This is a genomic window from Streptomyces sp. NPDC033216, assembly GCF_055577115.1.
The window spans coordinates 367061-481842 of the sequence record NZ_JBVIQK010000005.1; the positions used below are offsets into that span (position 1 = coordinate 367061).

The window sequence follows — 114782 nt, forward strand, 5'->3', positions numbered from 1 at the left end:
AGTACTTCCAGCGGCTCCACGTCGAGGTCCGGGCGCTCCCGGCGCCACGCTGCGACCAGCCGATCGACCTCGTCCTCCATGACGATCAGTGTAGTGGTTGTGTCGATGTGAAGTCTCTTGATGTGAAGTCTCTTGACGTCAAGGTAAATCGGCTGGGACGGTGGACCCGCCGAGCGCGAACACGCACGACGAAGACATCACCACGAGCAGGACATCACCCCGAGCAGGACATCAGGACATCACCACGAGGAGGCCGCCCCATGCCCGCCCCCACCTGGGACCCCGCCCAGTACCTGCGTCACGCCGGCCACCGCGCCCGCCCGTTCGCCGACCTCCTCGCCCGCATCCCCGACCTGCCCCGCGACCCGCCCCGCATCGCCGACCTCGGCTGCGGCCCCGGCAACGCCACCACCGTCCTCACCGACCGCTGGCCCACCGCCCACGTCACCGGCTACGACAACTCCGCGCACATGCTCGCCGAGGCCCAGGCGTACGCCGGCCCGCACCTCGACTTCGCCCACGCCGACCTCACGACCTGGGCCCCCACCGAGACGTACGACCTGATCGTCTCCAACGCCGCCCTGCACTGGGTCCCCGGCCACCTCGACGCCTTCCCCACCTGGCTGGCCGGGATCGCGCCGGGCGGCACCCTCGCCTTCCAGGTCCCCCACAACATCGACGCGCCCCTGCACGCCCTCATGCGCCGACTCGGCGACACGCCCCGCTGGAGGAGCCGCCTCGCCGGGGTCCTCCGCCCCGAGGACTCCGTCCACGCCCCCGGCGTCTACCTCGACCACCTCGCCCGCCTCGGCTGCGGGACCGACGTCTGGACGACGACGTACCACCACGTCCTCACCGGCGAGGACCCCGTCCTGGACTGGGTCAGGGGCACCGGCCTGCGTCCGGTCCTCACCGCACTCGCCGACGACCCCGAGGCCCGCGACACCTTCGTCACCGAGTACCGCGACCTGCTCCGTGAGGCCTACCCGCCCCACGCCTACGGCACGGTCCTGCCGTTCCGCCGCCTGTTCACGGTGGCCAGGAAGCCGGCCTGACCCACGGCTTCCGGCCGAGGAGGGTGACCAGGACGCGGATCACTTCGGCACCGATGCGGTGGGCGAGGCGGTGACGGCCGACGCGGAAGCGCCGACCCGTCGCCCCCGGAACGTCACTGTCCGTGCACGTGGTTTGGGTCGGCCGAAGCGGGTCACCCGATACAGCAGGAACGAGGCAACCTGACTGGGAGTGAGACACCGTGGCAGGCGAGCAGAAGTCCAAGGCGAAGACGGAACAGGTCAAGGGCAAGGTCAAGGAAGCGGCCGGGCGGGCCGTGGGCAACGAGCGGCTCGAGGCCGAGGGACGTGCCGAGCAGGCCAAGGGTGACGCCCGCCAGTCGAAGGAGAAGGCGAAGGACGTCTTCAAGCACTGACCCCGACACACCACAGGAGGGCCCCCGCCCGGCGCACCGGAGCGGGGGCCCTCCCGCGTGCACGACGTCAGCTCTTGCGGCGGCCTATGAGATGCGGCTTGGCCTCCAGACCGTCCAGGCCGTGCCACGCCAGGTTCACCAGATGCGCCGCCACCTCCGCCTTCTTCGGCCGCCGCACGTCCAGCCACCACTGGCCGGTCAGCGCGACCATCCCCACCAGCGCCTGCGCGTACAGCGGCGCCAGCTTCGGGTCGAAGCCGCGGCTCTTGAACTCACGGCCCAGGATGTCCTCCACCTGGGTGGCGATGTCCGAGATGAGAGACGCGAAGGAACCCGTCGACTGCGGGATCGGCGAGTCCCGCACCAGGATGCGGAAACCGTCCGTGTACTCCTCGATGTAGTCCAGGAGGGCGAACGCCGCCTGCTCGCACAGCTCGCGGGGATGACCCGCCGTGAGCGAGCTGGTCACCATGTCCAGCAGGCGCCGCATCTCACGGTCCACCACCACCGCGTACAGCCCCTCCTTGCCACCGAAGTGCTCGTACACCATCGGCTTGGACACCCCGGCCTTCGCCGCGATCTCCTCCACCGACGTGCCCTCGAACCCCTTCGCCGCGAAAAGGGTGCGACCGATCTCCAGCAGCTGCTGGCGACGCTCCGCACCGGTCATCCGGGTGCGACGCACTCGCCGCGGCTTCTCATTGCTCGGGGTACTGCTGGAGTCGGTCGCCACGCCGTCCATCATGCCGCGTCGGCGGCCACCTTCCGCCGCCGGGAGCCGTCCCCGTCGGTGTTCCGGCGCGAATCGATACGCGAGCGTGACGGCCAGCGCACGTCGTACGCCCAGCCCAGCATCTCGAACCAGCGGATGAACCGCGCCGAGGAGTCCAGCTGGCCGCGCATCACACCGTGCCGCGCCGAAGTCGGGTCGGCGTGGTGGAGGTTGTGCCACGACTCCCCACAGGACAGGACCGCCAGCCACCACACGTTGCCGGAACGGTCACGCGACTTGAACGGCCGCTTGCCCACCGCGTGACAGATCGAGTTGATCGACCACGTGACGTGGTGCAGCAGCGCCACCCGCACCAGCGAACCCCAGAAGAACCCGGTGAACGCCCCCCACCAGGACATCGTCACCAGTCCGCCGATCACCGCCGGCAGCGCGAGCGAGAGCACGGTCCACAGCACGAACTGGCGCGAGATCGCCCGGAGCGCCGGGTCCTTGATCAGATCCGGCGCGTACTTGTCCTGCGGCGTCTGCTCCTCATCGAACATCCAGGCGATGTGCGCCCACCACAGGCCCTTCACCAGCGCCGGCAGCGTCTCCCCGAAACGCCACGGCGAATGCGGGTCGCCCTCCGCGTCCGAGAACTTGTGGTGCCTGCGGTGGTCCGCCACCCAGCGGACCAGCGGCCCCTCCACCGCCATCGACCCCATGATCGCCAGCGCGATCCGCAGAGGACGCTTCGCCTTGAAGGAACCATGCGTGAAGTACCGGTGGAAACCGATGGTGATGCCGTGGCACCCGAGGTAGTAGAAGAAGACCAGCAGACCGAGGTCCAGCCAGCTCACCCCCCAGCCCCAGGCCAGCGGCACCGCCGCCAGCAGGGCCAGGAACGGCACCACGATGAAGACGAGCAGCGCGATCTGCTCGATCGAGCGCTTCTGCTCACCGCCCAGAGTGGCGGAGGTCGTGGAGGAGTCGTCGGGCGCCGGTGAGGGGTCTTCGATCACGTCGGAGCTTGAGGTCATACGCGTCCCCTGTGGGGTGGTCGTGGGCTGGGAGAGTGCCGGGCCCGGGAGACCGCACCACACTCCCTACGGTCCCGTAACCTACGGCATCGTAAGTATGGCAGTGCGGCACCCGGCAGCAAGAGCCCGCGAGTCTGCGCGTCCGCACGGACACCTATCCTTGGAACGGTCGGACAGCGCGGTCCGTTCTGTTTTCTTCCCGGACGTCAGGCCCGCAAGCGGCCCCACCGCGGGGCCTGACGCCCGAGTTCCCTCCCGGACGAGCTTCAACACTGCAAGGAGCCGCATCTGTGAGCAGTGCCGACGACCAGACGACAACCAGCCCCGAGCTGCGCGCCGACATCCGCCGACTGGGTGACCTCCTCGGTGAGACCCTCGTCCGGCAGGAGGGCCCCGAACTACTCGACCTGGTCGAGAAGGTCCGCCGCCTCACCCGCGAGGACGGCGAGGCAGCCGCCGACCTGCTGCGTGGCACCGAACTGGAGACCGCGGCCAAGCTGGTCCGCGCCTTCTCCACCTACTTCCACCTCGCGAACGTCACCGAGCAGGTCCACCGCGGCCGCGAACTGCGCGCCCGACGCGCCGCCGAGGGCGGCCTCCTCGCCCGCACCGCGGACCGCCTCAAGGACGCAGACCCCGAACACATCCGCGAGACGGTCCGCAACCTGAACGTCCGCCCCGTGTTCACGGCGCACCCCACCGAAGCCGCACGCCGGTCCGTCCTCAACAAGCTCCGGCGCATCGCCGCGCTCCTGGAGACCCCCGTCATCGAGGCCGACCGCCGCCGCCACGACACCCGGCTGGCCGAGAACATCGACCTCGTCTGGCAGACCGACGAACTGCGCGTCGTCCGCCCCGAGCCCGCCGACGAGGCCCGCAACGCCATCTACTACCTCGACGAACTCCACGCCGGGGCCGTCGGCGACGTCCTCGAGGACCTCACCGCCGAACTCGAACGCGTCGGCGTCACCGTCCCCGCCGAGACCCGCCCGCTCACCTTCGGCACCTGGATCGGCGGCGACCGCGACGGCAACCCCAACGTCACCCCCCAGGTCACCTGGGACGTCCTCATCCTCCAGCACGAACACGGCATCAACGACGCCCTGGAGACGATCGACGAACTCCGCGGCTTCCTCTCCAACTCCATCCGCTACACCGGAGCCACCGAAGAACTGCTGGAGTCCCTCCGGACCGACCTCGAACGCCTCCCCGAGATCAGCCCCCGCTACAAGCGCCTCAACGCCGAGGAGCCCTACCGGCTCAAGGCCACCTGCATCCGGCAGAAGCTGGAGAACACCAAGCAGCGCCTCGCCAAGGGCACCCCGCACCAGCCCGGCCGCGACTACCTCGGCACCAGCGAACTCCTCGCCGACCTCACCCTCATCCAGACCTCCCTGCGCGAGCACCGCGGCGCCCTCTTCGCCGACGGCCGCATGAACCGCACCATCCGCACCCTGGCCGCCTTCGGCCTCCAGCTCGCCACCATGGACGTCCGCGAACACGCCGACGCCCACCACCACGCCCTCGGCCAGCTGTTCGACCGCCTCGGCGAGGAGTCCTGGCGCTACTCCGACATGCCCCGCGAGTACCGCACCAAGCTCCTCGCCAAGGAACTCCGCTCCAGAAGGCCCCTCGCGCCCACCCCCGCACCCGTCGACGCCGCCGGCGAGAAGACCCTCGGCGTCTTCCTCACCGTCAAGCGCGCCCTGGAGGTCTTCGGACCCGAGGTCATCGAGTCCTACATCATCTCCATGTGCCAGGGCGCCGACGACGTCTTCGCCGCCGCCGTCCTCGCCCGCGAGGCCGGCCTCGTCGACCTGCACGCCGGCTGGGCCAAGATCGGCATCGTGCCCCTCCTGGAGACCACCGACGAGCTCAAGGCCGCCGACACCATCCTGGAGGACATGCTCTCCGACCCGTCGTACCGCCGTCTGGTGGCACTGCGCGGAGACGTCCAGGAGGTCATGCTCGGCTACTCCGACTCCTCCAAGTTCGGCGGCATCACCACCAGCCAGTGGGAGATCCACCGCGCCCAGCGCCGCCTGCGCGACGTCGCCCACCGCTACGGCGTCCGCCTGCGCCTCTTCCACGGCCGCGGCGGCACCGTCGGCCGCGGCGGCGGCCCCTCCCAGGACGCGATCCTCGCCCAGCCCTGGGGCACCCTCGAAGGCGAGATCAAGGTCACCGAACAGGGCGAGGTCATCTCCGACAAGTACCTCATCCCGTCGCTGGCCCGCGAGAACCTGGAACTGACGGTCGCCGCCACCCTCCAGGCCTCCGCCCTGCACACCTCACCCCGCCAGTCCGACGAGGCCCTCGCCCGCTGGGACGCCGCCATGGACGTCGTCAGCGACGCCGCCCACGCCGCCTACCGCAGGCTCGTCGAGGACCCCGACCTCCCGTCGTACTTCTTCGCCTCCACCCCCGTCGACCAGCTCGCCGACCTCCACCTCGGCTCGCGGCCCTCCCGCCGCCCCGACTCCGGCGCCGGCCTCGACGGACTCCGCGCCATCCCGTGGGTCTTCGGCTGGACCCAGTCCCGCCAGATCGTCCCCGGCTGGTACGGCGTCGGCTCCGGCCTCAAGGCCCTGCGCGAAGCCGGCCTCGACACCGTCCTCGACGAGATGCACGGCCAATGGCACTTCTTCCGCAACTTCATCTCCAACGTCGAGATGACCCTCGCCAAGACCGACCTGCGGATCGCCCAGCACTACGTCGACACCCTCGTCCCCGACGACCTGCGCCACGTCTTCGACACCATCAAGACCGAACACGCCCTCACCGTCGCCGAAGTCCTCAAGATCACCGGCGAACGGGAACTACTCGACGCCACCCCCGTCCTCAAGCAGACCTTCGCCATCCGCGACGCCTACCTGGACCCCATCTCCTACCTCCAGGTCACCCTGCTCAAGCGCCAGCGTGACGCCGCGGCCGCAGGCCAGGAACCCGACCCCCTGCTCGCCCGCGCCCTTCTGCTCACCGTCAACGGCGTCGCCGCCGGCCTGCGCAACACCGGCTGACCCACACCCGCACGAAGGGCGCCCCCGAGATCCGGGGGCGCCCTTCGCACGTCACACGTCCCGCTACACCGCCAGGAACGCCGCCGACAGCAACGCCACCCCCGACCCCGCCAGCACCCACCCCAGCCGCGCCCGCCCCAGGCCACCCGCGACCACCACCGACGCCAACAGCAGCGCACCGCCCATCGGCACCCACGCGTACAACACCCCGGCACCACCGGACCGTACGACCTCGTCACCACCCGGCTTGATCACCACGGTGTACGTCCGCCCCTCGCGCACCGCCACCGACCGTTCGATCACCACCCGCGCCCGCGCCCGCGACCCCGACGACACCGGCGCGTACGGCCCCCAACAACGGTCCGCACCACAGCGCGCCACCTCGATCGTGCCCTGCTCCCGGCCCTTCGTCAGCATCACGTGCTGCGCCGTCCCCCAGGAACCCCACACCCCCGCCACCAGGATCAGCGACGCCACCGTCCACACCGCCACCCACCGGCCGAACCGCAACGCGGCGACCGAGGCCCGACGGGCGGAACCCCGGCGCGCGGGACGCCGGTGGGACGAGGCGGCGGTGGCAGGCATGGCCGGGATCATTGGCCATACCTGAACGGGCCGTCAACCTCGACGGGTGACAAGTCGCGAGTTGTCCCTACCTTTCCGCGACCCGCACCCCTGGCTCACGAGTTGTACGTCCCCTGCGCCCGCTCCAGCCCATCGATCACCAGACACTCCACCGCGTCCGCAGCCCGGTCCACGAAGTAGTCCAGCTCCTTGCGCTCCGCACCCGAGAAGTCCTTCAGCACGAAGTCCGCCACCTGCATCCGCCCCGGCGGCCGGCCGATCCCGAACCGCACCCGGTGATACTCCGCCCCGAACGCCTTCGTCATCGACTTCAGACCGTTGTGCCCGTTGTCCCCGCCGCCCAGCTTCAGCCGCAGCACCCCGTAATCGATGTCCAGCTCGTCATGGACGGCCACCACGTTCGCCACCGGCACCTTGTAGAAGTCCCGCAGCGCGTTCACCGGCCCACCCGACAGATTCATGTACGACATCGGCTTCGCCAGCACCACCCGGCGGTTCCCCGGCCCCGGCGGACCGATCCGCCCCTCCACGACCTGCGCCTGCGCCCGCCCCGCCCGCTTGAACCTCCCCCCGATCCGCTCGGCCAGCAGATCGGCCACCATGAACCCCACGTTGTGCCGGTTCATCGCGTACTCCGGACCCGGATTGCCCAGCCCCACGATCAACCAGGGGGCATTGGCGTCGGTCGTCACGTCCATGTCTCCTCGATACGCGCCAGCCGCTGCCCCCGAAGGGAACAGCGGCTGACGAACAAACGACGACGGTGAGGATCAGGCCTCCGCGGAAGCCTCCTCGCCCTCACCCTCGGCGACCTCCTCGGCCTGCGCGGCCAGCACCTGAAGCACGACGGTGTCGCCGTCGACGCCCAGCTTGGTGCCCGACGGCAGCGGGATGTCCTTGGCCAGCACCGAGTCACCGGCGGTCAGGCCCTCGACGGACACCGTCACGGACTCCGGGATGTGCGTGGCCTCGGCCTCGACCGGCAGCGCGTTCAGGACGTGCTCCAGCAGGTTGCCACCGGGAGCCAGCTCACCCTCGGTGTGCACGAAGATCTCGACGTTGACCTTCTCGCCACGCTGGACCAGCTGAAGGTCGACGTGCTCCAGGAAACCCTTGATCGGGTCACGCTGCACGGACTTCGGGATGGCCAGCTCGTTCGACTTGCCGTCGATGTCCAGGGCGATCAGGACGTTCGGCGTACGCAGCGCGAGCAGCAGCTCGTGACCCGGCAGCGTCAGGTGGATCGGGTCCGAACCGTGGCCGTACAGAACGCCCGGAACCTTGCTGGCACGACGGATGCGGCGGGCCGCACCCTTGCCGAACTCGGTACGGGACTCAGCGGCGATCTTTACCTCGGACATGGAAATCACTCCTCGTAGAAACAGCGACGGAAACAGTCACCCGGCCAACGAACGGCCTGCTACGAAGAGCGCGTCGATAACGGACCGCCGTACACACGTCCACACGTGTACGGCCTCCCTCGCCGAGCAACCTGAGCAGTCTACTCGGCGCGGGAGGCCGGAGAAAAATCGACCTCGAGCACTCCGCTGGCACGGGCGATCGATGCACGGGCGATTGCTGTGAGAAGCAGACCCGGGGGGCCTACTGCTCGTCGAACAGGCTCGTCACCGAACCGTCCTCGAACACCTCACGCACCGCGTTCGCGATCGTCGGCGCGATCGACAGCACCGTGATCTTGTCCACCTCCAGCTCACCCGGAGTCGGCAGCGTGTTCGTGAAGACGAACTCACTCACCTTCGAGTTCTTCAGCCGGTCCGCGGCCGGACCCGACAGCACACCGTGCGTCGCCGTCACGATGACGTCCTCCGCACCGTGCGCGAACAGCGCGTCCGCCGCGGCACAGATCGTGCCACCCGTGTCGATCATGTCGTCGACCAGCACGCACACCCGGCCCTTGACCTCGCCCACCACCTCGTGGACCGTCACCTGGTTCGCCACGTCCTTGTCACGCCGCTTGTGCACGATCGCCAGCGGCGCACCCAGACGGTCGCACCAACGGTCCGCGACCCGGACCCGGCCCGCGTCCGGCGACACGACGGTCAGCTTCGCGCGGTCCACCTTGCTGCCCACGTAGTCCGCCAACAGCGGCAACGCGAACAGATGATCCACCGGACCGTCGAAGAAGCCCTGGATCTGATCCGTGTGCAGATCGACGGTCAGGATCCGGTGCGCACCCGCCGTCTTCATCAGGTCCGCGATCAGCCGCGCCGAGATCGGCTCACGACCACGGTGCTTCTTGTCCTGCCGCGCATAACCGTAGAACGGCACGATCACCGTGATCGAACGCGCCGACGCACGCTTCAGCGCGTCGATCATGATCAACTGCTCCATGATCCACTTGTTGATCGGAGCCGTGTGGCTCTGGATCAGGAAGCAGTCCGCACCACGCGCCGACTCCTCGTAACGCACGTAGATCTCACCATTGGCGAAGTCGAAGGCCTTCGTCGGGACGACCCCGACACCCAGCTGGTGGGCGACCTCCTCGGCAAGCTCGGGGTGGGCGCGGCCGGAGAAGAACATCATCTTCTTCTCGCCGGTCGTCTTGATCCCGGTCACAGCACTGTCTCCTCAGAGGTGTCTCAGCCGACTGTCCAAGGACCTCGCCGCTGGGCGCGACGGGGCCGTCTCAGCTGGTGGGGGTGCGGGTATGCACCTCTCACGGTACGCCGTGTACAGCGCACCCGTCTCCGGTCAGCCTTCGCCGTCGCCCTCACGGGAAGCCGCCTCGGCAGCCTTCGCCGCCGCGCTCCCCGGACGCTTACGAGCCACCCAACCCTCGATATTCCGCTGCTGACCACGGGCCACGGCCAGCGAACCGGGCGGCACATCCTTCGTGATCACGGACCCGGCAGCGGTGTACGCGCCGTCCCCGACCGTGACAGGAGCCACAAACATGTTGTCCGAACCCGTCTTGCAGTGCGAGCCGACCGTCGTGTGGTGCTTGTGCTCTCCGTCATAGTTCACGAAGACGCTCGCCGCACCGATATTGGTGTGATCACCGATCGTCGCGTCACCGACGTACGACAGGTGCGGCACCTTCGTACCCTCACCGATGACGGCGTTCTTCGTCTCCACGTACGTACCGACCTTCGACTTCGACCCGAGCCGCGTACCGGGCCGCAGATAGGCGTACGGCCCCACGGTCGCCAGCGGACCCACCTCGGCCCCGTCGGCCACCGTGTTGTCCACCCGGGCCCCCGCGCCGACCCTCGTGTCCTTCAGCCGGCTGTTCGGACCCACCACGGCACCCTCGCCCAGATGCGTCACCCCGAGCAGCTGCGTCCCCGGCAGCACCACCGCGTCCTGCTCGAACGTCACCGCGACATCGACCCACGTCGTACCGGGGTCCACGACGGTCACACCCGCGAGCATCGCGGCAGTGAGCAGCCGGTCGTTGAGAATCCGACGAGCCTCCGCCAACTGCACCCGGTTGTTGATCCCCGCGATCTCCCGGTGATCACCGGCGACGGACGCACCCACCCGGTGGCCGGCCTCACGCAGAATGCCGAGAACGTCGGTCAGATACTCCTCACCCTGACTGTTGTCCGTTCGGACCTGCTTCAGCGCGTCGGCGAGCAACTGCCCGTCGAACGCGAACACCCCCGAGTTGATCTCCCGGATCGCCCGCTGGGCGTCCGTCGCGTCCTTGTGCTCCACGATCCCCGTGACCGCACCCGACACCTCGTCCCGCACGATCCGCCCGTACCCGGTGGCGTCCGGCACCTCCGCCGTCAGCACCGTGACGGCGTTCCCGTCGGCGTGATGAGTCGTGGCGAGCTGCGCGAGCGTCGCACCCGTCAGCAGGGGGGTGTCACCGCACACGACCACCACGGTCCCGTCCACGGCCCCACCGAGCTGCTCAAGCCCCATCCGCACGGCGTGCCCGGTGCCGTTCTGCTCCTCCTGCACCGCCGTGCGTACGGCGGGGTCGACCTCGGCGAGATGCGCGGTGACCTTCTCCCGCGCGTGCCCGACGACGACGACCAGGTTCTCGGGGTCCAACTCGCGAGACGCGGCCAGCACATGGCCCACGAGACTGCGGCCGCAGATGTCGTGCAGGACCTTCGGTGTGGCCGACTTCATACGGGTGCCCTCACCCGCTGCGAGAACGACGACGGCTGCCGGGCGAATGGCGCTCACGGAGTTGCCCTTCGGCTGTGGAGAGGTGGGACATCCGAAGGATACCGGGGCGTTTCCTGGCGGACATGTGAGTGGGCCCTGACGTTGCTGTCAGGGCCCACTTCAGCAGCTCCGCCGGCTGGATTCGAACCAGCGTCTCAAGGCTCCAAAGGCCTGCGGGATGCCGCTACCCCACGGCGGATTGCTGCCTCAAACCTTACCGGAGTAGGGAGGGGCATGATCCCGCCCTACGGAGTCCACCATGCCCGACCACCAGCCTTCGATGCGTCGGTACAGCTCGGCACCTTGCAACACGCTGATCACGAAACAACCTCGGTAGTCGTCGCCCACGTTCTTGCGAACAGTTTTGGGGTTGTGCTTCTTGATAGTCGTGCGCTGAAGCCGGGATGGGTCGACATCCGCCAGGTCCGCCCAGTAGCGCTCGGCGCCGATGACATCGGCAGTCATATGGATCATGACCCGGTAGCGCAGGCGCTCGGGCTCCACCCCGAGCAAGTTCAGCCAGGCCAGGAAGATTCGAATGACTCCGGGGTCGCTGTTGACGAACTGCACGTTCTCGCGTCTGGCATACGGCTTGTCCTTAGCGCCCTCGGCCCAGTAGAGCGCGACGCCGGTCATGAACAGGTCGCGTGGGCTCATCGAGCCTATTTCACTCGCGGCGGCTGTCTTGGTCCGCTGTCGTCGCTCGTCCCGCACAGCCAGCTCGTGCTCCCACCTCTTCCGCCCTGCCAGCCGAGCCTGCTCCGCGGGATCCCGCCGCTCCGGCTTCGGCAGATCCCGCACCCAGAGGGAGATCGAACTCTTCGAACAGCCCAGCTCGACCTCGATCTGGTCGTAGGTCCAGCCCTGGAGACGTAGTTCCCGGGCCTTGGCCCTCAGATCGTCCTTGGCCCTCGGCCGCTTCGTCCACTCCGGCGGGGGTTCCCCCTTCACGAGCTGGTTGAGGATGTCGTTGTTGTAGATCTTCAGCTCGTCCCTGATCTGCCGAAGGCTGAGCCCCGCCCGTCGTAGCCCGACCGCCTGCTTCCCCAGGGCCTCCAGGTCGGCGTACTTGCCGGAGGAAATTGCCATAGCCATACCGTCCTGCCGGAATGTGCTATTCCGGGGGCGAACGGGTCCTGTTCAGCAGTTCGAGGGATACCGGCGCGTTTCGAGGATGTTCGGTTGTGGCGTGTGGTGGGGAGCAGTCGGCGAAACTCGCCGGAAAATGCGGGGCGGGCGACCGTAGGGTGGAGGTATGACCACGACGGGGGAAGAGCACGCCTCGGCTCGGGGAGGGCCTTGGTGGTGGAGCAGGCGCCGCAGTGCGGTGTTCGACGGGAGTCTCGCGGTGCTGTCCGCCGCGGAGTGCGCGGTGGAGGGGTATCCGTTCGCGCGGGACGCGGGCGTGCCGGTGGCGGTGGGGGTCGTCTTCGGGTTGCTCGCCGGGTCGGTGCTGCTGGTGCGGCGACGGTGGCCGATCGCGGTGGTGCTGGTGTCGATCGCCATCACGCCGGCGCAGATGGGCTTCCTGATGGGGATCGTGGGGCTGTACACGCTGGCGGCGTCGGAGCTGCCCCGTCGGATCACCGCGTCGCTGGCGGGGATGCAGTTGGTGGGGACGTTGATCGTGACGTTCGTGCGGGTGCGGCAGGACATGGTGCGGGGGGATCTGGATCTGGGGGACTGGTTCATTCCGTTCGCCGCGATCACGACCTCGCTGGGGTTGACGGCTCCGCCGGTGCTGCTCGGGCTGTACGTGGGGGCGCGGCGGCGGCTGATGGAGAGTCTGCGGGAGCGTGCGGACAGTCTTGAGCGGGAGTTGCAGCTGCTGGCGGAGCGGGCCGAGGAGCGGGCGGAGTGGGCGCGCGGTGAGGAGCGGACGCGGATCGCGCGGGAGATGCATGACGTGGTCGCGCATCGGGTGAGCCTGATGGTGGTGCATGCGGCGGCGTTGCAGGCGGTCGCGCGCAAGGATCCGGAGAAGGCGGTGCGCAATGCCGTGCTGGTGGGGGACATGGGGCGGCAGGCGTTGACCGAGTTGCGGGAGATGCTCGGGGTGTTGCGCAGTGGTGACGGTGTGGGGGAGCGGCGTTCGTCGGTGCCGTTGGCGGCGGTGGAGATGGCCGCGGCGGCTGCCGCTTCGCGGGTGGTGGAGGAGGGGGAGGGGCCGTGTCTGTCGGAGTTGGACGAGTTGATCGGGCAGTCGGCGGCCGCGGGGATGGTGGTGGATCTGTTGGTGGAGGGTGAGGTGCGGGGGTACGCGCCGGAGGTCGAGCAGACGGCGTTTCGGGTGGTGCAGGAGGCGTTGACGAACGTGCACAAGCATGCGGCGGGTGCGAAGACGCATGTGAGGTTGGCGCATCGGGCGGCGGAGATCGCGATGCAGGTGGAGAACGAGCCGCCGCCGGAGGTGGGGTCGGCGTCGTCGGCGCGGTTGCCGTCGGGGGGCAATGGGCTGGTGGGGATGCGGGAGCGGGTGGTGGCTCTGGGCGGGGTGTTCGTGTCGGGGCCGACGGAGGCGGGGGGTTTCCGGGTGTCTGCGGTGATTCCGTCGGTGTAGTGGGGTTGCGGGGTTTTCTGGGGGGTGGGCCCGCCGGGGTGGCCTGGTCCGGGTCGGCGCGGCCGGGGGTGGGCCCGGTGGGGGTCAGCCGGCGGTGAGGCGGACGGGTTCGATGCCGGAGACGAGGGCGCCGAGGGCCTGGTCGATGTCGGGGCCGAGGTACCAGTCGCCGGTGTGGTCGAGGGCGTAGACGCGGCCTTCGGCGTCGATGGCGAGGAGGGAGTGGCTGTCGGTCTCGGCGCCGAGGGGGCTGACGTCGGTGTCGAGGGCGCGGCCGAGGTCGGCGAGGGTGCGGGCGAGGTGGAGGCCGTGGAGGGGGTCGAGGTGGACGGTGGCGGGGGCGATCTGCCGGCCGGGTCCGGTGGGGGTGATGTGCAGGCCGCCGAATTCGGCCCAGGCCTCCACGGCGGCGGGGAAGACGGCGTGGCGGTGGCCGGCGGGGGAGGTGTGTTCGCGTAGGGCGTCGGCCCAGATCTCGGCTTGTTTGATGTCCCAGCGTCCGGGTTGCCAGCCGGCGGCGCGCAGGGCGGCGTCGACGGGTACGGGGAAGCGCGTGGTGGTGCGGTCGGGGTGCATCTGCCCTTCGTTCGTCGGGGTCATGGGTCGGCTGGGGCCGTCGTGCGTGTGTGGGGCGCTGTGTGTGGGGGTGGGGTCAGTGGTCGTCGGTGGTGGGGTCGACGATGCGGACTCCGAAGTGGGCGCTGAGGGCGGTGCAGGCGCGGCAGGGGGCGGCGAAGCTGCCGTGGAGGGGGTCGCCGTCCTCGCGGATGCGCCGGGCGGTGAGTTTGGCGTGTTTGAGGGCTTTGCGGGCTTCGCCGTTGGTCATGGGTCTGCGGGCGGCGCGTTTGCTGCGGGTGGCGTCCGCGGCGGCGATGTGGCGGGAGAGGAGGAGTGCCTCGGCGCAGCGGCCGGTGTAGCGGTCGCGTCGGTCGCTGGGGAGGGTGTCGAGGAAGTCCTGGACGAGGGGGTGCAGTGTGGGGGGCTGGTCGCCGCGGGCGGCGGTGCCGGTGAGGGTGGCGCCGCGGACGGAGAGGGCGGCGGCGATGGTGGGGAGTATGCCGTCGCGGCGGTGGCGGAGAGCGGGTGTGTGGGGGGTTTCGTCGCTGCTCCAGCCGATGCGGGGGTCGCCGGAGCGGCTGGTGTGCGGTCCCGTTTGTGTGGCGTTCATGATCGTCTTTCCCCTCCCGTGCATCCCCCCGGAGAACTCAGAGTGCCAAATGGCGTGCCGTGTGTGGAAGCTGGGGCGGTGCGACACGCCCGGGTTTGGGCCGACTGTCACGGCGGGGTGACGGCTGGTCACGGAAGTGGAGGGCCGGTGACCGGTGTCGTCGTACCGCATAGGCTGTCGGCACCGCCTGGCGCGCGGTTGACGCGCGTGGGAGACCGTTGGAGAGAGTCGGATACGGAGCGTGGTGGTCGGGTCCGGAGGGATTCGGTCGCCGGGGTCCGTCCAGAGTGCCGCAGGGGGCAACCGCCATGACGACAGGTCGGCTCGGGCTGGGGGCACCTCCCGGCCGCCAGGCTGGGGGACAGGCCGCGCCACCGAACGCGGCGTACGCCGGGCAGGTCGTGCATTTCCCGGATCCGGTCCGGGCCGCACGTCACCCGAGAGGGGTACGGGTGGACGAGCGTGGCTACCCGGATTTCTCGGCCTACGCGCGGGCGGCCGCGGAGATCGCGGAGCCGCCGGAGGGTTTCGGCGTCGATGAACTGCGGTTGACGGACTACGTGTCGGCGAACGCGGCGTTGTCGGCGTCGGGGCATGAGCTGTGGGACACGGTGGACAGCGTGGCGACGCCGCATGGCTGGACGTGGCATCACGTGGTGGGTTCGCGGCGGCTGGAGTTGGTTCCGGTCGAGGTGAAGGCGTTGCTGCGGCATCACGGTGGGATCGCGACGGCGGTGGTGGATCAGGCGAAGCGGGGGACGCGGCCGTTGCAGGAGACGCGGCCGGCGCATTTCGGGCTGCCGAAGTCGGGTGTGGCGGTGTCGGAGCAGCAGGTGCAGGGGGTCGAGGAGGACCTCGGGTACCGGTTGCCCGGTGCGTACCGGACGTTTTTGAAGGCCGCGGGTGGTTGTGCTCCGGTGGGGGCGGCGCTGGACGCGGAGTTGGGGCTGCTGGTGGACCAGCCGTTCTTCACGGTGCGGGACGAGGCGGCGGTCAATGATCTGGTGTACGTGAACAAGTGCCTGCGTGACCATCTGACCAAGGACTATCTGGGGGTGGGGTTCGTGCAGGGTGGTCTGCTGGCCGTGAAGGTGAAGGGCGACCGGGTCGGTTCGGTGTGGTTCTGCGCGTACGACGATGCGCGGGACGTGGATCCGGCGTGGTCGCCGGCGGAGCGGGTGGAGCGGTTGTTGCTGCCGTGCGGTGAGGATTTCGATGTGTTCCTGTCGCGGTTGGCGGGGCGGCCGCCGGAGTTGGAGACGGTGGCGAATCTGATGGTGGACGGTGGTTTCGCGCGGGTTGTTCCCGCGGCTGCCGGTTCGTCTGCTTCGTCCGTCGGTGTGGGGGAGTGATCCGGCGATGGTGACGTTCGCGCAGGCGCAGGAGCGCGGTGAAGAGTGGATCAACGGGGACGTTCCGGCGTACCAGCACCGTGAGGTGCGGGTGCGGGAGTTCGGGCTCGGGTTCGTCGTGTGGGCCGAGGACCGCGCGGAGGGGCCGCGTTCGGACGGGGGCGGGCAGCGGTTGGTGCTGGCCCGGGACAGCGGCGAGGTCACGTTGTGGCCGGCGCTGCCGGTGGGCGAGGTGGTCCGCCGGTACGAGGAGGAGTACGGCCGTCCGGAGGGTGAGGCGGAGCCGGCTCCGGCGCCGGCGGCGGCGCGGGTGGATCTGAACCAGACGTCGTTCCTGCTGTCGCCGCCGGAGTGGTTGCAGGAGGCGGCGGACCGGTTGGGGATCGGGGAGGCGGCCGGTTCTTCGTCCACCTCTTCGTCCTCTCCCTCTCCTTCTTCCTCGTCTTCGGGTGCTTCGGCTTCGGGTGTTTCGGTTTCCTCGGCCTCGTCTTCTCCGGCCTCCGTCTCTTCGGTGGGTGCGGCCGGGGAGCCGGGGGCGGGGGCGGCCGGGGAGCCGGGTGATCCGTCGCTGCCTCGGACGCAGGCGGGGGTGCCGATGCCCGCTGCCACGCCTGCCGGGGCCACGCCCTGGACGGGTACGGACACCAATGCCGATGCCGGTGACGACCGTTCCGTGCCGTTGCCGGCGACCGTGTTCGCGCCGCCGCTGAGCGGCGCGGACGACGACGCGCCGCCGCCGCCCTCGTCCGTGTCGGACGCCAAGACGGCGCTGATGTCGGCCGGCAGTCAGCTTCCGGCCACGACGGTCGCGCCGGCTCTCCGGGACCCGAACGGGCAGGATGCGCCGCACGGTGCTGCCACGCCGCCGCCCGCGCCCCCGTCCGCCCCCACGCCGCCTCCGGGGCCGGTTCCGGGGAGGCCGGGGACTCCGCCGCCACCGCCGCCGGCCGGGCCTCAGGGGACGCCTCCGCCGGGTGCGTCGTCCTACGACGGTCCGCAGGGGCCCGGTGCTCCGCAGCCGCCGGCCGGTCCGGGGGTTCCGGGCGCGTCGGGTACTTCGGCTCGGCCGCTCGCGCCGAACGCCGGGGACATCGCCGATGCCGCGACCAGCAAGGCGGCTCCGCCTCCGCGCCGACGTGTCGGTGGGGCGCCGCCGCCTCCGCCGGGTGCGCCGGGCGCGCCGGGTGCGACGCCCCCGCCGCCCTCGGGTCCGGGCGCGTCGGCGGGCGGTTACGTGCCTACGCAGCTGGTGTCGGCGCTGGATCCTGAGGGGCCGGCGGGACAAGGTGTTCCGGGGGCTGGGGCTCCTGGGACCGCCGGGGGTCCTGGTGGTCCGAATCCGCCGAACCCGCCCGCACCGCCGAACTCGCCGGGCGGTACGCCTCCGGGCGGGGTGCACCACGCGGCGACGATGCTCGCCGACCCGAGCCAGATGGGTCCGGGTGTGCCGCAGCCTCCGGGTGCTCCTCGGCCTCCGGGGGCGCCGGGGGTACCCCCGGCCCAGGCCGCGCACGGGTCCGCCGGTGGGGCTCAGGGTGCCGCGCACCGGGCCGCCACGATGCTGTCCGGGCCGGGCGGTCCCGGCGCGCCTCGGCCGCCGCACGCACCCGGCGCTCCCGGTGTGCCGGGCGCCCCCGGGATGGCTCCGGGTGCTCCGGGTATGGCTCCGGGCGCTCCGCGGCCGCCGATGCCGCCGGGTGCGATGCCTCCCCCCGGTGGGATGCCGCCGGGTGCGATGCCGCCGCCGGGTATGCCCGTGCCGGGGCAGCCTCAGGCCTACGGGTATCCCCAGCAGGGGCAGCCGACCGTCGGGCCGGGTTACCAGGCCGTGCTGCGCTACCGGGCGCACGACGGGTCGGAGCAGCAGCTGATCCGGCGTTCGGCGCCGGGCACCCCGCACCCGGAGTGGCAGATCTTCCACGAGCTGCGGGCGCTGAACGTGCCGCCGGACCAGGTCCTGGAGCTGCACACGGAGCTGGAGTCGTGCGAGCTGCCGGGGGCGTACTGTGCGCGGATGATCCGCGAGCAGTGGCCGCAGGCGCGGATCACGAGCATCGCGCCGTACGGCACGGACCACGCGAGCAGGCAGCAGGGGATGCGGCAACTGCTGGCGCATCAGGGTGAGTTGCATCAGGTCGCCGACGGTCCCGCGCGTCCCGCCCCGGTGCGGGCGCCGTTGCCTCCGGTGCAGCCGGTGCCCCCCGTCCCGCCGGAGGCCGTCGCGCAGGAGATGGGCGCGGCGTTCGGGCCGGGGGTGTTCCGGTTCGAGCAGGCCGCCGTGTCCCGGCAGGGTGTGCCGCCGGTCGTGGCGCACACGTTGGTGGTGGCGGGTCTGCCGATGGACCTGGGGCCGTTCTTCTGGGCGCAGGCCCAGCCGGGACGGCCGGTGCCGACGCTGGCGGAGCTGGCGGCGGAGCGGGGCGTGCGGCCGGCGGCGGACGCGGGCTCGTACCTCGTGATGGGCAGCGACTTCGGCAAGGCGATCTGTGTGCAGTACGGGACGGCGAACATCGTCGCCGTGCCTGTGGAGGCGGGGCCGGGCGGGGCGCCCGTACCGCCGCAGTTCGTGAACAGCGGGCTGCCGGAGTTCGCGCGCTGTCTCGCTCTGCTGGGGCGGATGTGGCGGCTGCGTTTCGGTCTCAACCAGGAGCAGGCGGGCCGCTGGACCGTGGACTTCCAGGCGCAGTTGGCGGCGCTGGACCCGGCGGCGCTCGGCTCCCCGGAGAGCTGGTGGTCGGTGCTGCTGGAGGAGATGTGGGACGGGCTGCTGTGAGGCGTACGTCTGGCTGACCCGCGTGCGGGTGAGGGCCGGGCCCGGTCGTGCGACCGGGTCCGGCCCTCTTCGTATTCGTGGTCGGCCGTGGCCCGCGCGCGGAGTGTCGCTTGAGGACACGTAAGCCTGATACATCAGGATATGCGGGAAATCATCTGTTCCGCGTCCGTCTGGTGGAAAGGGGTTCCAGGTGATCAGCGCTTCGATGGCACCACCCGGGTTCACGACCGTTCGCGGGCGCGGTTACCGGCCCGAACAGGTCGACGCGTACACGGCCGCGCTCTCGGCCGACCGGGATGCCGCCTGGGAGCGGGCCGCCCGGCTGACCGTGCTCGCCAAGGACATGGAGGCCGAGGCCGTACGGTTGCGGGAGGCCGTCAGCCGGCTGGCGCCGCAGACGTACGACGCCCTCGGGGAGCGTGCCCGGCGCATCTTCGAGCTGGGGCAGGAGGAGGCGGCGGCCGTGCGGGAAAGTGCCCGGCGCGCGGCGCGGGAGCACGTCGCGCAGGCCGAGGCGTACGCCCAGGGCGTGTGCGTGGCGGCACGGGAGTGGGCCGACGAGCTGCGCGCGGAGGCCGAGGAACGCGCCCGGCGGAAGTTGCTCGCGGCGCGTGCGGAGGCCGACGGGATCCGCGTCGGGGCCCGGCGGGAGGTGAAGGAGAACCGGGGCGAGGCCCTCGCCGCCCTGCGGGAGATGCGCCGGCGCACCGCCGCGCTGCTCGCCGACCGGGAGAAGGACCAGGCCGAGCGGTGGGCCGCCGCCGAGCGAGAGGAGGCCGCCCGGGCCGCCGCGCTCGACGCGCACCACGCGCGGCTGGTGGCGGGCGCCGAGGAGGCCTTGTCCGAGGCGAAGCAGGCCTTCGCCGACGCCGAGGAATCCGCCCTCCGGTGCCAGGAGGAGGCACGCGCGCGTGCCGCCGACATCCTCGCCGAGGCACGCGCGCGTGCGGAACGCCTCGCCCGTGAGACGGAACGGGTGCTGCGCGAGCACGGCGAGCGGTGGGACGACGTACAGGCGCACATCGACTGCGTACGCAGCAGCCTGAGCGCACTCACGGGGCGCGCGGTGCCCTAGGCGCAGCCATCGCCCCCTGCGCGCGCTTCCGAGTCCTTTCGAGCCCTTCCGCCTCGGGTCACCGCTGCGGACCGCGTCCGCCAGGTCCACCCCGCCGTGGCCTCGTACCGGTGCCGCTGTTCCTCCGCCTCACGGCGGCCCGAGGCGAGGGGGCCGAGTCGGCTGAGGGCGAAGCCGAGATGCGCTGGGGCGGCGTCGGGTCGGTCGTGCGCTGTTCGGGGGCGGGCGACCGGAGCCGGCGCGGGGTCAGTCGCCCGGCTCGCCGCGCACGGGGAAACGGCGAGGGGCCACGCACAGCAGCACCAGGAAGGCGAGTGCGGCGGCGCCCGCCGCGCCCAGGTACACGGCGTGCACGGCCTCCGCGACGGCGTGCCGGGTCGCCTCGGCGGCGGCGTCGCCCGCGTCCAGGTCGCGGGCGACGGAGTCGAGGTCACCGGCGCCGCCCAGCCGGGCGGCCAGCACCCCGTTGGCGACCGCCCCGAAGACGGCCGCGCCGATGGTCTGCCCGCTCTGGCGGCAGAAGAGGACGGACGCGGTGGTGGTCCCGCGCTCCGACCAGCCGACCGTCGACTGCACGCCGACGATCAGCGGCAGCTGGAACAGGCCCAGGGCCGCGCCGAGCAGCAGCATCAGGAGCGCCGGCTGCCAGGCGGCGCCCGGATACGGCAGGAAGGGGAACGCGAGCAGTGTCAGCGTCGCCGCGCCGATGCCGAAGAGGGCCGTGTCGCGGAAGCCGATGCGCCGGTACACGTGCTGGCTCAGAGCGGCCGACAGCGGCCAGCTCAGCGTCCACACCGACAGGACGAAGCCGGCGGTCACGGGGTCCAGGTCCAGCACCGCCTGGGCGTACGTCGGCAGGAACACCGTGGGGGCGACCATCAGCAGGCCCAGCGCGCCCAGCGCGAGGTTGACCGCGGCGATCGTACGACGGCGCCACACCCAGCCGGGGATGATCGGCTCGGCGACCCGGCGCTCGATGACCACGACGAGGCCGGCCAGGGCGAGGCCGGCGGCGAACAGGGCGAGCGACGGCGCCGACAGCCACGGCCAGGCCACCCCGCCCTGCACCAGCGCGGTCAGCAGCACCCCGCCGGTAGCGAACACCGCCAGCGCGCCGGCCCAGTCGACCCGCGCGCGTGCCCTCGACGCACCTCGCGGCTCGTGCAGATGACGCACGATCAGCCACAACGCCACCGCCCCGATGGGCAGGTTCACGAGGAAGATCCACCGCCACTCCGCGTACGCCGCCAGCAGCCCGCCCAGCCCCGGTCCCGCGACCGCGGACACCGCCCACACCGTGGACAGCCTGGACTGGATCTTCGGGCGCTCCTTCAGCGGGTAGAGGTCGGCGGCGAGGGTCTGCACCGTGCCCTGCAACGCGCCGCCGCCCAGACCCTGCACGACGCGGAACGCGATCAGCGCGCCCATGTTCCAGGCGAGCGCGCACAGCAGCGAGCCGAGCAGGAAGAGGACCGCTCCGGTCACCAGCACGGGTTTGCGGCCGAAGGTGTCGGAGAGCTTGCCGTAGACGGGCAGGGTGACCGTGACGGCGAGCAGATAGCCGGAGAACAGCCAGGAGAAGACGGAGAACCCGCCGAGGTCGCCGACGATCTGCGGCACGGCGGTGGAGACGATGGTGGCGTCGAGCGCGGCCAGCGCCATGGAGAGCATCAGCGCGGCGACGACCGCTCCCCGCTTCCCGGTGGCCGTGCCCTGCCCCGCGGCGTCCCGTGTCGCGGGTCTGGTGTCGCCCATCCGATGCCCCTCCCCTGTCTGTCCCGTGCCCCTTGCACCTATTCGCCGCGGACAGCTTCCCACTTGGTCCCGCCGCCCGACCCCCTCCCCTCGACGACGCCCCGCGCGCGGCACCTGCCGACCGCGACGGGTGGGTGGAGACCGGGCCCGACCGGGCCGGGGCGGACGCGACCCCGAGGAGCACTCCACCCGCCGGCGGACAGCCCCTAGGGGTACCTCCGTACTCCGGCTCGGGGAGGGTTCGTACCGCCGGAGGACGAGATGGCCCGGGGCGGCTCCTTAACCTGGCTTATGCCGCTGGGACGGGCGATCCCACCGGCAGGAGGTGGGGTTAACCCCCCTCGAAGACGGGCCCGAGCACCAGCGCGCCGCACCCGTCACGCCGACAGACTCTTCGACGTGGCACCCAAGACGTAGCACCCAGGACGTGGCACCGCAGACGTGGCACCGAAGACGTGACACCGCACACCGCGCACTGACGCACCACCCCGCCACCCATCACGCACCGACGCGGCACCACTCGCGCGTCCATCGACTTCCGACATAGGAGAACTACCGTGACTTCGGCTGTGACCATTCCCAGGCACGGGGGCACTGGAGGGCGTACGGCCGTTGCCGCTCGGGCGCGGCAGGTCGTCAAGGCGTACGGGTCGGGAGAGACCCGCGTCGTCGCCCTCGACCACGTCGACGTGGACATCGCCCGTGGCCGCTTCACCGCGATCATGGGCCCCTCGGGGTCCGGCAAGTCCACCCTGATGCACTGCCTCGCCGGCCTGGACACCGTCACGTCCGGGCAGATCCACCTGGACGAGACCGAGATCACCGGCCTCAAGGACAAGAAGCTGACGCAACTGCGCCGGGACCGGATCGGGTTCATCTTCCAGGCGTTCAACCTGCTGCCGACGCTCAACGCGATCGAGAACATCACGCTGCCCATGGACATCGCCGGCCGCAAGCCCGACAAGGCGTGGCTGCACCAGGTCGTCGAGACGGTCGGGCTGTCCGACCGGCTCAAGCACCGGCCCACCCAGCTCTCCGGCGGACAGCAGCAGCGTGTCGCCGTGGCTCGCGCCCTGGCCGCCCGACCCGAGATCATCTTCGGGGACGAGCCGACCGGAAACCTCGACTCGCGGGCCGGCGCCGAGGTCCTGGGCTTCCTGCGCCGCTCGGTGGACGAACTCGGCCAGACCATCGTCATGGTCACCCACGACCCGGTCGCCGCGTCCTACGCCGACCGCGTCCTGTACCTCGCGGACGGCCGCATCGTCGACGAGATGCACCAGCCGACCGCCGAGCAGGTCCTGGACCGCATGAAGGACTTCGACGCCCGGGGGCGTACGTCATGACCGTGATGAAGACCTCGATGCGCAACTTCTTCGCGCACAAGGGACGCATGGCCCTGTCGGCCGTGGCCGTCCTGCTGTCGGTGGCCTTCGTCTGCGGGACGCTGGTGTTCACCGACACCATGAACACCACCTTCGACAAGCTGTTCCAGGCCACGGCCTCGGACGTGACGGTCAGTGCCGGAGGCGCCTCCGACACCGGGGAGACCACCTCCCGCACCGGCAAGCCGCCGGTCATGCCGGCCTCCGTGCTCGACACGGTGCGCGAGGCCGAGGGCGTCCTGAAGGCGGAGGGGACGGTGTTCTCCACGTCGGCGACCGTGGTGGACCACGACCTGGACAAGCTCTCGCCCACCAGCGGCGCGCCGACCATCGTCGGCAGTTGGAACAGCAACGAGGCCCGCACCATGGAGATCACCTCCGGTGCGGCGCCCAGGGGGCCCGACCAGATCATGGTCGACGCGGACACCGCCGACAAGCATCACCTCCGCCTCGGTGACCGGATCGGGGTGATCACGGTCGTCGGCACGCATCACGCGCGCGTGTCCGGCATCGCCACCTTCACCGTCACCAACCCCGGCGCGGCGATCTTCTACCTGGACACCAGGACCGCGCAGCAGATCCTGGTCGGCCGGACCGGGGTCTACACCAACGTCAACGTCACGGCCGCCCAGGGTGTCACCGACGCCCGGCTGAAGGAGGCCGTGACGGCCGAACTCGGCGGCGGCTACAAGGTGCAGACCGCCAAGGAGGTCGCCGACGCCAACCAGAAGAGCGTCAACGGCTTCCTGAACGTGATGAAGTACGCGCTGCTCGGGTTCGCCGGGATCGCCTTCCTCGTCGGCATCTTCCTGATCGTCAACACCTTCTCGATGCTGGTCGCCCAGCGCACCCGCGAGATCGGCCTGATGCGCGCCCTCGGCTACTCGCGCAAGCAGATCAACCGGTCGGTCCTCGTCGAGGCCCTGCTGCTCGGCGGGGTGGGCTCCGTCCTGGGTGTCGGCGCGGGGGTCGGCGTGGCGGTCGGCCTGATGAAACTCATGGGCCTCATGGGCATGCACCTGTCCAGCAGCGACCTGACCGTCGTCTGGACGACTCCGGCGCTCGGCCTGCTCCTCGGCGTGGTCGTCACCGTAATGGCGGCCTACCTGCCCGCACGGCGGGCCGGCCGGATCTCCCCGATGGCCGCGCTGCGCGAGGCGGGCGCCCCGACCGACGTCAAGGCGGGTGTGGTCCGTGCGGTGTCCGGCCTGGTCCTGACGGCAGCCGGCGGCGGGAGCCTGTACGTGGCCGCCACGGCGGACACGGCCAAGGCCGGCTCGGCCTGGCTCGGCCTGGGCGTGGTGCTGACCCTCATCGGCCTCGTCGTCGTCGTTCCGCTGATCGCCGGCGCTCTGGTCCGCGTCCTCGGCGCGATCATGCTGCGGATGTTCGGCCCGGTCGGCCGGATGGCCGAGCGCAACGCGCTGCGCAACCCGCGCCGCACCGGGGCCACCGGCGCCGCGCTGATGATCGGTCTGGCCCTGGTGGCCTGCCTGTCCGTGGTCGGCTCCTCGATGGTGGCATCCGCCACCGACCAGCTGGACAAGTCCGTCGGCACGGACTTCATCATCCAGGGCGACAACGAGAGTGTGCTCGTCACCCCCCAGGCACTGAAGGCCGTGAAGGACACGCCCGGCCTGGCGCGCGTCACCGAGTACAAGCTGCTGGACGCCTCCCTGACCACCCCGGACGGCCAGGTCACCAAGGACGAGACGATCAACGCCGCCGACGCGACGTACGCCCAGGACCTGCGGACCGAAACCGTCGCAGGCAACCTCGTCGACGCCTACCAGGCCGACTCGATGTCCGTCGACGAGAGCTTCGCCGAGGCGCACGGGATCAAGCTCGGCTCCACGGTCGCCGTCGACTTCGAGGACGGTGCGACGGCCAGGCTGACGGTCCGTGCCATCACCAGCGACGACGTCGTCATCGACAAGGGGGCCATGTACACGTCCATCGCCACGGTGGCCAGGTACGTGCCCGCCGACAGGATGCCGCTCGACCTGATGCTCTTCGCCACCGCCGAGGAAGGGCAGCAGGAAGCCGCCTACGCGGCGCTGAAGTCCGCCCTGCACGGCCTGCCGGAGTACACCGTGCGCGACCAGACCGACTACAAGCAGGCGCTGAAGGACCAGATCGGCCAGCTGCTCAACATGATCTACGGCCTGCTCGCACTCGCGATCATCGTCGCCGTCCTCGGTGTCGTGAACACCCTCGCCCTCTCGGTGGTCGAGCGGACGCGGGAGATCGGCCTGATGCGGGCCATCGGCCTCTCCCGCCGCCAGTTGCGCCGCATGATCCGCCTGGAATCCGTGGTCATCGCGGTCTTCGGCGCACTGCTGGGCCTCGGCCTGGGCATGGGCTGGGGTGCGACCGCCCAGAAGCTGCTCGCGCTGGAAGGGCTGACCACCCTGGAGATCCCCTGGCCGACGATCGCCGGCGTCTTCATCGGCTCGGCCTTCGTGGGACTGTTCGCGGCCCTGGTTCCGGCCTTCAGGGCGGCGCGGATGAACGTGCTGAACGCCATCGCGACGGACTGACGTACAGGACGAGCCGTACCGGACCGAACGGCCGGCGGGGCACGGAGTTCTTCTCCGTGCCCCGCCGGCCGTTCGTGCCGTTCCGCGCCGGTCAGCCGGCGGCGCGCACCGCTTGGTAGTACTTCTTCGCGGTCTTGAGGCAGGCCTCCTTCAGCTTCTTGCGCTGAGCGGGCGTGTACGGGTCGGCCCAGGGGCGGTAGCCGCAGGCGGTGTTCAGGTCCCTGAGGAGGGCCTTGTCGATGCGCAGCTTGTGATCCCGCTTGAACTTGGAGTTGCCCACGAGAGTCTTGTAGTTGCGGTAACCGAAGTCGTGGCGGTAGCAGCCCCATCGGAAGTCGTAGCCACCGGGCAGCCTGTCCGGCGAGGAGTTGCAGTAGTTGGTGCTCCAGTTGAACCGGTATTTCTCGATCGCCTGCTTGTGGCCGCGGTGCTGGGAGAGCGCCGTGCTCCACCTCAGCGACGAGGCGTTCGAGTCCCCGGTGAGGGACTTCATCTTGGAGAGTTTCTGCGCCTTGGTGACGGCGGCGGTCGCCGTCGGGGAAGAATTCCCCACGGGTGCTGAATCGGCCATGGCGGGCGTGGCCGCGGTGGCGAGGAGGATGCCGGAAATGGCGATTCCGGGGAGCGTGGTGCGCAACTTGGACAAGGTTGATTTCCTTTCCGGAGGGGTTGGCGGCAACCATGGCATGCCCGTGCAACGGGATCAATTGCCTTCTTGTCGAGCGGCGTACCGGGAAAATCGGAATATGCTGTTCCGTGCGCTCTGACCTCGTCTTATGTGTGAGTCGACGGGGCGTATACCAGTCTCGCTATATGTCACGGAGGAGATGTCTCGGCCGTCCGCCGACGCGGATGAGGGCGAAGCTCAGATGTTGCTCAAGTGGGCGTTCGCGGAGGGCGCCTGGGCTAGTGTCCGGAGGGATGTCCGTTCCGAGGTTCGTCGGTGTCGAGCGATCCGGGAGTGAAGGTGCAGCGTCATCAACGGGGGATGGCCTGGGCGCATGCCGAGTGCAGAGGAATTCATGATGAAAGGCTGGAGGAAACCCTGGGTCGAGCCGTGCGGGAAGGACGGGGGAAAGCCGGGATGACTCAGGCACGGCTCGCGGAACTCTCCGGCCTGACCCAGGCGGCGATTTCCCGGCTGGAACACGGAAAATGCATGCCGACGTTACCTTTACTGGAACGGATCGCCCGGGCCTTCGGTTCGTCCCTGGTCGTGTCGGTGGAACCCGGGCGTGGTGTGACCGTCACGTTCGCCGGCAGCGGCGACGCCGCCTGAGGGCTGCCGTCCGCGCCGGACCCGAGGACACCTGGCCGCTCGGATCCGAGGACACCCCCGCCGGGGCCGGCGGGGGACACGCCCCTGCAAGCGGCTGCCGTCCGCGCCGGACCCGAGGACACCTGGCCGCTCGGATCCGACGAGAGCGGGCCGCTCGTGTCCGAGGACACCCCCGCCGGGGCCGGCGGCCGTGACGCCACCCGAGGGCGGCTGCCGTCCGCGCCCGCGGCGGTCCGCGCGCCGCCACCGCCGCCGACGTCGTAGGCTGGCATCCCCGGCCCGTGAGACGTGTCGGGCTGTTTGCGTTGCCCCCTCCAGGGATGGAAGAAGCCCTCATGAGCCTGCACGGTCTGCTCGACGCCGTAGTCAAGGACCCCGCCCTCGCGGAAGCGATCCCCGCGGCCGCCGAAGGCAACCGCATGCACATCGACCTGGTCGGCCCCCCGGCGGCCCGCCCCTTCGCGATCGCCGCCCTCGCCGCCAAGACCTCCCGTACGGTCCTCGCGGTCACGGCGACCGGCCGGGAGGCGGAGGACCTCGCCGCCGCCCTGCGCTCGCTGCTGCCCCCGGACGGCGTCGTGGAGTACCCCTCCTGGGAGACCCTCCCGCACGAGCGCCTCAGCCCCCGCAGCGACACCGTCGGCCGCCGCCTCGCCGTCCTGCGACGCCTGGCCCACCCCCGCCCCGACGACCCCGAGACCGGCCCGGTCTCCGTCGTCGTGGCGCCCGTGCGCTCGGTGCTCCAGCCACAGGTCAAGGGCCTCGGAGAGCTGGAGCCGGTGGCCCTGAGGGGCGGCCAGACGGCCGACCTGAACGAGGTCGTGGAAGCCCTCGCCGCCGCCGCGTACGCGCGCGTGGAGCTGGTCGAGAAGCGGGGCGAGTTCGCCGTGCGCGGCGGCATCCTGGACGTGTTCCCGCCCACCGAGGAACACCCCCTGCGCGTCGAGTTCTGGGGCGACGACGTCGAGGAGATCCGCTACTTCAAGGTCGCCGACCAGCGCTCCCTCGAAGTCGCCGAACACGGCCTGTGGGCGCCCCCCTGCCGTGAGCTGCTGCTCACCGACGACGTCCGGGCACGCGCGCGTGCCCTCGCCGAACAGCACCCCGAGCTGGGCGAGCTGCTCGGCAGGATCGCCGAGGGCATCGCCGTCGAGGGCATGGAGTCCCTCGCGCCGGTCCTCGTCGACGACATGGAGCTGCTGCTCGACGTGCTGCCGAAGGGTTCGATGGCCGTGGTCTGCGACCCGGAGCGGGTGCGCACGCGTGCGGCGGACCTGGTGGCGACGAGCCAGGAGTTCCTCCAGGCGTCCTGGGCCGCCACCGCGGGCGGGGGTGAGGCCCCCATCGACGTCGGCGCGGCCTCCCTGTGGTCCATCGCCGACGTGCGGGACCGCGCGCGCGAGCTGGACATGATGTGGTGGTCAGTGTCGCCCTTCGCCGCCGACCTGGAACTGGAGGCGGACACCCTCAAGCTCGGCATGCAGGCCCCCGAGGCCTACCGCGGCGACACCGCGAAGGCCCTCGCCGACACCAAGGGCTGGCTGGCCGAGGGTCGGCACGTGGTCTTCGTCACCGAGGGCCACGGCACGGCCGCCCGCACGGTCGAGGTGCTCGGCAACGAGGGCGTCGCGGCCCGCCTGGACACCGACCTGACCGAGCTGACCCGCTCGCTGGTGCACGTCTCCTGCGGCTCGATCGACCACGGCTTCATCGACCCGGCGCTCGGTCTCGCCGTACTCACCGAGACCGACCTGACCGGCCAGAAGGCCGCCGGCAAGGACGGCGCCCGGATGCCCGCGCGTCGCCGCAAGACCATCGACCCGCTCACCCTGGAGGCGGGCGACTACATCGTCCACGAGCAGCACGGCGTGGGCCGCTACATCGAGATGGTGCAGCGCACGGTCCAGGGCGCCACGCGCGAGTACCTGGTCGTGGAGTACGCCCCCGCCAAGCGCGGCCAGCCCGGCGACCGCCTCTACATCCCCACCGACCAGCTCGAGCAGATCACCAAGTACGTCGGCGGCGAGGCGCCCACCCTGCACCGGCTGGGCGGCGCCGACTGGACGAAGACGAAGGCGCGCGCGAAGAAGGCCGTCAAGGAGATCGCCGCCGACCTGATCAAGCTGTACAGCGCCCGCATGGCCGCCCCCGGACACGCCTTCGGCGCGGACACCCCCTGGCAGCGGGAGCTGGAGGACGCCTTCCCGTACGCGGAGACGCCCGACCAGCTCACCACCATCGCCGAGGTCAAGGACGACATGGAGAAGTCGGTCCCCATGGACCGCCTGATCTGCGGCGACGTGGGTTACGGCAAGACGGAGATCGCCGTCCGCGCCGCCTTCAAGGCCGTCCAGGACGGCAAGCAGGTCGCCGTCCTCGTCCCCACCACCCTGCTGGTGCAGCAGCACTTCGGAACCTTCAGCGAGCGGTACGCGCAGTTCCCGGTGAAGGTGAAGGCGCTGTCCCGCTTCCAGTCCGACACGGAGGCCAAGGCGGTCCTGGAGGGTCTGCGCGAGGGCTCGGTGGACGTCGTCATCGGCACCCACCGCCTGTTCTCCTCGGAGACCAAGTTCAAGGACCTGGGCCTGGTCATCGTCGACGAGGAGCAGCGCTTCGGCGTCGAGCACAAGGAGCAGCTGAAGAAGCTGCGGGCCAACGTCGACGTCCTGACGATGTCGGCCACGCCCATCCCGCGCACCCTGGAGATGGCGGTGACGGGCATCCGCGAGATGTCGACGATCACCACGCCCCCGGAGGAGCGCCACCCGGTGCTCACCTTCGTCGGTCCGTACGAGGAGAGGCAGATCGGCGCCGCCGTCCGCCGTGAACTGCTGCGCGAGGGCCAGGTCTTCTACATCCACAACCGGGTCGAGTCGATCGACCGGGCGGCGGCGCGGCTGCGCGAGATCGTGCCCGAGGCACGGATCGCCACCGCCCACGGCCAGATGTCGGAGGCAGCGCTGGAGCAGGTCGTCGTCGACTTCTGGGAGAAGCGGTTCGACGTGCTGGTGTCGACGACGATCGTCGAGTCCGGCATCGACATCTCCAACGCCAACACCCTGATCGTCGAACGCGGCGACAACTTCGGCCTGTCCCAGCTCCACCAGCTGCGCGGCCGGGTGGGCCGTGGCCGTGAACGCGGCTACGCCTACTTCCTGTACCCGCCGGAGAAACCGCTCACGGAGACGGCCCACGAGCGTCTGGCGACCATCGCCCAGCACACGGAGATGGGCGCGGGCATGTACGTGGCGATGAAGGACCTGGAGATCCGCGGCGCGGGCAACCTCCTCGGCGGCGAACAGTCGGGGCACATCGCGGGCGTCGGCTTCGATCTGTACGTCCGCATGGTCGGCGAGGCCGTCGCGGACTACCGGCGCCAGCTGGAGACGGGCGAGATCGAGGAGGAGGCACCCCTCGAGGTCAAGATCGAGCTGCCCGTCGACGCGCACGTCCCGCACGACTACGCCCCCGGCGAGCGCTTGCGCCTCCAGGCCTACCGGGCCATCGCCTCGGCCGACTCCGAGGAGGACGTCAAGGCCGTGCGCGAGGAACTGGTCGACCGTTACGGCAAGTTGCCCGAGCCGGTGGAGAACCTGCTGCTGGTGGCCGGCCTGCGGATGCTCGCGCGCTCGTGCGGCGTCGGGGAGATCGTGCTCCAGGGCGCCAACATCCGGTTCGCGCCCGTGGAGTTGCGCGAGTCGCAGGAGCTGCGGCTCAAGCGGGTCTATCCGGGGTCCGTCATCAAGCCGACCGCGCACCAGCTCCTCGTGCCCCGCCCGAAGACCGCGAAGGTCGGCGGCAAGCCATTGGTCGGCCGCGAACTGCTGGGCTGGGTGGGTGAGTTCCTGGTGACGGTGCTGGGGTAGCGACGGAGGCCGGAGACGGCAGGCCGCAGGCCGTCACGAGGCCGTCCGCGGGGCTCGGCTCCGCGGACGGCCGGATGGCGCCAACGCTGCTCCTACGGCTGCTCGGGCGGCCGTTCCTCGTCCATGCCCGTCCGCCGCTGCGGCTGCTGCTGCTGCCCGGAGTCGACCTGCGACCCGTACGTGTCGCCCGTCCGCTCGTCGACCTTCTTCTCGGCGGCGTCGGACATGTCCTTGGACTTGTCCCGCCCCTGGTGCTTGAACCTGTCGAAGATGCCCATGCGCAGCTCCCTCCGGGGTGACTACCTCCAACGGTATGCCCGGCTTGCGCCCTATGCCCACCTGGGCATCGCGGAGGTCCGCACCTTCCGGACCGCCGCCCCCGCCCCTCGCCTACGGTGTACGCGAGTCAGGCCGGGGAAAACGCCCCTGTGCGGGGTGGCACCGGTCGAGCAGGGGGAGGGGCGCGTGAGGCGTCTGAGGGGCGGGGCGGCGACCGCCGCCGTACTGGTGTGCGCCATGGCCGGCTGCACCGACCAGGTCACCGGCACCGGCTCCGCCGGACCCGGACACACCGGGAGCGGGGGAGCCGCCCTGGCGGCCGCGGAGTCGCTCACGGTGAAGGGGCGCGCTCCGCGCACCGGTTACGACCGGGACAGGTTCGGCAGCGCGTGGGCCGACACCGACTCCAACGACTGCGGGACCCGCGACGACATCCTCAGACGGGATCTGGACGACGTGCGGTTCACCTCCGGCACCTGCAAGGTGTCCTACGGCGTGCTGGAATCGGACCCGTACTCCGGCAAGGACGTGACGTACCGGCGCGGCAGCAGTCAGGTCGACATCGACCATGTCGTCGCCCTGTCCGACGCCTGGCAGAAGGGCGCCAAGTACTGGGACGCGAGCAAGCGCATCGCCCTGGCCAACGATCCCCTCAACCTGCTGGCCGTGGACGCGAGCACCAACCGGTCCAAGGGCGACGGCGACACGGCCACCTGGCTGCCGCCGAACAAGGCCTACCGGTGCCCGTACGTGGCGGCGCAGGTCGCGGTGAAGAAGAAGTACGAGCTGTGGGTCACCGCCGCCGAGAAGGCCGCCATGGAGAAGGTCCTCTCCGGCTGCCCCGGCCAGAAACTCCCCGCGGGCGGCACCCCGACAAAGGCGCCGGAACGTTTCCACGCGAACTGAGCGCGGCGCCCCCCGCTCGGCCCCCCGCTCGGCCCCCCGCTCAGCAGGCGCCGGAACCCTCCCACCCGAAGGGAGCGCGCCGCCTCCCCGCGCGGCGCCCGGGTCACGGCCACGAAAACCGGTACCCGCACCGCCCTCCCGCGGCCTACCGTCCCCCCCATGGAACCGAAGATCTTCTCCCTCGCCGAGCGGCCCGAGATGCTGGGACCGGTGGTCGGCATGCCCGACACCTGGCCGCATTTCGCCACCCAGGACCCGGTCGGCAACGCGCACTACGGGCGGATCCCCACCGAACTGCCGGAGTACGTGCTGTTCGCGGAGGACGAGCGGGGTGAGGTCCTCGCGCACGCCTACAGCGTGCCGTTCGCCCTGCGTGTCGACGGGCGCGGTGAGCTGCCCGCACGTGGCTGGGACCAGGTGCTGGTGTGGGCCTTCTCCGACCTGCGCGACGGGGTACGGCCGGACACGGTCAGCGCGATCTCGATCGTGGTCGCCCCGCACGCGCAGGGCCTGGGCCTGTCCGGGCGCATGCTCGCCGCGATGCGGGACAACGCCCGCGCACACGGTTTCACCGAGGTCGTCGCCCCGGTCCGCCCGAACGCCAAACACCTCGAACCGCGCACCCCCATCGAGGAGTACGCGCACCGGGTGCGGGACGACGGACTGCCCTACGACCCGTGGCTGCGGGTGCACGTCCGGGCCGGGGCGAGCATCGAGCGGGTCGCGCCGGCGTCGATGACGGTGGCCGCCTCGCTCGCGGAGTGGCGCCGCTGGACGGGACTGTCCTTCGACACCCGGGGCGACGTCGAGGTGCCCGGCGCGCTGGTGCCGGTGCACTGCGATCCGGAGCGCGACCACGCGGTGTACGTCGAGCCCAACGTCTGGATGCGGCACCCGCTCTGACCGCCGCGGCCGGGCCCGGCACCGGGACTCACCGGCCGTACGGGTACCCCTGATGGTAGGAGTGCGCCTGCGGCCCCGGCGTGCCGTACGCCATGGCCGGCCCGGTGGGGCGCGGCTTGTCGAACATGGCGAACAGCAGCATGCAGGCCGCCGTCGCCAGCGTCACCATGATGGCGAGGCCCATGAACCCGTCCCCCTCGGAGCTGTCGTCCGTCGCCATCCACGGCACGGTCACGCACTCGTACAGCAGGTAGGCACCGAAGGCGACCCAGTCCGAGGAACGCCCGCGGCGGATCGCCACGTACAGGAACGGCACCCACGCCAGCAGGCCGAACGAGAGCCACGCCAGCGCCACCCAGGCGATCCGCTGGAGCCAGCCCGCCTCGAGCCGCTTGTCCGCACCTGTCATCACGGTCGTCATGTCGCCCCCCTGGTAGCCAGGGAGCAAGATTAGGCCACGTCCGGGCCCGCTCGGACCTCCCTGTCTTTACTGTGACATGAGCGAATCCTGTCGCCCTGAGGGGCGGGTGTTTGCCTCTCGCGGAGGGCCGCGGGGTACGGTGCGTTCGATCCGGGGGGCTTCACACGCACGCCGCACGCCGGGACCGGGCCGTGCGCGCGCAGACGAACGATGGGGTGGGGATGGCCGAGCACCGGCAGTCCAGAAAGCGCAGATACATCACCTGGGGAGTGGCCGGCGCAGCCGTCCTCGCCGGGGCCGGGATCGCCGCGCAGAACTCGATGGCGGCCACCACCTGGCCCGCCCAGAAGACCTACACGGGCCGTGCCTTCGACACCTGCACCGCGCCCTCGCTGTCCGCGATGAAGGCCTGGAGGAGCGACGGCTTCTACGGCGCCGCCGCCGTCTACATCGGCGGCAGGAACCGCGGCTGTGCCCAGCCCAACCTCACCGCGTCCTGGGTGAAGTCGGTCAACGCGGTCGGCTGGAAGCTCATCCCGCTCTACGTCGGAGCCCAGCCGCCCTGCCAGACCAGCAACAACCCGGAGAAGTTCACCGCCGCCACCGCCGCCTCCCTCGGCGCGAGCAACGCCGATGACGCGGTCGCCAAGGCCGCCGCGCTCGGCATGAAGGCCGGCAGCCCGGTCTACCTCGACATGGAGCCGTACGACATCACGAACAAGGCGTGCAACGACGCCGTGCTCACGTACGTGCGCTCCTTCACCAAGACCCTGCGCGCCAAGACCTACCGGGCCGGCTACTACGGCTTCAGCAGCTCCAGCGCCAAGGCGGTCGCCACCGCCACGAACAGGACGGACCTGCCGGGCAACCTCTGGTACGCGCTGTGGGACAAGCAGAACACCACCACCGCGGACTGGCCCTGGGACCCCAAGCTGTACACCGACCACAGCCGCGGCCACCAGTACATGGTCAACAGCAAGGAGACCCGCGGCGGTCACACCATCACCGTGGACCGCAACGCCTGGGACGCCCCGGTCGCCCTCGTGGGCTGACCCCCGTACGGGTGCGGGCGCGGCGGTGCCCGAAGTCCTGGTGAATCGTTGGTCCAATGGGTTGGCCCCAGCCACCCCACTGCCTACCATCGATCATCGCAAGACCTTGTGCACCGCCGCACAATCTCCTCGGGAGGCTTCCTTGCACCGCCGTCGTCGCACCGCGCTCCTGCTGTCCGCCGCGATCGTCGCGGCGGGCCCCCTCCTCACGGCCTGCGGCAACGAGGCCCATCCCGGAGCGGCGGCCGTCGTCGGCGGCCAGCGGATCACCGTGTCGCAACTGGAGAACCGGGTGAACGAGGTGCGCGAGGCACAGCGCGCCGCCGTCCCCGACGACACCCAGTACGCCCAGGCCATCGCCCGTACCGGCACCCTCACCCGTGACACGCTGCACGGCATGGTCCTCGACCGGGTGCTGCACCGCGCCGCCGCGGACGCGGGCATCACCGTCAGCCGCAAGGAGGTCCAGGAGATGCGGGCCGGCCTGGAACGGCAGGCGGGCGGCGCGAAAGGCCTGGAGACCACATGGCTCCAGCAGTACGGCATTCCGCCGCAGCGCCTCGACGAGAACCTCCGCCTCCAGCTGGAGGCCCAGAAACTCGCCGACCGGCTCGGCACCGACACCAGCCGGCCCGAGTTCTGGAACGCCCTGTCGAAGGCGTCCGGGGAACTCGACGTCGACCTGAACCCGCGGTACGGCCACTGGGACGTACAGAAGGTCAGCCGCGTCGACGCCAGGACGCCGTGGGTCCGCGACGTGACGACGCGGTCCCAGGCCCCGCAGACCGCCTGACGGTACGCCGGTCCCCCGCCGCCCTGTGGACGACTCCGGGGGGTGTCGGAGGGGTGGGTTACGTTCGGAGAGTGAACGCAACGAGTCCCGAAGGCGCCCCCACCCCCGGCCGTGTCGTCCTGCTCACCACCAGCCACCGGGTCGCCCCCGGCCTGCTGTCCTGGCCCGCCTGGCAGGCCCTGCGCGAAGCCGACCGCGTGCTGTGCGCGGACGGCGCCCATCCCCAGCTGCCGTACCTGCGCGAGGCCGGCATAGAGGTGGCGGAGACCTCTCCCACCGCCGAGGAGCTGCTCTCCGCCTGCGCCGGCGGCCGCACGGTCGTGGTGGTGGCGACCGGCGAGGGCGAACCCGCCCTGACGGACGGCCTGGCCCGCCTGGCCGGCTCCGGCCGCGTGACCATGCCCGACCTGGAGCTGCTCCCCGCCTCCTACGACCTTCCCGGCGCCCGCCTCCTCGACCTCGTCCAGGTCATGGACCGCATCCGCGCCGAGTGCCCGTGGTCCTCCCGGCAGACCCACCGAGGCCTCGCGAAGTACGCCATCGAGGAGGCGTACGAACTGGTCGAGGCCATCGAGGACGGCGACCGCGACGAGCTGCGCGAGGAACTGGGCGACGTCCTCCTCCAGGTCCTCTTCCACTCCCGCATCGCCGAGGAGGACGAGGAGGCCCCGTTCTCCGTCGACGACGTGGCGGGCACGATCGTCACCAAGCTCATCCACCGCCACCCGCACGTCTTCGGCGACGCCACCGCGACCACCCCCGAGGAGGTCAAGGAGCACTGGCTGCGCACGAAGGCGGTCGAGAAGCACCGCGAGTCGGTCACCGAGGGCGTCCCCCTCCACCAGCCCGCCCTGGCCCTCGCCGCGAAACTCGCGTCGAGAGTCCGCTCGGCACACCTGGACGTACCGCTCCCGGCGGCGGAGGGCGTCGGCTACGCCCTGCTGGCCCTGGCGGCCCGAGCGGAGTCGCAGGGCGTGGACCCGGAGGCGGCCCTGCGGGCAGCGGCCCGCGCCTACCGGGACGCGATCCGGGCCGCCGAGGGGGTCGGGTAGCGGGCGGGGAGTCGCCGGCTACCCGACACCCGCCGGTCGGAGCCCCGACGCGGCCCGTGCGTCCCGCCGGGGCGGGACGGCCGCGACCGGGGCGTGGGCGGGCGTCGTGGGGCCGCCGACCCCGGCCCGTCGTCGCAGGCACCCGCGAGGACCGCGACCGGCTCGCCGCATCCCGCGTCGAGGCCGACCGAGGACCGCGACCGGCTCGCCGGATCCTGGGTCGAGACACCCGCGAACGGGGTCCGGTGCCGCGCCGCCCCGTCGTGGACGCCCGCGTCGTCGCGGTGACCCGGGCGCGGTGCCGGCCGACAACCGCGCGTATCGAGGCGCCCTCGGGACGGCCGGTCCTGCGGGCGGGTGCGAGAGGCGGGAGCGTGCGGGGCTCCGCCCTGATCCCGCGAGCCAGGGTGGGGAGGGCCTGGACAAGGGGAGAGTCTGGACGAGGGGAGAGCCTGGACACGGGGAGAACCTGGGTAAGGGGAGAGTCCGGGTGCGCAGGGTCGCCCCGCGGCTTCCGTCGCCAGGCCGGGCGCGGCCTCCGCCCCGATCCCGGCTACCGTCGAGGCGTGACCCACCAGCCCGCACCCGAGCCGTCCCCGCCAGCCCTGTTCACCTGGGAGTTCGCCACCGACCCCTACCCCGCCTACGCCTGGCTCCGCGAGCACGCGCCCGTGCACCGCACCCGGCTGCCCAGCGGTGTGGAGGCCTGGCTGGTCACCCGGTACGCCGATGCCAAGCAGGCCCTCGCCGACCAGCGGCTCAGCAAGAACCCGGCGCATCACGACGAGCCGGCGCACGCCAAGGGCAAGACCGGGATCCCCGGTGAGCGCAAGGCCGAGCTGATGACGCATCTGCTCAACATCGATCCGCCGGACCACACCCGGCTGCGCCGGCTCGTCAGCAAGGCGTTCACGCCCCGCCGGGTCGCCGAGTTCGCGCCCCGCGTCCAGGAGTTGACGGACGAACTCATCGACCGGTTCGCGGAGCGGGGCTCCGCCGACCTCATCCACGACTTCGCCTTCCCGCTGCCCATCCACGCCATCTGCGACCTGCTCGGCGTCCCCCGCGAGGACCAGGACGACTTCCGTGACTGGGCGGGCATGATGATCCGGCACGGCGGTGGCCCCCGCGGCGGCGTCGCACGGTCGGTGAAGAAGATGCGCGGCTATCTCCTGGACCTCATCCACCGCAAGCGCGCGGAGCTGCCCGCCGAACCGGCCCCCGGCGAGGACCTCATCTCCGGTCTGATCCGCGCCTCCGACCACGGCGAGCACCTCACCGAGAACGAGGCCGCCGCCATGGCCTTCATCCTTCTCTTCGCGGGTTTCGAGACGACCGTGAACCTGATCGGCAACGGCACCTACGCCCTCCTCACCCACCCCGACCAGCGTGCCCGCCTCCAGGACTCCCTGTTCGCGGGCGAGAGCGACCTCCTGGCGAGCGGCGTGGAGGAACTCCTGCGCTACGACGGCCCCGTGGAACTCGCCACCTGGCGGTTCGCCACCGAGCCCCTCACCGTCGGCGGGCAGGACATCGCCCCCGGCGACCCCGTCCTCGTCGTGCTGGCGGCCGCCGACCGCGACCCGGAGCGGTTCGTCGACCCGGACGTCCTCGACCTCTCCCGCCGCGACAACCAGCACCTGGGCTACGGCCACGGCATCCACTACTGCCTGGGCGCCCCCCTCGCCCGCCTGGAGGGACAGACCGCGCTGGCCACCCTCCTCACCCGGCTGCCCGATCTGCGCCTCGCCGCGGACCCAGCCGACCTGAGGTGGCGCGGCGGCCTCATCATGCGCGGACTGCGCACGCTGCCCGTGGAGTTCACCCCGCTCGTCTCCGGCGAACCCGCCGCAGCCGCGCGCTGACCGTCCGTCATGTGCCCGAGGAACGAGGCGAAGGTGACCATTCCTCGACTCTGTGATCTTCACGTGATCTGCGCGGCATGAACTTGTGACAAGTGATCGTCTGCCGATACGTTCACCTGTCAGCGCGGCGCCCTGCTTCTCCGCCGCGCAGGCACTGCTGTCTCGAGAAAGGCCCCCGCATGCTCTCCGGGAACGGTCGACACCGGCGCCCCCGCCAGGCTCCGGCCCTCCTTGTCGCGGCCGGCGTGACCGGCTCCGCGATAGCCATCCCGCTGCTGGGCGCCACCGGCGCGAGCGCGGCCGACGGCACGGTGTGGGACACGGTGGCGGAATGCGAGACCGGCGGCTCCTGGAGCGCCGCCCAGGACAACGGCGAGTACGGCGGCCTGGCGCTGAGCCAGGAGGACTGGGAGGCGTACGGCGGACTCGACTTCGCCGAGCGCCCCGACCTGGCCAGCCGCAACCAGCAGATATCCGTAGCCCAGAAGGTCCTCGCCGACCAGGGTGTCGGCGCCTGGGGCACCTGCGGGCTGACCTCCGGTCTCAGCAAGGAGAACGGCGCGGGCGACCTGGACACCGGCGTGGCGGACAACTCGTCCGACTCCTCCGTGACGTCCGGCTTGTCCGACCTGTCCAAGGGTTCGTCCGGCCCCTCGAACGCCTCGGGCTCCACGGGCGAGTCCGCCACTCCGTCGGCCGAATCCTCCACGGATGCCACGGACAAGGCGTCCCCGTCCGCTTCGTCCCCTTCCTCCGGTACGCCTGACAGCTCCTCGAAGGCCGAGACGCCCACCGGTGCGAGCACCTCGAAGGCGGACGGCGGCTCGGCCGCGACCGTTCCCGAAGTGGACGACTCGGACAAGTCGGTCCAGGCTGCGGGTTCTTGGAACCTGGTCGACACCGGCTCCCTCGCCTCCGGCCGCCACCGCGGGAGCACCGCCGAGGAGACCGTGGCGGACGGCACCACCACCGCCTCCTCCGGCCGCCATGCCGTCGGCACCTATGTCGTGCGCGAGGGCGACTCCCTCGTCTCCATCGCCGACTCCCTTGACCTCGACGGCGGATGGCGCGCGCTCTACGACGAGAACAAGGGCGCCATCGGCGCCGACCCGAACAACATCACTGCCGGTCAGACGCTCGACACAGGGGTGGAATAGGGCGGAAAAACGGGAAAAGCAGCGGGAGTTCACGTCACGCTTCGCGTCGAATGTCCGCTTTGGTGAAAGTGTGGGATGAGTCTCAGAAGACGTGATCGTCTTTGAAATTCCGCCGAGCGCGTGCCTACGGTCGAGACCGCTCGGCAACCCGAGCCCCGGCCGCCGCAACGCCGAATCCTGCCAGTGGCGGCCCGGGAACAGTCGTCGCGTAAGCGCCGTAGGCAGGAGCGGGGGACCCAAGGTAAGTGCCGTACCGGGCAGTTGACCGGAGCGGCTTGGGGTGAAGCCACACCTCCCGGGGAGCAGTGCTCCCGGGGACGAGTGGCCGGGCAACTCACACGGCCCGAACCCGACAGCTCACCTCGCAGGCGTCGGTGAGGGGATCCACCATGCTGTTTTCCGCCAAGGGCAAGCACCGTCGTCCGTCCAAGGCCACCCGCGTCGCCGCGCTCGCCGGCGTCACCGGCGTCGCCATAGCCGCCCCGCTCATGGCGGCCGGCAACGCCTCCGCCGCCACCGCCTCCGAATGGGACGCGGTCGCCCAGTGCGAGTCCGGCGGCAACTGGTCCATCAACACGGGCAACGGCTACTACGGCGGCCTTCAGTTCTCCGCCTCCACCTGGGCCGCGTACGGCGGCACGCAGTACGCCGCCACCGCCGACAAGGCCTCGAAGTCCCAGCAGATCCAGATCGCCGAGAAGGTCCTCGCGGGCCAGGGCAAGGGTGCCTGGCCGGTCTGCGGCGTGGGCCTGTCCGGCGCCGCGTACAACGGCGGCTCGTCCTCCGCCGGCTCGTCCACCGGCGGCTCCTCGTCCAGCGGCTCCTCGGAGACCACCACCCGCTCCACCGAGCAGCAGAGCGCCTCCCGCTCCGCCGAGCGTCCGGCCGCCAAGTCCCAGAAGACCGTCACCACGCCGACCGGCAAGAAGGTCAAGAAGGGCGACGGCGAGTACAAGGTCGTCGAGGGCGACACGCTCAGCTCCATCGCCCAGGCGCACGGCGTCAAGGGCGGCTGGGCCGAGCTGTTCGAGCTGAACAAGGACATCGTCCAGGACGCCGACCTCATCTACCCGGGTCAGCAGCTGCACCTGAAGTGACATCCGGCCCCCGGCCGGACCGCCGCCCCCTCACGGCCGAGGCCGCCACGCCGAACGCCTCGTGAGGTGACCCCGTCCCCACGGTCTCCCCGCTCCGGTGCGTGTTCCCCCGTACGCACCGGAGCGGGGTTTTCCTTTCGGGTCGGCCACCTTCTGTGGGCCACCCCCTTTGTTCCGGACGGAAACAATGGGTACCGTCTCCCTGTCCACGGGACGGTCGGTCGGCCGACCGACGCCCCGAGGCGGTTAGGCTCTAGTCGCAAGGCTCAGCAAGGGCTCGTCATGGCCCGCTCGTGCCCCGCACAACCAGCGTCACATCCCAAGAAGGAGATGCTCGTGCCGTCCATCGACGTCGTCGTAGCCCGGGAAATCCTGGACTCCCGAGGCAACCCCACGGTCGAGGTCGAGGTCGGCCTCGACGACGGCAGCACGGGTCGTGCCGCCGTTCCCTCCGGCGCCTCCACCGGCGCCTTCGAGGCCATCGAGCTGCGCGACGGTGACCCCAACCGCTACCAGGGCAAGGGTGTCGAGAAGGCCGTCCTGGCCGTCATCGAGCAGATCGGCCCGGAGCTGGTCGGCTACGACGCCACCGAGCAGCGCCTGATCGACCAGGCCATGTTCGACCTGGACGCCACCGACAACAAGGGCTCCCTCGGCGCCAACGCCATCCTCGGCGTCTCCCTCGCCGTCGCGCACGCCGCCTCCGAGGCCAGCGACCTCCCGCTCTTCCGGTACCTGGGCGGCCCGAACGCGCACCTGCTGCCCGTTCCGATGATGAACATCCTGAACGGCGGCTCGCACGCCGACTCCAACGTGGACATCCAGGAGTTCATGATCGCCCCGATCGGCGCGGAGTCCTTCTCCGAGGCCCTGCGCTGGGGCGCCGAGGTCTACCACACCCTCAAGAAGGTGCTGAAGACCAAGGGCCTGTCCACCGGCCTGGGCGACGAGGGCGGCTTCGCCCCGAACCTGGAGTCCAACCGCGCCGCGCTCGACCTCATCCTCGAGGCCATCAAGCAGGCCGGTTACGTCCCCGGCGAACAGATCGCGCTCGCGCTCGACGTCGCCGCGTCCGAGTTCTACAAGGACGGCAAGTACGAGTTCGAGGGCAAGTCCCGCTCGGCCGCCGAGATGACCGAGTACTACGAGGAGCTGGTCTCCGCGTACCCGCTGGTCTCCATCGAGGACCCGCTGTACGAGGACGACTGGGCCGGCTGGAAGGTCATCACCGACAAGCTGGGCGACAAGGTCCAGATCGTCGGCGACGACCTCTTCGTCACCAACCCGGAGCGCCTGGCCCGCGGCATCGAGGAGGGCTCGGCCAACGCCCTGCTCGTCAAGGTGAACCAGATCGGCTCGCTGACCGAGACCCTGGACGCCGTCGAGATGGCCCAGCGCAACGGCTTCAAGTGCATGATGTCCCACCGCTCCGGCGAGACCGAGGACGTCACCATCGCCGACCTCGCCGTCGCGGTGAACTGCGGCCAGATCAAGACCGGCGCCCCGGCCCGCTCGGACCGCGTGGCCAAGTACAACCAGCTGCTGCGCATCGAGGAGATCCTCGACGACGCCGCCGTGTACGCCGGCCGCAGCGCCTTTCCCCGCTTCAAGGGCTGAGCCGACCCGAACAGGGTCGAGCCGAACAGGGTTGAGCCGAACAGGGTTGAGCCGAACAGGGTCGAGTCGGCCCGGCTGAGCCGTTGAGGGCCCGTCCCGAGCCAGTCGTACGTACGTCCCCGTACCGGTCCCGTACCGTGTCCGGGGACGTACGCACGTGTGAGACGGGAGGCGGGGACGACATGGCCGTGAAGGACCGGGACCGTTTCTCCACCGCGACCAGGATCAAACTGCTCGGTGAGCAGACCGCCGCCAGGGTCTACCGGTCCCAGACCAGGCGTCAGGCCCGCCGCTCCCGCCTCACCGGCCGTGCGGCCCTGCTCGCGCTCGTCCTGTGCTCGCTGATCGTGGCCCTGGCCTACCCCATGCGGCAGTACGTCTCCCAGCGCGCCGAGATCGCCGATCTCCAGCGCGAGCGGGAGCAGACCCGTGAACGGGTGGAACGACTGCGCGACCTCAAGGCACGCTGGCAGGACGACGCCTACGCCGAACAGCAGATCCGGCTGCGGCTGCACTACGTGATGCCGGGGGAGACGGGCTACATCGTCATCGACCCCGACGCCGCCCAGCAGTCCCGCGCCGACCAGGGGGCCGCCGACCGCCCCTGGTACTCGAACGTCTGGGACGCCGTCGACAAGTCCGACGCCGCCGGCGACCGATGAACTGCGACCGATGAACTGACAGAGAGACTTTCGTACAGGCATGGAAACGCCCGCCCGTCACCCGGCCACCACCCCTCGAGGACAGCGCTCCGAGCTGAAGCGCTCCGAACTGCCGACCACTCCCCGCACCGAGCCCACCGACGCCGACGTCGAGGCCTTCAAGCAGCAGCTCGGACGCCCGCCGCGCGGACTGCGCGCGATCGCCCACCGCTGCCCGTGCGGCCAGCCGGACGTGGTGGAGACGGCTCCCCGCCTCCCCGACGGCACCCCCTTCCCGACGCTGTACTACCTGACGTGCCCGAAGGCCAACTCGGCGATCGGCACGCTGGAGGCGAACGGCGTGATGAAGGAGATGACGGAACGGCTCCGGACCGATCCGGAGCTGGCGGCGGCCTACCGCGCGGCGCACGAGGACTATGTGCGGCGGCGGGACGAGATCGAGGAGCTGAAGAACTTTCCCAGCGCGGGAGGGATGCCGGACCGCGTGAAGTGTCTGCACGTTCTCGTCGCCCACTCCCTGGCAGCGGGGCCGGGGGTGAACCCGCTCGGGGACGAGGCGCTCGGCATGCTGCCGCGGTGGTGGTCCAAGGGAGCGTGTGTGGTGCCGGCGGGGGAGTGAGTTCTCCCCCGCCCCTCCCCTCTCCCTGTCACCCCCGGGGGCTGCCGCCCCTGGCCCCCGCTCCGGCCTGCCCGGCCCCGCCTCGAACGCCGGACGGGGCCGATCGCCCCGCCCAGAAGGGATCGCTCATGACTCGCGTCGCCGCCGTCGACTGCGGTACGAACTCCATCCGACTGCTCGTCGCCGACGCTCACCCTGGAACGGGTGAACTGGTCGAGCTGGACCGGCGTATGACGATCGTGCGACTCGGGCAGGGGGTCGACCGGACCGGGCGGCTCGCTCCCGAGGCGCTGGAGCGGACGTTCGCCGCATGCCGGGAGTACGCGGCGGTCGTCAAGGAACACGGCGTCGAGCGGCTGCGCTTCGTGGCCACCTCCGCCTCGCGCGACGCCGAGAACCGGGACGAGTTCGTGCGCGGCGTGCTGGACATCCTGGGCGTCGAGCCCGAGGTGATCTCCGGCGACCAGGAGGCGGAGTTCTCCTTCACCGGCGCCACCAGGGAACTGACGGGCCGTGACGACCTGACGAAGCCCTATCTGGTGGTGGACATCGGCGGCGGCTCGACCGAGTTCGTCGTCGGGAACGACCGGGTGCGCGCGGCACGCTCGGTCGACGTCGGCTGCGTGCGGATGACCGAACGGCACCTGGTCGTGGGCGGGGCGGTCACCGACACGCCCACGGAGGAGCAGATCGCGGCGATGCGGGCCGACATCGAGGCGGCCCTGGACCTCGCGGAGCGCACGGTCCCGCTGCGCGAGGCGCACACGCTGGTGGGTCTGGCCGGCTCGGTCACGACGGTCTCGGCGATCGCGCAGGAACTGCCGGAGTACGACTCGCGGGCCATCCACCACTCCCGTGTGTCGCGGGACCGGGTCCGCGAGATCACCGAGTGGCTGCTGCGCTCCACCCACGCCGAGCGCGCGGCGGTCCCGTCGATGCATCCGGGCCGGGTCGACGTCATCGCCGCGGGCGCGCTGGTGCTGCTGTCGATCATGGAGCGGATCGAGGCGGAGGAGGTCGTGGTCAGCGAACACGACATCCTCGACGGCATCGCCTGGTCCGTCGCGTAGCCGTACCCCCTGCCCACCCGGGGTCTCCGCTGAGCAGGTGGGACACCGTTTGAGCGTGATCGAGGGGCTCGATCCGGCCGGGACGCGCCCCTCGGTGACACCCCCTCGGAAAACTTCGTGAAGTTCTTCACAAGGAAAACGGTCCCGTCCGAGGGCGAAGAGGGTCCGGTTGACCCTTCCGGGGTCCCGATAGGCGGGTGAACACGTTCAAAAGCGGAAGGCGCGGACCTTTCGCGGGGGCTGCCCGAGGGGTGTTTCGAAGCCCTCACTCGGCACCCGCAAGCCCGGAGAGGCAGCTCACGCGGCATTGACAACGGCACCGGATGCACACCGGTTCCCGTCGCGCACCATGACGTGGATCACGTGAGCGGCGGAGGATAGCACACACCCCGATGAAGCTTGTGAAGGGGCGCACGAGCTACCCCCCTCGGACGGGTGGATACTCGATGGCATGAGCACCACGGAGCGTCCCAGGATCCTCGTAGTAGGCGGTGGGTACGTAGGCCTGTACGCAGCTCGGCGTATCCAGAAGAAGATGCGCTACGGCGAGGCGACCGTCACGGTCGTCGACCCCCGGTCGTACATGACCTACCAGCCCTTCCTCCCCGAAACCGCCGCCGGAAACATCTCCCCGCGCCACGTCGTCGTCCCGCTGCGACGCGTGCTGCCCAAGGCGGAGGTCCTCACCGGCCGGGTCACCACCATCGATCAGGACCGAAAGGTCGCCACGATCGCCCCGCTGGTCGGCGAGGCGTACGAGCTGCCCTTCGACTACCTGGTCATCGCCCTCGGCGCGGTCTCCCGCACCTTCCCGATCCCCGGCCTCGCCGAGCAGGGCATCGGCATGAAGGGCATCGAGGAGGCCATCGGCCTGCGCAACCACGTCCTCGAGCAGCTCGACAAGGCCGACTCCACCACCGACGAGGAGATCCGCCGCAAGGCGCTCACCTTCGTCTTCATCGGCGGCGGCTTCGCCGGCGCCGAGACCATCGGTGAGGTCGAGGACCTGGCCCGCGACGCGGCCAAGTACTACAAGAACGTGTCCCGCGAGGACATGCGCTTCATCCTCGTCGACGCCGCCGACAAGATCCTCCCCGAGGTCGGCCCGAAGCTGGGCGCCTACGGCAAGGAGCACCTGGAGAGCCGCGGTGTGGAGATCTACCTCTCCACCTCGATGGACTCCTGCGTCGACGGTCACGTGGTACTGAAGAACGGCCTGGAGGTCGACTCCAGCACGATCGTCTGGACCGCCGGCGTCAAGCCGAACCCGGTCCTCTCGCGCTACGGCCTCCCGCTGGGCCCCCGCGGTCACGTCGACACGGCCGCCACGCTCCAGGTGCAGGGCACCGACTACATCTGGGCCGCCGGCGACAACGCCCAGGTCCCCGACATCGCCGCCCGCAAGGCCGGTGTCGAGAACGCCTGGTGCCCGCCGAACGCGCAGCACGCGCTCCGTCAGGCCAAGGTCCTCGGCGACAACGTGATCTCCGGTATGCGGGGCTTCCCGCAGAAGGAGTACTCGCACGCCAACAAGGGTGCGGTGGCGGGCCTCGGCCTCCACAAGGGCGTCGCCATGATCGTCATGGGCAAGATGAAGATCAAGCTCAAGGGCCGGCTGGCGTGGTACATGCACCGCGGCTACCACGGCCTGGCGATGCCGACGTGGAACCGCAAGATCCGCGTCTTCGCCGACTGGACGCTCGGCATGTTCCTCAAGCGCGAGGTCGTCGCCCTCGGCGCGCTGGAGTCCCCCCGCGAGGAGTTCTACGAGGCCGCGAAGCCGGCCCCCGTAGCGGCCAAGCCGGCGGCGCAGCAGACCGAGAAGGCCGGGAAGACCGAGTCGGAGAAGGCCAAGGCCTCCTGACCTCCGGCCACGGAAACACCCCCGAAGGGGCCGCCCGCCATCCGTGGTGCGGGCGGCCCCTTCGGCATGCCCGGATATTCCCGGCCGTCCGCCGGGGTCCGGGGCGGAGCCCCGTGGCGGTGGCCGGTGGCCGGTGACCGGCCGAGTCGGGCGGGCCGGGTGGGCGAGCCCGGGGTCCGGGGCGGAGCCGTGTGGCGGAACGGGACCCGGTCGGATGGTTTGCACAGACGTTACCCCCGGAGGGGACTGCGTCGACGCCCCGCAGGTGTTTACGTGGTGCCAGGACATCCGGGATCACCGTCACGGAGGTATGCACCATGGCAGACGCCGCGCCGCGGCTCCATGCCCTCGTCCAACAACTGCTGGGGGCCCCCTTCCCGCTGCGGGTCCGAGCCTGGGACGGCTCGCAGGCCGGCCCGCCCGACGCGCCGACCCTGGTCGTACGCAACCGCAGAGCCATTCGCCGGCTCCTCTTCAAGCCGGGTGAGCTGGGTCTGGCCCGCGCCTGGGTGGCCGGCGACCTGGACGTCGAGGGCGACCTGTACACGGCCCTCGACCTCATCTCCGGCCAGGTCTGGCAGCGCGACGAGCACGCTCGTCCCCTCACCGAGGCCCTGCGCGACCCGAGCTTCCGGGCCGCGGTCCGCGGGCTGCTGAGACTGGCCGGACCTCCGCTGCCGCCCGCCCCGCCGCGCGAGGAGGTCCGCCGCACCACCCACCTCCACACCCGCCGTACCGACCGGCGGGCGATCAGCCACCACTACGACGTCGGCAACGACTTCTACGAGATCGTCCTGGGGCCGTCCATGGTGTACTCCTGCGCCTACTGGCCCGACCCGGACGCCGGCCTCGAGGACGCCCAGCGCGACAAACTCGAACTCGTCTGCCGCAAACTCGGGCTGACGCCGGGTCAGCGCCTGCTCGACGTCGGCTGCGGCTGGGGTTCGATGGCGATCCACGCGGCCCGCGAGCACGGCGTGAGCGTCGTCGGCATCACCCTCTCCCAGGAGCAGGCCGGATACGCCCGCAAACGCGTCGCGGACGCCGGCCTCACCGACCGGGTCGAGATCCGTGTCCAGGACTACCGGGACGTCACCGACGGGCCGTACGACGCGATCTCCTCCATCGGCATGGCCGAGCACGTCGGCGCCGAGAAGTACCTGGAGTACGCCGGTGTCCTGTACTCCCTCCTCAAGCCGGGCGGCCGACTGCTCAACCATCAGATCGCCCGCCGCCCCCACAGCGACGAAACCGCCTACCAGGTCAACGAGTTCATCGACGCCTACGTCTTCCCGGACGGCGAACTCGCCCCCCTGGGCTCCACCGTCTCCCAACTGGAGCGGGCGGGCTTCGAGGTTCGTGACGTGGAGTCGATCCGCGAGCACTACGCCCTGACCCTCCGCCGCTGGGTGGCCCGCCTGGAGGACGACTGGCGCCGGGCGGTGCAGCTGACCAGTGCGGGCCGGGCCCGTGTCTGGCGCCTGTACATGGCGGCCTCCGCGCTCGCCTTCGAGCACAACCGCATCGGCGTCAACCAGGTCCTGGCCGTCCGCACCCCGCCCGCCGGCACCTCCGGCCTGCCCCTGCGCTCCCGCACCTGGAACTGACTGACCCCGGCGGAAACGGAAGGGGCCCCGTCGACGTAGCCGACGAGGCCCCGAGCCGCCCTCCTCCTACTCCGACTTGATGGCCGCCAGTACGTTCAGCCGGGCCGCCCGCCGCGCCGGCCAGAGCGCCGCGAGCACGCCCACGCCGCCGGCCAGCGCCAGGAACGCGGCCATCCGCCCCCAGGGCAGGACGAGTTCGTACGTCGCCATGGACGTGCCGAGCAGCTCACCGGCCGCCCAGCCGAAGAACACGCCGAGCCCGATGCCGAGCACCCCGCCGAACAGTGAGATGACGAGCGACTCCAGCCGCACCATCCGCTTCACCGACCGCCGGTCCAGCCCGATGGCCCGCAGCATGCCGATCTCCTGCGAGCGCTCGAACACCGACATCGCCAGCGTGTTGATGACCCCGAGCACCGCCACGATCACGGCCATCGCGAGCAGGCCGTACAGCATGTTCAGCATCAGCGTGAACATCCGCGCGATCTCGTCGGAGAGGTCCTGCTTGCTCTGCACCTTGATGGCCGGGTTGGCGCCGAGAGCCTTCTCCAGCCTGTCCTTCGTCGCGTCCGAGGCGCCGCCGGAGGTCTTGACCATGACCTGCATGTCGGTCGGGTCGTCCTGGTGCGGGGCGAGGGCGGTGTTGTCCAGGATGATGCCCTGGATCATCTCGTTGCCCTGGTAGACCCCGGCCACCGTCAGCTGCTGCTTCCCGCCGTCCTCGTACGACACCGTGAAGTTTGAACCGGCCTTCCAGCCACGGGACTTGGCGGTGTCGTCGTCCACGACGACCCGGTTGCCGCCGACCTCGAAGGCGCCGTCGTCGACCGTGACGTCGGTCAGCTCGCCGATGGCGGAGCCGGTGACGCCGGTGACGTACTCGGTCTGGCCGTCGATGCGGGCGGGGGCGTTGCGCAGCGGACTGGTGACGGCCACCCCGTCGGTCGCCTTCAGCTTCTTCTCGACGTCGGGGGAGAGTCCGTTGCCGTTCGCCATCGACACCACGTAGTCGGCCTTGATCGCCGCCGACGCCATCTTGTCGATCGACTTCTGGAGGCTGCCCGCCATCACCGTCATACCGGTGATCAGGGTGAGGCCGACCATCAGCGCGGAGGCCGTGGCGGCCGTACGGCGCGGGTTGCGCACCGAGTTCTGCCGGGCCAGCTTGCCGGACACCCCGAAGATCCGCAGGACCGGCGAGGCGGCCGCGATCAGCGGGCGGGACAGCAGCGGGGTCAGCACGAACACGCCGATGACGAGCAGGGCCGCGCCGAGCCCCATCGGGGCCTGGCCGTCGGAGCCGTTCATGGTGGTGGCCGCGAGGACCACCGCGACACCCGCCGCCGAGAGCAGGGCGCCGATGGTGTTGCGCAGCACCAGCGACTTGGTGGTCGCCGTGGCGTGCACGCTGCTCATCGCGGCGACCGGCGGGATCTTCGCGGCCCGGCGGCCGGGCAGCCAGGCCGCCAGCATGGTGATGACCACGCCGACGACGAGGGCGGTCGCCACCGTGCCGGGGGAGACGACCAGCGGGCCCTCGGGCACGGTCGCCCCCAGCGTGCCCATCAGCGAGCGCAGTCCGGCGCCGATGCCGACGCCCGCGACCAGACCTGTCAGGCCGGCGATCGTACCGACCACGAACGCCTCGATCAGCACCGAGCGGGTCACCTGCCGCCGGGAGGCGCCGACCGCGCGCAGCAGCGCCAGCTCCTTGGTGCGCTGGGCGACCAGCATGGTGAAGGTGTTGGCGATGATGAAGGTGCCGACGAACAGCGCGATGCCGGCGAAGACCAGCAGCCCCTGCTTCAGGCCGCTCATCGAGGCGGAGATCATCTCTGCCTGGTCGTCGGCGAGCTGCTCGCCGGTGGTGGTCTCGACGAGATCCTTCGGCAGCGCCTTGTCGAGGGCGGCCTTCAGCGCGGTCTGCGAGGTGCCGGCGGTGGCCTTGACGTCGATCTCGTCGTAGGTGCCGGTCTTGCCGAACATCTGCTGGGCGGTGGTCGTGTCGAAGAGGGTGAGGCTGCCGCCCGCGGCGACGTTGCCGTCGTCGGTGGTGAAGATTCCGGTGATCTTCGGGGTGAGGACAGGTCCGTCCACGGAGAGGCGCACGGTGTCGCCGACCTGGTAGCCGGCCCGCCGGGCGGTCTCGGAGTCGAGGGCGACCTGGCCGGGGCCCCGAGGGGCGGTGCCCTCCTTCAGCGCGTACCGGGGGTCCTCGTCGCCCCAGTAGTTGCCGCCCTGCGACTGGAAGCCGTCGCCGACGAGCTTGCCGTCCTTGTCGGCTATCGCGGTGAAACCGCCGACCACGCCGATGGCGGACTCGGCGCCGGGCACCTTCGCGCTCTCGTCGAGGAGGGCCCCGGTCAGCTCGGGAGTCTTGCCGATGCGGTCTCCCTCGTCCTCCTGGTACTCGGCCGTGACGGCGACGTCGACCTGGTCGAATCCCTTGGCGGAACTCTTCTGGAAGGCGTCGGAGATGGTGTTGGTGAAGACCAGGGTCCCCGACACGAAGGCCACGCCGAGCATCACGGCGAGCACGGTCATCAGGAGCCGGGCCTTGTGCGCGAGGACGTTGCGCAGGGCGGTACGGAACATGGGTTCTCTTCTTCTCGGTGCTGCCGGTCTGCCGGTGCTGTCGGTCCTGCCGGGCCGACGGCCGTGACGGCCCTGCCGGGGCCGTCGGCCGTGACGGCCCTGCCGGGGCCGTCGGCCGTGTCGGTCCTGTCGTCGGTCCTGACCGGAAGTCAGCTCGTGCGGCCCTTGGCGTCGAACTGCTTCATCCGGTCGAGGACGGACTCGGCGGTGGGGCCGTACACCTCGTCGACGATCCGGCCGTCCGCGAGGAACACGACGCGGTCCGCGTACGCCGCGGCCACCGGGTCGTGGGTGACCATGACGACCGTCTGGCCCAGCTCGCGCACGGAGTTGCGGAGGAAACCGAGGACTTCGGCGCCCGAGCGGGAGTCGAGGTTTCCGGTCGGTTCGTCGCCGAAGACGATGTCCGGCCGGGAGGCCAGGGCGCGGGCGACGGCGACGCGCTGCTGCTGGCCACCCGAGAGTTGCGAGGGGCGGTGGCGCAGCCGGTCGGCGAGCCCGACCATCCGGATGACCTTGTCCAGCCATTCCTTGTCCGGCCTGCGGCCGGCGATGTCCATCGGGAGGGTGATGTTCTCGAGGGCGTTCAGGGTGGGCAGCAGGTTGAACGCCTGGAAGATGAACCCGATCTTGTCGCGGCGCAACTTGGTGAGCTGCTTGTCCTTCAGGGAGCCCAGCTCGGTGTCGCCGATGCGCACGGAGCCGGAGGAGAAGGTGTCCAGCCCGGCCACGCAGTGCATCAGCGTGGACTTGCCGGAGCCGGAGGGACCCATGATCGCCGTGAACTCGGCCTGCCGGAAGTCGACGGAGACCTGGTCCAGGGCGACCACCTGGGTCTCGCCCTGTCCGTAGATCTTGGACAGATCCGTGGCACGTGCGGCCACGGCGGTGGTCCGGTCGGCGAGGGGCGTGGTGGTCACGGAGGGGCTCCTGTCGGGACGACGGCGTTGTTCGTTTCGGGACTCGCCCCATCCTCTCGGCCGACCGGCGCCGTGTAGTCAGTCGCTGTTCCCGTTCCGGGGGCAGACTTCGGAGGGACCACGGGGCGCCGTGTCATACCAGGGGATGACAGACACCCCTGAGGCCACCGTTCGTCGAGAACCGGTGGAGCACCCTCGTTCTTACGGTGAAATTCCGTCATTCCGTATGCACCGGCCGACGCCGCGCATGAGGCTCTTGGCACGTGCGGATGGGCCGTTCCGGGTCTGATGCTCCCTCAGGCCTCAATAAAATAAGACAACATCGGGCCGCCCGGCCCCTGTTGGCCCGACGCCTCCCGATAGGCTCGAACTTCGACGTGGAGCCCATGGCCTGCCCGGATGGTGGAATGCAGACACGGCGAGCTTAAACCTCGCTGCCCCTCGCGGGCGTACCGGTTCAAGTCCGGTTCCGGGCACCTCCCGTCTCGCGGCGGCCCGTCGTTCGCCGACTCTTCGTCGCGCGCCTCGAAGCCCCCGGCCCGGCCCGTTGACACCTGAGGAAGACACGCGCAGACTCACGTCCCACGTGGGGTGAAGGAAACTTCACCAAGCGAACGCTCAGGCACCCGGCGATGACGCCCGTCCGAAGGGAACGCCCGATGCGCACCACTGTCGGCATCATCGGCGCCGGCCCCGCCGGCCTCCTCCTCGCCCGGCTGCTGCACCACGCCGGCATCGACTCCGTCGTCCTGGAGAGCCGTGACCGGGCCTACGTCGAGCACCGCCAGCGCGCCGGAATCCTGGAACAGGGCACGGCGGACGTCCTGCGCGCCGTCGGGGCCGGAGAGCGCCTGGACCGCGAGGGCCTGCGCCACGACGGGATCGAGCTGCGGTACGACCGCAGACGCCACCGCGTCGACTTCCCCGCCCTCACCGGCGGCCGCTCGGTCACCGTCTACGCCCAGACCGAGGTGTGCAAGGACCTCATCGCCCTCCAGCTGACGGAGGGCGGCCCCCTGCTGTTCGAGGCGGAGGCGCTCGCCGTCGAAGGGGCGGACACCGGCCACCCGCGCGTGCGGTTCCGGCATGCGGGGCGCGAGGACGCCCTGGAGTGCGACCACGTCGTCGGGTGCGACGGCTTCCGGGGCGTCTGCCGTAGGGCGATACCCGCCGGGCCGGCCCGTGTCTTCGAGCGCGCGTACCCCTTCGCTTGGCTCGGCGTCCTCGCCGACGTGCCGCCCTCGCACGACGAGCTGGTCTACGCCCGCCACGACCGCGGCTTCGCCCTGCTGTCCATGCGCTCCCCGTCCGTGTCGCGGCTCTACCTCCAGGTTCCCGAGGGCACGGACGCCGAGGCCTGGAGCGACGAGGAGATCTGGACCGAGCTGGAGCGCCGCCTCGAGACGGACGACGACTGGACGCTGGAGCGCGGCCCGATCACCCAGAAGTCGGTCACCCCCATGCGCTCCTACGTCCACGAGCCCATGCGGCACGGCCGCCTCTTCCTCGCCGGTGACGCCGCCCACATCGTGCCGCCCACCGGCGCCAAGGGGCTGAACCTGGCCGTCGGCGACGTCGTCACCTTCGCCCGCGCCCTCCTCCACGAGCGGCGGACGGGGTCGGCGGAGCTGCTGGACGCCTACTCGGCGACCTGCCTGCGCCGCGTCTGGCAGGCCGAGCGGTTCTCCTACGACATGACGACCCTCCTGCACCGCGCCCCCGGTGCCACCCCCTTCGAGGACCGCCTCCAGCTCGCCCGCCTGGAACGGATCGCCTCCTCCCGGGCCGCGGCAACCGACCTCGCGGAGGCCTACACCGGGTTCCCGTTCGAGTGACGGCGCCCGTGGGGTCGCGTCGAATGCGGGGCGGCGTCAGCGGATGATCACCGGCCGGTGCCGGGCGGGTACCGGCTTGGTCATGAACAGGAGTCCCCGCCGCCGGGAATCGGAGATCGAAGTAGCGTGTTGCGCACTACGACAAGGGAAAGATCCTCCCCAAGCACTAGGGCCAATCCTTTGCCTACCTATTACTCTTGAGGCAAGGCCGCGCTGTGTGGCCATGGAGGAGTGAAATGAGGAGCAGAAACCCGGTCTTCTCGCGACGGGGGTTCAGCCGCGACAACGGCTACGCGGGCTTCAACGCCGCGCCGCAGGCCGGGGGTCCCGCTGTCGGCACGCAGCAGGGCAACCCGTACGCGCAGGGCGGCCCGTCCGCTCAGCCGACCGGCAACCCCTACGCGCAGAACCCTTACGCCCAGCAGGACGTCCAGTACGGCGCACCGCAGACCCCGGTCACCACCGGCGGCGTCATGACCATGGACGACGTCGTCGCGCGCACCGCGACGACGCTCGGCACCGTGGTCGTCACCGCGGTCCTGTCCTGGCTGCTGCTGCCCGTCGACGAGGCGAACCTCAACAAGTCCTACGCCATCGGCGTCGGGGCCGGTCTGGTCGCGATGGTGCTGGCGCTCGTCCAGTCCTTCAAGCGCCGCCCGGCGCCCGCGCTGATCCTGTCGTACGCCGCCCTCGAGGGCGTCTTCCTCGGCGTGATCTCCAGCGCGGTGTCCACGTACATCGCGGACGGGGTGGTCGCCCAGGCCGTGCTCGGCACGATGGCGGTCTTCGCCGGCGTGCTGGTGGCGTACAAGGCGGGCTGGATCCGCGTCAACCGCCGCTTCTACGGCTTCGTGATGGCGGCCGCGCTCGGCTTCGTCCTGCTGATGGCGGTGAACCTGCTGTTCAGCGTCTTCGGCGGCGGTGACGGTCTCGGCTTCCGCAGCGGCGCCCTCGGCATCGTCTTCGGTGTCATCGGCATCATCCTCGGTGCCTGCTTCCTCGCCCTGGACTTCAAGCAGGTCGAGGACGGCGTCGCCTACGGCGCCCCGCGCGAGGAGGCCTGGCTCGCCGCCTTCGGCCTCACGTTGACCCTGGTGTGGATCTACCTGGAGTTCCTGCGACTCCTGTCCATCCTCAACAGCAGCGACTAGCGCGAGCGTCTCGGCACCGACGCGCCGACGCCACGAAGGGCCCCGGTCACCCCCGGGGCCCTTCGTCGTGTGCGGGTCCGGTGTGGTGTCGTGCGGGCGCGCTACCGGAGTTTGCGCGCGGCCCTCCTCAGGTCGTACTCGTGGACGATCGCCTTCGCGTGGCCGTAGGCGAGGTTGTGCTCGTGACGGAGCCAGCTCACCTTCTCCTCGAAGCGGAAGAGGGAGGGGCCTTCTTCCACGGTGCGGAGCCAGTCGGCGACCTCACGACCGGTGCAGTGGGGGATGCGGGCGAGCATGTTGCGGTGGGTCTCCTCGGAGAGGACGTGGGACATCGGCGCCTCCGGACGCAAAAGGGATGTAAGCCGGTCCTTCAGGTCACCGTGCCCGAGCGTTCGCCCGTTGGCAACAGTCCCGGCAGGGCGCGTACGCTCGCGGCGTGGTGGATACGAAGCGTCTGACGCAGGCTGTGGATCACTTCGCCGACCGGTTGCGAGCGGCACCGCAAAGTCGGCTTCAGCGGGGCGCCGCGGCGGAGGCGCTGGGGCTGGCCAGGGAGTTCGCCCGGCGCGCCCAGCTCGCGGAGGCGCCCGGCGCGGAACCGCGGGAGATGCCCGACGCCGGGATGTTCGCCGCCGCCGACCAGATCACCGTGGCCGTGCACGACCTGGCCCTCGTCCTCACGGACGAGGGCCAGGTCGACGACGCCGTGCGGTTGGTCGAGGAGGCGCAGAAGCGGGCTGGAGTCTGACGGGGGGCGCGGGCTCCGGCGTACGTGCCTCAGAGGCTTGCTATGACCCGGTCCGCCAGGATGTAGACGCTCTCCTCGCCGCAGGCGAAGGTCAGGGTGTACGCGCCCGAGATGCCCGAGCCGCCCAACAGGTACGGCCTCTCGCCGGCCATGAGCGCCCGCGCGAGGCGGTCCGCGGTCTCCCGGTGGCCCGGGGTCATGCACAGGGTGGTGCCGTCGGCGAAGACGTAGACGTCAAGCGTGCCCAGCGGGCCCGGTCGCACATCGGTCAGCTCCACGCGGGCCGCGGCGAGTTCCTCCAGCGTGGACACCGTGCGCTCGTGTTCGTTCACGACGGGTGACTGGACCGGTACGAAGTCCGGGTGGGAGGGGTGACGGCGGCGGGCCGCGGCCAGCTCGGGCGAGTCGCCGGCGAACTCGTCGGTGTCCGCGGAGGGCTCGGTCACCGGCTCCAGGCCCACGAAATCGGCCTGCCGGGGCAGGAACAGCTCGCTGTCCGGGAGACCCAGCAGGGAGGGCGCGTCGGAGACGTCACGGGACTCCTGGGCCGCCCAGAAGGCGCGCGCCTCGGCCAGCTCCCGCTCCCGCTCCTCGGCGAGGGCCGCGGCCACCGCCGCGCGTATCTCATCCGTGTCGGCCGCGCTGCGGGCGGCCGGGACGAAGCCGCGCGCCCCGGTGGCGGTGCTCCCGGCGGTCTCGGCGAGCTGCGTGTGCAGGGCCGCCACCTGGCGGCGCAGCTGCCACAGGGTGTGCAGCACGGCGACGCCCACGGCGCCCGTGGCGGCCGTGGTGACCAGCAAGGCGATCGGCATGGCGCTCACTGACGTACTCCCGGTTCAAAGTCGACCCCCGACTTCCTACATCAGCTTGAAGGGCGGACTATCCAGCTGTCAGTGCGTAACGTCACGAAACGGGCAGGAGACTGGACCCGGCCCCAGGTGGTGAAACGGCTCTGAGCTGCGTAAATCCCTCCGGGGAGGGAGATAGGTCACATCCTGGGGGAGATTGGATCACAAAACGGCCCGGAATCCAGGTGCTTCCCAGACTCCGGGCCGTCGGGTGACGCCGGGTGTCCCGACGGCTACCAGGGGTGACCGGCCGGGGGGTGTGGATCTCAGCTGAGGCGCTCGACGACCATCGCCATGCCCTGCCCGCCGCCCACGCACATGGTCTCCAGACCGAACTGCTTGTCGTGGAACTGGAGGGAGTTGATGAGCGTGCCGGTGATGCGGGCGCCGGTCATGCCGAAGGGGTGTCCAACGGCGATGGCGCCGCCGTTGACGTTCAGCTTCTCCAGCGGGATGCCGAGGTCGCGGTAGGAGGGGATCACCTGGGCGGCGAACGCCTCGTTGATCTCGACCAGGTCGATGTCGTCGATGGTGAGGCCGGCCCGGCCGAGGGCCTGCTTGCTCGCCTCCACCGGGCCGAGGCCCATGATCTCGGGCGAGAGGCCGGAGACACCGGTGGACACGATGCGGGCGAGCGGGGTGAGACCCAGCTCGCGAGCCTTCGTGTCGCTCATGATGACGAGCGCGGCGGCGCCGTCGTTCAGGGGGCAGCAGTTGGCGGCGGTGACCATGCCGTCGGGGCGGAAGACCGGCTTCAGGCCCGCCACGCCCTCCATCGTCACGCCCGCACGAGGGCCGTCGTCCTTGCTGACCACCGTGCCGTCGGGGGTGGTGACCGGGGTGATCTCCCGCTCCCAGAAGCCGTTCTTGAGGGCTTCCTCGGCGAGGTTCTGCGAGCGGACGCCGAACTCGTCCATGTCCTGACGGGTGACGCCCTTGAGGCGGGCCAGGTTCTCGGCGGTCTGGCCCATCGCGATGTAGGCGTCCGGGACGGCGCCGTCCTCGCGCGGGTCGTGCCAGGTGGTGCCCTCCTGCTCGGCGACGGCCGCGGTGCGGGCCTCCGCCTCGGCGAAGAACGGGTTGTGCGTGTCGGGCAGGCTGTCGGAGTTGCCCTTCACGAACCGGGAGACCATCTCGACGCCGGCCGAGATGAAGACGTCGCCCTCGCCGGCCTTGATGGCGTGCAGCGCCATGCGGCTCGTCTGGAGGGACGAGGAACAGTAGCGGGTGACCGTGCAGCCGGGCAGGTGGTCCATGCCCATCTGCACGGCGACGATGCGGCCGAGGTTGTTGCCCTGCTCGCCGCCGGGGAGGCCGCAGCCGAGCATCAGGTCGTCGATGTCCCGCGGGTCCAGCTCGGGAACCTTCGCGAGGGCCGCCTGGATGATGGTGGCGGTGAGGTCGTCCGGGCGCAGGTCCTTGAGGGAGCCCTTGAAGGCGCGGCCGATGGGGGAGCGGGCGGTCGAGACGATGACGGCTTCGGGCATCACGGCTCCATTGGCATACGGGGTGGTTTTCCTGGCGGGACTGGTCTGGAAGTTACCCGTACGTATGGGCCAGGTCACTGGTGTCGTGGTGTGACCCTGGCCGCAGTTTTCTAAGCGCTTGCTTTTTCCCCTCCGCCCGCCCCTCCCGGCCCCCGTCCGCGGCTGCCCATCCCGGACCCCGGCTGCCCGTCCTGAAGGGGCCTCCGCGTCGCACTCACCGGAAGGGGGACCCCTGGACGGGCGAACTGGCCGACCGGTGCCCCGAACACCGAGTCGCCGGCGGGCGCCCCGGGGACGTCCGGGCGGGCGAACTGCCCGGCCGGCGCTCCTGGGTCACCGAGTCGCCGGCGAGGTGCCCCGCGCGAGCGCGGCAGAGGCCCCGGGCGGGGCGGGGAAACCGCCCCGCCGCGGGCACCGGCCGAGTCTCCCGGGGCCCGGCCCCGGGAGAGGGCTACCGGGGGACGCGGGTCGATTCCGGTTCGGGGACGCGGCGGCGGCGCCGTCGCTTGAGGAGGGCCCAGGGACCCCTGGGCCCTGTCGGCATGGCTGCCGTGACCTCCGTGCCCGCCTCCGACGCCGCTTCCGCCGCCGCCCGGGCCACCGGGAGGAAGCCTTCGCGGCGGGAGACGTCGGGGCGTTCCTCTTCCGCCGGCCACAGGCCCAGCGCCGCGCAGACCGTCGGCAGGACCGCCATCGCGGCCGTGGCATAGCCCTCCGCCGAAGGGTGGTAGTGGTCGGGGCCGAACAACTCGCCCGGGTTCGCCTCGAACTCGGGACCCAGGAGGTCGCCCAGAGACACCGTGCGACCGCCCTGCTCCACGACCCCGATCGTCTGGGCGGCCGCCAACTGGCGGGAGGCCCGTCTGGCCAGCCACCGCAGGGGCTGCCCGACCGGTTCGATCGTGCCCAGGTCGGGGCAGGTGCCGACGACCACCTCCGCGCCGGCCGTGCGCAGCCGTCGTACCGCCGCCGACAGGTGGCGTACCGAGAGGGTCGGGGGCATGCGGTGGGTGACGTCGTTCGCGCCGATCATGATCACGCAGACGTCGGGCAGCGTGGCGGAGTCGCCCACGACGAGCGCGACCTGGCGGTCGAGGTCGTCGGACCGGGCGCCGGGCAGCGCCACGTTGCGCAGCTCCACCGGCCGCTCGGCGACCGCCGCGAGCCCCGAGGCCAGCAGCGCGCCCGGCGTCTGCCCGGCCCGGTGCACGCCCTGGCCCGCCGCCGTGGAATCGCCCAGGAGCGTCAGACAGAGGGGCTGCACGCCGGTCCCCGGGGTGTCGTAGGCGCGGCCGTAACGGCCGTCCGCCTGGGGGACGTGCGGGTGGGCGCCGTTGCCGACCTGGCGCCGGGCCAGCCGCATCTCCGCCAGTACCAGTCCGACGGCCGCCGCTCCGGCCAGTCCGATGCCGCCGCCGCCGTAGGCCGCCCCGGCCGCGATGCGTCGGGCCACTCTTGCCCTGGACATGCTCGTCATGCTCCGCCGCCACCTCCTCGTGTCGTACATCCACTCCTTGCCCCGTACGGACCGTCGGTCAATCTCAACGGGGAGTGAACGTCGCGGCCGGGGTCGTAGGCTGGCGTGACCACTACGACCACTGTTTTGCAAGCAACCGGAGACAACGGTGCAATTCCACGACTCGATGATCAGCCTCGTCGGCAACACCCCGCTGGTGAAGCTCAACAGCGTGACCAAGGGCATCCAGGCGACCGTTCTGGCCAAGGTGGAGTACTTCAACCCGGGCGGTTCCGTGAAGGACCGCATCGCCCTGCGCATGATCGAGGCGGCGGAGGAGAGCGGCGCGCTCAAGCCCGGCGGCACGATCGTCGAGCCGACCAGCGGAAACACCGGTGTCGGCCTCGCCATCGTGGCGCAGCAGAAGGGGTACAAGTGCATCTTCGTGTGCCCCGACAAGGTGAGCACCGACAAGATCAACGTGCTGCGGGCGTACGGCGCCGAGGTCGTCGTCTGCCCGACCGCCGTGGACCCGGAGCACCCGGACTCCTACTACAACGTCTCCGACCGGCTGGTCCGTGAGACGCCCGGCGCGTGGAAGCCCGACCAGTACTCCAACCCCAACAACCCGCTCTCCCACTACCACTCGACCGGCCCTGAGCTGTGGGAGCAGACGGAGGGGCGCATCACCCACTTCGTCACGGGCGTGGGCACGGGCGGCACCATCTCCGGGACCGGGCGCTATCTGAAGGACGCCAGCGAAGGCCGCGTCCGGGTCGTCGGCGCCGACCCCGAGGGGTCCGTCTACTCGGGCGGCTCCGGGCGGCCGTACCTCGTCGAGGGTGTCGGCGAGGACTTCTGGCCGACCGCCTACGACCGGACCGTCGCCGACGAGATCGTCGCCGTCTCCGACAAGGACTCCTTCCAGATGACCCGTCGGCTGGCGAAGGAGGAGGGGCTGCTCGTCGGCGGCTCCTGCGGCATGGCCGTCGTGGCCGCCCTGCGCGTCGCCGAGCGGCTCGGCCCGGACGACGTCGTCGTCGTGCTGCTGCCCGACAGCGGCCGCGGCTACCTCAGCAAGATCTTCAACGACGAGTGGATGGCCGACTACGGCTTCCTGGAGGACGAGGGCCCCAGCGCCCGCGTCGCCGACGTCCTCAGCGACAAGCAGCACGGCGCCATGCCGTCCCTCGTCCACATGCACCCCGAGGAGACCGTCGGCCAGGCCATCGAGGTGCTGCGGGAGTACGGCGTCTCGCAGATGCCGGTCGTCAAGCCCGGCGCCGGTCATCCGGACGTGATGGCCGCCGAGGTCGTCGGCTCCGTGGTCGAGCGCGAGCTGCTGGACGCCCTGTTCAGCAAGCGGGCCTCGCTGGAGGATCCGCTGGAGAAGCACATGTCCGCCCCGCTGCCGCAGGTCGGTTCCGGTGAGCCGGTCGGCGACCTGATGTCGGTACTGGGTACGGCGGACGCGGCGATCGTGCTCGTCGAGGGCAAGCCGACCGGTGTCGTCAGCCGTCAGGACCTGCTGGCCTTCCTGGCCAAGGGCGGGAAGTAGCTTCCGACGCAGGGGGGCGGAACACCGGGGAACCTGCGGTGAACCGTCCCCTATGGCGACGGTCTTCCGTTTGCCCACCTGAAGGGTGGACTTCGCGGAAGAGGTACGAACGCGTCACGTCCGCGCAGCACACCCTTAACAAGCGTCCGGCATATTCGTGGATGTCGGCAGGGCGGCGGGGGTACCTCCTCGGCGTCGGGCGCTGGGGGAAGGTCTTCCCGCGCTCACCGGCACCAGAACGGCGTCACGGACCTCCGGAGCGGCTCCCGGACCTCCACCGACGCCCTGGACGCGAGGCCCGGCCCGACCCGGCCCGCGTCCCTCGCGGGGACCGCCGTCGTCCCGCCCCCCGTCAGGGGGTGCGGCGGTCCCCGCGCACTGCTCCTCCCCGCGGGCTGTCGCCCTCGGTTCCCCTCGGGCGCCCTGATGCCAGACCCGGCCGATCCGGGTCAGTCCTCCCAGTCGCCGTTCTGGGAGGACCGCTGCCGACGGCCGAACAGAGCCGGGTTGATCCGGGCGGCCTGGACGACGTTGATGCCGACGATGCCCACCCAGGACACGATCAGGCCCGGCAGGTCCGCCACGCCCGCGCCGATCGCGGACAGCGGGACCGCCAGCACCAGCGAGACGATCCCGAAGCCGAAGCGCTCGCCCCAGGAGTCGGTGGCCCCGGACGAGCGGCTCTCCCGGGCCGACACCATCTGCTGCTCCGCGAACTGCCGGCGCACCCGGCGCTCGACCGTGCCGTCGATGCGCTGGTCGACCTTCTCCAGGAACGAGTCCACCAGCGCGGACTCGTACTCCTCGCCCAGCTCCCTGCGGGCCTGCAGGGTGGCGTCGAGTTCCTTCTTCAGCTCGGTGTCCCGCGTGTCCATGGTGGTCTCCCGTTCCGTCATTGCGTCCACGGTAGGCAGCGGACACGACACGGACACTGGGGTTAGCCCCCCTGTTGGTGCGGGGGTCGGCCCTTGCCCGGCTGTATAACCTCATGCAGAGTTCTTGAGAGGTGAATGAGTGCCCGGCAGACACCGCGGGTGCGCGGCGCGTACCGTCTCGTGGTCGGCTGTGAACCCGGCGCCGCCGTACGGGCGCTGCGCCGACGCGAATCGAGGCCCGAGCCGGGGCTTGCGGCGGCCCGGCCGCTGGGCCGGTTCACGGACATCTGGAGGGGGATCGGGGCATGAGCGCGGACGAGGACGAGGACGCGGGTGTGGAAGTGGGGCCGGGACCGGTCGGTGGGCCGGGGCCGGTCGCCGGTTCGGGTCCAGACGTCGGTTCGGAACCGGGTTCGGCTTCCGGTACGAGGCCCCGGCCCCGTTCGGGTCCGGACTCCGGTTCGGGTCCGGACTTCGGACCGGGTCCGGATGCGGCGTCGGGTCTCACCGACAGTCCCGCCAACCGGCTCCAGGCCCTCTTCGAGGGGCACCGGCTGACGCCGACTCAGCGGCGCATCGCGCACAGCATGGTGCGCCGTGCCGCCGACGTGCCCTTCCTGTCCAGCGTCGAGCTGGCCGAACTGGCCGGGGTCAGCCAGCCCTCCGTCACCCGCTTCGCGGTCGCCCTCGGCTTCGACGGCTACCCCGCCCTGCGCCGGCACCTGCGCGAGGTCACGCCCGCCGAGCAGACGGCGGACTCGGCGTCGTACAACGAGTACCAGCAGGCCGTCGAGGCCGAGATCGAGAACCTCCGGCATCTCGCCGAGGTGCTCGCCGACCCGCGGCCGGTGCAGAGGGCGGGCCGGCTGCTCGCGGCCTCCCGGCCGCTGCCCGTGCTCGGTCTGCGGGCCGCCGCCTCCCAGGCGTACGGCTTCGCCTACTTCGCCGCCAAGGTCCACCCCGACGTCCGGCTGCTGCACGAGGGCGGCACGATGATCCACGACCGGGTCGACGCGGCCGTCCGCGCGGGCGCCTCCGCGCTGCTGTGCTTCGCGCTGCCCCGCCATCCGCGCGAGGTCGTCGACGCCCTCGCCTACGCCAAGGGGGCCGGGCTGACCGTGGTCACGGTCGCCGACTCCGCGTTCGCGCCGGTCGCCAAGGTCTCCGACCTGCTGCTGCCGGCCGCCGTCGGCACCGGCCTCGCCTTCGACACGGCGTGCGCCCCGATGCTGCTCGGACGGGTGCTGCTCGAGGCCATGTGCGACGACCTGCCCGACGCGCAGGCGCGGTTGGAGGAGTTCGACGCGAAGGCGGCGGCGCGGGGTCTGTTCGTGGAGTGAGTCCGCCTTCTCGCGCCGCCCCGCACCTTCTCGCGCCGTTCTCATTGTCGTCTCACGTTCGCTCGCTAATCTGCTCGACCGGAAAGGGATACGAGGTTTGCAGGCGACGAGGAGGCGGAACGTGGCACGCGGAGGTCAGGGGCTGGCTCGGGTGGCCGTCGTCGTACGGGCCGGGGCCGCGCCGTTGTGGTGGTGCGGAGTGTTCGCGGCCGGCGTCGGCGTACTGCCGCCCGGGATCACGGGACGGCGGATCGGCGTGATGGCGGGGGCCGCGCTGTTCATCGTGGCGGCGGCCGGGGTGTTCGTGGCGCGGCGCAAGCGGTACACCGCTCTCGCCCGCGCCGCCGTGCGGGCGGGCAAGCACGATGTGCTCCAGGACCGCGGGGTGACCGTGCGCAACTGGCGCCGCGGCCACCGCTGGTGGCTGCTGCTCGCCTTCACCGCCGCGCTGGGCAGCGCGTTCGCCGTGCCCGCCGCGGCCGGCCTGCTGCTCGCCGGGTGCGGTACGGGGCTGCGGCTCAAGGCCGCCTGGCTCGGCAGGCTGGAACGGACCGAGGACGCGCTGCTGTGGGTGCGGGTCGACTGGCTCGCCGGGAACGGCGGCCGCCCGGCCGGCAAGGCGGTCAGGTCCTTCCGCAGGTCGGGCATCGCGGCGGGCGACGCGGCTCCCGGCGGAGCGCGCCGCCGCACCGCGGCACTCGTGTAGCTCGCGGCCGGTGGAGGGCCTGGTGGCTCAGACCTCCAGGTCCTCCTCGATCCGCTTCAGCTGGTGGCGGGCCATCGCCAGATTGGCCCGCTTGGCGTCCAGGACCAGGTAGAGGAAGAGGCCGTTGCCACCGCGCCCGCTGATCAGGCGGATCAGGTGGTACTGGTCGGACAGCGTGATCAGGATGTCCTCGATCTGGGCCTTGAGGCCGAGGTGCTCCATGGTGCGCATCTTGGCGCGCACCACGTCGGTGTTGCCCGCGGCGGCGACGTTCAGGTCGAAGGTCTTGCTGCCGCCCAGCGTGCCCAGCGCCATGCCGGTGGTGTAGTCGACGAGCGCGACGCCGGTGGCGCCCTCGATGGAGGCGAGTGCTTCTTTGAGCGCGGTTTCGGTGTTGGCCATGACTGGTCCTCGGTTCCCTTCAACTTTCGGTGGTGGTACGGGGTTCGGTGGTCGTGGGGCGGGGAGTGCCCGCGCCTCTGGTGCGGGCGGCAGGGGCCGGCCCGGCCGGCGCCGGGGCGCGCGCCCGTTCGGCGGCGTCGACGAGTTCGCCGACGCGGGTGCCGGACCGGCGGCCTTCCAGGTGCAGGCGGCCGACGTTGACGCGGTCCTGCGCGAGGACCGTCAGCACGGCGCTCCGCCCGGCCGCGTACGCCGCCACGTAGCCGTACCCGCCGCGCACGAGCAGTTCACGGACGTCGCCCTGGCCGGTGGTGTCGGCCAGCCGCACGGCGACGGCCAGGGCGGTCGCGGTGAGCGCGGCCACTCCCTCCGCCTCCACGCCGGGCGGGTCGTGGGCGAGGACGAGGCCGTCCATCCGGCCACGAGGGCCCCGGCCAGCTGGGGCACCCGCGCCCGCAGTCGCCGCAGCTCGGCGAGCACCTCGGGTTCCGCCGTCATCAACTCGCTCCTCCCGGTGCGCGGTCGCTGCCGTTCAAAGGGCCTCCAGCGCATCCCTGAGCCTCTTCAGCAAGGTGATGTCGGGGTCGTCGACGCGAGGCAGGGAGAGGGCCCGCGGTGGGGCGGGTGGCGGGAACCGGGCGGTCAGCAGCCCCGCCGCCGCCAGCCGCCGGACGTCCACCAGCGTGGGGAACGCCGGCCGGCCCAGTTCCCGGGCGATGTCGGACGCCGTGCGCACACCGTCCACCAGCGCCAGCACCGCGCGCTGCCGGGCCGACGGAAGCCGGGCGGCGGCCGGGTCGGCCCGCAGCAACGGCGCGCTGTCCGGGAGCGGATCGGGCCACAGCCGGTGCAACAGCTCGCGGCGGCGCAGTGTCTCGCGCTCCACCGCGTCGACCGGAACCGGCCGCAGCGTGCCGAACCAGTGACCGGTGCCGTACCGGAAGCGGCCCGGTGCGCTGCTCGGCGCGAGCGCGAAGTAGGCGGCGTCGTACAGCGCCCCCAGGTGGCACACCTCCAGCGCGCCCCGCCCGATACGGCCGGCGTCGATCAACAGCCGGGCGGCGCCGGCCTCCTCGCCCGCCCGCTCCACGGCCTCCCGCCAGGCGCCGGGCTCCAGCGTGCCGTGGGTCAGGAGGAGCACGTCGAGGCCTGGAGCGAAGGGGCTCTCGGCGTGCACCACCTGGCCCTCGGCCAGGTGGAGAGTTCCGCGCTCGCGCTCCAGGACGCCGGTGGCCCGCTCGGCGGCGAGCCGGGTCAGCATCGGCGACACCGCGCCGCCCGCGCCGTCCCGGCCCGCCGTCCTGTCCCGCATCGGCAGCCGGGGCGGTGGGGTGGTCCCCACGACGGTCATCCCAGCACCAGCCGGCCGGCCATCTCGCCGAGCCGGATCCGGGCCAGCGCGAGATTGCCGTCCGACCGGGCCAGCCACACGTGCAGGAACACGCTGCTGTCGAAGGACGTGGGCACGAACCGCAGGACGTGGTAGCTGTCCCGGTTGCTGATGATCAGGTCCTCGACCGGGGGATCGGCGGCCGCCTCGCCCTCCCCGCGGTCCTCGGGCGTGAACGCCCGCTGCTCCGCCGTGAGCCGCGCGACCTCCGCCGCCTCCACGGCCGCGGCCTCGTGGTCACCGCCAGGGAACTCCCCGACCGTGCCGAGGGCCAGCCCGCTGGTCCAGTCGACCAGCGCGGCCCCCCGGGCCCCGGGCAGCCGCATGGCCTCCAGTAGACACTCGTCGATTCCGGGCACCGTTGGCTCCCCTCCTGCCTGCGGTTCGGCTGAGTGAGGAAGAAGCTACGCAACGTGTGCGGGATGGGTGAGTCTTCTGGTATTTTCCGGCGGAACATGCGCGGCGCTGACTAGGGTGGGTCAACTGGCCTCGTTTTCGCGCTGGTTCGCCATCGTGGCGGTGCGGCGCCGTGTCGCGCCGGGTGTGCGTCAAGGCCGGGCGGGCGGAGGAGGGGTGGTGCGGGTCGGCTCCGGCCGCGCGCTCCCTGGGCCCCGTTCGCGCGCCGTGGCGGCCGTGGCCGGGCATTCCCGCCGACGCGTTCCGTCGGCCCAGGCTCCGGCCGGCGGTCCGGCCGGTGGTCCGATCAGGGTCCGATCGGTGCGGCGCCAGTTCGGGTCGGCGGTCGGGCCCTGGTTCGGCCTCGCCGGTTCCGGTCGGGTGCGCCCCCGCCGGTTCGAGCGACGGTCGGGTGCGCCCCCGCCGGCCCCCGGCGCGCCGGTTCCGCCCTCCGAAGCGCCCCCTTCGCGCCCGTCCTCCCCCGTGTGTATTGACTAGTCCTATTCAGCGAGCCAGGATATGAATAATCGCTGCAACAATCCGCCGGGATCGCCCACCCTCCAGGAGGCAGACCATGTCAGGACCCCGCCCCGTCCGAGCGCCGCGCGGTACGGAACTGAGTGCCCTGGGATGGCAGCAGGAGGCCGCCCTGCGGATGCTCCAGAACAACCTCGACCCGGAGGTCGCCGAGCATCCCGACAAGCTCGTCGTCTACGGCGGCACCGGCAAGGCGGCCCGCGACTGGCGCTCCTTCGACGCGATGGTGCGCACCCTGCGGACGCTGAAGCAGGACGAGACCATGCTGGTCCAGTCCGGCCGCCCGGTCGGCGTCATGCAGACCCACGAATGGGCTCCGCGCGTCCTGATCGCCAACTCCAACCTCGTCGGCGACTGGGCCAACTGGGAGGAGTTCCGTCGGCTGGAACAGCTCGGGCTGACCATGTACGGCCAGATGACCGCCGGCTCCTGGATCTACATCGGCACCCAGGGCATCCTCCAGGGAACCTACGAGACCTTCGCCGCCGTCGCGGCGAAGAAGTTCGGTGGCACCCTCGCCGGGACCATCACGCTGACGGCCGGCCTCGGCGGCATGGGTGGCGCCCAGCCGCTCGCCGTCACCATGAACGACGGCGTGGCGATCTGCGTCGACTGCGACCCGCGTGCCATCGACCGCCGCATCGAGCACCGCTACCTGGACGTGAAGGCGGACAGCCCGGAGCACGCCCTCCAGCTGGCCGTCGAGGCTCGTGACCAGCGCAAGCCCCTCTCCATCGGCGTCCTCGGCAACGCCGCCGACCTGGTGCCACGGCTCCTCGCGATGGGCGCCCCCATCGACATCGTCACCGACCAGACCTCGGCCCACGACCCGCTGGCCTACCTGCCCACCGGGCTCGCCTTCGAGGACATGGCCGACGCCGCCGCGAAGGACCCGGCCGGCTTCACCACCCGGGCCCGCGAGTCGATGGCCCGGCACGTCGAGGCGATGGTCGGCTTCCTGGACGCCGGCGCCGAGGTCTTCGACTACGGCAACTCCATCCGCGGTGAGGCCCAACTGGCCGGTTATGACCGGGCGTTCGCCTTCCCCGGGTTCGTCCCCGCCTATATCCGCCCGCTGTTCTGCGAGGGCAAGGGCCCCTTCCGCTGGGCTGCCCTGTCCGGCGACCCCGCCGACATCGCCAAGACCGACAAGGCGATGCTCGACCTCTTCCCCCGCAACGAGTCCCTCGCCCGCTGGATCAAGCTGGCCGGTGAGCGCGTCCACTTCCAGGGCCTGCCCGCCCGCATCTGCTGGCTCGGCTACGGCGAGCGCGACAAGGCCGGTGAGCGGTTCAACGACATGGTCGCGAGCGGCGAACTGGCCGCGCCGCTGGCCATCGGGCGGGACCACCTCGACTGCGGCTCCGTCGCCTCGCCCTACCGAGAGACGGAGGCCATGCTCGACGGCTCCGACGCGATCGCCGACTGGCCGCTGCTGAACGCGATGGTCAACGTGGCCTCGGGCGCCTCCTGGGTGTCGATCCACCACGGCGGCGGGGTCGGCATGGGCCGCTCCCTCCACGCCGGCCAGGTGACCGTCGCCGACGGCACGGAGCTGGCCGGCGAGAAGATCCGGCGCGTGCTGACCAACGACCCCGGAATGGGGGTCATCCGGCACGTGGACGCCGGCTACGACATCGCGGAGTCGGTCGCGGACGAGCGGGACGTGCGGGTGCCGATGCGCGAGGGTGAGGGGACATGAGAGCCGACGGCGACCGTCCGGAGGGCGCTGGTCCCTCCTCGCCGGGTGCGGGTCCGGCCGTGCCCGTCCCTTCCGCGCTTCCGAACGACCGCCCACAGCCAGTACGGCCGGCGGCGGAGGGCCCGCGGGCTGAGCGGGCCGGGGTCAGCGACGGCACGCAGCCCGCGAGCGCTCTGGGCAGTTCCTTCCACGAGATGTGGCGTGAGCTTCGTCCCCTCGGCCGGAACGCCGACTCCGGTGGCTACCGCCGCTACGCCTGGACGGCCGCCGACGCCGACTGCCGAGCCTGGTTCAAGGAGCAGGCCGAGGCACGCGGGCTCGCCTACGAGATCGACCGCAACGGCAACCAGTGGGCCTGGCTCGGCGACCCCGCCGCCGGGGACGCCGTCGTCACCGGGTCGCACCTCGACTCGGTGCCCGACGGGGGTGCCTTCGACGGTCCCCTCGGCGTCGTGTCGTCCTTCGCCGCCCTCGACGAACTGCGCCGCCGGGGAGCCCGGTTCGCCAAGCCCCTCGCCCTCGTCAACTTCGGCGACGAGGAGGGCGCCCGCTTCGGGCTCGCCTGTGTCGGCTCCCGGCTCACCGCCGGACACCTCACGGTCGAGCAGGCGCACCGGCTGACCGACGGCGACGGCATCACCCTCCCGCGAGCCATGGAGGCCGCCGGTCACGACCCCGACGCCATCGGCCCGGACCCGGAGCGGCTGGACCGGATCGGCGCCTTCGTCGAACTGCACGTCGAGCAGGGCCGCGCCCTCGACCTCAGCGGCGACCCGGTGGGCATCGCCGGCGCCATCTGGCCGCACGGCCGCTGGCGGTTCGACTTCCGGGGCGAGGCCAACCACGCCGGCACCACCCGGCTGGTGGACCGCCGCGACCCGATGCTGCCGTACGCCGAGACCGTGCTCGCCGCCCGCCGCGAGGCACGCCTGGCCGGCGCCGTCGCCACCTTCGGCAAGATCTCGGTCGAGCCGAACGGCGTCAACGCCGTCCCCTCCCTGGTGCGCGGCTGGCTCGACTCCCGCGCCGCCGACCAGGGGAGCCTGGACCAGGTGGTCGGCGGCGTCGAGCGGGCGGCCCGCGAGTACGCGGCGGCGCACGGAGTCGACCTGGACGTCGTCCGCGAGTCCTTCACGCCCGTCGTCGAGTTCGACCACGCCCTGCGCGACGAACTAGCCCGTCTCCTGGGCCGGGACGCCGACCTCAGGGTCCCCGTCCTCGGCACGGGCGCCGGACACGACGCCGGGATCCTCTCCGGGAGCATCCCGACCGCCATGCTGTTCGTGCGCAACCCCACGGGCGTCTCGCACTCCCCGGCCGAAACCGCGGCCGAGGACGACTGCGTGGCCGGGGTGCTCGCACTCGCCGACGCACTGGAAGGGCTGGCCTGCACGTGACCCCCACGCCGCGGACACGGACGTACTGGCTGGAACACGCCTGGCTCGACACCCGCGTCGAGCCGGGCGTCGCCCTCGACACGGCGGACGGCCGGATCACCGCCGTCCGCACGGGAGTCGACACCCCGCCCCCGGGCGCCGAAATCCTGCGCGGTCTCACCGTGCCCGGCCTGGCGAACGCCCACAGCCACGCCTTCCACCGCGCCCTGCGCGGCACCGTCCAGGTCGGCTCCGGCACCTTCTGGACCTGGCGCGAGGTCATGTACTCCGTCGCCGACCGGCTGACCCCGGAGACCTACCACCAGCTGGCCCGCGCGGTGTACGCCGAGATGGCGCTGGCCGGCATCACCGCCGTCGGCGAGTTCCACTACGTGCACCACGCGCCCGGCGGCACCCCCTACGGTGACCCCAACGCGATGGGCGAGGCCCTGATCGAGGCCGCCGCCGAAGCCGGCATCCGCATCACGCTCCTCGACACCGCCTACCTCTCCGCCGGCTTCGGACAGCCCCCCAACGCCCACCAGCTCCGCTTCTCCGACGGCGACGCGGACGCGTGGGCCGAACGCTGTTCCCTTCTCGAGGAACGGGACCACGCACGGATCGGGGCCGCGATCCACTCCGTACGGGCCGTGCCCGCCGCGCAGCTGGCGACCGTGGCCCGCTGGGCGCAGGAGCGCGGGGCGCCGCTGCACGTCCACCTGTCCGAGCAGACCGCCGAGAACGACGCCTGCCGCGAGGCCCACGGCCGCACCCCGACGCAGCTCCTCGCCGAGCACGGCGTCCTCGGCGAGCGCACCACCGGCGTCCACAACACACACCTCACCGACGAGGACATCGCCCTCCTCGGCCGCTCCCGCACGGGCACCTGCATGTGCCCCACGACGGAACGGGACCTCGCCGACGGCATCGGCCCGGCCGTCGCCCTCCAGCGGGCGGGCTCCCCGCTCTCCCTCGGCTCCGACAGCCACGCCGTGATCGACCTGCTCGAAGAGGCCCGCGCGATGGAGCTGAACGAGCGGCTGCGCACCCGCACTCGGGGCCACTGGACGGCCGCCGCTCTGCTGCGGGCCGCCTCCGCCGACGGTCACGCGGCCCTCGGCCGGGACGACGCGGGCACCCTGGAGCCCGGCAGGGCCGCCGACTTCACGACGATCGCGCTCGACTCGGTCAGGACCGCGGGCCCGCCGCCCGGGCTGGGCGCCGAGACGGCCGTCTTCGCGTCGAGCGCGGCCGACGTACGGCACACGGTCGTCGCGGGGCGGCACGTCGTGCGGGACGGGGCGCACACGCTCGTACCGGATGTACCGCAGGCCCTCGCGCGGGCCGTCGAAGCCCTGCGCCCCTGACCCCATTCACCGACGCCCATGCCGACGCCCACGAGGACACGATGAGCAGCACCGTCATCACCAACATCGCCACGCTGGTCACCAACGACCCCTGCCTGGGTGACGGCTCCCCTCTCGGCCTGCTCCAGGACGCGGCCGTCGTCATCGACGGCGACCGCGTCGCGTGGACCGGTGAGTCGAGCAAAGCACCCGCCACCGACAACCGGGTCGACGCCGGCGGCCGGGCGGTGCTTCCGGGGTTCGTCGACTCCCACTCCCACCTCGTCTTCGCGGGCGACCGCACGCAGGAGTTCAACGCCCGCATGTCCGGCCGGGCGTACAGCGCGGGCGGCATCCGTACGACGGTCGCGGCGACCCGCGCGGCCACGGACGCCGAGCTGGAGGCCAACCTCACCCGCTACCTCGCCGAGGCCCTCCGCCAGGGCACGACCACCTTCGAGACGAAGTCCGGCTACGGCCTGACGGTCGCCGACGAGGCCCGCGCCCTGCGCATCGCCGCGGCCCACACCGATGAGGTCACCTACCTGGGCGCCCACATCGTCTCCCCGGACTTCGCGGACGACCCCGCCGCCTACGTCGCCCTCGTCACCGGTGAGATGCTCGACGCCTGTGCCCCGCACGCCCGCTGGATCGACGTCTTCTGCGAGGAGGGCGCCTTCGACGGCGAGCAGGCCCGCGCGATCCTCACCGCCGGCCAGGCCAGGGGCCTGCACCCCCGCGTCCACGCCAACCAGCTCTCCCACGGCCCCGGCGTACAGCTGGCGGTCGAGCTCGACGCGGCCAGCGCGGACCACTGCACCCATCTCACCGACGCCGACGTCGACGCCCTCGCGAACAGCGCCACGGTCGCCACGCTGCTGCCCGGCGCCGAGTTCTCCACCCGGGCCGAGTGGCCGGACGCCCGCCGCCTCCTCGACGCCGGCGTCACGGTGGCCCTCTCCACGGACTGCAATCCGGGCTCGTCCTTCACGTCCTCCGTCCCCTTCTGCGTGGCGCTCGCCGTACGCGACATGCGGATGACCCCGGACGAGGCGGTCTGGTCGGCCACGGCGGGCGGCGCCGCGGCCCTGCGCCGCACGGACGTGGGCCGCGTGACCCCGGGCGCCTACGCCGACCTGACCCTCCTGGACGCCCCGAGCCACGTCCACCTGGCCTACCGTCCGGGCGTGCCGCTCGTCTCGCAGGTGTGGCGACGGGGCGTACGGGTGGTCTGAGAGGGCTCGTCCAGGGACGCCCGCCCCCGGTCCGCCACCGACCGCCCCCACGCCGTACCCACGAGGACGAGTACCGCGCCCACGAAGCCCGGCCACCCCGGCCGGTCCCCGGCGAGCGCGATGCCCACGACCGCCGCCCACACGGGCTCGGTGCCCAGCAGCAGGCTGACCCGTGAGGGCGACGTACGGCGGACGGCCCACATCTGCACGAAGAACGCGAACAGCGTGCAGAACACGGAGAGATAGACCAGGCCCGCCCAGTCCCCGGCGTCGAAGCCGGCCGCGGCGGACCACGGCGACGCCCCCGTCCCCGGCATCGCCACCAGCACCGCGAAGACGACGACGGCACCGCCCAGTTGGACGGTCGTCAGGGACAGCGCGTCCGCCCCCCGCACCGAGTCCGCGCGCGCCATCGCCAGCACGTGCACGGTACGGACGACCGCCGCCCCCAGCATCAGCAGGTCGCCCCCGGACGGAGCGGTGAACCCCGCGCCCTGTGTCAGCAGTGCCACGCCCGCCACCGAGACCCCCGCCGCCGCCAGGAACGCCCCCGGCAGCCGCACCCCGCGCACCCGGCTCTCCGCGAGCGGCGTGAACACCATGGTCAGACTGATGATCAGCCCGGCGTTCGTGGCGGAGGTGTGCACCACCCCGTACGTCTCCAGGAGGAAGATCCCCGCGAGGATCAGGCCGAGCAGCCCCGCCCCCCGCCACTGTGTGCCGCTCAGCGCCCGCAGTCGCCTCCACCCGACGGCCACCAGTACCGGAAGCACCACGGCGAACCGCAGCACGAGCACGGCCAGCACGGTGTCCGCGGTGGTCACGCCCTTGGCGGCGAGGTAACTGGACCCCCACACCACGGCGACCAACAGCACGGGGAGATCGGCGAACCGGCCGAGGCGGGAGAGGGAAGCGGGCATCGGGGTCCTCACGGCAGCAGGCGGCCCCACTGCTGGTCAGAGGGACGGCACAGCGTAAGGGAGGAGGGGGAGCCGAGTCAGCGCCTTGTCTCACGATGAGGACGGCCCGTCCCGTCCGTACGCCACTCCGCCCCCGTCCGCCGCGCCGCCGGGGAGGCGTGCTCACTCCTCCAGCGTCAAGCCCTCGCGCAGCCGCACCAGCGTGCGGGACAGCAGCCGCGAGACATGCATCTGGGAGATGCCGAGGTCCTCGCCGATCTCCGACTGGGTCATCCCGGCGACGAAGCGCAGCGACAGGATCTTCCGGTCGCGGGGCGGGAGCCCGGCGATCAGCGGCTTCAACGACTCGACGTACTCGATGCCTTCCAGTCCGTGGTCCTCGTAGCCGATGCGGTCGGCGAGGGCGCCCTCCGCGTCGTCCTCATCCGCCTGGGCGTCCAGCGAGGCCGCGGTGTACGCGTTCGAGGCGGCCATGCCCTCGACGACCTCCTCGTGGGAGATCCCCAGGCGCTCCGCCAGCTCGGCCGCGGTGGGGGCGCGGTCGAGCTTCTGGGCCAGTTCGTCGCCGGCCTTGGCCAGGTCGATCCGCAGCTCCTGGAGCCGGCGCGGGACGCGCACGGACCAGGACGTGTCACGGAAGAACCGCTTGATCTCGCCCACGATGGTTGGCATCGCGAAGGTGGGGAACTCCACACCACGGCTGAGTTCGAACCGGTCGATCGCCTTGATCAGGCCGATCGTGCCGACCTGGATGATGTCCTCCATGGGCTCGCTGCGTGAGCGGAAGCGGGAGGCCGCGAATTTGACCAGCGCGAGGTTCAGTTCGACGAGGGTGTTGCGCACGTACGAGTACGCGTACGTGCCTTCCTCCAGCGATGCCAATCGCTCGAAGAGGGTCTTGGACAGGGCCCGCGCGTCGACGGGTCCCACCTCGTCGTACGGGGGGATCTCCGGGAGACCGGCGAGGGCGTCACGGGGATCGCCGCTCCGCTCGACGGGAAGCAGTTCTTCCGGAGGGGGTGTCGACGACGCCCTGTGGGTATGCGGAGCGTCGAGCCGGGATGACATGATGTCCTCCATCGTTCTCGGCATACGGCTGCCGAAGCCAATGCGTGCACTACGGTGTGCGGCGCCTCCAAGCCGGCCGTGTCGGGTGTGTTCCTCTAGCCCTACCCGCTTTACTTGACCGATCGCAAGTGCGGTTTGTTAGGTTATGTCTGTTTGTGGGTGATTGTTCGGCTGTTGGAGTGCGTATCGAAGGCGTAGTGTTCGAGGGCGTCAGCTAGCAGTCACGACCTCGGGAGAGACACGGCATGGACCGCGGGACGGTCGGCAGCGCACAGTCTGGCCGGCTCATGGTGGAAATTCGGCAAGAGGGCTCCAGCGCCGTCGTGACCCCGGCCGGTGAGTTGGATCACCACACGGCCGATCTGTTGCGTGAGCCACTGGAGGACTGCCTCGCCAAGGGGCTGAGCCGCCTTGTCGTGGACTGCTCACGGCTGGAGTTCTGTGACTCCACGGGGCTCAACGTCCTTCTCGGCGCCCGCCTGAAGGCGGAGGCCGCGGGGGGCGGAGTGCACCTGGCGGGCATGCTGCCCGTGGTGGCCCGGGTCTTCGAGATCACCGGCGCTGACGCCGTCTTCACCGTGCACGACACGGTCGAGGCGGCCCTCGCGGACGGCGACGGCTGACTCCGGGGCCCGCCCCTCGGCCCATCCTGCGGCCAGGCGCGACCGGCACTCGGGCGCGTCGCGGTACACACAGGAGTGGACAGGGCGGTCACCTACGGGCGAACGAGGGGTGTTCCGCCGGATCCGTCGGGCAGGAGACACCTGAACATGTCGGTGGCACAGCACGATGAGGGGGCGGGATGCGCAGACCGACGGTGCGACGGCCCCCGGCCGTGTGTACCGGCTCCGGCACCGCCGGGATGCCGTGCACCCGCAGAATCCCTCATCGTGTGAGCGATGAACCGCACGAACTGAACTCTGAATTGAACCCTGAACTGGTGAATCGGTGAGGTGAAGCGCTGATGAGCACCACCCGGCCTTGTCCGCCGGGCGACCGCGGCCCGGAGCCCAGCGGCGCTTCCGGAGCGTCGGCGGGTCGTCAGGTCCGCAGGCTGAGCTTCGACGGCGAGAGCGGGGTCGTACCCCTCGCCCGCGACTTCGCCCGTCAGGCGTTGTACGCGTGGGGCTGGCTGCCCGCGGCGGGCGCCGACCAGCGGGCCGCCGCCGAGGACGTGCTGCTCGTCGTCTCCGAACTGGTCACCAACGCCTGCCTGCACGCCGAGGGCCCGGACCAGCTCCAGCTCGGCTGCGACAACAAGGTGATCCGCGTCGAGGTCTCCGACCGCGGCACGGGCCAGCCCGCCCCCCGCACCCCGCACCGCGCCGGACGCCCCGGCGGCCACGGCATGTTCATCGTGCAGCGTCTCTGCCTGGACTGGGGAGTCGTACGGACCCCGGGTGTCGCGGGCAAGACGGTCTGGGCGGAACTGGGCGCCCCGGCGTGAGCCGCGGCGCCCCGCCCGCCGGGGTGACGCCGCCGCCCCGCGTGCGGGGAGCGGCGCCGACGCCCTGACGGCACGGTGGCCGTGCCGTCCGTGCCTGAGAGTGCCGCACCTGTGGCGTGCCACGCCTGAGCGGCCCTGCTCTGAGCGTGCGGTGCTTGAGAGTGCCGCGCCTGTGGAGTGCCGCGCCTGAGCGGCCCTGCGTGTACGTGCCCTGCTCTGAGCGTGCGGTGCTTGAGAGTGCCGCGCCTGTGGAGTGCCGCGTCTGGGCGGCCCAGCGTGAGCTGCCGTGCCTGTGGAGCACCGGGCCTGAGCGCGCGGTGTCGGGGCCTGCTGCGGCCGTCCTTGGGGCGTCGGGACCGGACCCCTCCAGGCCACCCGCCCCCGCACGCCGGATCGTCGCAACTCCGGCGTGCGCCTCCCCTTCCTTCCTCACGGCCCCGGGCGTACCTTGACGGCCCTATCTGATGCACCGTCAGGAAACGGTGCCTCCGACGACCTGTCAGGAATGAGGGGACCGTGTCGTACCGGAAGCCAACCGCCGTGCTCGCGACCGCCGCGGCCCTGGCCGGACCGGTGGTGTGGATGGCCGTCACCGCGGCCAGTGCCCAGGTCGTCGACGTGAACTACGCCTGCAAGACGCCCGTCGGCGACAAGAGTGCCGTCTCGCCCATCGACATCAAGGGGGTCGAGAGCGGCGGCACCTACAAGATCACCATGTCCTGGCAGAAGGGCGTCTCCTCCAGCCCCGTCGAACTCGGCAAGGGCGCGATGACCCCCAGCGCGACCATCAGGCTCGGCGGCGCCGACAACGGCACCCTGAACGTCAGCGGCCCCGCCAACCAGCAGGCCGTCCCCGCCGACACACCCATCAAGATCAACGACCTGAGCGGTACGTACACCCCGAGGAACACCGGCAAGGTCACCTTCACCGCCGGTGTCCTCACCATCAAGGCGCTCGGTACGACCACCACCTGCACCCCCACCAAGAGCCCCCCGCCGTCGCTCACCCTCGACGTGAAGGCCGAGGACGGCGGGACACAGGCCGGCGGCGGCACCCGGAACGACAGCGGCTCCGGCACCCTCCCGCGGACCGGCCCCGAGGACTCCGCGATCGCCCTCGCCACCCTCGGCGGCACGGTCCTCCTGGCCGGCGCGGCGGGCACCCTGTGGCTGACCCGGCGGAACCAGACGCGCTGACCTCACCCTCGGGAGCCGCCGATGCCGTACGCCACCGCCTGTGCCCTGCTGCTGACCCTGCCCGTCCTGCCGCTCCCGCCGGCCGCCGCTCCCGTCGAGGCCGGCTGGTCCGCCGCTCCCCTCGGCCGGGACAGGCCGTCCTTCTACGCGGAGGGCGCGCCCGGCGCGGTGCTCCGGGACACCCTCGCCGTCACCAACCGGGGCAGCCGGGCGCTCACCGTCCGGCTGCGTGCCACCGGCCTGCCGATCACCCTCGCCGGGACCACCCTGCGTGTTCCCGCCCGCACCCGCGCCGAGGTGCCCTTCACCCTGGCCGTCCCGCCGGGCGCGGCTCCCGGCGACCGCCCCGCCACGATCGTCGTACGCGCCGCGGACGGCAGGGCGGCGTCGGTAGGGCTGATGCTGCGGGTCGGCGGTCCCCGGCTGGCGGCGCTGACCGTCGAGCACGTGGCCGTACGGGCCGGACGGATCACGTACGAGCTGGTCAACCGCGGTACGACGGTCCTCGCGCCCCGGCTCGCCGTGCGCGCGGACGGCGTCCTCGGCACCGTCCTCGACCGCGCCCCGCGCAAATTGCCCGTCCGCCTGCCGCCGGGCGGCCGCCTCAAGCTCGACGAGCCCTGGCCCGACCGCCCCGCCCTGGACGCGGTGACCGTCCGGCTGACGGTGACCGCGTCCGGCGGGGCGCGGGCCACGGGCACGGCGTCGGCCCGGTTCGTGCCCTGGCGCACGGCGGCCGGAACGACGGCCGGCGCGCTCCTGCTCGCCGCGCCCCCCGTGGCCCTACGCCGGCGAAGGCGCCGCACGGCGGCCGAACCCCCGCACCCGGAGGTGGAGTCGACGTGAGCGCCAAGGTGCGGATTCCGGTGCTGTCCCTAGTGCTGGCGCTGCTGGCGCTGCCCTGGGCGGGGACGGCCTCGGCGGCCGGGACGCCCACCGTGAAGCTGTCCGCGTCGCAGGCGGGGACCGGCGGGTCCCTCACCGTGAGCGGCAGCGGATGGCGGCCCCGGGCGCTGCTGATGCTGCTGGTCTGCGGGCAGGCCGAGCCGTCTAGGGGCGTCATCGGCGGCACCAACTCCTGCGCCAACGCCGACGGCCGGGCCGTCACCACCGACGCCGACGGCCGTTTCAGCCGCGCGCTGCCGGTGGCCGAACCGCCCGTGCCGTGCCCCTGCGTGGTGCACGTGGCCACCGCGACCGGGGCGAAGGCGCAGGCCGACGCGGTGTTCCAGGTGGCCGGGCACGCCGTCGAACCGCTGCCCGCCGAAACGGTGGGCGGTCGGCTGTCGGTCGTGACCGGCACCGTGCTGAAGGGCTCGGACGGGGTGCTCACCTGGTTCGGTGCGCCCCCCACCCGCACGCTGGTCTTCACCGTCGGCAACGTCGGAACCGCGTCCGTGAAGGACCCGGTCTTCCACGTCGGCACCGCCCATGGCGTGTTCGCCGCCCAGTGGGACGAACGCCAGTGGCGCGGCACCGTCGCCCCCGGGCAGAGGGCCCGCGTCGAACTCCCCGTGGAACTCGCCGGCGGCGCCCACGGCGACTACACCGTGTCCCTCAGGTACGGCGGCAAGGTCCTCGCCGAGGAGCCGTGGGGCGTGGACCGCCCCTGGGGCGTGACCCTGTTCTGGATCCTGCTCTGCCTGGTGGTGCCGGCGGCGGTGTTCCGCGTAGGCATGGCGGTGGTGGACCGCGTCCGGCCACGACCGGCCGACGGCCGGCGGAGGACGCCCGGCGGTCACCGGAGTCCGGCCGTCGCGCGCCGGCACCGGGAGCCGCGCCCGACCGTCCGCCTGCCCCGCCCGCCCTGGCGCGGGCCCGCCCCCGACGAGGCACCACCACCGGCCTCGCCCCCAGCTCCGACCCTGCCGTGGTTCACCCCGGACTCCGGTCCGGACCGGGCGGGCCGGCTCTCCGCACCGCACGACGACCGTCCGAGGAGTCCCACGACTCCGGCGACTTCGAAGACTCCCGGCAGGAAGGGAATGACGTGAGCGAGCGTGAGAGAGCCGTCCCCCGAGGGCGCAGGAGGGCGGCGGCCGCCGCGGCCGTACTGGCGGGCGGGGCCGCCGTCCTGCTCGGCCCGGCCGCCCCGCAGGCGCGGGCCGCGGAGGTGTCCTACGCCACCCGCTGCGTCCCGCCCGCCGGCGTCGGCCTGCCCGAGGTCAACGGCACCACCAAGGTCCAGATCACCGCGCCCGCGACGGCGAAGGTCGGCGACACCGTCGACATCACCTGGAGGTTCACCCAGGCCGCCTCGAAGAACCCCGACATCATCGATCTGCCCGCCGACTCGGTCCAGCCGTCCGGCACGCTCGAGGCGGCCGGCGCACAGGCCGTGAACATCGCGCTGCGGGGGCCGCGGGAGAACCCGGCCATCCCCAAGGGCGGGGCGATGGTGCTGTCCGCGATGAAGGGAACCCTGAAGCTGACGGCGGCGGGGCAGGTGACGCTGACCCCGGACGCCTACGTCGTCAACGCGATGTCGACCGACACCAGGTGCGCGCCGACGGAGCCGGTGCGGCCGGCCGCGACCATCACGGTGACGGCCGGGGACTCCTCCAGCGGCTCGCCCAACCCCTCGCAGTCCCCGCCACCGTCGTCGTCACCACCACCGTCCTCGACGCCGCCGACCACCCCGCCCGCCTCACCTCCGCCGTCCCCGTCGTCCTCCGGGGACGGCGGGCAGAGCGACTTCACGGGCAAGGTCGTCGACGTCCCCTACACCTGCGCCTCGCCCATCGGTGAGAAGAAGGCCACCTCCCCCGTGCAGATCAACGCGAGGAAGAACGGCGGCGGCTACGACCTCACCGCGCAGTTCAAGAAGTCGGTGATGAACAGCCCGGTCGACATCCCCGCCGACTCGGTCAGGCCGTCGATGCGGATCGTCCTCGGCGGCGCGGACCAGGGCTCGGTGAAGGTGACCGGGCCGACGAACAAGGAGGCCGTCAAGTCGGGCGCGCCGATCGAGATCCCCGACCTGACCGGCACCTACAAGCCCGGCGCGACCGGTACCACCACGCTGGCGCCGGGAGTCCTCACCATCGAGGCCCTCGGCACGACCACCACCTGCACCCCCGACACGTCGGCGGTCTCCCTCACCCTGGACACCGCCGAACAGGCGAGCGGCGCCTCCGGCGGCAACGGATCCGCCTCGTCCTCGTCCGGCGGCGCTGCGTCGAGCGGCGGCGGCCTCGCCGAGACGGGTGCCGGCGACCACGCCGCCCTGAAGGCGCTCGGTCTCCTCGCCGGCACGGCGGTGTTGCTGGGCGGCGCGGTGTTCACGTACCTGCCGGGGCGCCGGCGGACCCGCTGACCGCGGAGGGCCGCCGCGACCGGAGTCGTGGCGGCCCTCGGGGAACCGCGGGGGAGGGGACGTCAGCGGACGTCGCCCATGAGTTCCTTGACGCGCTTGCGGTACATCCACACCGCGACACCGGCGACCACGGCGAGGCCGGCCTCCATGGCGACGATGCCCGTCTTGTTCAGGTCGACGCCCGCGATGGAGAGCAGGCCGGTCGTGGCGTCACCGGCGGTGACGGCCAGGAACCAGACACCCATCATCTGTGAGGCGTACTTCGCGGGCGCCATCTTCGTGGTGACCGACAGGCCGACCGGCGAGAGCAGCAGTTCACCGACGGTCTGCACGAAGTAGATCGCCACCAGCCACATCGCGGCCGCCTTGTGACCGCCGTCGGCGATCGACAGGGGGGCGAGGAAGAGGAAGAAGGACGCGCCGACCAGGACCAGACCCGAGGCGAACTTCACGATCGTGCTCGGCTCCTTGCCGCGCTTGTTCAGCGCGAGCCAGAACCAGGCGAAGACCGGGGCCAGGGCCATGATCAGGACCGGGTTGACCGACTGGTACCAGGAGACCGGGAACTCCCAGCCGAGGACGGTGTTGTCGGCGGAGGAGTCGGCGAAGATCGACAGGGTCGAACCGCCCTGGTCGTAGATCATCCAGAACACGGCCGCGGCCACGAAGAACCAGATGTACGCGGACATCTTCGACTGCTCGGGGCGGTCGAGGTCCCTGTCCCGCTTGATGTTGACCAGCACCATCACCGGGATGATCACACCGAGCAGGGTCAGCGGGACCAGGATCCAGTTCAGCGTGTAGTGGCCGGAGAAGCCGACGATCGCGTACGCCACGACGGCGATGCCGGCCCAGATCGCGGCCTTGCGCAGGGTGCTGGACTTCTCCTCGGCGGACAGCGGCTTGGGCACCACGCTGGAGCGGTCGGCCAGGTGGCGGCTGCCGAGCAGGAACTGGGCCAGGCCCAGCGCCATGCCGAGGGCGGCCAGCGCGAAGCCGAAGTGCCAGTTCACGTTCTCGCCGATGGTGCCGATGATCAGCGGCGCGGCGAAGGCGCCGAGGTTGATGCCCATGTAGAAGACGGTGAAGCCGCCGTCGCGGCGCGGGTCGTCCGGACCGTCGTAGAGGTGGCCGACCATCGTGGAGATGTTGGCCTTCAGCAGGCCGGAGCCGATCGCGACCAGGCCGAGGCCGGCGTAGAAGGTCCCGGAGGCCGGCAGGGCAAGGGTGAGGTGACCGAGCATGATCACGGCACCGGCCACGGCGACGGTCTTGCGCGGACCCCAGACGCGGTCGCCGAACCAGCCGCCGGGCATGGCCAGCAGGTACACCAGCGACACGTACACGGAGTAGATCGCGGTCGCGGTGCCCGCGTTCAGGTGCAGGCCGCCCGGTGCCACGAGGTACAGCGGGAGGAGAGCCCTCATGCCGTAGTAGGAGAACCTCTCCCACATCTCGGTCATGAAGAGAGTGGCCAGTCCGCGGGGGTGGCCGAAGAAGGTCTTCCCGGTTCCGGGGGTACCCGGACGGACCGGATCCTTCGTCAGGCTGGACGCCATGGTCGTTCCTTGCTGGTCGGGACGCGCGGTGGAGCGTGTGCGCCCGGTTGGGGCGGCCGGCACCGGCTTGATCGACCCGTCCACCCACGCCCACGGGGGAGCCGCTCCGGGTCACGGAACGGCGGACGGCGACCACCGGGATCCACGCCCCGCAAGTGGGGGCCCGGCCACAGGTCATTCCTTTCGAAGGCCGACGGAGAGCCGGCCCGCACACAAAAGAGACCCTCGGCGTCAAGTCGAGCGCCAAAGGTCCCCGGTGCTACAGGCGTGCTTTCACCATACGACAGGACAGAACAGGATATGGAAGGACTTGAGGCGCAGATCACAGGCCGAGGAGGAACCGGGGAGCGGTTTCCAAGGTCCATACCAGGATGTCATCCCGCCACCCCAGGTCCGCACCACGCTCCACGGGGTCGCCGCGGGCGGCTTGTCCGGCATGTCCCCGAGTAAGAGGCAGGGCCCGGCATCACACCACTGGCCCCGTCTCACGCGGACTACCATCGCCTCATGACCCGTGTACTGCTCGCCGAGGACGATGCGTCCATTTCGGAGCCGCTGGCCCGCGCACTGCGCCGGGAAGGGTACGAGGTCGAGGTGCGTGAGGACGGACCCGCCGCGCTCGACGCCGGAATGCAGGGCGGCATCGACCTGGTCGTGCTGGACCTCGGGCTTCCCGGCATGGACGGCCTGGAAGTGGCCCGCCGGCTGCGCGCCGACGGCCACGCCATCCCCATCCTGATCCTCACCGCGCGTGCCGACGAGGTCGACACCGTCGTCGGACTGGACGCGGGCGCCGACGACTACGTCACCAAGCCGTTCCGGCTCGCCGAACTCCTCGCGCGCGTCCGGGCCCTGCTGCGGCGCGGCTCCGCCGAACCCCAGCAGCCGCCCGCCACGCACGGCGTCCGCATCGACGTCGAGTCGCACCGCGCCTGGATGGGCGAGGAGGAGCTACAGCTCACGGCCAAGGAGTTCGACCTCCTTCGGGTCCTCGTGCGCGACGCCGGCCGGGTCGTCACCCGCGACCAACTGATGCGGGAGGTCTGGGACACGACCTGGTGGTCGTCGACCAAGACGCTGGACATGCACATCTCGTGGCTGAGGAAGAAACTCGGCGACGACGCGGCGAACCCCCGCTACATCGCCACCGTGCGGGGCGTGGGCTTCCGCTTCGAGAAGAGCTAGCCGCCGAGAGGTCAGCCGGCGAGGAGCCGAGCGGCGCAGGACCGCGACTGCCGCGGGTCACCGCCGTTCGGGCTTGGGCCGCCGGGCGGCTGCGGCCGTGGGGGCTGGTCGCGCCCCGCGGCGGGCCGCGTGTGGGCGCGACCCCGCGCCCCTGGCTGAGCCGCCCGCACCCGTCCAGTGAAGTCACCGTCCGGAGGGCCCTGTGCGTCGCCGTCTGATCCAGTCCACGCTGGCCGTCGTCCTCGTCGTCATCGCCGTGTTCGGGGTGTCCCTCGTCATCGTCGAGACGCGCACGATCAGCAACAGCGCGCAGGAACGCGTGGAGCTGGAGGCGGCCCGGCTCGCCAGCATCGTGGACAGCCGGCTCGCCGGCGCCGGGGCGGTCGACGCCCAGCTGCTGCGGGGCCAGCTCACCCACGAGCGGTACGCCGTGATCCGGATGCCCGGCAAGCCGGTCATCGCCGTCGGCAGCCGCCCCTCGGGCGATGTCATCCGGGGGAAGGCCGAGGGCGAGGAGGGCGAGACCATCGTCGTCGAGGAGCCCCGTTCCTCCGTGACCCGCGAGGTGGGGCGCACGCTGCTCATCATCGGCCTGGTGGCGCTGCTCGCGGTGGTCGCCGCGGTGCTCCTGGCCATCCGCCAGGCCAACCGGCTCTCCTCCCCGCTCACCGACCTCGCGGAGACCGCCGAACGCCTGGGCTCCGGCGACCCCCGCCCCCGCCACAAGCGGTACGGCGTCCCGGAGCTGGACCGGGTCGCCGATGTGCTGGACGCCTCCGCCGAGCGCATCGCCCGCATGCTCACGGCGGAACGCCGGCTCGCGGCCGACGCCTCCCACCAGCTCCGCACCCCGCTCACCGCGCTGTCCATGCGCCTGGAGGAGATCACCCTCACCGACGATCCGGACACCGTGAAGGAGGAGGCCACGATCGCGCTGACGCAGGTGGAACGCCTCACCGACGTCGTCCAGCGCCTGCTGACCAATTCCCGAGACCCGCGCACCGGCTCCGCCGTCACCTTCGACCTCGACGAGGTGATCCAGCAGCAGCTCGCCGAGTGGCGCCCGGCCTACCGCGGTGTGGGCCGCGCGATCGTCAGCTCCGGCAAGCGGCATCTCCAGGCGGTGGGCACGCCGGGCGCGGTGGCGCAGGTGCTGGCGGCCCTGATCGAGAACTCGCTCATGCACGGGGGCGGCACGGTCGCCCTGCGCACCCGGGTCACCGGCAACCAGGCGGTCATCGAGGTCACCGACGAGGGCCCCGGCGTCCCCGCGGACCTCGGCGCCCGCATCTTCGAGCGCACGATCAGTGGCCGCAACTCCACGGGGATCGGCCTCGCGGTGGCCCGGGACCTCGCCGAGGCCGACGGCGGCCGCCTGGAGATGCTCCAGACCAAGCCGCCGGTCTTCGGCCTGTTCCTGTCCCGAACGGCCCCGGAGAAGAAGCCGTCCTCGGAGGCGGAACCCACGGTGAGATAGTCCACCGACCCGTCCGGCGACGCGGGAGACGACCCTTCAGGCCGACAGCGCGGACGCTGGGGCGCAGTCCCAGGTCCGCGACGGGACGGGGCGGCGGCGGTGAACACCCTGCGGCCTGCCGGGAGGGCGGAAGACACCCCGCTGCGGGACACGCACCTGCCGGGAGGGCGGGTGACACCCCGCTGCGGGAAACGCCCCCTCAGCCGACCCGCTGCTTGGGCGCGGCCCCGCTCGAGCTCGGCCGAGACTCTCCCACCACGGCCCCCCGCAGGGGCATCGCCTTGAACACCCACGTCCGGTACGACCAGAACCGGAACAACGTGGCGACCCCGATCCCGAGGAACTTGAACACGTTGCTCTGCAACGGAGAGTCCCACCCGAACCCGTACGTCGCCAGGAACAGCAACCCGTTCTCGATGACCAGACCCACCGCGCTGAACAGCAGGAACAGCGACATCTCCTTCGTACGTCCGCCCTTGTCCCGGTCCCGGTAGGTGAAGTACCGGAACCCGACGTAGTTGAAGGCGATGGCGACGACCGTGGCGATGACACTCGCGCGCACCACCGGGAGATCCGTGACGTGCCGCACGAAGTTGAACACACCGAGGTTGACCAGCAGCCCCGCCCCGCCCACGGCGCCGAACTTGGCCAGCTCACGGGCGAGTCTGCGCAGCCGTCCTTCCCCCGAGGAACCATGTGCCATGGTCGTACAGGCCCCCGTCCGGGTGTCGGTTTCGTCAACCCAGCCATGCTAACCACCCTCCCGGTGGGTTTCCTGTGCTGCCGCCTCACCGGTGCGGAACGGGTCGGCAGGTAGCCGGGAAACCGCCGGTACGAGGCCGGAAAGGGCCGGGGCGGAGGCGCGGAACCGGCCAGTGCGATGTGCCGGATACCCTAGGGGCGTGACGTTCCCGGTAGTCGGCATGGTCGGCGGGGGTCAGCTCGCTCGTATGACACACGAGGCGGGCATCCCGTTGGGCATCAGGTTCAAGCTCCTCAGTGACACTCCCCAGGATTCCGCGGCCCAGGTGGTGAGCGATGTCGTCGTCGGCGACTACCGCGACCTGGACACGCTGCGCGAGTTCGCGCGGGGCTGTGACGTGATCACCTTCGATCACGAACACGTCCCCACCGAGCACCTCAGGGCTCTGGAAGCGGACGGCGTCCCCGTCCGCCCCGGCCCCGACGCGCTCGTGCACGCCCAGGACAAGGGGGTGATGCGCGCGAAGCTCGACGCGATCGGCATCCCCTGCCCGCGGCACCGCATCGTGGCCGACGTGGCGGACGTCTCCGCGTTCGCCGCGGAGGGCGACGGCTTCCCCGTCGTCCTCAAGACGGTCCGCGGCGGCTACGACGGCAAGGGCGTCTGGGTCGTCGGCAGCGAGGCGGAGGCCGCCGAGCCCTTCCGCGCGGGCGTGCCCGTCCTGGCGGAGGAGAAGGTCGACTACGTCCGCGAGCTGGCCGCCAACGTCGTACGCTCCCCGCACGGGCAGGCCGTCGCCTACCCGGTGGTGGAGTCCCAGCAGGTCAACGGCGTCTGCGACACGGTGATCGCCCCCGCCCCCGACCTCGACCGGGGCCTGGCCCTGAAGGCCGAGGAGATGGCGCTGACGATCGCCAAGGAGCTGGACGTCGTCGGCCACCTCGCCGTGGAGCTGTTCGAGACCCGCGACGGCCGGATCCTCGTCAACGAGCTGGCGATGCGCCCCCACAACTCGGGCCACTGGTCCATGGACGGCGCGATCACGTCGCAGTTCGCCAACCACGTCCGCGCGGTCCTCGACCTCCCCCTCGGCGACCCGCGCCCGCGCGCCCGGTGGACGGTCATGGTCAACGTCCTCGGCGGCGACTACCCGGACATGTACTCCGCGTACCTGCACTGCATGGCCCGCGACCCCCAGCTGAAGATCCACATGTACGGCAAGGACGTGAAGCCCGGCCGCAAGGTCGGTCACGTGAACACCTACGGCGACGACCTCGACGACGTGCTGGAGCGCGCCCGTCACGCTGCCGGCTACCTGAGAGGCACGATCACCGAATGAGCCCCGTTGTAGGCATCGTCATGGGGTCGGACTCCGACTGGCCCGTCATGGAGGCCGCCGCCCAGGCCCTCGGCGAGTTCGAGATCGCGTACGAGGTCGACGTCGTCTCCGCGCACCGCATGCCCCGTGAGATGGTCGCCTACGGCGAGCAGGCCGCGGACCGCGGGCTCAAGGTGATCATCGCGGGCGCGGGCGGAGCCGCCCACCTGCCCGGCATGCTGGCCTCCGTCACCCCGCTGCCCGTCATCGGCGTGCCCGTGCCGCTGAAGTACCTCGACGGCATGGACAGCCTGCTGTCCATCGTGCAGATGCCGGCCGGCGTCCCCGTCGCGACCGTCTCGGTCGGCGGCGCCCGCAACGCCGGCCTGCTGGCCGCCCGTATCCTCGCCGCGCACGACGAGGACCTCCTGGCGCGGATGCGAGACTTCCAGCAGGACCTCAACGACCAGGCCACCGAGAAGGGCAAGCGGCTGCGGGCGAAGGTCGAGGGCGCCGGCGGCGGCTTCGGATTCGGCCAGTGACGCCGATGACCTCCCTGGAGCAGGCCCGAGAGCTGCTGCGCGAACACCCGGTCGTCGACGGCCACAACGATCTGCCGTGGGCCCTGCGCGAGCAGGTCCGCTACGACCTCGACGCCCGTGACATCGCCACCGACCAGCACACCCACCTGCACACCGACATCCCGCGGCTGCGCGCCGGCGGCGTCGGCGCGCAGTTCTGGTCCGTGTACGTCCGCTCCGACCTGCCGGACGCGGTCCCGGCCACGCTGGAGCAGATCGACTGCGTGCGCCAGCTGATCGACCGGCACCCCGAGGCGCTCAGGGCCGCGCTGACCGCCGCCGACATGGAGGCGGCGCGCGCGGAGGGCCGTATCGCCTCGCTCATGGGCGCGGAGGGCGGCCACTCCATCGCCAACTCGCTGGGCACCCTGCGCGGCCTGTACGCCCTCGGCGTGCGGTACCTGACGCTCACCCACAACGACAACGTGGACTGGGCGGACTCCGCGACCGACGTGCCGAAGGCCGGCGGGCTGACGGCGTTCGGCCGCGAGGTCGTGCGGGAGATGAACCGTGAGGGCATGCTGGTCGACCTCTCGCACGTGGCGGCGACGACGATGCGCGACGCGCTGGACGTCTCCGCCGCCCCGGTGATCTTCTCCCACTCCTCCTCCCGTGCCGTCTGCGACCACCCGCGCAACATCCCGGACGACGTGCTGGAGCGGCTGCCCGCCAACGGCGGCGTCGCGATGGTGACGTTCGTGCCGAAGTTCGTGCTCCAGGCGGCGGTGGACTGGACGGCCGCGGCCGACGACAACATGCGTGCCCACGGCTTCCACCACCTGGCCACCACGGCCGAGGCGATGGCGGTCCACCGCGCCTTCGAGGAGGCCAACCCCCGCCCGGTCGCGACCGTGGCGACGGTCGCCGACCACCTCGACCACATGCGCGAGGTCGCCGGCATCGACCACCTGGGCATCGGCGGCGACTACGACGGCACCGCGTTCACCCCCGAGGGGCTGGACGACGTCTCCGGCTACCCGAGGCTCCTCGCGGAACTCCTCGACCGAGGCTGGTCCAAGCCCGACCTCGCCAAGCTCACCTGGCAGAACGCGGTGCGGGTCCTGGGCGCGGCGGAGGACGTCTCCCGCGACCTCCGGGCCGGCCGAGCCCCGTCCAACGAGACGATCGAGTCACTCGACGGCTGAGCCCACCTGAGCGGTACCGGCACGCGGGACGAGTGCGGGCCCCTGACGCCGGTACCGCACCGGCGGGGAAGGCGGCCGTCCAGGTCCGCCTGCCGGGGTCGGTGCGGAGCGTCCGCCGCGACGCGGACGCGGGGACTGCTCCTGCCACCCGGGCGTCCGGCCGCGGGGACGGCCCGTCGGATCACCCCTGCGACCGGGGAGCCGAGGCTCGTCACCACGGCCACGACCGGGAGCCCCCCGGGTGCCTACCGCACCGCCGGGGGCGAAGGCGTCCCCGCGTGATCGCGCCGGCCCCGTCCATGCGGAGACGTACCCCGAACGCGCCTTCCACCAGGAAGCGGCCCGCCCGCCGTGCGACGGTGACCGTACTGCTGATCGACGTACGGAGACCGCCATGGCCGACCTCCAGCACGGACTGCACACCACGCCGGAGGTCGGCGAGCTGCCGGACCCGTTCCCCCCGTTCCCCCCGTTCCCCCCGTTCGCCGACGTCCCCGACACCGAGGGCGTCGCACGGTCCCACCCGGACGCCGAGCCCCTCGACCGCGCCCGCGCCCTCCTGGCCGCCCACCCCGTCGTCGACGGCCACAACGACCTGCCCCGCGCCCTGCGCCGACTGCCCTTCTACGACCTCCAGCTCGGCGAGAACGCTGTCGGCACCGACCTGCCCCGGTTGCGCGAAGGCCGTGTCGGCGCCGTGTTCTGGTCACTGCACCCGCCGACGGGACACGCCACCGGCCGGGCCGTCACCGCCACCCTGGAACAGGTCGACCTCGTCCGCTCGGTGATCCGCGCCCATCCCGAGGGCCTGCGCCCGGCGCACAGCGCCGGTCAGGTCATCGACGCCCGCAACTGCGGCCGCGTCGCCGTCGTCCTCGGCCCGGCCCCGGCGACCGCCCTCGACGACTCCCTCGGCATCCTGCGCGTTCTGCACCTGCTCGGCCTGCGCGTCCTCACCCTCGCCGGCACCTCCTGGGCCGGCGAGGCGGGGCTCACCCGGTTCGGTGAGGAGGTGGTGCGCGAGATGAACCGGCTCGGCGTGCTCGCCGACCTCTCCGGAGCCTCCGACGCCACGATCGCCCGGACCCTCACCCTGTCCAGAACCCCGGTCCTGTGCACCCGCTCCGCCGCCCGCGCCCTGCGCCCCCACCCCGACAACCTGCCGGACGGACTCCTCGCGGCCCTCGGCGCGGCGGGCGGCCTCTGCATGGTGCCGCTGGCCGCCGAACAGACCGGTGCGACCCTCGCGGACGTCGCCGACCACCTCGACCACGTCCGTGAGGTCGCCGGACCCGGATGTGTCGGCCTGTCCGGCACCCACGACTCCGGCGCCGCCCACCCCCAGGACCTCGCCGACGCCGCCGGCTACCCGCGCCTCATCGCCGAACTCCTCCGCCGAGGCTGGCCGGAGACCGACATCGCCCAGCTGACCTGGGGAAACATGCAGCGCGTCCTGCGCACCGCGGACTTCACCGCCCAGACGGCACAGGAACGCCGAGAGCCCTCGACGGCGGCGATCACGGAACTGGACGGCTAGGGCCTGTCGATTGGATCATCCCGGCGTCGCGGGGTCCGGCACGTGCGTCTGCGGCGTTGTCGTCGGTTGCCGATGCTCCGCGTCGCCGCCCTCCTCCGCCTTGCAGCCGCACGCACCGGACCCTGCGACGGACGCAGAGGGCGACCGGGTGCCCGGACGGGCCGCCGACGTGACCCACAGGGGGTTCACACGTCACGCAGCGCCCCGTTGCGGCAGAATGCGGGGTGACGCCGGTTCGGCCGACTGAGCCTCGGCCGAACCGGCGTCACCCCCTGTGCCAGGGAGCCGGTCGGGAGGCCGCGTCTCAGGCGGTGGGGCGGCCCATCGCCCGGTACGTCCAGCCGGCCTTGCGCCACAGCACCGGGTCCAGCGCGTTGCGCCCGTCCAGGATCAGCCGAGCCGCCGCGACCTCGCCGAGCGCCGCCGGGTCCAGCTCCCGGAACTCCCGCCACTCCGTCAGATGCAGTACGACATCGGCGCCCCGGACGGCGTCCAGCGCCGAGTCGGCGTAGCCGAGCGTCGGGAAGACCCGGCGGGCGTTGTCCATGCCCTTCGGGTCGTAGACCGTCACCTGGCCGCCCTGGAGGTGGATCTGCCCGGCGACGTTCAGCGCCGGCGAGTCCCGCACGTCGTCCGAGTCCGGCTTGAAGGTGGCGCCGAGCACGGCGACCCGCCTGCCGAGGAACGGCCCCCCGCCCAGCGACTGCCGGGCCAGCTCCACCATCTGCCCGCGCTGCCGCATGTTGATCGAGTCGATCTCGCGCAGGAACGTCAGCGCCTGGTCCGCGCCCAGCTCACCCGCGCGGGCCATGAACGCCCGGATGTCCTTGGGCAGACACCCGCCGCCGAAGCCGATTCCGGCCCGCAGGAACTTCTTGCCGATCCGGTCGTCGTACCCGATGGCCTCCGCCAGCTTGGCCACGTCACCTCCGGCGGCCTCGCAGACCTCCGCCATCGCGTTGATGAAGGAGATCTTGGTGGCGAGGAAGGAGTTCGCCGAGGTCTTCACCAGCTCGGCCGTCGGGAAGTCGGTGACGACGAACGGCGAGCCCTCCCCGACCGGTCCCGCGTACACCTGCCGCAGCGTCCGCTCGGCCCGCTCGCTGCGCACCCCGACCACGATCCGGTCGGGGTGCAGGGTGTCCTGCACGGCGAAGCCCTCCCGCAGGAACTCCGGGTTCCAGGCCAGCTCCGCGTCCTCCCCGGCCGGCGCCAGCTCCGCGATCGTGCGGGCCAGCCGGTCCGCGGAGCCCACCGGCACCGTCGACTTGCCCACCACCAGCGCGGGCCGCTCCAGATGCGGGGCGAGCGAGGCGATCGCGGACTCGACGTACGACATGTCGCAGGCGTACTCACCGTGCTTCTGCGGGGTGTTCACGCACACGAAGTGGACGTCGCCGAACGCGCCGACCTCCGCCCAGTCCTGGGTGAAGCGCAGCCGCCCGCTGGAGCCCTCGAACCCGGCGACGTGCCGCCGCAGCAGCTCCTCCAGGCCCGGCTCGTACATCGGGGTCTCGCCCCGCTCCAGCATCTCGATCTTCTCGCGCACGATGTCGAGCGCCAGCACCTCGAAGCCCAGCTCGGCCATGGCCGCGGCATGCGTGGCACCGAGATAACCGGTGCCGATCACGGTGATCTTGAGGGCCATGCGTGCTCCTGGGCTGGGCTGGGCGGGGACCGGACGCGCGCAACGAGCATAGTCGGGGCGTACCCGGGCCCCTCACCGGGCAGTTCACCGGTGTCGTCCCCTGTCACCAAGCTCACGTATCCCTCCCGTGGGCAGGCCTCTAAAATTCGAGTTACTTAACGGTAATTAGCGAGATCACACCCAGCGTTCTTGGAGCGTGAGAGACCTTGGCCGGATCGGCTGACTTCGACCTGTACCGCCCGTCCGAGGAGCACGACATGCTCCGGGACGCCATCCGCTCACTGGCCGAGGCGAAGATCGCGCCGTACGCCGCGGCGGTCGACGAGGAGGCCCGCTTCCCCCAGGAGGCCCTCGACGCGCTGGTCGCCAGCGACCTGCACGCGGTGCACGTCCCCGAGGAGTACGGCGGCACCGGTGCCGACGCGCTCGCCACGGTCATCGTCATCGAGGAGGTGGCCCGCGCCTGCGTGTCGTCCTCCCTGATCCCGGCCGTGAACAAGCTCGGCTCGCTCCCGGTGATCCTGTCCGGCTCCGAGGACCTGAAGAAGAAGTACCTGTCGCCGCTGGCCAAGGGCGACGCGATGTTCTCGTACTGCCTCTCCGAGCCCGACGCCGGCTCCGACGCGGCCGGCATGAAGACCCGTGCCGTGCGCGACGGCGACCACTGGGTCCTCAACGGCGTGAAGCGCTGGATCACCAACGCGGGCGTCTCCGAGTACTACACGGTCATGGCCGTCACCGACCCGGAGAAGCGGTCCAGGGGCATCTCGGCGTTCGTCGTGGAGAAGTCCGACCCGGGCGTCTCCTTCGGCGCCCCGGAGAAGAAGCTCGGCATCAAGGGCTCCCCGACCCGAGAGGTCTACTTCGACAACGTCCGCATCCCCGCCGACCGCATGATCGGCGAGGAGGGCACCGGCTTCGCCACCGCGATGAAGACGCTGGACCACACCCGCATCACCATCGCCGCCCAGGCCCTCGGTGTCGCCCAGGGCGCCTTCGACTACGCCAAGGGCTACGTCCAGGAGCGCAAGCAGTTCGGCAAGGCGATCGCCGACTTCCAGGGCATTCAGTTCATGCTCGCCGACATGGCCATGAAGATCGAGGCCGCCCGCCAGCTGACGTACGCCGCGGCGGCGAAGTCCGAGCGCCTGGACTCCGACCTCACCTTCCAGGGCGCGGCGGCCAAGTGCTTCGCCTCCGACGTCGCCATGGAGGTCACCACGGACGCGGTCCAGCTCCTCGGCGGCTACGGGTACACCCGCGACTACCCGGTCGAGCGGATGATGCGCGACGCGAAGATCACCCAGATCTACGAGGGCACCAACCAGGTCCAGCGCATCGTCATGGCGCGCAACCTGCCGTGACACCGTCCGCGTACGACGGTGGCCCCCCGCCCGCTCTCCGGGCGGGGGGCCACCGTCGTACGGCGGAACGCCTACCCGAACAGCGGCTGAAGTGCCTTCTCCAGGTCGGCCGCCGCACGGAAGTGGACGGCCGTCATGCCGAGGGCCGTGGCCGCCTCCACGTTCTCCAGGGTGTCGTCGACGAACAGACAACGGTCGGGGCGTACGCCCGCCCGTGCCGCGCCCAGTTCGAGGATGCGGCCGTCGGGCTTGGCGAGGCCGACGCGGGCACTGCTGACGACGTCGTCGGCCAGCTCGGTCAGCCCCATGGCCTCCAGGTCGCGCTCCAGGCCGAGCGTGGCGTTGGTGACGAGGACCAGCGGCACCCGGACCCGCGCCCGGCGCAGCAGCTCCAGCACGGTCTCGTCGGCCCGGAAGGGCGACTCCAGCAGGGCGGTGCCCAGCGCCCAGCCCGTCTCCTCGTCCACGAGCCCCGTCAGCCCGCTCGCGATGGACGCCACCCACTCCTGCTCGGTGATCCGCCCCAGCAGCAGCGGCCCGTCCACCTCAGGGGAGAACGCCACCTTCTTGGTGGTGCCCTCCGCGATTCCCGCGACCCGCTCCAGCGCCTCCAGGTGGGTGGAGTCGAAGGTCCGGATCACGTTGTCGACGTCACACAGGACCGCGTCGAAGGGCCGCGCGGCGGCGGGCCGGTCAGCCACCTGACACCGTGACCTTCTCGTCGTTCTTCAGCTCGTTCACCAGCTGCTTCACCTTCGTCCTGTCCCAGACGAGGTTGCCGTCCCTGGAGCCCGAGATCGGCATGTTCATCGACTTGCCGTCGCCGCCGTTGACGCCCTTCATCGCGAAGAACATCGATCCCAGGTCGTACAGGCCCATGTCCTTGTCGACGATCAGGGTGTCCAGACCGGCGCTCATGGTCGGGTACAGCTTGAACGGGTTGAGGACCGTGCCCGGCGTCGCCACCTGGTTGGCGAGGGCCGCGAGGAACTTCTGCTGGTTCTTCGTTCGGTCCAGGTCGGAACCGGCGAGCGCGTACCGGGTGCGGACGAAGGCGAGGGACTCCTCGCCGTTCAGCGTCTGCCTGCCCTTCTTGAGGTCCGCGCCGGACTTGGTGTCCTTGATGTCCTGCGGGATGTCGATCTCGACGCCGCCGACCGCGTCCACGATGTTCGCGAAGCCGGCGAAGCCGATCTCCACGTAGTGGTCGATGCGCAGCCCGGTGTTGAACTCGACCGTGCGCACGAGCAGCTCCGGGCCGTCCTCCGCGTACGCCGCGTTCAGCTTGGTGTGCCGGCCCGTCCCCTGGTAGCGCTTGCCGGACTCCGAGCCCACGAACGACGGGATCTCCACGTCCGAGTCGCGGGGCAGCGAGATGAGCGTGTCGCCGTTGGAGCCGGTGTGCAGGATCATCATCGAGTCCGTGCGCTTGCCGTCGGCGGAGCCGGTGTGCAGCTCCTTCTTCTCCTCGGCGGACATGCCCTCACGGCTGTCGGAGCCGACGATCAGGTAGTTGGTGCCCTCGCCCGCCTCGGGCCGGTCGATGACCTTCGACAGGTCGACCTCGCGCTTCAGCTTGGAGTCGGCCCAGAAGTACGTCCCGACGGTCGTCACGACCACCACGGTCGCGACGGTGATCGCGGTCCACTTGATCCGGCGCCGCCAGTTCGGCGCGGGGCGCGCGGACCGGGTGTCGCCGCCCGGCCCGTCGGATCCGCCGCCGTAGACCTGGCCCGTGCTGTAGCCGCTGTCGTAGCCGGTGTTCCGGGCGTTGGTGTAGTCGCCGCTGTCGCCGTATCCGCGGCCGTCGACGTACGACGGCTGCGGCGGGACGCCGGCGCCCTGCGGCGGGGCGGCCGGACCGCGGCGGACCCGGCGCATCACGCGCGCGCTCTCGGGCTGTGCGCTCGCGCTGCCGTGTCCGTACCCGGAGCCGCGGTTGTTGTCGGACCATCCCTCGGGCCAGTCATTCATGCGCCCCAGTGTGCAGGGCGGCGCCGGGTGCCATACAGGGGCGTCGGAGAATCAGCGCCCCGCTGTTGCCAACCTGACACAAAGTCCCGGCTTGTCCGCCTCGGCATAAGGTGGAGGACATGACAGACCAGGTCACCCCAGTGGACTCGGACACCTCGGACATCCCGGGTAAGCCCACGTCCGCGTCCCGCACCACGCTCAGCCACATCATGAGCCACAACGACACCAACCTGCTGGGCACGGTGCACGGCGGCGTGATCATGAAACTCGTCGACGACGCGGCGGGCGCGGTGGCCGGGCGGCACTCCGGCGGGCCCGCCGTCACCGCGTCCATGGACGAGATGGCGTTCCTGGAGCCGGTCCGCGTCGGTGACCTCGTCCATGTGAAGGCCCAGGTCAACTGGACCGGCCGGACGTCCATGGAGGTCGGCGTCCGGGTCCTCGCCGAACGCTGGAACGAGTCGGCGCCGCCCACCCAAGTGGGCTCGGCCTACCTCGTCTTCGCCGCCGTCGACGCCGACGGCAAGCCCCGCCGCGTGCCCCCGGTCCTGCCCGAGACCGAGCGCGACCGCCGCCGCTACCAGGAAGCCCAGATCCGCCGCACCCACCGCCTGTCCCGCCGCCGCGCCATCATGGAACTGCGGGAGCGACGCACGGCGGAGGGCTTCGACGACTGAGGCGGCGGCGCCCCGGTGTCAGGAGCAGCCCACCTCGTCGCCCCGGACCGCCCCCGACTCGCCCTGCTCCGGGTCGTCCGCCCGGACCTTGCGGACCTGGGGGGACGATGCGCCGACGGTGACCCTGAGGACGGGGCCGAGACCGGGGACGGCTCGCAGTTCGCTGCCGGGGAGGGCGGCGGCCAGGGACCGCGCGGAGCGGTCCCAGCGGGGGTCGTGGGAGATGACCGTGCGGTGCACCGAGGTGTCGCGGGCGGTGGTCGGCCGCCCGGTCGTACGGAATCCGGTGGCCCGCAGCGCCGCGTCGACCCGCTTGGCCGCACCGGACGTGTGCGAGCCGTTCTCCACCTGGACGCGGATCCGCCGCGGGGCCACCTCCACGTCGACGGCCGTGCCGCGGGCCCGCGACGTGGTGGCGAGGGGCTTGTCGTCGCGCAGGGCCCTGAAGAGGCGCTCGGAGCGGACGGGGTCCCACTTCACGGTCGAGCCGAGGCCCTTCACGGCGTATCCCATCCGCCCGATGGGGACGGTCGCGAACTCCGAGGAGGAGGGGGAGAAGGTGCGCATCGCCCGCCCGAGGTCCAGCAACTCGTCCGTGCCGAAGCCGCGGTCGGCCCGCACCGAGCCCAGCACCGCCCGCGTCACGTCGCGGAACCTCAGCGGGTTGAGCAGGATCCCGGAGGAGGTCGCCCGGTCGACCAGGCCGGCCAGGAACCGCTGCTGTCGTTTCATGCGGCCCAGGTCGGAGGAGGCGTCGGCGTGCCGGGAGCGGACGTACTGGAGGGCCTCGCCGCCCCGCAGGGTGTGGTCGCCCGGAGCGAGGTCGAGGCCGGTGTAGGGGTCCGTCAGCCGCCGGTCCGTGCAGATGCTCACGCCGCCGAGGACGTCGACGGTCTTCATGAAGCTGGTGAAGTCGACCTCCAGGTAGTGGTCGATCTTCACGTGCGTCATGTGCTCGACGGTCCGCACGGTCAGCTGCGGGCCACCCTCCGCGTACGCCGCGTTGATCTTGATCGGGTGGCCGTGGTGCTCCTCACCGGTGGTCTCGTCGGTGTGCGGGGGCGTCTCGGCGTAGGAGTCGCGCGGCAGGCTGACCACACTCGCCCGTTCCCGGTCCTCCGAGATGTGCACGATCATCAGCGTGTCGGTGCAGTGGCAGGGCGCCCCGCCGAGCCGGTAGCGCTGCCGCTCGGCCTCGGTGATCCGGTCGCGGCCGTCGGTGCCGACCATCAGCACGTTCATGCCGTGACCGGCCCGCGGGCGGTTCTTCATGTCCTTGAAGGCGTCGACGCGGGCGATCCCGGCGTCGAGGCTGCTGACCAGGGTGTGGCCGATCCCGGCGGAGGCCAGCACGACGACCGACAGCGTCATCGTCGCCCGCATGGCCCAACGGGGACGTTTCCTCGGCGCGGGGCGGGCCGGCCGGCGGCGCGGGGGCCGGGAGGCGGTGGACCGGGGCGGGGTGGGGGACAAGCGGGTCACCTCCGGGCGACGGCCGTACGAGGCGTACGAGGGGAGCCGTGAGCACCGTAGGCCGTGGTGATCGGCCGCCCGCCGCAGGGGACGCGGCGGCGCGCACCGGTGTCCCCCGTTCGCGGTAACGTGATGCTCCTATGAACGCGAAGTCCGACGTGCAGCTCCCCGCCGTGTCCGTCATCATGCCCGTCCTCGACGAGGAGCGGCATCTGCGCGGAGCCGTCCAAGCGATCCTCGCGCAGGAGTACGCCGGCGAGATGGAGGTCGTGATCGCCCTCGGTCCCTCCAGGGACCGCACGGACGAGATCGCCGCCGAACTCGTGGCCGAGACTGCGTCCGACCAGAACAAGCGCGTGCACACCGTCCCGAACCCGTCGGGCCGTACGCCCGCCGCCCTGAACGCCGCGATCAAGGCCTCGCGCCATCCGATCGTCGTCCGCGTCGACGGGCACGGCATGCTCTCGCCGAACTACATCGCCACCGCCGTACGGCTCCTGGAGGAGACCGGCGCGCAGAACGTCGGCGGCATCATGCACGCCGAGGGCGAGAACGACTGGGAACACGCGGTCGCCGCCGCGATGACCTCGAAGATCGGCGTCGGCAACGCCGCCTTCCACACCGGCGGACAGGCCGGCCCCGCCGAGACCGTCTACCTCGGCGTCTTCCGGCGCGAGGCCCTGGAGCGACAGGGCGGCTACAACGAGGAGTTCATCCGCGCCCAGGACTGGGAGCTGAACTTCCGCATCCGTGAGGCCGGCGGACTGATCTGGTTCTCGCCCGAGCTGAAGGTGTCGTACCGCCCGCGGCCCAGCGTCAGGGCGCTCGCCAAGCAGTACAAGGACTACGGCCGCTGGCGGCACGTCGTCGCCCGCTACCACGAGGGCTCCATCAACCTGCGCTACCTCGCCCCGCCGACCGCGGTGTGCGCGATCGCGGCCGGGACCGTGGTCGGCGCGGCCCTGACCCCCCTCGGCTTCCTGATACCGGGCGGCTACCTCGCGGCGATCGTCCTCGGCTCGCTGCCGGCCGGCAAGGGACTGCCGCCGAAGGCCCGCCTCCAGATCCCCGTGGCCCTCGCCACCATGCACATGTCGTGGGGCTTCGGCTTCCTGACCAGCCCGAAGTCGCTGGCGAGGAAGGTCATCGCCTCCCGCCGGCCGGCGGTGCCCAGCTCGCGCTGAGCACCGCGCGGCGGCGGAAGGGCCCGGCCTACCAGGTGTAGGCCGGGTCCACGTGCATGCACTGGCTGGTGTCGGCGGCGTTCATCGTCTCCGCCGAGGTGGGCGTCCTGTCGTCCTCCACCGGCGCCTTGTACGCCGTGCCCGAGCGCCAGTCCGCGCCCACGAGGAGAGTGACCCCGGAGACCTCGGTGGACTGCTTCACCCGGCCCGTCGGGATGCCGAGGGCCTTCGCCACCCGCAGGGCGTCGGCCTGGAGGTCGGCGCTCGGGTAGCGGATCACCGTGAACTTCTCGGAGGTGGCCGGCGCGGTGTCCGCCTTGGCGTCGGTGAAGCCCTTGCCGACCAGCAGCTCCGTCACCGCGTTCGCCCGTCCGCGGGCCGCGCCCAGCGCGTCGGTGTAGGTGCCGTTGTGGACCTGTACGGCGATCTCGTCGTCCGCGGCGGCCGCGTCCGTGACCGTCGGGGACGGGCTCGGGGTGGCCTTCGGGGCGTCCTTGCCGTCCAGGGCGATGTCCTCGCGGACCAGCCGGAACAGCTTCCCGGCGTCCTCGGTGGGCACCACCCGGCCGGTCTGGACGGTGTCGTACCGGTTGGGCATCGTCGTCATGGTGATGCGCTCGGTGGGCACCTTCTGGAGTTCGGTCGCCAGGTCGTACATCTTCTTGATGCTGTTCAGGCCGTCGTCGACGGTGATAGCCCGCGTGGCCGCCTCGGCGAGCCTGCGCAGCCCGTTCGGGTTGGTCAGCCTCGCCTCCGAACGCAGCTGGCGGACCATCGAGTTCATGTACATGTGCTGGGCCTTGGCGCGCGCCAGGTCGGTGTCGTCCTCGAAGCCGTAGCGGGTGCGCAGCCACTGAAGCGCCTGCTTGCCCTTGATGTCGTGGGTGCCCTTCTCCAGCTTGAGGCCCGAGCCCTTGCCCGTGCTGGTGTGGGAGTGGACGTTGGCGTCCACGCACACCGGGACGCCGCCGATCGCGTCCGCCATCGACACCACACCCGCGAAGTCGATCATCATGAAGTGGTCGATGTGGATGTCGGTGAGCTTCTCCCAGGTGGCCACCGTGCAGCCCGGACCGCCGCGCCCCAGCGACGAGTTGGTGATCTCCCGGGTGAGTGCCCGGTACACCTCGCCGGTGTCCGGGTCCGTGCACCGGGGGATGTCGAGCAGCGTGTCGCGCGGCATGCTCACCACCGACATGTTGCTGCGGTCCGCGGAGACGTGCAGCAGCATCTGGACGTCGGCGAGAGGTGTGCCGTTGAAGGTGTCCCTGGCCCCGCCGAGTTTCTGGTTCTCCGCCGTGTCGCGGGCGTCCGAACCGATCAGCAGGATGTTCAGGGCCTTCTGCCCGGCCTCGTTGGCCCTGGTCTCGGCCGCCCGGTCCTTGGCGTCGCCCAGGTTCAGCCGGTCGCTCTTGATGTTGGCGTTGAGGTGTTCGTAGTAGAGGTATCCGGCCCCCGCGCCGCCCAGTATCACCAGGGTGAGCACGGTCGCCGACCAGCGCAGCACGCGCCGTCTGCGCCGTCCGCGGTCGATGCCGCGGCCGGCTCTGCGCCCGCCTTCTCCGCCTTCGTCGGCGTCCTCCTCCCCGGCCGTCGGCTCGTCGTCCGCCGCCATGGGCGTGGTGTCCCCGACCTCGGGACCCGTCCCCCGTACAGTGCTCCGCCCCACTGGCCCTGCCCCTCCCCGCCGTGCGCCTGACATGACACGGGCCGTCCCGCGTCAAGTCAGACGCTTGACGCGCCCGCAGGGTTACCTACTTGGCGCACTGGACCTTGTCCGCCGTGGACTTGTCGACCGTGTTCGGCACGGTCGTCGGGGCCGTGAGCGAGGCGCCCGCACCCTTGAAGTCCTTGCCCAGCGTCAGTGTCATGGTCGGCAGACCCTGGGCGTTGGTGACGCTCTCGCCCGGCTTCAGCGCGGTCCCGGGCAGCCCCATGACGGCGGCGAGCTTGCGTGCCTGGGCGGCCTGTTCCGGCGCGTACTCGAGCGTCGTCCTGCTGAGTGCCTGGGGCGCGTTGCCCGCGTTCTCGGACTTCGTCACGCCCTCATCATTCTGTAGCCAGCTGAGAGTGGCCTGTGCGCTGCCGGGCTCGGCGCCGCCGTTCTGGATCCGCACCCGCACCTCGGAGGCCGCGGACTGGGGGCCCTTGAGGCGGGCCGCCGCGGCCGCGGCCGCCGCGTCCTTCGACGCCTTCGCCTGCTGCTTCACCTCGGTGAAGGACACGTCGTCCCGGATCATCTGGAAGACGGTGGGCGCCGTCGCCCTGTTGAGGATGACGGTGGCCTTGACCTTCTCGGCCGGGTTGTCGACGACCGGCACGGTGGCGAAGGTCAGGTTCTTGACGTTGAGCTTGCCCAGCTCCAGACCGAGGTCCTTGAGCTTGGTGATGCTGTCCAGCTGGGAGTCGACGGTGAGCGCTTTCGTGCCCGCCTCCGCCAGCTTGATCATCTTGGTGGGACTGGTGAGCGTGTCGTTCGACTTCAGCTTGCGCATCAGCGAGCCGAGGAACTGCTGCTGGATCGCGATCCGGCTCAGGTCGCCGCCGTAGCCCACCGAGTGCCGGGTGCGCAGGAACGCCAGCGCCTGCTCGCCCTGGATGGTGTGCGTGCCCTCCGACAGCTTGAGGTGCGAGTCCGGGTCGTCGATGTCCTTGGCCAGACACACCTCGACCCCGCCGACCGCGGTCGTCAGCGTCTTGACCGCGTTGAAGTCGGCCACCATGAAGTTGTCCGGGGTGACCCCGGTCAGCTCCGTCACCGTGCGCATGGTGCAGCTGGGCGTACGGCCGTCCTGGCCGAGGCTCGTGTTGAAACGGACGCCCTGCGTGCCCTTGATGACCTTGCTGGTGCCGTCCTCCTGTTCGGTCGGGCAGTCCGGGACGTCCACGATCAGGTCGCGCGGGATGCTCAGCGCGGTCGCGTTCGTCCGGTCCTTGGAGACGTGCAGCAGGATCGTCGTGTCGGCGTGGCCCACGCTGCCGGAGTCGCCGTAGCCCTCGTTGCCCGCGCCGGTCCGCTTGTCGGTGCCGATCACCAGGATGTTGATCGCCTTGTCCTTGCTGAAGCCGCCGGTGCTCGCGCCGTCGTCGGAGACGGAGGTGATGTTGTCGTTGAGGTGCTCGAGATAGAGGTAGGCCGCGCCGGTGGTGCCCACCAGGACGAAGGCCGTGAGCCCGCCGGTCCACAGCAGGGCCTTCTTCGCCTTCGACTTCTTCTTCACCGGCCGGCGTCCGCGCCTGGCCGGCGGCGGCTCCTCCGGCACGCCGCGTCGACGGCGTGGCCCCGGCACCTCCGGAGCATCCCGCTCCGGAGTCGTCGTGGAACCGCCGGAAGCGGGCTCGGCTCCTGTACCGCCGTCCGCCGCACGGGCGGAACGCCTACGGGACCCGGGGACCGTCGATTGCGGTGCGGAAGGAGTCAGTCGCAGTTCGTATTCGCCGGTGTCCGGATTGAGCACCCACTGGTCTGCGGGGTCGATGTTGTCCGCCCGCCCACGGCCTTGCGCGTCCACGGTTGTCCGAATCCTCCGTCGGGGCCACGCGGCGCCTTTCCCCCCTTCAAGGCGCTCGGGTCTCGGTCACACAGTGCTCGACCCCAGAACGGTCCTCAGGCCGGGTGCACCGGATCGCTCACACTATCCGCCAAGTTCGGCGCGGAGCGACGACGGTGACAAATTCCACGTCCCTACAACCGGGCAATACGGTCTATTTCCTTGAACTGGAGTTCGCGGTGGCCGGTCCGCTTGGGAAGCGCTTTACTCGCGGTGGGGCGCGCGGCTCACGTGCAGGTGTGGTCGCCCGCCGTATTCCCCCGGAAACTCGGCTCGGCCGCGTCCGGGGATGCGTACGGATCGTGATCGGGTGACTCCGAAGAGGTGGAACGCCCCGGCTCTTTCGCGGTGACGGCGACGGGCGCGTCCGTCCGCAACCGCTCGAAGAGCCGCTCCGCCGCGGGCTCCACGAGTTGGTCGCGGTTGGGGTTGTAGACGTACGACTCCCGCGGAACGGTCAGGAACCGCACCTGCTCGGTGGGAATGTCGCGCAGGCCGCGCACGAGTTCGTAGAGACCCCGCAGGCTCGCCAGGGCCGGGTCGGTGGTGAGTGAGGACGTGGCCGCGTCCAGCACCGGATACAGCTTCACCGGATTCAGCAGGACGTCATCACTCTGCGCCTTGTTGACGAGCGCTCCGAGAAAGCGTTGCTGCCGGTCCATCCGGTCGGTGTCGCTGCCGTCGCCGAGCGTCTTGCGGGCGCGCACATAGCCGAGGGCCTGCTCGCCGTCGAGCGTCACCCGGCCCGCGGGCAGCCGCAGCTTGGCCGCCTTGTCGCGGATCGGCTCCTTCAGGCACACCTCGACCCCGTCGAGCGCGTCGACCATCTTCTTGAAACCGTGGAAGTCGACGACCACGTGATGGTCGACCCGGATGTCCGTCAACTTCTCCACCGTCCGGATCGTGCAGGCCGAACCACCGGTCTGGAAGGCGTAGTTGAACATCGCGAACATCGGCGCCGACCGGGAACCGTCCGGTCGTCGGCAGGCCGGCACGTCCACCATGAGATCGCGGGGTATCGACACCGCCGTCGCCCTGCGCCGCCCGGCGGACAGATGCAACAGGATCGTCGTGTCCGACCGCTCGGTCCCGGAATCCCGCCCGTACGCGCTGTTGCCGTCCCCCGCGCGTGAGTCCGAACCGATCAACAGCACGTTCTGCGCGTCCTTCACCAGTGCGGTCGGCCGCTCCCTCGCATACCGCGCCAGCTCCGCCGCGGCCGCCTCGTCCGGCGTGATGTTCCCGTCGAGCTTCGCGTACACGACCCACCCGGCCACCCCGGTCCCCACCACCAGCGACCCCGCCACTATCAGCCCGACCACCATTCGACGCCGACGCCGCCGCCGCACCAGCCCCACCCCCAGGGCGGAGGCCCCCGCCCCCGGTCCGAGAGGCTGGGCGCTCTCCGGTCCGAGAGGCTCGGCCGCCCTCTCGCTCCCACTCACTCCGGCACTCGCCCCTCCCACTCACCGTACGAAAACGCCGTGCAGTCCCTCCGACGATGCCGTGAGCTGGGGCGGGGCGCGGGTGGGGAGGGGCCGGACGGGTGACGGGGCGCGCTTCCTGGGCAGGGCGATGCCCGCCTGCCCGGCGCGAGGGTCGCCAGGCGTCGGAGCCGGGCCCGCCCGGGCGCTGCGCCCTGGTGGTCGCAGCGCCGCGCCCGGTACGGCCGGAAGAGGCCGCCGGTCCTGGCGCGCGACGGGAAACGGCCGGCACGGCCCGCCGGAGAAGGGCAGCTGCCGCCGGGCGGGCGTGCGGTGCGCCCGGGCCACGGCCGTCGGCTCGGCCGGCGGGGGCGGACGGGGCACGGGCAAGCGCGTGCCCGGGGGACGGGCGGGGCGCGGGCAAGCGCGTGCCTGGGCGACGGGCGGGTGCCGAAGAGACCCTGCCCGCCGCACCGCAGCGGCCGTCCGCCTCCGCGCCGGGTGGCCGACGGCCGTGCGGAGCGCCGAGGAGACGGCCGGGCGGTGCGGCACGGCGGCGCAGGCCGAACCGGGGCCGCAGGCCGAACCGGAGCCGACGGCCGGCGTCGCGGCCGACGACGCGGCGTCGCCCTCGGCCCAGCCGGCGGCCCCGGCCGCGTGCCGGGGCCGGGGCCGGGGCCGCCGGCTGGGCGGCTGTCGGGCGACGATCAGCCGCAGACCCGGACCTCGGCCGAGCTGTGCCCGGTTGCCGTGACGTGGGTGAAGTGGAGGGGGCCGCGGTCACCGGGCCGTCGTCGTCACCCGTTCGCTGTCGATGCGCCTGGTCAGGGCCTCCTCCGACGCCTGGTCCAGGTTCCGGCACAGGACGACCGAGCCGCCGGTGGCCAGGGGGGCGTACAGACCGGCGCTGAGGCCCTCCCAGGTGTCGTACGGCAGGCCCGACAGGAGGCGGGAGCCGGGCCCCAGGAGGCCGAGGGCGGGCGCGTCGGCGCGGGCGCGCTCCACCAGCTCCGCGCTCGTGTATTCCGCGCCGGCCACGATCAGCGCGGGCTCCTCGGGATCGACGGGCGCGTACGGCGCGAAACGGTCGCCGTGGGTCGGGACGTCCACCGCGTAGTCGGCGTACCCCTCCGGCGGCGCCGGGACGAACCGGCGCCCGAGCGGCGCGAGCGACAGCGCGTACCGCTCGCCCCGGCACGCCAGCCCCGCCTCGAACCGGCCGGGCCCGGCCACGACGAAGTCCGCGCGGGCCGGATCCCCGGCCATGTCCGCGACGACCCCGACCGAGGAGCAGGCCACCAGCCACACCGCCGTCTGCCAGTGCGCGGGCAGCAGCAGGGCGACACGGTCCCCGGGTTCGACGGCCAGCCCGTCCTGGAGGAGGTTCGCGGTCTTGGCCACCCAATTGGCGAAGGTGGCCACGGACAATTCGACCCGTTCGCCCGTGGCGTCGTCGTAGAAGGTCACCAGGGGACGCGCGGGATCCGCGGCGAGCGCGGAACGCAGCAGGTCGGCAGGGGTGCGGTCAGTGGCGTTCACCCGCGTCAGCGTACGCGCCGCGCCACGGTGAACGCCCGCCACCAGGCCACCGGTTCGGCCGAACGCCCTTCGACGCCTCGTCAAGTCCCCGATGGACAGAAATGTATGACTATGTCCAGGATCGGTGGCATGCCTGGACTGCTTGCTTCCTCGATCGGCGTCACCTGTGCGGCCGCACTAGCCCTCCCGCTGACGCCCCCCGCCACTGCGGTGACGGCGCGTCCGGCGCCGACCGTGCAGGCGGCACCCGCCGCGGCCCGGCCCGCCGGCCCCGCCGCCCCGCTCGCCGGCAGCACCCAGTCGCTGCCCCTGACCCCCCTCGCCCGCGACCGCGCCCCCGGCGCGGGAGCCCGACAGGGCCTGCCCCGCCGGGACGTACGGTCCTTCTCCCTCCTCGGCGTCGTATGGGACGACCCGGACGCCGAACTGCACGGCCGCGTCCAGGTCCGTACCCGCGCCGCCCACACCGGCACGTGGTCGGACTGGCAGGACGTCGAGACGCACAACGCCGACCACGGCGCCGACCCCGACACCCCCGAACGCGCCTCGGGCCACGTCCGCGGCGCCACCGCCCCGCTGTGGGTGGGGGAGTCGGACGGCGTGGAGGTCCGCGTCAGCCCGGAGGCCGAACGGCGTACGGAGGGCACCGCGGCCGGCGCGCGCACCATGTCCTCGCCCCCCGGACTCCCCTCGGGGATGCGCCTGGAACTCGTCGACCCGGGCACCACCGCCCCCGCCCACGCTCCGGTGGGCCCGCCCCGCAGCCGAGCCGCGACCGCCCAGGTCCCGGCCGAAGCTCCCGCCGCCGCCCGGGACGCGGCGGCGGCCGCGAGGGCGGAGTCGGCCCAAGGCACGACCGTCGAGTCCAACGCGGCCTCCGCCGCCAACACCGGCCTCGCCCCCCTCGGAGCCACCGAGATCCCGGCCCTCGACCGCGCGGGCACCGAACGGGAACTCCTCCCGCTCCGCTCCCGCGAACTGACGGGGGCTCAGCGCGCGAAGCCGTACATCGGCCCGCGTCCCGGCATCGTGACCCGTCGCGGCTGGGGCGCCGACGAGAAGCTGCGCGAGAAGAAGTTCGTGTACACGAACAAGGTCAAGGCGGCCTTCGTGCACCACACGGCCTCGGGCAACAAGTACAAGTGCTCGCAGGCCCCGTCCGTCATTCGCGGCATCTACCGCTACCACGTCAAGAGCCTGGGCTGGCGGGACATCGGCTACAACTTCCTCGTCGACAAGTGCGGCAACATCTACGAGGGCCGTGCGGGGGGTGTGGCGAAACCCGTCATGGGTGCCCACACCCTCGGCTTCAACAGCAACAGCATGGGGATCGCGGTCCTCGGCACGTTCACCGACACCAAGCCGTCCGCCTCCGCGGTCAAGGGCATCGCCCGCCTGACGGCATGGAAGCTGGGTCTGTTCGGTGCCAATCCGAAAGGAAAGACATACCTGACGTCCGGCGGTGGCAATCTCTACCGAAAAGGTAAGAACGTACGACTGAACGTGATCTCCGGACACCGGGACGGCTTCGCGACGGAATGCCCAGGACGGCAGCTCTACGGCAAGCTCGGCTCGGCCCGTACGACGGCGGCCGGATACCAGGGCCGCTGACGTCGCGCATCCTCGACCCCGGGGTCCGGGGAGGCCCCGGCCGGAACCGGCGGGACGGACGGTACGTCCAGTGGGGGCATATTCCACAGCCGTCGGGGGGACCGCGCGGGGAACACCGCACGGCCATCGAAGTTGCCGCACCACGGTCTGCATACACTGGCCGCCGAAAGACAGTTCGGCCGGTCCCGGCAGGAAGCAGAGACGAAGGTGACAGAAGCGATCCTCCTGGTCGGCGGCAAGGGCACCCGGCTGCGCCCGCTCACGGTGCACACGCCCAAGCCCATGGTCAGGGCGGCGGGGGTGCCGTTCCTCACGCACCAGCTGGCGCGGGCGAAGGCGGCAGGCGTGGACCACATCGTCCTGGCGACGAGCTATCTGGCGGAGGTCTTCGAACCGTACTTCGGCGACGGTTCGTCGCTGGGCCTGCACATCGAGTACGTCACGGAGGACGAGCCCCTCGGCACCGGCGGCGCCATCCGCAACGTGGCGTCCCGCCTCCACTCGGGCCCCGACGATCCGGTGCTGATCTTCAACGGCGACATCCTCACCGGCCTGGACATCAGACGCCTGGTGGCCACCCACGAGGCGACGGCGGCGGACGTCTCCCTCCACCTCACGAAGGTGACGGACCCGAGGGCCTACGGCCTGGTCCCCACGGACGACACGGGCAAGGTCCTGGCCTTCCTGGAGAAACCCCAGACCCCCGAGGAGATCGTCACCGACCAGATCAACGCGGGCGCGTACGTCTTCCGCCGCTCGGTCATCGACACGATCCCGGCCGGCCGCCCCGTCTCGGTGGAACGCGAGACGTTCCCCGACCTCCTCTCCGCCGGGGCCCACCTCCAGGGGATGGTCGACTCGACGTACTGGCTGGACCTGGGCACCCCGGCGGCCTTCGTTCGCGGCTCGGCGGACCTGGTCCTCGGCCGCGCCCCGTCCCCCGCGGTCCCCGGCCGCTGCGGCGACCGGCTGATCCTCCCGACGGCCACGGTCGCGCCCGACGCGAAGCTGACCGGCGGCACGGTGGTCGGCGAGGGGGCGTTCGTCGCGGAGGGGGCGCGCGTCTTCGGCTCGACGATCCTCCCCGGCGCGGTCATCGAACCCGGCGCGGTGATCACCGACTCCCTCATCGGCACCCGGGCCCGCGTGGGCGAACGCTCGGTCCTCACCGGCACGGTCATCGGCGACGGCGCGGTGATCGGCGCCGACAACGAACTCCGTGACGGAGCGAGGGTGTGGTGCGACGCCCGAATCCCAGCGGCGGCGCTGAGGTTCTCCTCGGACCAGTGACGGGGCCCGCCCTGGGGCTGTGCGCCCAGACGCCGGACCTGGGCCCACCCACCCCACCACCCGCCCCGGCGGGACAGGAGGCGGCCTCCCCGTCCCGGCGCAGCCCGGCCGCACCAGCCCGGCCGCACCAGCCCGGCCGGGGTCGCCCGGCCGGGAAGTCCCAGGACGAACCCGCGCCGTCCCGAACCCCCAGCCGTCCACCGGGGGCGAACCCGTCGGCATGGGCTGGGACGACTCATCCGGTGTGGGGGTGGCCTCTCTCGGGCAGTCCGAAGACGTATTCCTTCGCCCCGAGCCCCCGCCCACCCGCTGGGGGCGAACCGGCCGCCCCGCCCAGGGACGACTCAGCCCGCCCGGCGTTCGACGACCAGTTCCGTCCAGGGCCGACCAGCCAGTCCCGTCCAGGGCCGAAGCCGGGGCCCGGGGGCGCGGCTCCCGGCTTCGGGGCGGGAAGGGGCGGCGGGGGCGCGGCTCCCGGCTTCGGGGCGGGAAGGGGCGGCGGAGGCGCGGCTCCCGGCTTCGGGGCGGGAAGGGGCGGCGGGGGCGCGGCTCCCAGGTTCGGGGCGGAGGGAGCGGCGGGGGCGCAACCCCTCCGACGCCCCACCCCCACCACACACCCTTCCGCGCCTCAAAGCCGCCCGATGTCGCCCACCGGCATCCGAGGCGCCCGCCGCCCCGGCGTCTTCCCACTCAACAAGATCAACCGAGCGGCCCGGTGCCGTTGCCCCGCATAAGGCTCGAGCAACGCCAACATCACCGCATCGTCCGCGAGCCGATCCCCCGCCAACGCCCACCCCACGATCCCCGGCAGGTGCAGATCCCCGACCGTCACCGCATCCGCCGCCCCATGACTGCGCTGCACGACCTCCGCAGAGGTCCAGGGCCCGATCCCCGGCACCACCTCCAACCGAGCCCGCGCCTGCTCCGGCGGCATCCGCTCCGCCTCCTCCAGCCGCCCGGCGACCCGCACGGCCCGCAGAATCGTCGAAGCCCGCTTGTTGTCGACCCCGGCCCGGTGCCACTCCCAGGAGGGAATCAGCGCCCAGGTCCGAGCCGCCGGCATCACCCACAGCCGCCCGCCCGCCGCGGGCCCCGGCGCCGGCTCCCCGAACTTCCGCACGAGCAGCCGCCACGCCCGGTACGCCTCGTCGGCGGTGACCTTCTGCTCGAGGATCGAGGGGATCAGGGACTCCAGCACCAGCCCGGTCCGCAGCAGACGCAGCCCCGGCCGCCGGTGCACGGTCATGGCCAGGAGCCGGTGCCGAGGCACGAAGGCGGCGGGGTCGTCGGAGGACCCGAGCAGCTCGGGCAGCCGCTCCAGCAGCCATTCGGCGCCCGGCCCCCAGGCCTCCCCCCGCACAGCAGCCTCACCGGGCACGACGGAGACCCGCAGGGTGCCGGGTCCGCCGGGCGTCAGGCTGGCCCGCCAGACCGACCCGTCCGGCATCGCCCGGAACGTGGGATCGGCGGGCCCGCGCCGAAGCGGCCCCAGCACCAGCCCGAGATCCAGCGGCCCGTCCGGCACCCAGGTCCGCACCCGCCCGCCCGCGGACGCCTGCCGAGGCAGTCCGGCGGGCGAGGGCACGGCGACCTGTCCGCCGCGCACGGTCGTACGCGAGGTCCGGGGATCGAATCGTCCTGCCACGAATGAGGTCCTAGCTAGGTGGGCGCTGGGGTCTGGGCTCTACGAGCATCTCGGCTGAACCGGTGAAGCGACTTCGGGTGACCCGGCGGGTCACCCGGTGGACGAACAGGTGGGACAAGCCGGGGAGGACCGGAAGATGCTCCCAGCCTCTCACCGCACCGCCACGAACCCCTCCACCTCCCGCTCGCCCCGAGCCTTCGGCTCCTCCGCCGGGTGCCCGACCGCCACCGCCCCCATCGGATCCCAGTCCCCGGGCAGCTCCAGCACCTCGCGCACCACGTCCCGGCAGAACATGGTCGACGACACCCACGCGGACCCCAGCCGCTCCCCGGCCAGCGCGACGAGGAAGTTCTGCACCCCGGCCCCGGTCGCGACGACGAACATCTCCCGCTCGGCCGCGTCCCGCCGCGCGTCGCCATAGGTGTGCGAGCCGTCCATCACCAGGCACGGCACGACCAGATAGGGCGCGTTGCGCAGGACGTCCCCGCGCCGCACCCGCTTGGCGATCGACTCCTCGGACTTCCCGTCCCGCCGCAGATCCTCGATCCACGCCTCCCGCATGGCGTCCAGCAGACGGATCCTGGACTCCGCCGACTCCAGCAGCACGAACCGCCACGGAGTCGTGTGATGCGGTGCCGGCGCCGTGACCGCCGCGGCCACCGCCCGGCGAACCGCGCCGGGATCGACCGGCTCGTCGGTGAAGGACCGTACGGTCCGGCGCTGGGTGACCGCCAGCCGTACCGCCTCGGACGTCCCGAGCCGGAACATGTCGTCGCGCGCGCCGCGCACCATGGCGCGGGCGCCCTCCCCGTCGCCGTCGGCCACGACATGGGGCAGACCCCGCACCACGGCCACGGGCAGCCCAGAGGCCTTCCCCTTCACCAGGTCGCCCGCGGCGGCCAGTTCGTCCGCCGTGGCGACGACGGTCGCGCTGAGCGGGTTGCCGTACGCGTCCGTGCCGCCCCGCAGATCGTCCAGCACGCGTACGCCCGCGGCGCCGACGGCCACGTCGGTGAGCCCCGCGCGCCAGGGCCGCCCGAAGGTGTCGGTGACGACGACCCCGACGTCCACGCCGAGCGCGTCGCGCAGCCCGTCGCGAATCGCGCGCGCGGAGGCGTCCGGGTCCTCGGGCAGCAACAGCACGGTGCCGGCAGGGGTGTTGGAGGCGTCCACGCCGGCGGCGGCCATGACCAGACCCTGCCGGTTCTCGACGATGCGCAGCGCCCCGCGCCGGGCGACGACCCGCACGGTCTCCGCGTCGATCGCGGCCTCCCGGTCGTCCGCCCGGACGACGCGGCCCTCCGCCTTGGACACGATCTTCGAGGTCACCAGCAGGACGTCGCCGTCGGCGAGCCCCGGCTCGGCGACGGCGATCAGCTTGGCGAGGTCGTCGCCGGCCCGCACCTCGGGCAGTCCGCCCACGGCCCAGACGCGGTAACCGGTCTGCGCGCTCACGCGTCCCGCACCTCCTCGGCCAGCGCCAGTGCCTCCTGGGCCATCCGCGCGCTCGCGTCGACGTCGGTCATCATCAGGGGGACGGCCCGGCAGCGGATCCCGGCGGCCTCGACCCGCTCCACCCAACCGGTGTCGACGGTGTCCACGAGCCAGCCGTCCAGCAGTCCCGAGCCGTAGTGCTCGGCGACCGCCGCCGCCGTCGACTCCACGCCGACCGCCGCGAGCACCTTGTCGGCCATCCCGCGCACGGGCGCGTCACCGACGATGGGGGAGAGGCCCACGACCGGCACCCCGGCCTCGGCGATCGCCTCGCGGATGCCGGGCACGGCGAGGATCGTGCCGATGGACACGACGGGGTTCGACGGCGGGAAGAGGACGACGTCCGCCTCCGCGATCGCCTCCAGCACACCGGGCGCGGGCTTGGCCTGCTCGGCGCCGACGGGCACGATCGCCTGGGCCGGCACGGACGCCCGCAGCCGTACCCAGTACTCCTGGAAATGGACGGCCTTGCGCTCGCCGTGGACATCGACGGCGACATGCGTCTCCACGCGGTCGTCGCTCATCGGGATCAGCCGCACTCCTGGCTTCCACCGGTCGCACAGCGCCTCGGTGACCGCGCTGAGCGGATACCCGGCGCCGATCATCTGCGTCCGCACGATGTGCGTCGCGAAGTCCCGGTCACCCAGTCCGAACCACTGGGGCTCCACGCCGTACGCCGCGAGCTCCTCCTTGAGATGGAACGTCTCGTCGGTCCGCCCCCAGCCCTGCTCCTCGTTGATGCCGCCGCCGAGCGTGTACATCACCGTGTCGAGGTCCGGGCAGACCTTCAGCCCGAAGAGGTGGATGTCGTCCCCGGTGTTGCCGATGACCGTGATGTCCGCGTCCGGCGCGGCCCGCTTCAGACCGCGCAGGAACCGGGCACCACCGATGCCGCCTGCCAGAACCACAATGCGCATGCGTCAAGTCTGGCAGGCGGGCACGACAACCGGTCACACGGTCGCCGCACACCCCCACGCGGTACGCGGCACACCGCACGCGGCGCGCCGACGCGTCACGCGGTCACGGCACGCCCCTCGCAGTACGGCGTCTCGTGCATCGGCATCTCGGTCAGGCCGGGGAAGTACACGTGCAGACTCACGGCGGGCTCCAGCGCGTCGTTGACGACCTCGTGGACGTACCCCGGAGCGAACACCCGCTGGGCGCCCACCACGCCCGCCGTCAACACGCGCGTGCCGCGCTCCGTGCGCTCGGTCAGCGTGCCCTCCAGGACGGTCAGCACGCCGGAGGAGCGGCCGTGGTCGTGCAGTCCGCTGCCCTGACCGGGCACCCATGACAGCAGCCACACCTCGTAGCCGGGGCCGGTGCGCAGCCGGTGGTACCAGCGGGTGGTCGCGTCGTACCGGACCAGGTGCTCCCACTGGGAGCGGTCGGCGGCGACGGAGCGGGCCAGGCCGGCGAACTCGGCGACGGTGCTCGGGTGCTCACGGGGGGGCTGGAGGAGGTGCGGGACTTCGAGGATGTCCCCGGCGATCTGGAGGTCGCTGTCGCTGTTCATGGGATGCGGTGGTTCCTCGGCGGAAGAAGAGGTGGGGGCTGGGTGTCACGTACCGTCCGCCCGGATCACGGGCGGGAGGGGGTGCCCGGGTGCGGGCCCTGGAACAGGCAGCCGAGTCACGGTCGGACTCGGAACAGCCGGAGCGATGGGGCAGGCTCAACAGCTGGAACAGCAACAACAGCTACGGCGAGCGAGGACAGCACCGCGGGACCCGGCGGTGCGGGTCGAGGTGAGTGCCAAGTTCGCGAGCATGCCCACAAGGACAGCGGTTGACACCCTCGGTGTCAACTCGGCAGCCGCCATGCGAGACCGGTTCACCTCATCAGGCTCATCTGCGAGGTGAAAGGTTTGTGCATGCCCCCACCGGGACACAAGGCGCACAAGCCGGGCGCGTGGGCCCGTTGCGATCCCGTGATCCGCATGTGATCCGGTTCGCTTCCGGACACGTGTCGGAACGGGATCGCTCCTGAGGGCGTCTGTCCCCGCACAGGCGCTGTGCGGGGCGGGGGTCTTCCGGGGCCTCATCTGTGTGTCAAGGTTTATGCCGATTTGAACACTAAACGCATGGCCTTGGTTCCGCAGAGTGAATAAGAGGCCCAATAGCAGATCTCAGCTTGACTCGCCCGGATCAGCACACTTGTAATTTCACTCGTGTCGTTCAGCCGCCATCGGTGACGGCCACGTCACGGGGACGCGAAAGACAGAGCGAGGGGCGCACATGACCGAGCTGGTGCAGCAACTGCTGGTCGACGTCGACGACGCGGACGAGGAACTCGGCTGGCAGGAGCGCGCACTGTGCGCCCAGACCGACCCCGAGTCCTTCTTCCCCGAGAAGGGCGGCTCCACCCGCGAGGCCAAGAAGGTCTGCCTCGCCTGCGAGGTCCGCTCCGAATGCCTCGAGTACGCCCTCGCCAACGACGAGAGATTCGGCATCTGGGGAGGCCTGTCCGAGCGGGAGCGCCGCCGACTGAAGAAGGCCGCCGTCTGAACGGGGCCGGGTCCGAGGCTTCGAACGGCCCGTCGCAGGTGGGTTGTCCACAGGTGGCGGGCCGCCGTCGTGCCCAGCCGATAGTGTGGGCGCTCGTCCGAGACGCCCCGCCGCCCGCACGCGGCGCGGGCGTCCACCGCAGTCCACCGAACCGGGGCCCGTACCTCGATGTCCGTGCACAGCCAAACGGCAGGTCAGCGCGACGCTGCCACTCCTGAGTTCCCGCGCCACGTGGTGACCGCGGTCCTCGTCTCCCACGACGGCGCCCGCTGGCTGCCCGACGCGCTCGCCGGTCTGCTCGGCCAGGAGCGCCCCGTCCAAGCCGTCGTGGCCGCCGACACCGGCAGCGCGGACGACTCGGCCCAGCTGGTCACCGACGCCCTCGGCGCCGACCGCGTCCTGCACCTCGCCCGGCGCACCGGATTCGGCCAGGCCGTCGAGGAGGCCAACCGCAGCGCCCCGGTCCTCACCCCCGACGAACTGCCGTACCTGAAGCGCCCCAGCGGCTGGGACCCCGTCACGCGCACCTGGCGCGACGACGCCTACGACCTACCCGACCTTCCGCACGGCGAACCCCTCCAGTGGCTCTGGCTGCTGCACGACGACTGCGCACCCGAACCGGACGCCCTGGCCGAGCTGTTGCGCGTCGTGGACAACGAACTCGAGCTGGGCCGGGACGACGTCGCCGTCGTCGGCCCCAAGCTCCGCGGCTGGTACGACCGCCGCCAGCTCCTCGAGGTCGGCGTCACCATCGCCCACTCCGGCCGCCGCTGGACCGGCCTGGACCGCCGCGAACAGGACCAGGGCCAGCACGACCACGTGCGCCCGGTGCTGGCCGTGTCCACCGCCGGCATGCTCGTCCGCCGCGACGTGTTCGAGGAACTCGGCGGCTTCGACCGCCGCCTCCCCCTCATGCGCGACGACATCGACCTGTGCTGGCGCGCGCACGCCGCAGGCCACCGCGTGCTCGTGGCCCCCGACGCCGTCGTCCGGCACGCCGAGGCCGCCTCCCGCGAGCGGCGCGCCGTCGACTGCGCGGGCCGCACCACGGCCTCTCCCCACAAGGTCGACAAGGCCGGCGCCGTCTACACCCTCCTGGTCAACAGCCGTACCGCCCTGCTGCCCTGGATCCTGGTCCGCCTGGTCCTCGGCACCCTCCTGCGGACCGTCGCCAACCTCGTCGGCAAGGTCCCCGGACAGGCCCTCGACGAGATCCGCGGCCTGCTCGGCATCCTGCTGCGGCCCGAGCGGATCATCGCCGGGCGACGCCGGCGCGGCGGCTCCCAGATCGACAAGGACGAGCTGCGCCCGCTGTTCCCGCCGCCGGGCGCGACCGTGCGGGCCACCGTCGAACAGGTCGCGGGCAACCTCTTCGGCGCCACCGACACCGAGACCACGACCGGAGCCGGCCGGCACGGCGGAGCCGTCGAATCGGGACCCGGCGGCGACGACGCCGACTTCCTCGAGGTCGAACAGTTCGTCCGCCTCAAGCGCATCGCCCGCAAACCGGGCCCGGTGCTGTTCCTGGTGCTGCTGCTGGTCTCCCTGGTCGCCTGCCGCAACCTCCTGGGCGGCGGCGCCCTCGCCGGAGGGGCCCTGCTGCCCGCCCCGGCCGACGCCTCGGAACTGTGGTCGCGCTACCTCGACGCCTGGCACCCGGTCGGGGCCGGCGGCACCCCGTCCGCCCCGCCCTACCTCGCCGTCGTCGCCCTGTTCGCCTCCCTGCTGTTCGGTTCGACCGGCCTCGCCGTCACCGTGCTGCTGGTCTGCTCGGTGCCGCTGGCGGGCCTCGCCGCCTACTTCGCCTCCCGCCCGCTCGTCGGGTCGAGCCTGTTGCGCGCGTGGGGCGCCGTCGTCTACGCCTTCCTGCCGGCCGCCACCGGCGCCCTCGCGGGCGGCCGCATCGGCACCGCCGTCCTGGCCGTCCTGCTGCCGCTCATCGCCCGCGCGGGCATCGCCGCGAGCGGCCTCGCCCACTCCTCCGGCGCGCGCGGCAGCTGGCGCGCCACCTGGGCGTACGCCCTGCTGCTGACCCTCACCACCGCGTTCACGCCGATCATCTGGCCCATCGCGCTGATCCTCGGCCTCGCCGTCCTCGCCGTCCGCGCCGTGCGCCGCACCGACATCCCCGCCCACGGCCTGCGCTTCCTCGTCCAGCTCGGCACGCCCCTGCTGGTCCTCGCGCCCTGGTCGCTGTCGCTGCTCCCGCTCGGCTTCTTCACCGAGGCCGGCCTGGAGTACGGCCCTTCGGCGGCCACCGCGACCGACCTGCTCGGCATCAGCCCCGGTGGCCCCGGCACGGTCAGCGGCCTGATGCTCATCGGCGTCGTCCTGGCCGCGCTGGCCGCCCTGCTGCGCGCGGAGCGCCAGTTCGGCATCTGGACGGCCTGGGCGGTCGCCCT

At 71.7% G+C, this 114782-nt stretch carries 95 protein-coding genes, 2 tRNA genes, 2 pseudogenes and 1 riboswitch (2 of these 100 running past the window's edge); of the genes and pseudogenes, 56 read left to right on the forward strand and 43 right to left on the reverse strand.

Annotated elements, in window-relative coordinates:
• Positions 1–80, reverse strand: the 5' end (the start) of a protein-coding gene (tamR, locus tag ACZ5Y0_RS13335; RefSeq protein WP_469128764.1) for a MarR family transcriptional regulator TamR. It extends 418 nt beyond the left edge of the window; the window shows 80 of its 498 coding nt (coding positions 1–80); the start codon lies at positions 78–80; its stop codon lies beyond the left edge, outside the window.
• Between the two features lie 180 nt (positions 81–260).
• Between tamR and ACZ5Y0_RS13340 the strand changes: the two genes are divergently transcribed.
• Both ACZ5Y0_RS13340 and ACZ5Y0_RS13345 read left to right on the forward strand, forming a co-directional pair.
• A complete protein-coding gene (locus ACZ5Y0_RS13340) occupies positions 261–1055 on the forward strand; it encodes a trans-aconitate 2-methyltransferase (RefSeq protein ID WP_469128765.1) in 795 nt (264 codons plus the stop codon).
• Positions 1056–1255: 200 nt separating this feature from the next.
• Positions 1256–1429 (forward strand): CsbD family protein, encoded by a 174-nt coding sequence (locus ACZ5Y0_RS13345; RefSeq protein WP_363086575.1) that lies wholly within the window; start codon positions 1256–1258, stop codon positions 1427–1429.
• Positions 1430–1496: 67 nt separating this feature from the next.
• Here ACZ5Y0_RS13345 and ACZ5Y0_RS13350 read toward each other — a convergent pair whose 3' ends face one another.
• Positions 1497–2174, reverse strand: coding sequence for a TetR family transcriptional regulator (locus ACZ5Y0_RS13350; RefSeq protein WP_469128766.1), 678 nt, complete (start codon positions 2172–2174; stop codon positions 1497–1499).
• On the reverse strand, positions 2171–3181 hold the full coding sequence (locus tag ACZ5Y0_RS13355) for an acyl-CoA desaturase (protein ID WP_469128767.1): 1011 nt from the start codon (positions 3179–3181) through the stop codon (positions 2171–2173). Before ACZ5Y0_RS13355 ends, ACZ5Y0_RS13350 begins: the two co-directional genes overlap by 4 nt.
• A gap of 290 nt (positions 3182–3471) precedes the next feature.
• Here ACZ5Y0_RS13355 and ppc point away from each other — a divergent pair, with 290 nt between their 5' ends.
• Positions 3472–6201 (forward strand): phosphoenolpyruvate carboxylase, encoded by a 2730-nt coding sequence (gene ppc, locus ACZ5Y0_RS13360; RefSeq protein WP_469128768.1) that lies wholly within the window; start codon positions 3472–3474, stop codon positions 6199–6201.
• 63 nt (positions 6202–6264) lie between these two features.
• Here the strand turns inward: ppc and ACZ5Y0_RS13365 are convergent, their stop codons facing one another.
• The 7 genes from ACZ5Y0_RS13365 to ACZ5Y0_RS13395 all read right to left on the reverse strand — a co-directional run bounded on the left by ACZ5Y0_RS13365 (position 6265) and on the right by ACZ5Y0_RS13395 (position 12018).
• Positions 6265–6798: a hypothetical protein gene (locus tag ACZ5Y0_RS13365; protein WP_469128769.1), complete on the reverse strand. Its 534-nt coding sequence runs from the start codon at positions 6796–6798 to the stop codon at positions 6265–6267.
• Positions 6799–6881: 83 nt separating this feature from the next.
• Positions 6882–7484, reverse strand: coding sequence for an aminoacyl-tRNA hydrolase (gene pth, locus ACZ5Y0_RS13370; protein ID WP_469128770.1), 603 nt, complete (start codon positions 7482–7484; stop codon positions 6882–6884).
• A 72-nt stretch (positions 7485–7556) separates the two neighbouring features.
• A complete protein-coding gene (locus tag ACZ5Y0_RS13375; RefSeq protein WP_469128771.1) occupies positions 7557–8147 on the reverse strand; it encodes a 50S ribosomal protein L25/general stress protein Ctc in 591 nt (196 codons plus the stop codon).
• 241 nt (positions 8148–8388) lie between these two features.
• On the reverse strand, positions 8389–9363 hold the full coding sequence (locus ACZ5Y0_RS13380; protein WP_467511542.1) for a ribose-phosphate diphosphokinase: 975 nt from the start codon (positions 9361–9363) through the stop codon (positions 8389–8391).
• A 135-nt stretch (positions 9364–9498) separates the two neighbouring features.
• Positions 9499–10947, reverse strand: coding sequence for a bifunctional UDP-N-acetylglucosamine diphosphorylase/glucosamine-1-phosphate N-acetyltransferase GlmU (gene glmU, locus ACZ5Y0_RS13385; RefSeq protein WP_469128772.1), 1449 nt, complete (start codon positions 10945–10947; stop codon positions 9499–9501).
• 109 nt (positions 10948–11056) lie between these two features.
• Positions 11057–11128: transfer RNA gene (locus ACZ5Y0_RS13390), tRNA-Gln, on the reverse strand.
• 8 nt (positions 11129–11136) lie between these two features.
• Positions 11137–12018, reverse strand: a complete 882-nt coding sequence (locus ACZ5Y0_RS13395; protein WP_469128773.1) for a hypothetical protein — start codon at positions 12016–12018, stop codon at positions 11137–11139.
• Positions 12019–12184: 166 nt separating this feature from the next.
• Between ACZ5Y0_RS13395 and ACZ5Y0_RS13400 the strand changes: the two genes are divergently transcribed.
• Entirely contained in the window at positions 12185–13489 is a 1305-nt protein-coding gene (locus ACZ5Y0_RS13400) for a sensor histidine kinase (protein ID WP_469128774.1), read from the forward strand.
• An 84-nt stretch (positions 13490–13573) separates the two neighbouring features.
• Here the strand turns inward: ACZ5Y0_RS13400 and ACZ5Y0_RS13405 are convergent, their stop codons facing one another.
• Together ACZ5Y0_RS13405 and ACZ5Y0_RS13410 are read right to left on the reverse strand one after the other, a co-directional pair.
• On the reverse strand, positions 13574–14065 hold the full coding sequence (locus ACZ5Y0_RS13405) for an SUKH-3 domain-containing protein (protein ID WP_469128885.1): 492 nt from the start codon (positions 14063–14065) through the stop codon (positions 13574–13576).
• Between the two features lie 76 nt (positions 14066–14141).
• Positions 14142–14657, reverse strand: a complete 516-nt coding sequence (locus ACZ5Y0_RS13410) for a YwqJ-related putative deaminase (RefSeq protein ID WP_469128775.1) — start codon at positions 14655–14657, stop codon at positions 14142–14144.
• Between the two features lie 308 nt (positions 14658–14965).
• Between ACZ5Y0_RS13410 and ACZ5Y0_RS13415 the strand changes: the two genes are divergently transcribed.
• The 3 genes from ACZ5Y0_RS13415 to ACZ5Y0_RS13425 all read left to right on the forward strand — a co-directional run bounded on the left by ACZ5Y0_RS13415 (position 14966) and on the right by ACZ5Y0_RS13425 (position 19857).
• Entirely contained in the window at positions 14966–16009 is a 1044-nt protein-coding gene (locus tag ACZ5Y0_RS13415) for an SMI1/KNR4 family protein (RefSeq protein ID WP_469128776.1), read from the forward strand.
• Positions 16010–16016: 7 nt separating this feature from the next.
• Positions 16017–18782, forward strand: a complete 2766-nt coding sequence (locus tag ACZ5Y0_RS13420; protein WP_469128777.1) for an SUKH-4 family immunity protein — start codon at positions 16017–16019, stop codon at positions 18780–18782.
• A gap of 205 nt (positions 18783–18987) precedes the next feature.
• Positions 18988–19857: a cellulose-binding protein gene (locus ACZ5Y0_RS13425; protein ID WP_469128778.1), complete on the forward strand. Its 870-nt coding sequence runs from the start codon at positions 18988–18990 to the stop codon at positions 19855–19857.
• A 246-nt stretch (positions 19858–20103) separates the two neighbouring features.
• Here ACZ5Y0_RS13425 and ACZ5Y0_RS13430 read toward each other — a convergent pair whose 3' ends face one another.
• A complete protein-coding gene (locus tag ACZ5Y0_RS13430) occupies positions 20104–21612 on the reverse strand; it encodes an MFS transporter (RefSeq protein ID WP_469128779.1) in 1509 nt (502 codons plus the stop codon).
• 557 nt (positions 21613–22169) lie between these two features.
• On the opposite strand from ACZ5Y0_RS13430, the gene ACZ5Y0_RS13435 reads away from it, so the two are divergent.
• A complete protein-coding gene (locus ACZ5Y0_RS13435) occupies positions 22170–22958 on the forward strand; it encodes an ABC transporter ATP-binding protein (RefSeq protein WP_469128780.1) in 789 nt (262 codons plus the stop codon).
• Positions 22955–25537, forward strand: coding sequence for an ABC transporter permease (locus ACZ5Y0_RS13440; RefSeq protein WP_469128781.1), 2583 nt, complete (start codon positions 22955–22957; stop codon positions 25535–25537). Before ACZ5Y0_RS13435 ends, ACZ5Y0_RS13440 begins: the two co-directional genes overlap by 4 nt.
• Before the next feature lie 91 nt (positions 25538–25628).
• Here ACZ5Y0_RS13440 and ACZ5Y0_RS13445 read toward each other — a convergent pair whose 3' ends face one another.
• Entirely contained in the window at positions 25629–26183 is a 555-nt protein-coding gene (locus tag ACZ5Y0_RS13445; protein ID WP_469128782.1) for a phospholipase A2, read from the reverse strand.
• 297 nt (positions 26184–26480) lie between these two features.
• On the opposite strand from ACZ5Y0_RS13445, the gene ACZ5Y0_RS13450 reads away from it, so the two are divergent.
• The gene (locus tag ACZ5Y0_RS13450) at positions 26481–26816 is read left to right on the forward strand and encodes a helix-turn-helix transcriptional regulator (RefSeq protein ID WP_469128783.1); all 336 of its coding nucleotides are present in this window, start codon (positions 26481–26483) and stop codon (positions 26814–26816) included.
• Positions 26817–27151: 335 nt separating this feature from the next.
• Positions 27152–30682 (forward strand): transcription-repair coupling factor, encoded by a 3531-nt coding sequence (gene mfd / locus ACZ5Y0_RS13455; RefSeq protein ID WP_469128784.1) that lies wholly within the window; start codon positions 27152–27154, stop codon positions 30680–30682.
• A gap of 92 nt (positions 30683–30774) precedes the next feature.
• On the opposite strand, the gene ACZ5Y0_RS13460 is transcribed toward mfd, so the two are convergent.
• The gene (locus tag ACZ5Y0_RS13460; protein ID WP_469128785.1) at positions 30775–30960 is read right to left on the reverse strand and encodes an antitoxin; all 186 of its coding nucleotides are present in this window, start codon (positions 30958–30960) and stop codon (positions 30775–30777) included.
• A gap of 238 nt (positions 30961–31198) precedes the next feature.
• Here ACZ5Y0_RS13460 and ACZ5Y0_RS13465 point away from each other — a divergent pair, with 238 nt between their 5' ends.
• The gene (locus ACZ5Y0_RS13465) at positions 31199–31867 is read left to right on the forward strand and encodes an HNH endonuclease family protein (protein WP_469128886.1); all 669 of its coding nucleotides are present in this window, start codon (positions 31199–31201) and stop codon (positions 31865–31867) included.
• A gap of 159 nt (positions 31868–32026) precedes the next feature.
• Entirely contained in the window at positions 32027–32770 is a 744-nt protein-coding gene (locus ACZ5Y0_RS13470) for an N-acetyltransferase (protein ID WP_469128786.1), read from the forward strand.
• 28 nt (positions 32771–32798) lie between these two features.
• Here ACZ5Y0_RS13470 and ACZ5Y0_RS13475 read toward each other — a convergent pair whose 3' ends face one another.
• The gene (locus ACZ5Y0_RS13475) at positions 32799–33191 is read right to left on the reverse strand and encodes a hypothetical protein (protein WP_469128787.1); all 393 of its coding nucleotides are present in this window, start codon (positions 33189–33191) and stop codon (positions 32799–32801) included.
• Between the two features lie 221 nt (positions 33192–33412).
• Between ACZ5Y0_RS13475 and ACZ5Y0_RS13480 the strand changes: the two genes are divergently transcribed.
• The 12 genes from ACZ5Y0_RS13480 (at position 33413) to ACZ5Y0_RS13535 (ending at position 47646) form a co-directional block, all read left to right on the forward strand.
• Positions 33413–34243, forward strand: coding sequence for a glycoside hydrolase domain-containing protein (locus ACZ5Y0_RS13480; RefSeq protein ID WP_469128788.1), 831 nt, complete (start codon positions 33413–33415; stop codon positions 34241–34243).
• Positions 34244–34385: 142 nt separating this feature from the next.
• On the forward strand, positions 34386–35036 hold the full coding sequence (locus ACZ5Y0_RS13485) for a SurA N-terminal domain-containing protein (RefSeq protein WP_469128789.1): 651 nt from the start codon (positions 34386–34388) through the stop codon (positions 35034–35036).
• 71 nt (positions 35037–35107) lie between these two features.
• A complete protein-coding gene (locus ACZ5Y0_RS13490) occupies positions 35108–36088 on the forward strand; it encodes a nucleoside triphosphate pyrophosphohydrolase (RefSeq protein WP_469128790.1) in 981 nt (326 codons plus the stop codon).
• Between the two features lie 566 nt (positions 36089–36654).
• Complete coding sequence (locus ACZ5Y0_RS13495) at positions 36655–37953, forward strand: cytochrome P450 family protein (RefSeq protein ID WP_469128791.1); 1299 nt, start codon at positions 36655–36657, stop codon at positions 37951–37953.
• 179 nt (positions 37954–38132) lie between these two features.
• Entirely contained in the window at positions 38133–39110 is a 978-nt protein-coding gene (locus ACZ5Y0_RS13500; RefSeq protein ID WP_469128792.1) for a transglycosylase family protein, read from the forward strand.
• A gap of 203 nt (positions 39111–39313) precedes the next feature.
• Positions 39314–39496, forward strand: a riboswitch (cyclic di-AMP (ydaO/yuaA leader).
• Between the two features lie 3 nt (positions 39497–39499).
• Entirely contained in the window at positions 39500–40207 is a 708-nt protein-coding gene (locus ACZ5Y0_RS13505; protein WP_469128793.1) for a transglycosylase family protein, read from the forward strand.
• 330 nt (positions 40208–40537) lie between these two features.
• Positions 40538–41824, forward strand: a complete 1287-nt coding sequence (eno, locus tag ACZ5Y0_RS13510) for a phosphopyruvate hydratase (RefSeq protein WP_469128794.1) — start codon at positions 40538–40540, stop codon at positions 41822–41824.
• A 182-nt stretch (positions 41825–42006) separates the two neighbouring features.
• Complete coding sequence (locus ACZ5Y0_RS13515) at positions 42007–42486, forward strand: FtsB family cell division protein (protein ID WP_469128795.1); 480 nt, start codon at positions 42007–42009, stop codon at positions 42484–42486.
• A gap of 40 nt (positions 42487–42526) precedes the next feature.
• A complete protein-coding gene (locus ACZ5Y0_RS13520; RefSeq protein WP_469128796.1) occupies positions 42527–43105 on the forward strand; it encodes a DUF501 domain-containing protein in 579 nt (192 codons plus the stop codon).
• Positions 43106–43233: 128 nt separating this feature from the next.
• Positions 43234–44175: a Ppx/GppA phosphatase family protein gene (locus tag ACZ5Y0_RS13525; protein WP_469128797.1), complete on the forward strand. Its 942-nt coding sequence runs from the start codon at positions 43234–43236 to the stop codon at positions 44173–44175.
• Positions 44176–44626: 451 nt separating this feature from the next.
• Positions 44627–46039 carry an NAD(P)/FAD-dependent oxidoreductase gene (locus ACZ5Y0_RS13530; protein ID WP_469128798.1) on the forward strand — a complete coding sequence of 471 codons (1413 nt, stop codon included), beginning with the start codon at positions 44627–44629 and terminating at the stop codon, positions 46037–46039.
• A 317-nt stretch (positions 46040–46356) separates the two neighbouring features.
• Positions 46357–47646, forward strand: coding sequence for a class I SAM-dependent methyltransferase (locus ACZ5Y0_RS13535; RefSeq protein WP_469128799.1), 1290 nt, complete (start codon positions 46357–46359; stop codon positions 47644–47646).
• A 66-nt stretch (positions 47647–47712) separates the two neighbouring features.
• On the opposite strand, the gene ACZ5Y0_RS13540 is transcribed toward ACZ5Y0_RS13535, so the two are convergent.
• The gene (locus ACZ5Y0_RS13540; protein WP_469128800.1) at positions 47713–50241 is read right to left on the reverse strand and encodes an ABC transporter permease; all 2529 of its coding nucleotides are present in this window, start codon (positions 50239–50241) and stop codon (positions 47713–47715) included.
• Positions 50242–50390: 149 nt separating this feature from the next.
• Complete coding sequence (locus ACZ5Y0_RS13545) at positions 50391–51161, reverse strand: ABC transporter ATP-binding protein (protein ID WP_469128801.1); 771 nt, start codon at positions 51159–51161, stop codon at positions 50391–50393.
• A gap of 393 nt (positions 51162–51554) precedes the next feature.
• On the opposite strand from ACZ5Y0_RS13545, the gene ACZ5Y0_RS13550 reads away from it, so the two are divergent.
• The 3 genes from ACZ5Y0_RS13550 (at position 51555) to ACZ5Y0_RS13560 (ending at position 54147) form a co-directional block, all read left to right on the forward strand.
• A tRNA-Leu gene (locus tag ACZ5Y0_RS13550) sits at positions 51555–51637 on the forward strand.
• A 183-nt stretch (positions 51638–51820) separates the two neighbouring features.
• Positions 51821–52996 carry a 4-hydroxybenzoate 3-monooxygenase gene (locus ACZ5Y0_RS13555; RefSeq protein ID WP_469128802.1) on the forward strand — a complete coding sequence of 392 codons (1176 nt, stop codon included), beginning with the start codon at positions 51821–51823 and terminating at the stop codon, positions 52994–52996.
• A gap of 236 nt (positions 52997–53232) precedes the next feature.
• Positions 53233–54147 (forward strand): Bax inhibitor-1/YccA family protein, encoded by a 915-nt coding sequence (locus ACZ5Y0_RS13560; RefSeq protein ID WP_469128803.1) that lies wholly within the window; start codon positions 53233–53235, stop codon positions 54145–54147.
• Positions 54148–54248: 101 nt separating this feature from the next.
• Here the strand turns inward: ACZ5Y0_RS13560 and ACZ5Y0_RS13565 are convergent, their stop codons facing one another.
• Positions 54249–54479 carry a DUF4287 domain-containing protein gene (locus ACZ5Y0_RS13565; protein WP_469128804.1) on the reverse strand — a complete coding sequence of 77 codons (231 nt, stop codon included), beginning with the start codon at positions 54477–54479 and terminating at the stop codon, positions 54249–54251.
• Between the two features lie 104 nt (positions 54480–54583).
• On the opposite strand from ACZ5Y0_RS13565, the gene ACZ5Y0_RS13570 reads away from it, so the two are divergent.
• On the forward strand, positions 54584–54895 hold the full coding sequence (locus ACZ5Y0_RS13570) for a hypothetical protein (protein ID WP_469128805.1): 312 nt from the start codon (positions 54584–54586) through the stop codon (positions 54893–54895).
• A gap of 29 nt (positions 54896–54924) precedes the next feature.
• On the opposite strand, the gene ACZ5Y0_RS13575 is transcribed toward ACZ5Y0_RS13570, so the two are convergent.
• The 3 genes from ACZ5Y0_RS13575 to ACZ5Y0_RS13585 all read right to left on the reverse strand — a co-directional run bounded on the left by ACZ5Y0_RS13575 (position 54925) and on the right by ACZ5Y0_RS13585 (position 58707).
• Complete coding sequence (locus ACZ5Y0_RS13575) at positions 54925–55716, reverse strand: hypothetical protein (RefSeq protein ID WP_469128806.1); 792 nt, start codon at positions 55714–55716, stop codon at positions 54925–54927.
• Positions 55717–56009: 293 nt separating this feature from the next.
• Positions 56010–57230 carry an acetyl-CoA C-acetyltransferase gene (locus ACZ5Y0_RS13580; RefSeq protein WP_469128807.1) on the reverse strand — a complete coding sequence of 407 codons (1221 nt, stop codon included), beginning with the start codon at positions 57228–57230 and terminating at the stop codon, positions 56010–56012.
• A 451-nt stretch (positions 57231–57681) separates the two neighbouring features.
• Entirely contained in the window at positions 57682–58707 is a 1026-nt protein-coding gene (locus tag ACZ5Y0_RS13585; RefSeq protein WP_469128808.1) for an SGNH/GDSL hydrolase family protein, read from the reverse strand.
• Positions 58708–58855: 148 nt separating this feature from the next.
• On the opposite strand from ACZ5Y0_RS13585, the gene ACZ5Y0_RS13590 reads away from it, so the two are divergent.
• The gene (locus ACZ5Y0_RS13590; RefSeq protein ID WP_469128809.1) at positions 58856–60244 is read left to right on the forward strand and encodes a cystathionine beta-synthase; all 1389 of its coding nucleotides are present in this window, start codon (positions 58856–58858) and stop codon (positions 60242–60244) included.
• A gap of 449 nt (positions 60245–60693) precedes the next feature.
• On the opposite strand, the gene ACZ5Y0_RS13595 is transcribed toward ACZ5Y0_RS13590, so the two are convergent.
• On the reverse strand, positions 60694–61119 hold the full coding sequence (locus ACZ5Y0_RS13595; RefSeq protein WP_469128887.1) for a hypothetical protein: 426 nt from the start codon (positions 61117–61119) through the stop codon (positions 60694–60696).
• Positions 61120–61254: 135 nt separating this feature from the next.
• On the opposite strand from ACZ5Y0_RS13595, the pseudogene ACZ5Y0_RS13600 reads away from it, so the two are divergent.
• The 3 genes and pseudogenes from ACZ5Y0_RS13600 to ACZ5Y0_RS13610 all read left to right on the forward strand — a co-directional run.
• A pseudogene (locus ACZ5Y0_RS13600) lies at positions 61255–61428 on the forward strand (histidine ammonia-lyase); the annotation flags it as partial.
• On the forward strand, positions 61425–62459 hold the full coding sequence (locus ACZ5Y0_RS13605; protein WP_469128810.1) for a MurR/RpiR family transcriptional regulator: 1035 nt from the start codon (positions 61425–61427) through the stop codon (positions 62457–62459). The pseudogene ACZ5Y0_RS13600 and the gene ACZ5Y0_RS13605, both read left to right, overlap by 4 nt.
• Positions 62460–62580: 121 nt before the next feature.
• On the forward strand, positions 62581–63165 hold the full coding sequence (locus ACZ5Y0_RS13610) for a hypothetical protein (protein ID WP_469128811.1): 585 nt from the start codon (positions 62581–62583) through the stop codon (positions 63163–63165).
• Positions 63166–63192: 27 nt separating this feature from the next.
• On the opposite strand, the gene ACZ5Y0_RS13615 is transcribed toward ACZ5Y0_RS13610, so the two are convergent.
• From ACZ5Y0_RS13615 to ACZ5Y0_RS13630, 4 genes and pseudogenes are all read right to left on the reverse strand, one after another.
• A complete protein-coding gene (locus ACZ5Y0_RS13615; protein WP_467511453.1) occupies positions 63193–63567 on the reverse strand; it encodes a roadblock/LC7 domain-containing protein in 375 nt (124 codons plus the stop codon).
• Positions 63568–63586: 19 nt separating this feature from the next.
• Positions 63587–64065, reverse strand: a pseudogene (locus tag ACZ5Y0_RS13620) (roadblock/LC7 domain-containing protein).
• Between the two features lie 34 nt (positions 64066–64099).
• A complete protein-coding gene (locus ACZ5Y0_RS13625; protein WP_469128812.1) occupies positions 64100–64918 on the reverse strand; it encodes a transcriptional regulator in 819 nt (272 codons plus the stop codon).
• Entirely contained in the window at positions 64915–65316 is a 402-nt protein-coding gene (locus ACZ5Y0_RS13630; protein ID WP_469128813.1) for a hypothetical protein, read from the reverse strand. Before ACZ5Y0_RS13630 ends, ACZ5Y0_RS13625 begins: the two co-directional genes overlap by 4 nt.
• A 611-nt stretch (positions 65317–65927) precedes the next feature.
• Here ACZ5Y0_RS13630 and hutU point away from each other — a divergent pair.
• The 4 genes from hutU (at position 65928) to hutI (ending at position 71549) form a co-directional block, all read left to right on the forward strand.
• Positions 65928–67592, forward strand: a complete 1665-nt coding sequence (gene hutU / locus ACZ5Y0_RS13635) for a urocanate hydratase (protein ID WP_469128814.1) — start codon at positions 65928–65930, stop codon at positions 67590–67592.
• A 194-nt stretch (positions 67593–67786) separates the two neighbouring features.
• Entirely contained in the window at positions 67787–68989 is a 1203-nt protein-coding gene (locus tag ACZ5Y0_RS13640; RefSeq protein WP_469128888.1) for an allantoate amidohydrolase, read from the forward strand.
• Entirely contained in the window at positions 68986–70335 is a 1350-nt protein-coding gene (locus tag ACZ5Y0_RS13645; protein ID WP_469128815.1) for a formimidoylglutamate deiminase, read from the forward strand. Before ACZ5Y0_RS13640 ends, ACZ5Y0_RS13645 begins: the two co-directional genes overlap by 4 nt.
• Before the next feature lie 41 nt (positions 70336–70376).
• Positions 70377–71549, forward strand: coding sequence for an imidazolonepropionase (gene hutI, locus ACZ5Y0_RS13650; protein ID WP_469128816.1), 1173 nt, complete (start codon positions 70377–70379; stop codon positions 71547–71549).
• On the opposite strand, the gene ACZ5Y0_RS13655 is transcribed toward hutI, so the two are convergent.
• Positions 71489–72469, reverse strand: a complete 981-nt coding sequence (locus ACZ5Y0_RS13655; protein WP_469128817.1) for a DMT family transporter — start codon at positions 72467–72469, stop codon at positions 71489–71491. The genes hutI and ACZ5Y0_RS13655 overlap by 61 nt on opposite strands.
• Before the next feature lie 162 nt (positions 72470–72631).
• Complete coding sequence (locus ACZ5Y0_RS13660) at positions 72632–73549, reverse strand: RNA polymerase sigma factor SigF (RefSeq protein WP_469128818.1); 918 nt, start codon at positions 73547–73549, stop codon at positions 72632–72634.
• A 233-nt stretch (positions 73550–73782) separates the two neighbouring features.
• Here ACZ5Y0_RS13660 and ACZ5Y0_RS13665 point away from each other — a divergent pair, with 233 nt between their 5' ends.
• The 6 genes from ACZ5Y0_RS13665 (at position 73783) to ACZ5Y0_RS13690 (ending at position 79497) form a co-directional block, all read left to right on the forward strand.
• Positions 73783–74160, forward strand: a complete 378-nt coding sequence (locus ACZ5Y0_RS13665) for an STAS domain-containing protein (protein WP_469128819.1) — start codon at positions 73783–73785, stop codon at positions 74158–74160.
• A gap of 341 nt (positions 74161–74501) precedes the next feature.
• Entirely contained in the window at positions 74502–74984 is a 483-nt protein-coding gene (locus ACZ5Y0_RS13670) for an ATP-binding protein (RefSeq protein WP_469128820.1), read from the forward strand.
• 516 nt (positions 74985–75500) lie between these two features.
• Positions 75501–76181: an LPXTG cell wall anchor domain-containing protein gene (locus tag ACZ5Y0_RS13675; protein ID WP_469128821.1), complete on the forward strand. Its 681-nt coding sequence runs from the start codon at positions 75501–75503 to the stop codon at positions 76179–76181.
• A gap of 21 nt (positions 76182–76202) precedes the next feature.
• Complete coding sequence (locus ACZ5Y0_RS13680; protein WP_469128822.1) at positions 76203–77027, forward strand: COG1470 family protein; 825 nt, start codon at positions 76203–76205, stop codon at positions 77025–77027.
• Positions 77024–78175 carry a hypothetical protein gene (locus ACZ5Y0_RS13685; RefSeq protein WP_469128823.1) on the forward strand — a complete coding sequence of 384 codons (1152 nt, stop codon included), beginning with the start codon at positions 77024–77026 and terminating at the stop codon, positions 78173–78175. The genes ACZ5Y0_RS13680 and ACZ5Y0_RS13685 overlap by 4 nt, the downstream gene beginning before the upstream one ends.
• Before the next feature lie 59 nt (positions 78176–78234).
• Entirely contained in the window at positions 78235–79497 is a 1263-nt protein-coding gene (locus ACZ5Y0_RS13690) for a hypothetical protein (RefSeq protein WP_469128889.1), read from the forward strand.
• Positions 79498–79559: 62 nt separating this feature from the next.
• Here the strand turns inward: ACZ5Y0_RS13690 and ACZ5Y0_RS13695 are convergent, their stop codons facing one another.
• Positions 79560–81056 (reverse strand): oligopeptide:H+ symporter, encoded by a 1497-nt coding sequence (locus tag ACZ5Y0_RS13695; RefSeq protein WP_469128824.1) that lies wholly within the window; start codon positions 81054–81056, stop codon positions 79560–79562.
• 507 nt (positions 81057–81563) lie between these two features.
• On the opposite strand from ACZ5Y0_RS13695, the gene ACZ5Y0_RS13700 reads away from it, so the two are divergent.
• Positions 81564–82241, forward strand: coding sequence for a response regulator transcription factor (locus tag ACZ5Y0_RS13700; RefSeq protein WP_469128825.1), 678 nt, complete (start codon positions 81564–81566; stop codon positions 82239–82241).
• A 202-nt stretch (positions 82242–82443) separates the two neighbouring features.
• Entirely contained in the window at positions 82444–83718 is a 1275-nt protein-coding gene (locus ACZ5Y0_RS13705; protein ID WP_469128826.1) for an ATP-binding protein, read from the forward strand.
• Between the two features lie 199 nt (positions 83719–83917).
• Here ACZ5Y0_RS13705 and ACZ5Y0_RS13710 read toward each other — a convergent pair whose 3' ends face one another.
• Positions 83918–84421, reverse strand: a complete 504-nt coding sequence (locus ACZ5Y0_RS13710; protein ID WP_469128827.1) for a GtrA family protein — start codon at positions 84419–84421, stop codon at positions 83918–83920.
• Positions 84422–84620: 199 nt separating this feature from the next.
• Here ACZ5Y0_RS13710 and ACZ5Y0_RS13715 point away from each other — a divergent pair, with 199 nt between their 5' ends.
• The 4 genes from ACZ5Y0_RS13715 (at position 84621) to ACZ5Y0_RS13730 (ending at position 89002) form a co-directional block, all read left to right on the forward strand.
• The gene (locus ACZ5Y0_RS13715) at positions 84621–85760 is read left to right on the forward strand and encodes a 5-(carboxyamino)imidazole ribonucleotide synthase (protein WP_469128828.1); all 1140 of its coding nucleotides are present in this window, start codon (positions 84621–84623) and stop codon (positions 85758–85760) included.
• Positions 85757–86281, forward strand: a complete 525-nt coding sequence (gene purE / locus ACZ5Y0_RS13720; protein ID WP_469128829.1) for a 5-(carboxyamino)imidazole ribonucleotide mutase — start codon at positions 85757–85759, stop codon at positions 86279–86281. Before ACZ5Y0_RS13715 ends, purE begins: the two co-directional genes overlap by 4 nt.
• A 5-nt stretch (positions 86282–86286) precedes the next feature.
• Positions 86287–87465 (forward strand): dipeptidase, encoded by a 1179-nt coding sequence (locus ACZ5Y0_RS13725; protein WP_469128830.1) that lies wholly within the window; start codon positions 86287–86289, stop codon positions 87463–87465.
• A 394-nt stretch (positions 87466–87859) separates the two neighbouring features.
• Positions 87860–89002: a dipeptidase gene (locus ACZ5Y0_RS13730; RefSeq protein ID WP_469128831.1), complete on the forward strand. Its 1143-nt coding sequence runs from the start codon at positions 87860–87862 to the stop codon at positions 89000–89002.
• A gap of 304 nt (positions 89003–89306) precedes the next feature.
• Here ACZ5Y0_RS13730 and ACZ5Y0_RS13735 read toward each other — a convergent pair whose 3' ends face one another.
• The gene (locus ACZ5Y0_RS13735) at positions 89307–90650 is read right to left on the reverse strand and encodes a UDP-glucose dehydrogenase family protein (RefSeq protein WP_469128832.1); all 1344 of its coding nucleotides are present in this window, start codon (positions 90648–90650) and stop codon (positions 89307–89309) included.
• Between the two features lie 206 nt (positions 90651–90856).
• On the opposite strand from ACZ5Y0_RS13735, the gene ACZ5Y0_RS13740 reads away from it, so the two are divergent.
• The gene (locus tag ACZ5Y0_RS13740; protein ID WP_469128833.1) at positions 90857–92014 is read left to right on the forward strand and encodes an acyl-CoA dehydrogenase; all 1158 of its coding nucleotides are present in this window, start codon (positions 90857–90859) and stop codon (positions 92012–92014) included.
• A gap of 71 nt (positions 92015–92085) precedes the next feature.
• Here the strand turns inward: ACZ5Y0_RS13740 and ACZ5Y0_RS13745 are convergent, their stop codons facing one another.
• The gene (locus ACZ5Y0_RS13745) at positions 92086–92715 is read right to left on the reverse strand and encodes an HAD-IA family hydrolase (RefSeq protein WP_469128834.1); all 630 of its coding nucleotides are present in this window, start codon (positions 92713–92715) and stop codon (positions 92086–92088) included.
• Positions 92708–93988 (reverse strand): LCP family protein, encoded by a 1281-nt coding sequence (locus ACZ5Y0_RS13750; protein ID WP_469128835.1) that lies wholly within the window; start codon positions 93986–93988, stop codon positions 92708–92710. Before ACZ5Y0_RS13750 ends, ACZ5Y0_RS13745 begins: the two co-directional genes overlap by 8 nt.
• 119 nt (positions 93989–94107) lie before the next feature.
• Between ACZ5Y0_RS13750 and ACZ5Y0_RS13755 the strand changes: the two genes are divergently transcribed.
• Entirely contained in the window at positions 94108–94665 is a 558-nt protein-coding gene (locus ACZ5Y0_RS13755; protein ID WP_467511406.1) for an acyl-CoA thioesterase, read from the forward strand.
• Positions 94666–94683: 18 nt separating this feature from the next.
• On the opposite strand, the gene ACZ5Y0_RS13760 is transcribed toward ACZ5Y0_RS13755, so the two are convergent.
• Positions 94684–96138 (reverse strand): LCP family protein, encoded by a 1455-nt coding sequence (locus ACZ5Y0_RS13760; RefSeq protein WP_469128836.1) that lies wholly within the window; start codon positions 96136–96138, stop codon positions 94684–94686.
• 140 nt (positions 96139–96278) lie between these two features.
• On the opposite strand from ACZ5Y0_RS13760, the gene ACZ5Y0_RS13765 reads away from it, so the two are divergent.
• Positions 96279–97322 carry a glycosyltransferase family 2 protein gene (locus ACZ5Y0_RS13765; RefSeq protein WP_469128837.1) on the forward strand — a complete coding sequence of 348 codons (1044 nt, stop codon included), beginning with the start codon at positions 96279–96281 and terminating at the stop codon, positions 97320–97322.
• A 28-nt stretch (positions 97323–97350) separates the two neighbouring features.
• On the opposite strand, the gene ACZ5Y0_RS13770 is transcribed toward ACZ5Y0_RS13765, so the two are convergent.
• From ACZ5Y0_RS13770 to ACZ5Y0_RS13785, 4 genes are all read right to left on the reverse strand, one after another.
• Positions 97351–99024, reverse strand: a complete 1674-nt coding sequence (locus ACZ5Y0_RS13770) for an LCP family protein (RefSeq protein WP_469128838.1) — start codon at positions 99022–99024, stop codon at positions 97351–97353.
• Positions 99025–99076: 52 nt separating this feature from the next.
• A complete protein-coding gene (locus tag ACZ5Y0_RS13775) occupies positions 99077–100834 on the reverse strand; it encodes an LCP family protein (RefSeq protein ID WP_469128839.1) in 1758 nt (585 codons plus the stop codon).
• A 266-nt stretch (positions 100835–101100) separates the two neighbouring features.
• A complete protein-coding gene (locus tag ACZ5Y0_RS13780; RefSeq protein WP_469128840.1) occupies positions 101101–102198 on the reverse strand; it encodes an LCP family protein in 1098 nt (365 codons plus the stop codon).
• 879 nt (positions 102199–103077) lie between these two features.
• Positions 103078–103836, reverse strand: a complete 759-nt coding sequence (locus ACZ5Y0_RS13785) for a TIGR03089 family protein (protein ID WP_469128841.1) — start codon at positions 103834–103836, stop codon at positions 103078–103080.
• Positions 103837–103965: 129 nt separating this feature from the next.
• Here ACZ5Y0_RS13785 and ACZ5Y0_RS13790 point away from each other — a divergent pair, with 129 nt between their 5' ends.
• Together ACZ5Y0_RS13790 and manB are read left to right on the forward strand one after the other, a co-directional pair.
• Positions 103966–105447 carry a peptidoglycan recognition protein family protein gene (locus ACZ5Y0_RS13790; RefSeq protein ID WP_469128842.1) on the forward strand — a complete coding sequence of 494 codons (1482 nt, stop codon included), beginning with the start codon at positions 103966–103968 and terminating at the stop codon, positions 105445–105447.
• Positions 105448–105654: 207 nt separating this feature from the next.
• A complete protein-coding gene (gene manB, locus ACZ5Y0_RS13795; protein WP_469128843.1) occupies positions 105655–106737 on the forward strand; it encodes a mannose-1-phosphate guanylyltransferase in 1083 nt (360 codons plus the stop codon).
• Between the two features lie 628 nt (positions 106738–107365).
• Here the strand turns inward: manB and ACZ5Y0_RS13800 are convergent.
• The 4 genes from ACZ5Y0_RS13800 to ACZ5Y0_RS13815 form a co-directional block, all read right to left on the reverse strand.
• Complete coding sequence (locus ACZ5Y0_RS13800) at positions 107366–108382, reverse strand: DNA-3-methyladenine glycosylase family protein (RefSeq protein WP_469128844.1); 1017 nt, start codon at positions 108380–108382, stop codon at positions 107366–107368.
• 150 nt (positions 108383–108532) lie between these two features.
• A complete protein-coding gene (locus tag ACZ5Y0_RS13805; RefSeq protein ID WP_469128845.1) occupies positions 108533–109837 on the reverse strand; it encodes a coenzyme F420-0:L-glutamate ligase in 1305 nt (434 codons plus the stop codon).
• The gene (gene cofD, locus ACZ5Y0_RS13810) at positions 109834–110793 is read right to left on the reverse strand and encodes a 2-phospho-L-lactate transferase (RefSeq protein ID WP_469128846.1); all 960 of its coding nucleotides are present in this window, start codon (positions 110791–110793) and stop codon (positions 109834–109836) included. The genes ACZ5Y0_RS13805 and cofD overlap by 4 nt, the downstream gene beginning before the upstream one ends.
• Positions 110794–110888: 95 nt before the next feature.
• Entirely contained in the window at positions 110889–111392 is a 504-nt protein-coding gene (locus tag ACZ5Y0_RS13815) for a cysteine dioxygenase (protein WP_469128847.1), read from the reverse strand.
• Positions 111393–112110: 718 nt separating this feature from the next.
• Between ACZ5Y0_RS13815 and ACZ5Y0_RS13820 the strand changes: the two genes are divergently transcribed.
• Both ACZ5Y0_RS13820 and ACZ5Y0_RS13825 read left to right on the forward strand, forming a co-directional pair.
• Positions 112111–112380 (forward strand): WhiB family transcriptional regulator, encoded by a 270-nt coding sequence (locus ACZ5Y0_RS13820; RefSeq protein ID WP_020128551.1) that lies wholly within the window; start codon positions 112111–112113, stop codon positions 112378–112380.
• A gap of 168 nt (positions 112381–112548) precedes the next feature.
• Positions 112549–114782, forward strand: partial view of a glycosyltransferase gene (locus ACZ5Y0_RS13825; protein WP_469128848.1) — the 5' portion only. Its footprint extends 1444 nt past the window's final position; 2234 of the gene's 3678 nt are visible here — the first part of the coding sequence; it begins with the start codon at positions 112549–112551; its stop codon lies beyond the right edge, outside the window.

Excerpts from the sequence above, each read along its gene's own strand:
- ACZ5Y0_RS13670 (WP_469128820.1), top strand. The coding sequence starts at position 74,502 with ATGAGCACCACCCGGCCTTGTCCGCCGGGCGACCGCGGCCCGGAGCCC.
- ACZ5Y0_RS13410 (WP_469128775.1), bottom strand. The coding sequence starts at position 14,657 with ATGAACGCCACACAAACGGGACCGCACACCAGCCGCTCCGGCGACCCC.
- ACZ5Y0_RS13815 (WP_469128847.1), bottom strand. The coding sequence starts at position 111,392 with ATGAACAGCGACAGCGACCTCCAGATCGCCGGGGACATCCTCGAAGTC.
- ACZ5Y0_RS13480 (WP_469128788.1), top strand. The coding sequence starts at position 33,413 with ATGGCCGAGCACCGGCAGTCCAGAAAGCGCAGATACATCACCTGGGGA.
- ACZ5Y0_RS13770 (WP_469128838.1), bottom strand. The coding sequence starts at position 99,024 with ATGTCAGGCGCACGGCGGGGAGGGGCAGGGCCAGTGGGGCGGAGCACT.
- ACZ5Y0_RS13505 (WP_469128793.1), top strand. The coding sequence starts at position 39,500 with ATGCTGTTTTCCGCCAAGGGCAAGCACCGTCGTCCGTCCAAGGCCACC.
- ACZ5Y0_RS13625 (WP_469128812.1), bottom strand. The coding sequence starts at position 64,918 with ATGACCGTCGTGGGGACCACCCCACCGCCCCGGCTGCCGATGCGGGAC.
- ACZ5Y0_RS13640 (WP_469128888.1), top strand. The coding sequence starts at position 67,787 with ATGTGGCGTGAGCTTCGTCCCCTCGGCCGGAACGCCGACTCCGGTGGC.
- ACZ5Y0_RS13790 (WP_469128842.1), top strand. The coding sequence starts at position 103,966 with ATGCCTGGACTGCTTGCTTCCTCGATCGGCGTCACCTGTGCGGCCGCA.
- ACZ5Y0_RS13605 (WP_469128810.1), top strand. The coding sequence starts at position 61,425 with ATGAGCGCGGACGAGGACGAGGACGCGGGTGTGGAAGTGGGGCCGGGA.
- ACZ5Y0_RS13515 (WP_469128795.1), top strand. The coding sequence starts at position 42,007 with ATGGCCGTGAAGGACCGGGACCGTTTCTCCACCGCGACCAGGATCAAA.
- ACZ5Y0_RS13400 (WP_469128774.1), top strand. The coding sequence starts at position 12,185 with ATGACCACGACGGGGGAAGAGCACGCCTCGGCTCGGGGAGGGCCTTGG.
- ACZ5Y0_RS13655 (WP_469128817.1), bottom strand. The coding sequence starts at position 72,469 with ATGCCCGCTTCCCTCTCCCGCCTCGGCCGGTTCGCCGATCTCCCCGTG.
- ACZ5Y0_RS13710 (WP_469128827.1), bottom strand. The coding sequence starts at position 84,421 with ATGGCACATGGTTCCTCGGGGGAAGGACGGCTGCGCAGACTCGCCCGT.
- ACZ5Y0_RS13365 (WP_469128769.1), bottom strand. The coding sequence starts at position 6,798 with ATGATCCCGGCCATGCCTGCCACCGCCGCCTCGTCCCACCGGCGTCCC.
- ACZ5Y0_RS13780 (WP_469128840.1), bottom strand. The coding sequence starts at position 102,198 with ATGGTGGTCGGGCTGATAGTGGCGGGGTCGCTGGTGGTGGGGACCGGG.
- hutI (WP_469128816.1), top strand. The coding sequence starts at position 70,377 with ATGAGCAGCACCGTCATCACCAACATCGCCACGCTGGTCACCAACGAC.
- ACZ5Y0_RS13340 (WP_469128765.1), top strand. The coding sequence starts at position 261 with ATGCCCGCCCCCACCTGGGACCCCGCCCAGTACCTGCGTCACGCCGGC.
- eno (WP_469128794.1), top strand. The coding sequence starts at position 40,538 with ATGCTCGTGCCGTCCATCGACGTCGTCGTAGCCCGGGAAATCCTGGAC.
- ACZ5Y0_RS13460 (WP_469128785.1), bottom strand. The coding sequence starts at position 30,960 with ATGGGCATCTTCGACAGGTTCAAGCACCAGGGGCGGGACAAGTCCAAG.
- ACZ5Y0_RS13470 (WP_469128786.1), top strand. The coding sequence starts at position 32,027 with ATGGAACCGAAGATCTTCTCCCTCGCCGAGCGGCCCGAGATGCTGGGA.
- ACZ5Y0_RS13820 (WP_020128551.1), top strand. The coding sequence starts at position 112,111 with ATGACCGAGCTGGTGCAGCAACTGCTGGTCGACGTCGACGACGCGGAC.
- ACZ5Y0_RS13440 (WP_469128781.1), top strand. The coding sequence starts at position 22,955 with ATGACCGTGATGAAGACCTCGATGCGCAACTTCTTCGCGCACAAGGGA.
- ACZ5Y0_RS13680 (WP_469128822.1), top strand. The coding sequence starts at position 76,203 with ATGCCGTACGCCACCGCCTGTGCCCTGCTGCTGACCCTGCCCGTCCTG.
- ACZ5Y0_RS13595 (WP_469128887.1), bottom strand. The coding sequence starts at position 61,119 with ATGGACACGCGGGACACCGAGCTGAAGAAGGAACTCGACGCCACCCTG.
- purE (WP_469128829.1), top strand. The coding sequence starts at position 85,757 with ATGAGCCCCGTTGTAGGCATCGTCATGGGGTCGGACTCCGACTGGCCC.
- ACZ5Y0_RS13355 (WP_469128767.1), bottom strand. The coding sequence starts at position 3,181 with ATGACCTCAAGCTCCGACGTGATCGAAGACCCCTCACCGGCGCCCGAC.
- ACZ5Y0_RS13660 (WP_469128818.1), bottom strand. The coding sequence starts at position 73,549 with ATGGAGGACATCATGTCATCCCGGCTCGACGCTCCGCATACCCACAGG.
- ACZ5Y0_RS13665 (WP_469128819.1), top strand. The coding sequence starts at position 73,783 with ATGGACCGCGGGACGGTCGGCAGCGCACAGTCTGGCCGGCTCATGGTG.
- ACZ5Y0_RS13540 (WP_469128800.1), bottom strand. The coding sequence starts at position 50,241 with ATGTTCCGTACCGCCCTGCGCAACGTCCTCGCGCACAAGGCCCGGCTC.
- mfd (WP_469128784.1), top strand. The coding sequence starts at position 27,152 with ATGAGCCTGCACGGTCTGCTCGACGCCGTAGTCAAGGACCCCGCCCTC.
- ACZ5Y0_RS13500 (WP_469128792.1), top strand. The coding sequence starts at position 38,133 with ATGCTCTCCGGGAACGGTCGACACCGGCGCCCCCGCCAGGCTCCGGCC.
- ACZ5Y0_RS13520 (WP_469128796.1), top strand. The coding sequence starts at position 42,527 with ATGGAAACGCCCGCCCGTCACCCGGCCACCACCCCTCGAGGACAGCGC.
- ACZ5Y0_RS13750 (WP_469128835.1), bottom strand. The coding sequence starts at position 93,988 with ATGAATGACTGGCCCGAGGGATGGTCCGACAACAACCGCGGCTCCGGG.
- ACZ5Y0_RS13350 (WP_469128766.1), bottom strand. The coding sequence starts at position 2,174 with ATGATGGACGGCGTGGCGACCGACTCCAGCAGTACCCCGAGCAATGAG.
- ACZ5Y0_RS13555 (WP_469128802.1), top strand. The coding sequence starts at position 51,821 with ATGCGCACCACTGTCGGCATCATCGGCGCCGGCCCCGCCGGCCTCCTC.
- ACZ5Y0_RS13765 (WP_469128837.1), top strand. The coding sequence starts at position 96,279 with ATGAACGCGAAGTCCGACGTGCAGCTCCCCGCCGTGTCCGTCATCATG.
- hutU (WP_469128814.1), top strand. The coding sequence starts at position 65,928 with ATGTCAGGACCCCGCCCCGTCCGAGCGCCGCGCGGTACGGAACTGAGT.
- pth (WP_469128770.1), bottom strand. The coding sequence starts at position 7,484 with ATGGACGTGACGACCGACGCCAATGCCCCCTGGTTGATCGTGGGGCTG.
- ACZ5Y0_RS13425 (WP_469128778.1), top strand. The coding sequence starts at position 18,988 with ATGGCACCACCCGGGTTCACGACCGTTCGCGGGCGCGGTTACCGGCCC.
- ACZ5Y0_RS13525 (WP_469128797.1), top strand. The coding sequence starts at position 43,234 with ATGACTCGCGTCGCCGCCGTCGACTGCGGTACGAACTCCATCCGACTG.
- cofD (WP_469128846.1), bottom strand. The coding sequence starts at position 110,793 with ATGCGCATTGTGGTTCTGGCAGGCGGCATCGGTGGTGCCCGGTTCCTG.
- ACZ5Y0_RS13405 (WP_469128885.1), bottom strand. The coding sequence starts at position 14,065 with ATGCACCCCGACCGCACCACCACGCGCTTCCCCGTACCCGTCGACGCC.
- ACZ5Y0_RS13535 (WP_469128799.1), top strand. The coding sequence starts at position 46,357 with ATGGCAGACGCCGCGCCGCGGCTCCATGCCCTCGTCCAACAACTGCTG.
- ACZ5Y0_RS13565 (WP_469128804.1), bottom strand. The coding sequence starts at position 54,479 with ATGTCCCACGTCCTCTCCGAGGAGACCCACCGCAACATGCTCGCCCGC.
- ACZ5Y0_RS13465 (WP_469128886.1), top strand. The coding sequence starts at position 31,199 with ATGGCCGGCTGCACCGACCAGGTCACCGGCACCGGCTCCGCCGGACCC.
- ACZ5Y0_RS13735 (WP_469128832.1), bottom strand. The coding sequence starts at position 90,650 with ATGGCCCTCAAGATCACCGTGATCGGCACCGGTTATCTCGGTGCCACG.
- ACZ5Y0_RS13725 (WP_469128830.1), top strand. The coding sequence starts at position 86,287 with ATGACCTCCCTGGAGCAGGCCCGAGAGCTGCTGCGCGAACACCCGGTC.
- ACZ5Y0_RS13755 (WP_467511406.1), top strand. The coding sequence starts at position 94,108 with ATGACAGACCAGGTCACCCCAGTGGACTCGGACACCTCGGACATCCCG.
- ACZ5Y0_RS13375 (WP_469128771.1), bottom strand. The coding sequence starts at position 8,147 with ATGTCCGAGGTAAAGATCGCCGCTGAGTCCCGTACCGAGTTCGGCAAG.
- ACZ5Y0_RS13700 (WP_469128825.1), top strand. The coding sequence starts at position 81,564 with ATGACCCGTGTACTGCTCGCCGAGGACGATGCGTCCATTTCGGAGCCG.
- ACZ5Y0_RS13580 (WP_469128807.1), bottom strand. The coding sequence starts at position 57,230 with ATGCCCGAAGCCGTCATCGTCTCGACCGCCCGCTCCCCCATCGGCCGC.
- ACZ5Y0_RS13395 (WP_469128773.1), bottom strand. The coding sequence starts at position 12,018 with ATGGCAATTTCCTCCGGCAAGTACGCCGACCTGGAGGCCCTGGGGAAG.
- ACZ5Y0_RS13415 (WP_469128776.1), top strand. The coding sequence starts at position 14,966 with ATGACGACAGGTCGGCTCGGGCTGGGGGCACCTCCCGGCCGCCAGGCT.
- ACZ5Y0_RS13560 (WP_469128803.1), top strand. The coding sequence starts at position 53,233 with ATGAGGAGCAGAAACCCGGTCTTCTCGCGACGGGGGTTCAGCCGCGAC.
- ACZ5Y0_RS13585 (WP_469128808.1), bottom strand. The coding sequence starts at position 58,707 with ATGACGAGCATGTCCAGGGCAAGAGTGGCCCGACGCATCGCGGCCGGG.
- ACZ5Y0_RS13530 (WP_469128798.1), top strand. The coding sequence starts at position 44,627 with ATGAGCACCACGGAGCGTCCCAGGATCCTCGTAGTAGGCGGTGGGTAC.
- ACZ5Y0_RS13615 (WP_467511453.1), bottom strand. The coding sequence starts at position 63,567 with ATGGCCAACACCGAAACCGCGCTCAAAGAAGCACTCGCCTCCATCGAG.
- ACZ5Y0_RS13475 (WP_469128787.1), bottom strand. The coding sequence starts at position 33,191 with ATGACGACCGTGATGACAGGTGCGGACAAGCGGCTCGAGGCGGGCTGG.
- ACZ5Y0_RS13420 (WP_469128777.1), top strand. The coding sequence starts at position 16,017 with ATGGTGACGTTCGCGCAGGCGCAGGAGCGCGGTGAAGAGTGGATCAAC.
- ACZ5Y0_RS13695 (WP_469128824.1), bottom strand. The coding sequence starts at position 81,056 with ATGGCGTCCAGCCTGACGAAGGATCCGGTCCGTCCGGGTACCCCCGGA.
- ACZ5Y0_RS13430 (WP_469128779.1), bottom strand. The coding sequence starts at position 21,612 with ATGGGCGACACCAGACCCGCGACACGGGACGCCGCGGGGCAGGGCACG.
- ACZ5Y0_RS13730 (WP_469128831.1), top strand. The coding sequence starts at position 87,860 with ATGGCCGACCTCCAGCACGGACTGCACACCACGCCGGAGGTCGGCGAG.